This window comes from Endozoicomonas sp. (assembly GCF_965196975.1).
Classification (GTDB): Bacteria; Pseudomonadota; Gammaproteobacteria; order Pseudomonadales; family Endozoicomonadaceae; genus Endozoicomonas.
Genome location: NZ_OZ239981.1, coordinates 4,863,015 through 4,967,500, shown reverse-complemented (window position 1 = coordinate 4,967,500; position 104,486 = coordinate 4,863,015). Strand labels below are relative to the sequence as shown.

Below are 104,486 nucleotides of genomic sequence, written 5' to 3'. Positions count from 1 at the left end.
GCCCATCACGGTTGGTCGATAGTCTGGCCAGCGCAGACATTGTTGCCGGGTAGTCATACACAAAGACCCCTTCCAGCACGTCAGCATTTGGCGACCCCAGATTTGGCTCAACAAACTTGGAAAACAACAAATCAAGACAGTCACTGCGCTCAAGCCCCTGAAGCTTGGCATCTACCTTATCCCTGACAGTCTGGCTCAGCTCTTCATCTGTCGTGATATAAGGGTTTAGTCCGAGGTATTCCTCAAATAGTTCCCCATAGCTGCAGCGTCTGACCTCTTTGAAATTGCAGACACTGCTTAGCAAGCCAGCTACATCATCCATCAGCCGTTGGTCATTCATGCCTATACGATACCATTCCAGCATGGTGAATTCCGGATTATGGCGCCCTCCAGCCTCACCGTTTCTGAAAACTCGCCCTAAGGAATAGATATCTCCGCTGCCTGCAGATAAAAGGCGCTTCATAGGGAATTCCGGGGAGGTGTGCAAATAACAAAGCTGTGATTTCCCATGACCAATAGGGGTGAACTCGGTTGCAAAGCTGTCTATGTAGACATCTACCGTGGCACTGCTGGACAGCATTGGGGTTTCTACCTCCATGATCCCCTTAGCATCAAGGTAGGCTCTAGCCTTACGCAGTAGTTGAGCTCGCTCCCTGAGAGCCAGCATGGACGCTGATGGGCGCCAAAGTTCATTAGTCACGTAAGTCTCCAAATAAAAGAGGTGGGTCTGCCACAGGTCTTGAAGTAGCTAGTCATTAAATAGCAGACTATCAATTCTTATTAACAAATATAAATAATGAATGAGCTTGTCTAGCTGAACCACACCGGAATAACGGGAGTATTAATATGATGCTGGGCGGGGAGGTTTTATTGTGAGCTGATGATTGAAGCCCAAGAGGAAAGGATAATATAAGTGATTGGGCAGGAAGGTAATTCCTCCTGCCCATAAATGCTTACTTCACTCGACCAACATACTCACCGGTACGGGTATCAATTTTCAGCACTTCGCCTTCAACAATAAACAGAGGTACTTTAACGGTTGCCCCCGTGCTGAGTTTGGCTGGCTTTGAGCCGCCCTGGGCAGTATCGCCTTTCAGACCAGGATCCGTCTCCACCACCTGAAGCTCCACAAAATTCGGCGCAGAAACTGAAAGAGGGGAACCATTATAAAGAGTAACCGAGTATACTCCCTGCTCTTTAAGCCAATCGATGGTGTCACCCACCGCTTCACGGCTGGCTGCATGCTGTTCGTAGGAACCATCAGTCATCATGAAGTGCCAGAATTCACCGTCGGTGTAGAGGTATTCCATATCCAGATCCATAACGTCTGCAGCTTCCAGACTTTCACCAGATTTGAAAGTACGCTCCCAGACACGACCGGACATAAGGTTACGGAATTTAACCCGGTTAAATGCCTGACCTTTTCCAGGTTTTACAAATTCGTTCTCAATGATCGAGCAGGGATCACCCTCGAGCATTACTTTAAGACCTGAACGAAACTCATTGGTACTATAACTAGCCATGGGACCTTACCAGGAGATCAAAAACCCCTATGATAACTCGTTCCGAGCTCAGTGTGCAGACTATCAGCAATTTCGGCTGCTGGCAGGAGCAACTGGCAGGTGCAATTACCTCTCCGGAGCAGCTGCTAACCATGCTGCAGCTTAGCCCCGAGCTATTATCACCTGCGTTGAAAGCCTGTCAGGAATTTCCACTGAGAGTACCCCATACCTATATCAACAGAATGGAGCTGGGAAACCCCAACGACCCTTTGTTAAGGCAGGTTCTGCCTGTTGGTGAAGAATGTGAGCACATAGAGGGTTTTGGCCTGGATCCGCTGGCAGAGCAGTCTCAGAACCCAACCGATGGTGTCATCCATAAGTACCATGGCAGGCTTTTGTTAATAGTGGGTGGAGCCTGTGCGGTAAACTGCCGTTTCTGCTTTCGCCGTCATTTTCCATATCAGGAAAACCGGCTGGATCGGGACAGCTGGAACAGCGCCATGGAGTACATACGCTCAGATTCCAGCATAAAGGAAGTTATTCTAAGCGGTGGAGATCCATTGGCCACCAGCGACCGCCGACTGGAGAAAATTGCTGCCGAGCTGAATCATATTGATCACGTTGAAACACTGCGAATTCATAGCCGTCTGCCCGTTGTTATTCCTGACCGGGTAACGGATGACATGATCAACTGGTTTGCCAGACAACGTCTGCAACCTGTGATGGTTATTCATGCCAACCATGCCAACGAGATCGACGATAGCGTTCGTGAAGCCATGTTTCGGCTCAAGCAGGCTGGTGTGACACTATTGAACCAGGCCGTTTTGCTTAAGGGAATCAATGACAGTGCTTCCGCTCTTATTCAGCTTGGCGACGCATTATTCAAGGCTGGCGTGTTACCGTACTATTTGCACCTGTTAGACCCGGTACATGGCGCTGCTCATTTTGATATTCCGGAAGTTAAAGCCACCCACCTTCTGAAAGAGGTAATGGCTAACTGCCCAGGCTATCTGGTTCCCAAACTGGTTCGGGAAATTCCCGGCAGACCTGGCAAAACCTGGATATCCTGACACTTTTGACTAAAGTCAGGCATTGATTAAACCGTTAGATAATAGATATATAGTCTATTGAGGTGTTGCAATAAGCTGCATCTCAAGGGATAAAAATGTGGCACACTGGAATATTGAACGCAGCAAATTTATTATTAATAAAGCAAGCTGCCGTCAAGTCGCGAATAGAAAGTACTGCTAGCCACCAAGCTATTAAAAATAGCCGCATAAGTAGTACTTTGTAGACTAATAATATTGATGAAGCGCAGTACCTGACAGGATGTCAGAACCCTGATAATGGGATTAAAGAATGGAATCTACAGACACTCTTCACCTGGAGCTGCCCAGTCGCAGCCTTGGATCCTTATCATTTTGCGCCAATGGGTCCGGGACCAGTATCGAACAGCTTGAGCGCTGGACAAAAAATCTTTCCATTACTGATTACCAGAAAAATGGTGAGAGCTTGGCTAATGCATTGGATGAGCTCACCAAACTGGACTGTCCTCCCAATGAGCTTTACAGGCTTATCGAGATGGTTCGATCTCCTGTACTTGCTACAGCAACCAACCTCTACCAACGGTATTTAAAACGATATATTACGTTTGAATCAGGCCAGCAAGTCTGGTTTGAACTTTGCCATCAACTTTATTCAGGACTGGCAACAGCTTACAAGGCTGTAGTTCAATGCTGTCTGGACAATAATGAACATAAAGATGTCCTTGCGGCGGCATTGCACCGAGCCATATCAGAGAGTGCGACAATGTATCTATTTCATTGTCTACTTTACCGTCCTTCATCTGAACGACTATGGCTTGAGCTGCATACTTTATACCAGATTGCTGTGCAGAAGAGTCACCAGAATTTCCAACAAGAAGACCCCTATGACAAGAAACGCAAGCCCATGTCAGCAGAAAACCTTTATAAAAGAGCTCTACTGTTGTCACGCAGCGATACTAATAAATTATCACCCACTGAGACTCAACAAGTCTGGCAAATTTTAAGTGTCTGGATCAACCACTGTAAAATTCAACCTCAGTCAGGCCTGAAAACCTATTTCTCAGCCAATCTCATCAGTGATGAAGGCCTTCAATACGCCGCACCAGAGCCGGATAAGGCTCATGCCGGCGTGATAGGGTTAAATGTCAGAGTGCTTACCGCTCACCTGGATAAAATAAAAAAAGACCCGAAAGTATCTAAAGTTCTTCCAGCAGAGTTAATTGAGCACTTAACGTTAAGCTGGGGGCAAATCCAGAAGCGGTCCAATCCCAGAAGAGCTTCATCGAACCATTGTGAAACCTGTTTTGGGTTTACTGGTCTTCACTATCACCTGTCAGGCAAAAGAAATTTTGACGACATCATTGCCGTTCACTCCGAGTCTTCAGGTAAAAGTAGCTTTTCTGAACAATCAGGTGATGTCTGGTCACAGGCCCATGACGCAGAGATCAGAGATGAAGACAAACAAAGCAGTTCTTCAGCAAGTGAGATAATTTCATTTAATACTGAAGAGTTTTTGGATAATAAACGACTATCAGCACTAAAAACCGAAATCATCAACAGCAGCCATACCGGACTTTGCCTGAAAATTAATGGAAAGCTCCCCCAGCAGTTCCATGCAGGGGAACTGATTGGCATACGTCAAACCCCTGAATCACCATGGGCTCTTTACTGCGTGCGCTGGCTGGGCGTTTCAGCACAGAATGAAGTAAAGTTTGGTGTAAACCTTATAACTACGTCGGTGGATGCTGCTGCCATATCTCTAATACACAAAACACAGGAAGCAAGTCACTTCCAGAGGGCTCTCCTGATTCCTGATCCAAAGGAAACATCCATGATCTTACCTAACTTTTCTGCCAAGGAAGGCGCTAAGTTTGATCTTATACATAATGATGTTCTACAGAAGGGGCAGCTGATGAGCTGTACTTACACAACACCAATCTGGTGTCAGTACCAATTCAAGCTGTTTGGATAAGGCGCGGATATTTCTTTTTTGATATCTGCTGCCAAGTTAACAATGCCTGTCACAATTCAGTGAAGGTCCTCTATACCTTTTAATTCCGCATGTCGTATGATGGAGAAATAAGCTCATGAAGTTTCAGATTCTGTTGACATAAGAGCTCTCCTTCAAAAAACAGTGATCAACCTCGAATGGATTACCGCAAACAAACCATACGCTTGCTCGCCCTGGAAGATTCCCCAAACGATGTCGAACGCTGGGTAAAGTTGTTTCGCAGTGCGGGTATGCCTCCTCGAGTTCAACATATCTCTTCCATTGAGACTATGGAGGAGGCCCTGAAAGAACAACACTGGGATGTTATCCTCAGTTCTGAAGAGACACCCAAGCTTAACGCACAGCAAGTACTCTCAATCATCGAAAAGCACCAGATAGATATTCCGGTCATTGTTACCTTGCCGGAGTACAACCCTCAACGTGCTTCCACCTGGCTTTCCGCCGGAGCCCGAGACGCCATTCCAAGCGCAAATGAAGCGCATATTCTGCACGCGGTTCTTCGTGAACTCACGAGCCTGGAAGATCGCAGAAATTTAAGCTGCACTCGCCGCGAACTGGATGAGTCTAACAAGCGCTGCCAACTTTTACTGGCCAATGCATCTGAAGCTATCGCTTACATTCATGATGGAATGCATGTGGATGCCAATGCAGCTTATCTACAGCTTTCTGGGTACGAAAGCGCTGACGACCTGGCAGGTATACCGTTGATCGATATGATTGCTGGGCAACATCAGGCTGAGATCAAGCAGATGCTGAAGCGGTTTGACGCAAATAAAAACACCAGCCCGCTTGAGTGTGAGCTAATTCACACCGATGGACACAGTACCCCGGTCAGTCTTCGCTTATCTGAAGCTCAGTATGATGATGAGCCTTGTATCCAGCTCACCCTTTTTCCGATCATGGTTCCCGTCCTCAGCCAACCTGTTGACCATGAACTGAGTGCAGAGTCAAAAGAACAGTTTCTTGAGAAAGCCGGTACTATTGTTAAGGAAGCGCCAGACGCGATACTAATCTGGTTGCAACTGGATGATTTTCTGAATATCCGTCAGGAAGCCAGTATTGAAGGCATTCTTTCTATACAAAAATCCATCGTGCGGATGATTCAGGAACATTTCCCCAAAGCAGTGCTCTGCCATTATACCGACGACAGTTTCTTACTGGTTGAGACGGGTGATGCTCCAGAAAGCGTCCATAATCGCCTTGTTAATTTACAAAGTGCCATTGATGGCCACCTGTTTGGCAGCGCCGATGAAACACTCACCGCAACGGTAACCATCGGTTTCGCGGTAAAAGAAGATCGCCAGAATCTTTCAACACTGCTGAATAACGCAGAAAGCGCCTATCAACTGGCCCTTAAAACTGATGAGTCAAGGCTATGTCGCTACTCTAAAACTGAGGAGATCAAAGACAAAGCTCGAGAAGGCGATGTACAGGCCATGATCCGTCAGGCTCTGTCACAAGACTCATTTCACCTGCTCTTCCAGCCTGTCATCAACATTACCGGTTCAGAAGAAAAGCAATATGAAGTATTCCTGCGACTTCATTCTCCCCAGGGAGAAGTTGTCGAGGCCAGCAAGTTTATGGAAGCCGCTGAATCATCCAGCCTGATGCCCCATATTGATCGCTGGGTTCTTCGCCAGTGCGTGCGCCAGTTAGCCCAAGTCCATAAACAGGGTCAAAATGTTCGATTACTGATTCACCTCAGTCACCAGTCCATTCAAGGAGCTGAGTTAGCCCAGTATCTCTCCGGTCTGTTGAAAGCAACTGAGCTACCTCCGGAAAGCATCGTGTTACAGATGCCTGAGAGTATGGTTCTACAACAATTGAAACGGATTGTGGACTTTGCCGAAGCTATTCACAATATTGGCTGCCAGCTTGCCATCACCCGATTTCAGGGCGACTCACGCTCCATGAAGATGCTGAAGCACCTTGATATTCAGTTTGTTCGGCTTGATGGCAGTTTCACTATCAAGCTGGATGAGAACAATGATGAGGACATCATCAAAATGCTGGATATTCTTAAGGAGCAGAACATCCGTAGCATTGTACCAAAGGTAGAAAGCACCCAGACACTGGCTCACCTATGGAGAATGGGCGTTGATTACGCGCAGGGGTATTATATACAGGGGGCAATGGAAACAATGGACTTTGACTTTGGCTAACCTAATCTGATTACGCGCCTTTTGTCGGGAATATCCTGTTCATCATGGGTCACCATGAGAGCAGGAATCCTTCGGTTCTCAACCTGTTGAAAGACGAAATGCCGGAAGCTGCTTCTAAGCATTGTGTCTAATTTGGAAAAAGGTTCATCCAGAAGCAGCGCTTTTGGCTCAGACAACAAAGTCCTCATCAAACTGATTCTTGCTTTTTGTCCACCAGACAGCATGGATGGATTTTGTCCGGAGAAACCCAACATCTCACAGTCAACCAGTGCTTGCTCTACTCTTTCCTGACGCTCAGATTTCTTGTAGTTCACAGGTAAAGCAAAGGCCAGATTCTCACCAACGGTCATATGGGGAAACAATAGATGATCCTGAAACTGTATGCCTACCTGTCGTTTATATGAAGGCAGGTTATTAAGAACTAGCCCTTCCAGAATCACTTCTCCTGAGAAAACAAAGCTGTTTGGCAGCGTTCCACAAATCAGATTTAACAAACTGCTTTTGCCGCAACCACTTGGCCCTAGTACCGAAACCACTTCACCACCGTCCACACGACAGCAGATCTTATCCAAAAGCTTCTGGCAATTCAGGCTGATATCAATTTGATCAAGAATCAGGCTCAAGAGTTCAGCCTCCTGGCAAAACATCCATTTCTAACTGTCCAATAGCTCAGGAAAAAAGCCATGACATACGCAATGAAAGGCAGCAGCATCTGAGCCAGCCCGTAGACGCCAATTAAACGACGATTTCCTCCGGAAACCAGACCAACAGCTTCGGTTGTTACTGTCTCCACTCTTCCAGCACTGGCAAACAGAGTTGGCAGATATTGAGCAATACTGACCGCAAAGCCCAATGCAAGACTGGCCATCACTGGGCGCCAGAGTACTCCCAACTTCACCTGAAGAAAGGTCTTCAGTCTGGATCTGGATAATAACAGTCCCTGAAGACTATGGCGCTGATCATAATGCTGCCAGGGGCCTGACAAGCTTAGAAAACAGTAGGGCAATACGAACAGCAAATGCAGTCCAGTCACTGTCAACCAGTGCCCCTCAGCCCCCCATTGCAGCAAAAGCAGTTGAACCCCAAACAAAAAAGTCATTTGAGGCAAAAGCAACGGAATATACATCGCACCTCTGGTCAGCAGGGATAACCACTTCCCGGCTGATTTACTTTGTTGTTGGAAATCATTCAACTCAAGCAATATAACCGAGATCGTATTGGCTGCTAACGTGGCGGTCACACCAATCAGGAGGGAGTTAACGATAGGCTCACTCATACCATCCCAGGCTCTCTCCCAACTTCGTAAAGACCAGTCTGGCCAGAGAGAAGGGAAACGCCAACGCCAGACAAAAGACCAAACCAGTAGGGCACTCCCTCCAGCCAGAAACAGCATCACTAAACCATGCCAGGCTTTCCGGCTTAACGATCCCCAGAAAATACTGAATCGACCTCGATGTCCATTAACCAACCAGCTTCTGAGCAGTCTGTTCATTACCCATTCCGTCAGATAAAAAACACCAATAACAGACACCACCAGCAGCAACAGGAGCACACTGCCCGATGCAGCCAGTAGACTATTGGCCAAATCCGGATCATGTATCCATTGAAGAATCTGCACGGCAAATGTTGGAGGGTTGGCAGGCCCAATAACCAGAGCTACATCTACAACAGAGATTGAGAATGCCAATACTGTGTACACTGGCAAACGAATCATTGGGTAAAGGCGCGGCCATATCAGCTTAAGCCAGATAACACCTGACTGATACCCCAGGCTACTCCCCAATCTCAACGTATCACTGACAGGCAGCTGTACTACAGCTGCGGCCATCATAAAAATCAAAAAAGGTGTTTCTTTAATAACCAGAAGAAGTATAAAGCTTATGCCGTATGAGTCCTGAACCGTCTGCCAGTCAGGGGGAAAGCTCCAGCCAGCAAAAACAGCGATAAGCCGAGCCATCAACCCACTAGGCATCAACACAAACATGACTCCAAAGGCCAGTGCTACATGTGGCACAGCCATCAATGGCGCCAGCCACCGCTGAACTTTATGCCAAAACGGAGTTCCCCAGGCGAAACAGATGACACCAAAGGCAAGGATCAGAGATAGCAGTGTGGAAGAAACAGATGTCCAGAGACTAAGCCCCAACATCTGGATAAGTGCGGGTGTTTCCAGAAGCATTTGCCAGGAAGAGAAGCTGAAGGTCTCAAACCCCAGGACTGGCATATACCCAAAGGCCGGCAGCATAATACTGCCTACCCCTGCCAGAACCGGCAATATGAATAGAACCAGCAACCCCAGGGTAAGTAACGATGAAACAGCCCCAGAAGATACCCACTTTCTAGATTTTAACAACGGACTCACTGGCGATATCTTGCCTTCCAGGCTTCCTCAAGTTCAGCAACCCAGGAACTATGAGGTTCTGGAAGCACTTTACCTAAAGCCTCAGGAGACAAGGTTGCCGGCCCCAGGGGCAAACTCGAAAATCGTTTGCGCTCAATACTATTAAGCTGGCTCATGCTGAGCACAGTCGGGTCTCCCCAGACATCTGGGTCAGCTTTGTGCGCCTGAGCCTCCGGTGATAGCAGAAAATTAATGACAACTTGCGCGGCCTCTGTTGAATCACTATTAAAAGGAATCGCCAGAAAATGAGTATTTCCAAGTGTACCCACATCATGCACATAGGTTCTCACCGTTTCTGGCAACTCCCCACTGGCAATAGCAGAGCTGGCATAGGCTGGATTAAATGTCATTGAGAGTAAAATTTCACCGTCATCCAGCATTGGTGTCAGCGCCAGATTGTTCGCAGGAAAGGTCTCACCTTCTCTCCACAATAAAGGATGAAGTTCATCGAGATATCGCCACAAAGGGGATGTTACAGCATCGAAATCAGCCTCAGAAACGGGTTTTAAAAGCACACCCGGTTCTGGTGTTAACTCACTCAACAACTGCTTCAGAAACGTCGTACCGACAAAATCTGGTGGCAAAGGATAGGTCACACGCCCTTTATGCTTTCTGGCAAACTCAAGAAGTTCCAAAGCATTGGCTGGAGGAGTAGCTTGTTTCCGGGAAAAAGTATCGGTGTCATAAATAAATACCAGTTGTGCCATACCCCAAGGTGCTTCCAGGCCATCAGCAGGCTCCCCAAAATCAAGCACGGTCGTAGGCTTTTCCTGGGAGTCCACGCCCTGAAATGAGGGCAAACCCTCAGCAAAGGGACCAAACAACAACCCGTTTTGCTTCATGGAACGGAAGTTTTCACCATTAATCCATACCAGATCCACGGTTCCATTACTCTTCCGTCCTGCCACTTTTTCAGCAAGCACACGACTTACAACACTTGACGTATCACTGACTTTGACATGTTTCAGTGCAATACCGTAGCGTTTCTCTACCTGATCGGTAGCCCAGTCAATATAACCATTGATCTGTTCACTCCCTCCCCAGGCATTGAAATAAACCGTCTGTCCTTTCGACTGCTCAACGGTTTCCTGCCAGGGTACGGTTTTCGCTTCGATAGCGCTGGCACTGCCAATAAAAGCGACGGTAGCCATGACCAGGGCGGATGTGGCTTTCTTGCTCCATGTCCTTATGCTGCTCATATTTTTTTTCATTTCAAAAGCCAGACTCCGTCTTTAGTTGGCAATAATGGTTACCGTCTTCATCAATGGAGAGCGTCACAACAATTGGACGGCAACACACCTGGCAATCTTCCGTATAAAGCAATGACTCATCAGGCTCAGTGAAACCTGCATCCAACAGCAACTCAATGCGCTCTCCACAATAGGGACAGTAATCCTGCCAGCTTATCCACTCATTCATCGCGAATACCTTTTCCTGTCAGTATCTTCTTGCCAATATCAAGAGCTGCCAGCTTCAGGAGCTATGAGTATTAAGAGACTCCAGATCTTTCTCACTGAAGCCCAGCAGATAAAGAATACTGTCCAGCCCCAGCGTTGAAATTGACTGCCGTGCACTTTGTTTCACCATTGGCTTGGCTCGAAATGCAATTCCCAGCCCTGCCACACTGAGCATTGGCAAATCATTGGCACCATCACCCACGGCGATCACCTGATTCAGGGAAATACCCTCTTCAGCGGCAATCTGCTTCAGTAGTTTGGCTTTTCGTTCACCATTGACAATATCGCCCTTCACCTGGCCGGTAACCTTGCCTGCCACTATTTCCAGCTCATTGGCGTGGATATAGTCTATCCCCAGCTTTTCTTGAAGGTAGCGGGCAAAATAGGTAAACCCTCCAGAGAGAATGGCCGTACGGTAACCCAGTGAGCGAAGGGTTCGAATCAACGTTTCGGCACCTTCAGTTAAAGGCAGCTGTCTGGCAATGCCGGCAAGCACTGACTCATCCAGCCCTCTTAGCATGGCCAGACGTTCACGAAAGCTTTCATTAAAATCCAGCTCCCCCTGCATTGCCCGCTCAGTGATCTCCGCCACCTGATCACCCACACCCGCTGCCTCCGCAAGAAGGTCGATCACTTCCGCTTCAATCAGTGTGGAGTCCATATCAAAGACAACCAGCCGACGATTACGCCGATAAATACTGTCCTCCTGAAATGCCACATCAGCATCCAGGTCAGCGGTAAGATTGAGAAAGTCGATCCTCAGCTTTTCCTGATCAGGGGCCGTCCCCCGAACCGAAAACTCCAGACATGATGAGCGATGGCTGTTATTTTCCTCGTTTCGCAGAGAGCGTCGACCTGAAAGGCGGGAAATATGATCAATGTTCAATCCATGAGCAGCAGTAATACCAGAGACTCTGGCAATCTGCTCCGCTGTGACATTGCGCGATAGCAGCGTCAATATATAACGGTTCTTGCCTTGTTCAGACACCCAGTGTTCATAGTCACTCTCGGATACCGGTTGATAACTGAACTGCAGATCACTTTCATGAAAATGAAACAGAAGATCTTTCAACACTGCAGCAGAATGACTGTTACCTGAAGCCTGATCTGGAAGACGAACAAGAATTCCCCAAGTCAGGGTATCGTGGATCACTGACTGACCAATATCCAGAATTTCCAAACCATAGTCGGCCATAATGGAGGTGATGGATGAGGTGAGTCCCGGCTTGTCCCGGCCAGTAACATTAATCAGTATTATATCGCTCACTGGGTAATCCAATTCTTAGAGGCTGTCTGAGAATAGCGCCCGTAGCGAGGATGGCAGTCTATTTTCAGACAGCCTCTCCTATCGTTGCAGGCGTTCGATAGTCTATCACAGGGATTTTACGGAAAGCAGACAGAGTTCTGATAGGATATAACTTCCACTTATTTTTTAGCTTAGCTCTTTCCGACGTTGAGAGGGATTCACTCATGGACAGTAAGGGCTATTGATATTTCATTACGATCACTGGCTTTCCTCTCAGGAGCTTAACTTTTGAAGAAGCGTATTTTCACGCCAGATCTTTTTACGCGGTTCACATCCCGTTTCTCCATCCGAACGCAGTTAATGTTCATCTTTGGTCTACTGATGGTGACATTGACTATTGGTATGTCGCTGGTCATCAGCAATGAGATTGACTCATCGAGCCAGCATCAGGCTGACAGCATTGGTCAATTATTGAGTGAACAGACAGCCAGTGCCGCGACAGATATGCTAGTCACAGGAGACCGACTTAGCCTCAATGTACTGCTCAGTCAGCTGGTACAGAATCCTTATGTCGCTGAAGCCAGTATCTACAGCATCGATAATCAGAGGATTGCCAAGGCCATTTCCAAAACGGCTGATGAAGGCATCAGGCATCCCGTTTATTCATCACCCATCCATTATCAGGATGTTATTGCCGGCTACGCACGCCTGTCACTAAACGAAGACTTATTAAGCAAAAAGCCCAAAGAAGCCCTGTTCGTTATTATTGCTATTAGTTTGATATTACTACTTGCCGGTCTGATTTTTCTGCAACTCTTCGCATCCAGCATAGCCTCTCAGCTACGCCTAATTGAGCGGCAACTACGCTCCATTCTGCCTGCAGGTAACCCAATCCCTCTGGTGACAGGAGAAATTACCAGGCTTTCAGCTTTTGTCGAACAGCAACTGCTCGAGAAGAAAATGGCTGAGCCAGAAGAGAAAGTGGAAGAACAGCAGGAAACGGCAATGATTGCAGCGATCAAAGTCAAAAATCTGGGCAGGCTTCAACAATTACTGGCCCCCAGAGATTTGCAGGATATTCTCCGCACTCACAGCCAGATCATCAATGAAGCCGCGAGTTATTACGATGGCGAGGTCACCTATACCCCTGAAGGCAATGCCTATCTGCGATTTTCCAGCAAGGAAAGCCCAACATTTACATCTGATGCTCTGTTCTGCTGCCTGATGATAGAAACACTGGCTGAAAAAGCCGGAGAAATAAATATTGCCAGAACACACATCGGCATTGGCCTCAGTGTGAGTGATCAGCAGGCAGAGTTCCCTGAAGAGCAGCATCCCGCCCTGGGAGACAGTGCTGCCAGCCAAGCTCTGACTATGGCCAACCTGCCGGATATGGAAGGTATCTATATGCTCCGTTCTGAAGCCAGTTGGCTACCCTCAGAGCTGCCTGACTTCGAAGCACTGGATAGCGAGGTCATCAAGATCAAGGGTATCAAGAGCGAGCAGGCCAATGAGTTGAGAAGCCAGATTTTCGAAATGGAATCAATTCTGGATTAAAGTCTCATCTCAATGCCATTATCAGCCATATACTGCTTGGCTTCAGGAATAGAGTACTGGCCAAAATGGAAAATACTGGCGGCCAGTACCGCATCCGCCTTACCTTCCTTGATTCCATCCACCAGGTGATCAAGGTTTCCAGCACCACCAGATGCGATTACCGGAATACTTACTGCTTCAGAAATAGCCCTGGTCACACCAAGATCATAACCATTTTTGACACCGTCCTGATCCATACTGGTGAGCAGTATTTCACCTGCTCCGAGGTTCTCCATTTTCAGAGCCCACTCTACAGCATCAAGTCCGGTAGGTTTGCGGCCACCATGGGTGAAAATCTCCCAGCGATCCTGTTCGCCGGGCTTACTCACTTTCTTGGCATCTATAGCCACAACAATACATTGCGAACCAAACCGGTCAGCGGCTTCCTGAACAAATTCAGGATTGAAAACGGCCGCCGTGTTGATACTGACTTTATCTGCGCCAGCGTTCAGCATGGTGCGGATATCTTCCACCTTTCGAATGCCACCACCAACGGTCAGTGGAATAAACACTTCGCTGGCCATACGTTCAACCGTATGCACCGTTGTGTCCCGTCCCTCATGACTGGCGGTAATATCGAGAAAGGTTATTTCATCGGCTCCCGCTTCATTATAACGACGGGCGACCTCTACTGGGTCACCAGCATCCCGAATATCAACAAACTGAACGCCTTTAACCACCCGACCATTTTCGACATCGAGACAGGGAATTATTCTTTTAGCCAGCCCCATTACTTCAACCTTTCTAAAATCTTTTTAATTGACCAGGCGCAGCGACATTGGATAGCGGTAAAACTCACCACTCCCTGCCTTCATGGCGGCTCTGACCATGAAAACCAGAACTACAATGATGATCACTGGTACCAGTGGTAATAACAGAAGGCCTACCAACATCAACTTGAGGATAACCCAGAGAATAGCCAGTAGTGAGACGGTGATCTGAAAGTTCAGGGACTCTCTGGCATGGTGCTCAATATAGAGTGATTTATCCCGTTTCATCAGCCAGATCACCAGCGGTATGACAATATTCAACCCCGGAATCATAAAGCCGAACAAAGGCAGAAGATGCGCCAGCACGGCCATATTTTTATCGTCCCGTTTAATATCGGGCCTATTCATGGGGGGAATACCAGAATCATTCATCGTAGCAGCCTTGAGCTGGGAGGGCTTAACCCTCCTGTAAACAGTAACGCTGAGCCTCGGACAAACTGAGAGTCCCTTCGTAAATGGCGCGGCCGGTGATCGCACCTTCAATCCCTTCATGGGCAACGGCCTTCAAAGCACGGATATCATCCATGTTAGTGATACCGCCTGAAGCAATCACAGGAATCGTCATGCTGTTTGCCAGTTGCCGGGTTGCTTCAACATTTACCCCCTGCATCATGCCATCCCGGGCGATATCGGTATAGACAATGGCAGATACACCATCCTGTTCAAACTGACGTGCAAGCGCAATGGCCTGGGTATCGGTGACTTTTGCCCAACCATCCGTTGCAACAAAACCATCACGCGCATCAATCCCCACGATCACATGGCCTGGGAACTTCTGGCAGGCTTCTCTGACAAAGTCTGGGTCTGTTACCGCTTTAGTACCAATAATCACCCAGGAAACACCAGAATCCAGATAGGCCTCTATTGTGGCCAGATCACGAATGCCCCCACCAATCTGCACGGGTAAATCTGGGTACTTCGCAGTAATACCACGCACCGCATCAGCGTTCAGGGGCTTGCCGGCAAACGCACCATTCAAATCAACCAGGTGAAGCCTGCGACAACCGGCATCAACCCACCGACTGGCCATGGCAACCGGGTCATCACCAAAGACAGTGGCATCATCCATTTCCCCCTGACGCAGTCGGACACAGGCACCATCTTTCAAATCGATTGCAGGAATTATTAACATCGTTATGGCTTCCACTTCAGATAATTTTCGAGCAGCTGCAGTCCATTTGCGGCACTTTTTTCAGGGTGAAACTGCACAGCAAAGATGTTTTCATGACCAAGAGCAACATCGAAACCAAGTCCATACTCACTTCTACCCACCACCATGGCTTCACTGGCAACATGGGCATAGTAGCTGTGTACGAAATAGAACCGGGCATTGTCGTCAACACCCTGCCAGAGAGGATGAGATGGCTCAACCTGACTAACGGGGCTCCAGCCCATATGAGGGACTTTCAATCGAGTGCCTTGACTATCCCGAAGCTCTTTTCCAAAGAACTTTACATCACCTGACAACAGGCCAAGACATTCAACCCAGCCATTCTCTTCGCTATGATCGAGCAGAACCTGCATACCAACACAAATGCCAAGCAACGGTCGGGTGGCTACAACTTCCCGAACCACTTCATCAACACCGTAACGCAGAATTTCTCCCATGCAGTCACGAATTGCACCGACACCAGGAAGTACCGCTTTATCAGCAGTCAGTATCTGCTCAGGATCGGAGGTAACCATTACCCGGGTATTCGCATCTGCAACATGTTCCAGCGCTTTACTGACGGAGTGAAGGTTTCCCATCCCATAATCAATGACAGCGACCGTCTTCATGGTTACAACGACCCTTTTGTAGAAGGCATTTGACCCGCCATTCGCGGATCCAGGGCAACGGCCATACGCAAGGCACGGCCAAAAGCTTTAAAGACAGTTTCTATTTGATGATGGGCGTTGCGTCCACGCAGATTGTCAATATGCAGAGTAACACCGGCGTGATTAACGAAGCCCTGGAAGAACTCATAGAACAAGTCAACGTCAAAGTGACCAATCATTGCGCGGGTAAATTCGACGTTAAACTCCAGGCCGGGCCGCCCGGAGAAGTCAATAACGACTCTGGAAAGCGCCTCATCCAGAGGCACATAAGCATGCCCATAACGATACAGTCCTTTTTTATCGCCAATGGCCTGGGCAAAAGCCTGCCCCAGCGTAATGCCTATATCTTCAACCGTATGGTGATCATCGATTTCATTATCACCAACAGCCTTGATATCAAGGTCTATAAGGCCATGTCGGGCAATCTGATCCATCATGTGATCAAGAAAGGGCACCCCTGTATCAAAAGATGCCTTACCAGTACCATCCAGATTGATGGCCACACGAATCTGGGTTTCCAAGGTGTTTCTTTCAACACTGGCCTTGCGCTCAGCCATGAACTTCTCCGGTTGGATTGTCATCTATTCTGTTTGCCGGGATATCTGGTGAGCATTATATAGAGACTGGTTCCAAGCCGCTAGGAGGCTGTCCCAGGATAGGCTTTATTGTGATCGAACCTGTTCATAAAGATTTCCTTCCAGATTTTCCAGTAACTTATCCACTTGCTGCCTCTGGATTTGGGCTGGTTTTGTTTTCAATGGGTGTAATCGATCATTCACCCAGTGTGATGACCAGTTCCAGGTAGTAGCAACACACTCCCTGGCAAAGGATTTAAGGCCAAACTGCTCAGCCTGCTCAATGCACCCGGTTAGAAACTCATCCACATCCGACATCAGAATCGGATAGCTGCCTGCGGGTTTATTGCTGTATTTATTTTGCGTCTGATAGAGCCAGAACTGGCTATTTCTTGGAACCTTATCCTTATTCATGGACGTTAATTGTTCTGGGTTTACCAAAACACGGCATGCCAGTTTCTGCTGACGATCAATTGACTTGATCTTATTAGTGGGCATGGAAATCAACACGCCATTAAACCGCCCACCCACTAAAGGGATAACACCCAGCTCGGTCACTTTTATATTATTATCCTGACGAGTTCTGGTCAGCCATCCCCTCCTGAACCCATCAACCCATACTGGGACTTCAGGCTTAAAACGAACATTCGTTAACTCCCTGGACTGCTCATATAGCAGACTGCCATAGCCGACTATGTACTGAGACTTAGATTTATCAAAAGCTGGAAAACATTCATTGGCATGACTTACCAATGGGGTAATATGCAAAATTGCAAGCAGCCCTACCATTAAAAAGGTTGGATTACGTATTTTCAATACAGGGCAATTCACTTTCCACATTATTTTTTCCTCAACAACCTTAAATAAAATCTGAGGAGGGAAAACAAGCCTATACGCTATGAAAGACTGTTTTTTTAGATCATTTGATAAATAAAAAATATTAAAGACTATTTTTTCAGAGTATAAAAACCGAACAAATAGAATAACCCTTATTTTTCCAGAACAAAAACAATTTTATTTCCACACAATAGTCTTTACTGTAAAAGCCAGAATTAAAATAAAAATAATTTAATAAAAAATTTATTTATTATAAGGGTTGATTTCGTTTACTAGTCAGGTATTGTGTAATTGAACAGAGAAGGATCTGATTACCATGTCCTGTCGATTGTTGTTTAAGGAAAAACAACTCAGGCTTTGTGTCGTGGCTGCCCTGACCTCAATGTCTGCTCCTGTAGCAGAAGGTCTTTTGCTGCCCCCAAGGCCACTTGCCTCAAATATTTCATGGAGCTGCCAATCAGGTATTCCTGATGACTGGTTATGCCTAGGAAATCGCACTAAGAATCATAAATCGAATCCTGACATACAGTATGCTAAACGCACAGCAAATGAGCCAATAAAACCTCAATTGCTCATGACAGACTCTGTAAATGACGCCTACAACCCGATCACAGCTACATCGAGCAGCTCAAAATCAGTAGCAGTATTACTGGATTCACCAAAGAACCATTATGTTCTTCAATGGATGGCAGCAAAAGAGCGTGGACAGCTAGAAGCATTAAAACAGCGTTATCCCGTACTCAGTGATGCAACGATTGCCCAATATAAAAGATCTGGAAAAGTATGGTATGTCCTACTTGATGGACCTTATCCAAGCCGTATAGCTGCTATGCAAGAATTGGAGGCTCCTCCCAGATCCGATATGGCACGGGAGTTGTACCCCTGGACTAGATCTCTGGCAAGCCTTCAGAAGTTGGATATTATTCAACCAAACTATCCTTCTCAGCAGCTGGCAGACTCATATCAAAGGGAATATCAGCCGGAGCCATCCATCCGAGAAATTGATAACGACCTTGTAAATTACGACATTTCTTACAATACAGAACAAGGTAGTCGGCTTACACATTATCAAGACACTCACTATTCTCGTCACGTTAAGCAAAATGATACTAGAGCCAATCATCGTGACAGCTATATCAGTGAAAAACGCTCACAAAATGAAAGACGTTCTGCTGATACTGAATCAGTACCCTATGGAAGTGAATTCCATAGCAATGCCTATTCCAGCTATGAACATAATCAGTCGTATCGAGTTTTACCTGAACAAGCAAACCCTCAAGAGATGTATGTCAGTATAACTCCTGCTTATAGAAGCAAGATTCCGCAGCAACACGCAGCGCCCAGGGAAGTTGACTACAACATCCAAAACATAGATTTAAAAGAACCATCAAATTACAGAGAGAACTCAATTTATAATGAGCCTGAGCAGACTCAGCCTTTAATGAATGTTCTGACTGCCAACCCAAGCAGCTATACCATTGAATGGATGAATGCCAGTAGAAAAGCATCATTGGAAAGAGCAAAACTTCGCTACAGCGAACTGCAGAATACCCAGATAATCCACTACAAGAAAAAAAGTAGAAATCGCTATGCATTGGTCAGTATGCTTTTTGTGAATCGCTCTGATGCTCTGGATGCGCTATTAACTCCATCACTTTCGAGAGTTTCTGCACGTTTCTCTCCAAAGGTCAGGCAAGTTGCTTATCTTCAGTCCCTTGTGGGCTCAACCCCACAAAGCTCTCATGCCTGGGCCAGACCAAGAATTGAGCCATCAATTCATAAACGTCGATGGATTGGCCAGGATGAGCCCGGGGGAAAAACGTATATCGTAAATAGAGAAGCCAACCCTTCGTCGCAGTTCTCACAAAAAGAGAATTTCAGAAGTGTTCCGCAGCCAATGGTTGCAGCTCAAACTATAGAATCAGTTGAAAATCGTCAATTTACAAGAACCTATCAACCTGAGGTATCCATCAAGTCGGTAGACAAACACCAGAAGGTATACTCTGAAAATGAAACTGATTTGTTATTTAATAGCCCAGACAGCAGCTATACGATTCAGTGGTTTTCATCCAACAACCGGAATTCAATTGAGAAACTAAAGCAACGCTTCCCTGAACTTGCCTCTGCCATCACACTGCATGTTAAACGCAATGGAAAGGACTGGTACGTTCTTGTTCAAGGACAATTTAGCAGCAGTCAGGAAGCCGTCTTAGCACTTAAGTCTCCAGCAATGAAAAACATTGCCATGCTTTTGCACCCATGGACTCGTCCAGTGGGTTCTCTCAAAAAACTTCAGATTGCAACACTTTGATTCTGAGATAATCCCTTTACACTACACCTATCTTACGATCACATGATGGTAAGATAGGTTCCTGTTACTATAACTCTTCCAAACTTCAGATCCTGAGGCTTCCCATGAACCGCGTTCTCAAGTTCATTGCCGTTCTTCTGGCGGCAGTGGTTTTGCTGGGTGTCATTGCAGCGGCACTACTACCTCGCTTTATCGACCCTAACCAGTATCGCGATGAAATCACTCAGCTTGTCTATGACCAGTCGGGACTGAAAGTCAGTATTAACGGGCCAATTGGCTGGTCAATATTCCCATGGGTCGGCCTTTCTCTTGAGGATGTATCCGTAGAAGGGGCTAATAGCTCGAAGCTGGCCCAATTGGGTTCTGCTGGTGTCAGCGTTAAGTTGATCCCTTTATTAAGTAAACGCATTGAAATGCAAACCCTCGAGCTAAAAGGGCTTGAATTAACACTCGTAAAAAATGCCAAAGGCAAGGGAAACTGGCAGGTTAGTGCACCTAAGTACTCTGAGCAACAGACTTCTGGAAGGCAAGAGCCATCACCAACGTCCAAATCAGAAACAGGCTCGTCTCCACTCAAGCTGGATATTGCCAGTGTCAATGTCAGTGGACTGCTGATCAGCTACGATGATTTGCAGTCCAAACAAAAATACATTATCGATCAAGCCAGTTTAACCACTGGGGCTATCCGCAATCAGCAGCCTTTTGATTTTGAAATGAAAGCCCACATAACCACTCCTGATCTCGTCGTAAACTCACTGATCAGAGGTGAAATGACGTTCAATCTGGAAGCTGGCCGTTACGATATTCAAAACCTTAAAGTCAGTGCTACTCCTGATTTAGACAAAGGTGAAAGTCTGAGTATTGTGGGTAATGTTCAATATCAGCAAACACCTATGCTGGTTAAAGGCAACCTGGGAGTTGCAGAGTTTAACCTTGCCAATCTGCTTAACCAGATGAAGGTTCAGCTCCCCCCCATGGCTGACCCAAAAGCTTTAAACAAGCTATCTTTTGACAGTCATTTCAGCACCAATGGTGAAAGTCTGACTGCGGACAAGCTGCAGCTCCAACTGGATAGTTTTACTCTGGATGGTAATTTTAAAATGAACAGCATTGACCGAGGCGATATGCAGTTCAGCTTTACCGGCAACGATCTCAATCTGGATAATTACCTCCCCCCTGCCACTGATGACGCAGAAGCTACTGACGAAGAGCAGTCTGCTCAACCGGGCTCAGAAAAAACATCATCAGGCAAAGAGCACCCTCTGGTTCAGGAAGAAATGCTTCGCAGTCTTAACCTTGACGGTTCTATGAAGCTGGCTTCTCTCACCGTAGCCAAATTCATTTTTGAACAGCCGTCTGTGGATATAAAGGCAGCTCAGGGTAAGCAGGAAGTGAGAATTGGTTCCCGCTTTTACCAGGGCACTATCGATATGACTTCTAGTCTGGATGTGCGTCAACCAGGTAATCCCAAAATGGCAGCATCCGCAGAGTTGAAGAATATTAGCCTTGAAGCCCTGTCAAAACCCATTCCTGATCTTGCATCCCTGCAGGGTGACGTAAATGCCGGTATGAAGGTTCATACACAGGGTCAATACGCCAGTGTTCTTACTAAAAATCTGAACGGCAACATCGAATTCAAGATTGATAAAGGCGTATTTACTGATGCCAATTTTGACAAAATGGTGTGTGAAGGCGTTGCCAAAATACGTAAGAAAGAGCTGAGAGCGACGGACTGGGGCTCATCAACTGAGTTTACAGACCTTAGTGGTACCTTCGTAATCAAAAACGGTGTTGCCTCCAACGACAACCTGATCGCAGCTCTCGCTTATATGAACCTGAAAGGTGATGGATACGTAAATCTTGTCGATCGGCAACTGGATTATCATATGGGCCTCAACATCCGTGGAGAAGAGGCTCCTGACAGTGACCCCGCCTGTCAGATCAACAAAGAATATGTGAATGTCACCTGGCCTGTTCGTTGCCATGGCGATCTTGGTGACTTGAAATGTGGTATTGATATTAAGCGGCTTACTGAAACCATTGCGGAAATTGCAGAAAACCGGCTTAAGAATAAGATAGAAGACAAGGTGCAGGGACCTGTTAAAGATCTGCTAAAGGGCTTCTTCAAATAGTGCTCCCATTCATGAGCATTCTTATGCGATCAGCTTCATCGCTGATCGCTCACCTGAATTTGTAATTTAATGACTCAAAAAGACGCATATACAGACAATACATTCAGCCAACGACTTCTGGACTGGTTCGATTCTCATGGACGAAAACACCTACCATGGCAGCAAAATAAAACCCCTTATCGTGTCTGGATCAGCGAGATAATGCTGCAGCAAACTCAAGTGACAACTGTCATTCCCTATTACCAGAAATTTATGGAACGATTTCCAGAAGTCACCAATCTTGCTTCAGCGAGTGAAGATGAAGTACTCCATTTCTGGAGCGGCCTTGGTTATTACAGTCGCGCAAGAAACCTCCACAAGGCTGCAAAAAAAGTGGTAGATGAATTATCAGGAGAATTTCCTCGCTCAGTTGCACAGCTTATGGAGCTCCCGGGAATTGGTCGATCCACAGCTGGAGCTATTGCATCCATTAGTATGGGAATCAGGGCTCCCATTATGGATGGCAATGTAAAAAGAGTGCTTACCCGATACTTCGCTATCCATGGTTGGCCTGGGCAGACACGTGTCGCCAATGAGCTATGGGAGATTGCTGAAAAGCTAACACCAGAGAGTCGAACAGCAGATTACACACAGGTAATGATGGATCTGGGGGCCACTGTTTGTAAAAGAAGTAAACCTGCCTGCCACACTTGCCCTCTTGAACACAGCTGTATAGCCCACAAAATTGGGCAGGAGAGATCATTTCCAGAATCCAAGCCTAAAAAAAACAAACCGGAAAAGTCTACGGTTATGCTTATGGTAGTTAATCAGTATGGTGAGATTTTCCTTGAAAAACGCCCTCCATCTGGCATTTGGGGTGGACTCTGGAGCTTTCCTGAGATTTCAGATCCTGATCAAATTATTGAGCAGGCTCTTGAGAGAACGGGCTTAGCACTCGAGAAATATGATATGTGGCAACCTTTTCGCCATACATTCAGTCACTATCACCTGAACATTACTCCAGCACTTACCTTTGTTGAATATCCAGCAAAAAACTCAAATACAGAAATAAAAGGCGATAATAGTCACGGTTGGTTTACATTGACTCAATCACCTGAATTGGGTTTGGCAGCCCCAGTAAAGAAACTTTTACAGAAAATTGAAAAAGCATTATAAACTTCTTGACCATTAATTTGTTTAATTGATGTTTACTAATTTTAAGCCAAATGGAGAATATCCCATACTCCATTGGCTTACTCCCGCCTATAATCAGAGATGGATCATGTGCAGAGTTCTCACTTGACACATTGTTTTTTATACTGAAAACAAACAAAAATATTTTTTTTAAAGCTGAAACAGTATTTCATTAAAAAAAGTCTTTTTCATACCATTTCCTAATTTAAGTAGCTATTAGCATGGATCTCATTTAACACTGATTCATTTTTTAATACGCAATCAGAGAATAGCTGTTCTGAGCATCATGCTCAGAAACTTCAGCAATCTGGTAAATACATTGGTTAAGGTATCAAGAGAATGATTTGTTTGACCGTTGAGGCTCTCCACAGAAAAGTTCTGGCTATAGCCATAACTTCAGCCATCTCAGCCTCAATACAAAGTAGCTATGCCGAAGTACCAATAACAAGCTTAGACAGAAACCAAAGTGAAAATACTATTCCTGAAGACAACACTAACAATCAGCCTGATCTATCTTCAAAAAGCAATACAAATGAAACATTCAATAAATCACTTTGGCCACCGGAACAAACTAAAGTCATTAACACTGGATCCACAGAAACAATTCCTGACTTTATTTCAATAACACCAAATGATAAAGACAATACCGTACACAACATTCAATTAAATTCTGGAAATCCAGATAAACCAACCATATTAAAAAACCATGGAATAATTCAAGGAATTTTCTCAAACCCAAATCGAAATAAAAATACTTTAATACAATCAACCGGAAATAACATAGAAATTCATAATGAAAAACCTGGGACAATTAGCACTGCATTTTCATCAGGTGAGACTGGTGCTTACTTAGGAATTCTTATTAAAGGAGACAACAATACTGTTTTTAATAAAGGGTCAATTATTGTCAATAGTGAAGGCTACAAGCATCCTGTATCTAATATAGGAATCAAAGCAGAAGAAAAAGCTAATGTCGTTAACTTTGAATCTGGGAAAATTTACGTATCCAGGGATGATGCTGTTGGTATAGAAGCAAAAGGTGGTACTGCTTTAAATAATGGGGTTATCGAAATTGATGCTGCTGCAACTGCTCTAAAATCAGTTGCCGATACTTATGACACAGGGAACCAAACGATCATCACCAATGAAAATACAATTTTTCTGAAAAATAAAAATGATATAGGGATGCTTAGTGATGGACAAAACATTGAATGGTTTGGGGATGGAAAGGATTGGGATGAACACAGTGACTACTTTAAATCAGGAGCCGTTAATGGCACTCAAGGCCTTATAAAAGGGGAAGGCATTGGAATGCTTTCCTACAGCAGTGGATTTATTAAGAATCAAGGAAACATTCAAATTTCAGGTTCAAATTCAGTTGGTGCCAGAGCTCAATCCAAGGACGCGAAAAACCCGGACATGGATGCAGGGCTGATGACAAATACTGGAACAATAACGGCAATAGACGGGGCAAATGGTATTCATCTTCATAAAGGTGGACTGAAAAATTCGGGAACGATCATCAGTGACAGCTCAGCTATTCATGGAACAGGTCCTTTTAACGTGGCAATTGTAATGCCTGGCAGCTATATCAAAGGTAAAAAGGCTGCTGTACTTCTTGAAGGCTCTGGAAATGATATAAATCTTATAGAGCTTCGTGGAGGTACTTTACAGGGTGACCTTATTGGCAACAGTCCAATGGATATTCTCAGGATTAACCCTATAGAAAATCTCACCGACCAAATTAATCAGAAAGTCTCAATAAATGGTCAGATCAAAGACTTCGAACTAATTTATATTGCAGGAGAAAAGTGGGCAGCATATCAGCCAGTGATTAATCCAAAATCATTAGTCGCTGATGGTACTGTAAATTTCACATTGAGTGATATCAGAAATGATCAAGAACAAACGCTACAGCTAACGTTTGCTGATAAATTCCCAAAATCAAATGGCTTTGACATTAAAGTAAATAAGACTGGTATCACTAACATTGATTTATCAGATACTGAAAATCGCCCTGCAGCCAGAATATCTATGGAAGGAGGCAAGCTGAACCATATCACTGGACACCAGAAAAGTAATGACGAAGTTTCTCTGGAAAGTGGGATAGTCACAATTATTGAGGATGTTCATAGAATAAGAGCGAAAACTGATGGTCAGTGGCAGGTGAAAGAGCCTATACGAGGAGTAAAGCACCTGATTACCGAGGCTGCGTCCAGAAGTGACTCTGAGCCACCTGCTTTTGAGCAGACATCAGTAATTATCAGAGACTCCGCATTTTCAGCAGAGGACTTCGCCCCAGATAACCAGGCAGCAGGATCAAAAGCCAACACATTGATCGTCGCTACCCCGTCAGTTACTGAAATAACGAAAGGGCAGCCAATTCCGGAATTTGATGGCTCTGAGGGTAAGGCTGAAGTTACGATTGCCAATGGCGCTCAATTTGGCCAACTGGTCTCACCAGAGAAGCTGCTGATTAAAGCATCGGCAGATAATCCATTCCATGCTTATGGCTCTGTCCTGAATACTAATAATGTAGAAGTATCCCCCTCAGGCCATGTGCAGAGCCTCTCATTAGGGTCTGGAGGCAGTAATATTGACGGCCATTTGGGGTTTCTTTTCCCTAAGACAGAACCTGATACACCATTTAGAATTGCTAACTATGGATCGATTACTGAAATTGATGCATCGAGAGGCAACCAACGGCCGGAACTTCATTATACGCACAGCAGTGACAGTCTGGTTAAGCTGAAAGGCAATAGAGAAAGAAATGATATTGTAATACTAAAAGAAGGATCTCCAGAAACAGTACAAGCAGTTTCCAGCTCAGCACTGCAAAATGGTTTTACAAACCTGCATCTGGATGGAGTGCCCGCTCCCGTTGAACTTCCAGAGAACCTGGACTCACTGACCCTAACCAGCTCAGCGCCTATTGGAGGTATCTATGCCATCAATACCAATAATTTAGAAAAAGGCATAGCTGATAAATCTCATGAAATACCAAACCCAACATTCCTGCCTTATTCAGCGGGAGCCCCAAAGAGAGCAGTACTAAGAACTGATTTTGTTACGCCTACGATCGACTTTAGCCTTAAAGAACGACCGGATATGCTGTTTGAAATTCTTGATGGAGAAATCGGAGAGCTAATTGGTAACCCTGAAAAGAATGATCAACTGGTTATCCATGGAGGAAAGCTAAAAGGAGATGTCGACAGCATTCAGTCAGTCACTGTTTCTGGTAAAGATTGGGATGCAAATGGTCACTTTAGCAACATAAAAGAGATCCATATTGATGGAAACGGTCTTGTAACACGCTTACAGGTATATGGTCAGCAGGATAGCCCTCAAGCAGACGAGAATGATCGTACACTTCAACTTGTATCATCACGTGGACAAAGAGTGCCCATTAACGTTTCCAAAGGAGGGGCTCTCGGCCTTCTGGAAGTTCATGACCAGGCCAGTATTGGTGACGTTCATATGCAGGACGGTATCGTACACATAGTTCCTGATCAAAACGGATCCTGGGAGCTGGGAAGGGTTATTAATGCTGGAGGTGTTTATGCACCAGATACCGAGTTTGGCCATGTGCTGATTGGCGAAAACCCTTTACTCAGCCCGATTGGTAAAAATCTTGTACTTGATACACCAGAAAACCTGGCCGTCAGTGTCTACGGTAAAAAAGTAGGTACTCTTGAGTTAACGAATGGCGCAAAGATTAAGGGAGAGACACCAGCAGTTGAGCAACTTTTGGTGAATACATCTGACTTCTCATCCGAAGGCTGGATCAGTGCTCATAATTTATTTGCAGATGCCCAAGTAGAAGAAATAAATATCTCTGATAACTCTCAAAGCAAACCAACCTCTAATGTGGTGAGTAACCTCTCAACGCTGAATATCCAAACGTCACCGAGTAGACCTCTCAACATTCATAGTCACCACCCTACGCCTCAGATTGGGCGGGTTAATATAAATAATGGGGCCAATATAGGTGACGTTGATTCTGTGAAAAACATTTGGATTCATGGTACTGGCTGGAGTAGTCAGGGATTTGTTAACAATCCTGAAACTCTCACAATTGCCGCTGATGGAAGTGCTGACCAGATTATTGCAAATGGAACATTACCTAGCGAGCAGGGTATTGCCAGAGGGCAGTCACTCCATATTCACTTCACCGATGATTTTCCTATTGAAAAAAATAAAGCCTTTGTAGTGACCAACCTGGGGAAAACCGGAGCCGATGAGCTAATTGAAAACAGAGGTAACCTGAAAGTACTGGATTTTTCGGCAGATATTACCCGACCTCCTCTATATTTTATTCAGCATGGCGGCATCACCGATGAAGTAAAAGGCCGGCAGGATAAAGGAGACACATTAGCTCTGGTCAATGGCCGGCTGAATAAGGTCTCAGGTTTCACGAACATCGATATTGGTGGTTCTAACTGGAGCAGTATTAAATTGACTGACCCAGAAACTATTAACATTCTTGATAATACTGAAGTCGCCAGCATACTACTTTCTGAGCAGGTTCCAGGAGGTAAAGGTATTTTAGCAACACACTTCTCTGAGACATTTGCCAAGGATGGAGACAATATTAATATTCATTCAAAAGGCCATATTGGTCGTATTGAACTGAACTCAAATACCCAGCGACCTGGTTTTACCATTGAGCAGACTGGAGGAAGCCTAGGCGCGGTGACTGGATTGTCGGGTAAAGGTGACAGCCTCATTGCCACAGATACACAAGTAACTGAACAGTTTTCTGACTTAGACAGCATCACTTTTAATGGTTCAAACAGCTATGAAGGGAATCTTCTTCACTCCATTGGAAGTGTTGCGGTCAACGGCAACCTTCATTTACTGGCTGATCGTATCGCAATCGAATCAGCCTATCCCTCTAAAGAGGACCAGTCAGGGCCATCACCAACTTTTCATATTCGTGAAGGGGCAACAGTTACTATTCCTTCGGAGCTCAATATTACAGGAAGTTATCAACACGATGGGCGCCTGATATTGACCGAGAGGGATCCTGACTCTGGCAGGTTGATACCCATTACCAGCGAAGCTGAGCACAGAGTTCCGGTTGTCACTGCCAATAATATTGCTGCTGGCCCAAACGCTGAGTTTGTATTTGACAGTTCAATCATCAATGAGCCAGCCATTGGTAAACAGTATCTCCTGATGGAAGCAACGGACTCTGACATTCATCAAGCTGTTCATGTCGATGCTGTTGATGAGACATACATACATTATGAAGCCATCGTTGACCCAAATAATGCCCGTCGAATGTTACTAACCAGTACGGATCAATCCAGTCATAGTGTTAACCAGGTACCCAGCCGTTTTCGCTCTATGGTACTAGCAGCTACCAAGCCTACTGACAAAGGGGAGATAGATCATCCAAAACCCAAAAGTGATGGTGCACGTTTGACTCAGCATGTCGCTAGAAATATTAAACCGGGAAAAGCCTCGATCAATGCAGCGGAGTTAGCTCCCAGTATGTCACCTCATGCTATCCACAACGCAAATCTTGCATTGAAAGCGGCAGGCAAAACCCCTGATGACAGAATGTCTGGTAAACGAACCGGCATCAGCACCGGAGATATTTTTTCTGCTGGAGGTGCCTGGGCTCAATACTCTTACAGCAAAGCAACACAGGATCTTAAGGACAATGTTCCAGGTTATCATGCTAAAACCAATGGCTTCTCAATTGGTGCAGACAACCCTCTGGAAGAGGATCAGGATATAGAAGTCGGCATTGCCTACAACTATTCAAAAGGAAAAGTAGAAGGGAAGGATGGCTCAAGAAACAAAATTGACACGGATACTCATATCTTCAGCCTTTACTCATCGTACATAGAAGATGATTTTTTCTTTGATGGTCGAATGAGTTACTCCTTTGGCAAGAATAAAGGGCACCGCTACGTTGGTGGTAACCTGCATGATGCAAAATACAATACTCAAAGCTGGGGGGTAGGCATGATAGCTGGCTACACATACCCTCTGGGCTATGAGTGGAGCTGGCAGCCCCAGATGGCGCTTAATTATTACACCATCAAAACCGACGATTATACCGAGTCTGCCAGAGATCCTGCCCAGACCTACTTATCGTACGATCAGGTCAATAACGGAAAATATGACATCATGGAGCTGGGTGCCGGTCTGAAGCTGATTGGAGAGATTAATACCGACTCTATGATCATCAAGCCAGAACTTGGGCTGATGGGCTTTCACGATTTCAAGAAAGATCCGATTGCTATCACAGCGCACTTTGCCGCAGGCGGTGAAAACTTCCTGATCAATGGCGCTGACAGGGACGCCAACCGCTATCAATTTGATGCAACCATCAATATGGAGATTGAGAGCAATACCACCATTACCTTCAGTTACTCTCATCACTGGGCCGATAATTTCAAAGTGGATGGCTTTATTGCAAGGGTTCGCTATGAGTTTTAATTAATCGAACGGATTGTCAGGAAAGACCATTCAGGCTTCCAAAGAAAGCCCTCCTTCTCGGGGCTTTCTTTATAAATAACTATGGTTTCTTTAATGCAGCTCTTTTAACAGCTCAGCAGAAAAAGGTTTCAACTTCTCATAGCTACCTTGCCTAACTTTATCTACCCATTCAGGGTCAGCAATCAATGCGCGCCCTATGGCACAAAGATCAAACTCTTCCTTATCGAGAGAATCCATTAGACGGTTTAAATCAGACTCAACACCCGCTTCTATAAACTGTCCGGACTGATCCTTACTAAAAGGACGAGCTAAACCGACACTGCCAACAGCAATGACAGGCTTACCCGAAAGCCTTCTAACTAATGCAGCCAATGTCTCAGGCCCATCCTTAAAGGCAGGTTCCCAGAAACGGCGGGTACTGACATGGAATATATCCACTCCAGCGGCTACCAGAGCCTTCAGGATAATGGCCAGCTCTTCACTATTTCTGGCAATGTGTGCGGAATAATCAAAGACCTTCCATTGAGATAGTCGGAAGATAATAGGGAACTCTTTACTGACTGTCTGCCTGATGGCACTCACCACTTCAACAGCGAATTTCAAACGATTTTCAAGGCCTCCGCCATATTCATCAATACGCTGATTGGTGTGATGCCATAGAAACTGATCAATCAAAAAGCCATGGGCGCCATGAAGCTCAACAGCATCACAACCGATAGACTCTGCATCTCGAGCAGCCGCTGAATAAGCAGAAACAATCTCCACAATTTCCGACTTTTCCAACGCTCGCACCACATGCTTTCCATTTTCATAGATATCCATAGGTCCCACCCCGGGTTCAGATGGATCAGGTCCTACCCCTGGTCTTCTGCGCTCCCCCACATGCCAGATCTGTGGTGCAAAACATCCACCAGCCTGATGTATTGCCTCAACAATAGCTTCCCATCGGGTTAACGCCTCTTCCCCATAAAACCTTGGCACTCGATCAAACCCATTACTGGCTTTATGGTTAATCGTTGCCCCTCCACAGATCACCAGACCAACACCACCCTCAGTTCTTCTCCGGTAGTAAGCACCCAGAGCTTCTGTCGGCAGCCAGTTATCAGCAAAGTTACGGGTCATCGGCGCCATCACAATTCGATTAGGCAACTGAAGTTTTCCACAGGAAAAAGGAGTGAACAGAACACCGGGGGCATTGAGCATAACGACACATAGTCCCTTGAAGAGAATGTATGGGAGTTAAAAACATAGTAAAATAGTCAACTTCATGCATTTGGGAGTACAGGGATGAATAGCCTTGATGGCAGGAACTTTGACAATACCTACTCACGCTTGCCAGAACACTTTTATACAAGGCTGGATCCAACACCTCTGGAGAACCCGAGACTCGTTGCCTATAGTGCATCAGCTGGCCAGTTGCTTAACCTTGAAGACACTCAGGAAACCCTAGAAAAACTGACACTGATCTGTTCCGGAAACGGTGCATGGCCTGGTTCAGAGCCACTCGCCATGGTGTATTCTGGCCACCAGTTTGGCTCCTACAATCCCCAACTGGGTGATGGTAGAGGGTTGTTACTGGGAGAACTGGTCAATACCCAAGGTGAGAAGTGGGATCTTCATCTGAAAGGTGCCGGGCAGACCCCCTACTCCCGATTTGGTGATGGCAGGGCCGTTCTCCGCTCCTGTATCAGGGAATATCTCGCCTCAGAAGCACTGCACCATCTGGGCATACCCACTACCCGCGCTTTGTGCGTAGTGACCAGTGATACGCCGGTTTACCGGGAAACCACTGAAGCTGGCTCAACATTGCTCCGGCTGGCCAGAAGCCATATCCGTTTTGGTCACTTTGAATACTTCTTTTACAACAAACGATACGAAGCCCTGAAAGAACTGGCTGATTACACCATTGAGCAACACTTTCAAGACCTTGAGGGGATGAAGGCAATGGCTGGCAGTGACAGAGGGTATCAGCTGTTTTATTCAGAAGTCGTTCGTCGTACAGCAACCTTGATTGCCCAGTGGCAGGCGGCAGGTTTTGCCCATGGTGTTATGAACACCGACAATATGAGCATCATTGGGGATACATTTGATTATGGCCCCTATGGCTTTATGGACGATTTTAACTGGCACTACATCTGCAACCACTCTGACCACTCGGGTCGCTATGCATTCAGCCAGCAACCCGAAATTGGTTACTGGAACTGTGGCAGGCTTGGTCAGGCACTGGTTCCCCTTTTTGATGATGGTGAGTTAATCCAGAAAGCGCTGGATCAATACCCACAAATTTATACCCAAACCTATACCCGCTTGATGCTCGATAAGCTGGGACTGGTTGAAGAAGAGGAGGAAGATGCAGAACTGGTTCGCGACCTGCTTCAGCTGCTGCACGATAGTCACTGTGATTACACGCTGTTCTTCCGAGCCCTCAGCAGTTTTCCTTTGGATCAAACCAATGAGCAATTAGAGCAGTTAGCAAACCATCCATCACTTGCCCCCTGGCTGGATAGATATAAGGAAAGGCTCAAAAGAAATCCCCTGGATGATCAGGCTCGACAGAAACGGATGAAGCTGGTGAACCCGAAATATATTCTCAGAAACTATCTGGCACAACAGGCGATCGAAAAAGCAGAGAAGGGTGACTACCAGGAAATTGAAAACCTGATGAACGTGCTGGTGTCTCCCTACGATGAACACCCTGACTTTGAACACTATGCAGAGCAGCCGCCTGAATGGGGCAAAAAGCTGGAAGTCAGTTGTTCTTCCTGAATGGAATGAATTCTTATCAGATGCGTTTATCGTTAAGATACTCTCAATTCATACTAACTGAAGCAGTGAGATAACAATGGCCAGAATGATTCAATGCGTAAAACTGAAAAAAGAAGCGGAAGGCCTGATGGTTCCACCATTACCCGGCCCAAAAGGTCAATGGATCTTCGAAAATGTCTCCCAGGAAGCATGGACTGAATGGCAGGCGCATCAGACCCGCCTGATCAATGAAAAGCACCTGAACCTGCTGGAGCCAGAAGCCCGAAAGTACCTGATGGAACAAATGGACAAATACTTCTCCGGTGAAGATATTGATGCCGCTGAAGGCTATGTACCAGAAGATAAATGACCTTATAAATTGTATTTCTTTGGCTATTCTCAGTTCGCCCAAGCGAATAACGAGAATAGCCAATGCCCCTTAGTAGACACCTTCCCATCCTGAGATATTCTCTAACGGTTATCCTTACCTCCATGTTATGGATGAGTATGAAGACCGTTGCCCACGAACAGGAATCGGCTTTCATCATGCCGAATCTTGCAGAAATGATCGTACTGGCCCTGGATCATGGCGAAGTCAACGCCATCACAGGACAACGTCACTTCACCGGACCTCCCGTACTGCAGTGGGAGAAAGACCTCTCCAACAAACGCCATACCTCTATCTTCCATGCTTATGGCTTTGGTGGCTCGGGCCTGACTCTGGCACCTTCTGTTGCTGAATACATTGCCAGCCAGGTGGAGCTGCAGATTCATGATGACCACAGAAGAAATGAGGACTCATCCGAGATTGTTATTTTGGGTGCCGGTTACATTGGTATTTTTGCAGCATTGGAAATCAACCACCGCCTTAATCATAACAGGGAACATAAAATCCCAATTCGGGTGGTTGCCCAAGCCTACCCTAAAGGCATCACAGAAATAAATCCGGATAAAACAGAACCTGTCTGGAAAGATAATTACTCAAGCATGACAGCTGGCGGCTGGGTCATGCCTGTATCTATTGAACCACTGAAAAATAGAAAGCTCTGGTGCAAACTGGTGCAACGTGCCCAGACGTTATGGCACAGCTACACCAGAATCCCTCCACTGAGTATTGCCACTCACATTACCCAGAGTCTGGTTTTTTACGATCAATTATCTAACGTAGCGCCCCTGGAGGATAAGTCCGGTATCCGTACCGTTAATGCAGAATGTCTTTCAGACCTCTATCCAGAGCACTCATTTAAGAGCCGTTTTTACGGCTGGGACATCAGTGGGGATAACGTGAACCCTCTACACTTCAATCAGGTCGTCGCTTTTGACAACGTCATACAAACCGATACGGTATCGGTTCTCCAATACATGACACAGCAATTATCAGCTGAAGGTGTAGAACTGATTCAAACCGAAGCAATGATTGACAGCTTTGAACAACTGCAGCATTTCTTCGGCAAAAATCAGCAAACCATTGTCATCAATGCCAGTGGACATGGTGCCCACTCTGTCTTCCATAACAAACCATCTACACCCGTTCGAGGGGATCTGGTGGTATTGCGCATTCCCACTGAGCAACTGACAGACCCTATGAAAGAAGTCAGTCACTATGGATTCTGGGCTGGAGGTTGCCACTATGTATTTCTGCGCTACAGCCTGGACGGTAAATGGATGGAGGTTGTGCTGGGTGGCACGTTTATAAAAGACGACCATGACCTTATGAACAGACCAGAAACCATCCAGCATATTGTTACGTTCTGGCTGGATTTCTTCCATCACACGTCCACTGATGAAGATAGCCATGCCGAAAGAGATGCGTTGGTCAATCGTGTGTTGAACACAGTAAAGATGTAATTCACTGTGAATAATTTATCCACAGGAAGAGCGGCCAATAAAAAAATCCTGAGCAGAAACACCTTAATTTTGCGTTAAGTTAACTCAGTTACCCTGCTGGAACTGATGAATAGATCATCACTTTATTTTTTGATGTCAATTTCAATACAGGCCCAGCAGACCTATGCCCTGTCAACTTTGCAGTAATGATAGTCTGGAGCTGGTATCCAGTAAGGATGCCAAAAGCTCAGAACCTCTGAATGTTTCACTGTGCAGCACTTGTGGACTGATTCAACAGAATTTCATTCCCGATGAAGAGACGTTAAACCGCTATTATCATCATGAATACCGTCAGGACTATAAAGGCACTTATAGGCCCAAATCCAAACATGTTTATCGTGCTGGAAAGACCGCTCTGCAGCGCCTGAATTTCCTGAAAAGTGCGGGCATCAAAGCCGGCCGACTTCTGGATGTAGGTGCAGGTGGTGGTGAATTCACCTACCTGGCAGGCAAAACAGGCTTTGCTGCCAGTGGTGTAGAGCCGAACAAGGGCTATTCAGACTACGCAAGGAAAGAGTACCATTGCGATATCAAGACGGGTAACCTGAACAACATAACCGGGCAATATGATGTAATCACGCTGTTTCATGTACTTGAACACCTGCCCTCACCTCAACAGGCGTTCAATCAGGCCTACCAGCTGCTTAGCAAAGAGGGTTACCTGTTGATTGAAGTGCCCTGGATTGAAGCCAGGGACGCTTCACCTCATAACATCTATTTCAAGGCGCATCTTTACTATTTCAGCATCGATACCCTGATGGCTGCCGCCAGTCAGCATTTTGATGCCATTATGATTGATACTGGATCCAACCTGAAAATTCTCTTTCGAGCTAAACAGATACCGGTAAAAATCCGCTTGCCGGATACAACATCTGTTGCCAAGATCAGAACGCGTCTGCACCAGAAAGGCTGGCTGGAATACCTTTTTCAGGGGCAGGGCCTGTTGAAGCCCATCAAAAAGCTCGTGGAGAGAATGAGAGAGCGTAAAGCGGGTGTTTATCGACCCAGAGAAATTCTGGACCAATTCCTCCCCATTTCGCCACCTGGGAGACCTGTACCTGTTTTGTAACTATTCAGCACCCAGCAAAGGCGTATTGTTGTAATTTCGAACCGCTTTAAGAAGCGCCTGAAATATGTTCAACCCCTGCTTTTTAGCAGATTAGGACTTTCGCATTGACAGGCAGCTGTAAAAATTGCTAGATCAGCAAAAAATAGCGGATGTCGTCGTGCGTAGAAAGATAACAAGACCTACAACAGCTGGGTGTGATTTGCCGAAATATACAGGGTTTCTATTGTGTGAGCCGAAATCAGCAACCTGTACTCGCCTTAGTGAGATCGGAGATATGTCACACCACAGCGTTAACCGTTTTCTACAACGTGAAGACTTTGCTCCCAATGACCTTTTCATGGAAGTAGCCGCAAGGCTGATTCTTGATGGGGGCACGCTATCGGTTGATGATACGGTGCTGGATAAGCCGTACAGTAACTACACGGCATTCATCGGCTATCATTACTCGGGCAAGCATCATAAAGCCGTCAAGGGCATTAATCTCATAACGCTCTATTACACCGATATCAAAGGCTATAGCCTTCCTGTCAATTTCCGTATCTATGACTCTGCGGACGGAAAGTCCAAAAATGATTATTTTCTCGAGATGCTGAAAGAAGTACTTGTATGGGGCTTACGACCTGCATTTGTTACGGGGGATTCCTGGTATAGCAGTGCCGCAAACCTGAAGACTGTGAAAAACAACGGTCTGGGTTTTATGTTTGCCGTTAAAAGCAACCGTACTGTTTCTATCCAAAAGGGTGACTACCAACAAGTGCAGAGCCTGGAGATTCCTGAAGAGGGAATAACCGTTTGGCTACGTAATTTTGGTTCTGTGCGTTTGTACCGGACGCGGCTAAAAAACGAGCTGCGCCATTACGTCGTCTACACACCCCATGCTGGATCAGAGGTATCACCACAGGTAGGCTTTAATGAACTTCACCTGCACCATTGGGCGATCGAAGAGTATCACCGGGCGCTGAAACAACTCTGCAGTATTGAGCGCTTTCAGGTGAGAGGAAAGCAGCAGGTCAGGAACCATATTTTTGCCTCTATCTTTGGGTATGCCTGCCTTCAGGCCAAGAAAGTATCTGAATCTCTCAGTAGCATCTATCGCGTTAAGAATGATGCGCTCAAGGATGCTATTTGGGACTTCATTAAGAGCTTCTCTGATGGTAAAGACTGGCTGAGACCATCTTTTATCAGAGCTGTCAATGCGTAAGTTCTACAGATGATAAATAGCTTCGGATTCGGGTAAACATGGTACCTCCGTCTTCGCTTCTGAAGCAGCCTGAGATCTTCTGCTTAAGTTTGGCCATCCTGGCATCACGTTCACTGCCATTGTTATCGAAGGGAATTGAAAAGTCCGACATGAAGCGCAACGTTTCAACCTTAAACTCAATAAGCCTTTTGAACAGGTTGTAGGCCTTGGTATTCCTGACCTTCTTACGTCCAAGCACCTGTCGTTGTTTTTCCATATAAGCGGTTTCCTTCGTGAGAGCCCTTTGAAGGATTTGGTCGTATATCGTCTCAATGCGAAGCTGTATTGCACCAGGCATTTGAGTCAGACCGGCTGCTTTGTATTTCTTGCAGAAGTGCCAGGAGAGCGTAAGCAATTTCATCAGCCGCAGAGCCAGCTTATTCGCATCCCTATCGACAACTCCCTGAAGCTCTCTCAGATGATGGGCATTACAAAGCACATGCACTGCCGCATAGGCAAAGTAGGACTTCCAATGATCGTGAACCAGAATGCCTGCAAAAGTCAGCAGGATGCCCATTGCATCCATTGCTTCACAACCTCGCCTTTCTGAGAGGTAGTAAAGCGTCCATTGGTCATCTCGCATAATGTGTAACCACCACAGTGAACCGTCAACCCGCATGCCAGTTTCATCCGCTCCTGCAACCGGACTTTCTTGTAAAGCATCGCGGATACTCTGCTCAGTAGAGGCCAGGTTCTCATGGGTATAGGCAACAAAATTGGCAACAGAGCCTGCGCTGACACTCATGCAATAAATAGTATTGAAATACTCAGACACCCGGTGATATGGGATGAAGTGATACTGGTTTAAATGAACAGCCATTGCCTGAGTCACTTCTCCGTATTGAGCAGCGGCTTTCACTCCTTGGGGAAACTCAGCGGTGTTCCGTTTACCACAAGGACATACTTTAACGTCTGCCCAGTACGCGGTAACTTCAAATTCTCCGGGTCTACCTGGATCAAAAACCTGTCGCTCAATGTATTTGGTGGGTTTAATATCGATAAGCGAAGACTGGCAACAGCAACATTTTTCAACCTTCAGATGCCTGACATAATCGGGTAAGGCGACACGTCTCAAACAAGAGCCTTGATGACCTTTCTGGCCACCTGGTTTATTGCCTGAAGATGGTCTAAGGCTTTTGGGGTTCGGTGTTTCCTGTGAGGAGCAGGGGGCTTCTTTGGAAGATGTATCACCTTTATCACTCCCTTTTTTACTGGGCTTTTGATAACCATCTGACGATGGTGGCTTACTACTGTTTTGACTGTTTTTATTAACCCTTTCTTCCAGTTCGCTGCAACGTTCCCGTAAAAGCGCATTCTCGGTCCGAAGCTCTTCATTCTCTTTAAGGAGAGCTTCGGTAAACGGAGTAGCTGGGAAGTCTGGTTCCATACTGGAGATTTGTTAGAAAAATTGAGTATAAGATGATGGTCGAAAAATCAGAAAATTCCAGATTTATATGAAGGGTGCTGAATAGTTACCCTGTTTTAGAGAGTGCACCCCGATATTGAAATGAACATTCTTCTGATTGAAGACGATGACCTGCTTGCCCAGGGAGTTCAGAGTGCACTGACGAACGACAAATGGTCAGTATCTCTGGCCAGCAGGGCTCATCAGGCTCTGCAGATCATCCACAACCAGGAAACCCGGCCTGACCTTATTATCCTGGATCTTGGCCTGCCCGATATGGATGGAGTGGATCTGCTGCACCGAATAAAAGGAATGCAATCTGATGGTATTGCCCTTCCTGTGTTGGTGCTGACTGCCAGAGATTCCATTGGTGACAAAGTACTCGGGCTGGACAGTGGTGCCGATGATTACCTGACCAAGCCATTTGAAGTTGAAGAGCTGCAAGCCCGCCTGCGAGTCCTTGAACGCAGATTCAGCCCCATCGCCATTGAAACCATCAGGGTTGGTTCAGTGATACTGGATACCTCCCGCTACTCTCTGACGGTTGACACTGAAACCTACATTCTGCCAAGACGAGAGTTCGCTCTGCTCCGCACCTTGATGGAAAGTCCTGGCCGGGTATTCTCCCGAGAACAACTGATTGACCGTATGTACGAATGGGATGAAGAAATCAGCAGCAACTCTGTGGATGTCCACATCCACAACCTGCGGAAAAAAACAGGCGCTGACTTCATTCGATCTATTCGTGGTGTTGGCTGGCTGGTTGTTAAGTAGCTTTTTATTCGTTCATGGCGGTTTATGAAACAACACTCCATCCGTAGATTTCTTCTGATCGGCCTGCTCTCTACCATGACACTGGCACAACTGGTCACCATGACCTGGAGCTACCATGAAAGTTACCTGGAAGCCGAAGAGTTACAAGATGCCCAGCTGGTTCAATACGCCCGGGCATTAAGTCTGATGCTAACCAGCAATCTCAATAAAAATGAGATCATGACCGTCCCTATTCAGATTGATCCCGAAGAATGGCAAGGCGCTGCCGCAGGCCTTCGAGCCCACAAGTATGAAGGCAAACTGTTCTTCAAGATTTTTACGGAGAACAAACAGCTGCTTGCCCACTCTGAAAATACACCCGACTTCTGGGAGTTTCCTCTGGTGGAAGGCTTTCGCAATATCAACACAGCTGGGCACGACTGGCGGGTATTTACCCTGCATATAACCAGAAAAAACAGCTGGATCATTACTGCACAGCGTGGCGATATTCGGGGAGAAATGGGGGGCATTATTGCGTTAAAAAGTATCCTTCCATTTCTGTTTACATTTCCAATGGTCTTCCTGATGATTGGCTGGCTGGTCAATAAGGGGCTTCAGCCTGTCATTATCCTGGCTAATGAGCTCAAACGTCGTGAAGCGAATGATCTTCACCCGGTACCCATTAACAATCCAGCAAAAGAGCTGATACCTCTGATCAGCTCAATCAACCAGCTTCTGAAAAGGCTGTCAGACGCATTTAACCGGGAACGGCAATTTGTCGGTTATGCAGTCCATGAACTGCGAACACCGCTGGCAGGGTTAGGTGTCCACCTGCAGAATGCGATAAAAAAACAGGGGCATGAAAAAGATAAAGCGATAGACCTTTCCCTCAAAGGCCATCAGCGCATGGCTCACCTGGTGGAGCAGTTGCTTATCCTGGCAAGAACGACACCTGATGCCTACCTAGCCACTTTCCAGACCGTTGACCTGTACAAAGTTTGTCAGAGAGTTATTGCAGACAATATCCAGCTGATTCTGGATAAACGACAGACAATTACACTGGAAGGCACACAGCCAGCCGTCATTCAAGGCGATGATTCCGGGCTGAATATCATGATCAGCAACCTTGTCAGAAACGCCGCTCTTTACACTCCAGATGAGGGTACGATCAAACTGTCAGTTACCGTCAGCAATCAGCAGACGATCCTGTGCATCACTGACACCGGCCCCGGCATTCCTCAGAAACTGCGAAGAAAAGTATTTGATCGTTTCTACCGTGCAGATAGCGACAGACATGCCTCCAATGTAGAAGGAGCAGGGCTGGGGCTCTCAATCGTTGCTCATGTTATTGAGTTGCACGGAGCAACCATTAAGCTTGGTACAGCAGCGTCAGGCGGTCTGGAAGTTATTGTCAGGTTTGAGGGCGGTTAATTTTCTGGTTATACCAATCGTGCTTTCTAAGTCCCGTTATGAGCAATAAGATTTGAGCCTTAAGGCAAGGCGACGATCGGCAACGCAGGATTAAGGCTCAAATCTTCAGTGCAATAGGGAGTTAGAAGGTTCGATTGGTATTAATTATCCCATAACAAAAAAAGCCTTGAGCAGATACTCAAGGCTTTTCTATATGGTGCCTAGGGGCGGAATCGAACCACCGACACGCGGATTTTCAATCCGCTGCTCTACCAACTGAGCTACCCAGGCTAAATTTTTAGGCACGTATGTTTCGTAATTGTTTAAGAGTGGTGCCTAGGGGCGGAATCGAACCACCGACACGCGGATTTTCAATCCGCTGCTCTACCAACTGAGCTACCCAGGCGCTGTTCAGACAACAACGAAAACGATGTGCGAGGCGTATTAAACGGATTTCCCCCTGGAGAGTCAAGTCATATATAAATTTTTATGGCCAGCCGATGGGTATACAAGCCAAGGGGCTACTTATAACAATCCACCCATCGCTTCGTCGCAATACAAACCTTTCAAACACAGCCTATTACCATTCAATATCAACCCTGCAACTGATCCCAAACTTCCTGATCCCGATCTGCAGTCCATATTCTGGGCCAGTCGATACCATCAAACTCATCCCAGAGGCGCTGAACGTCAAATGGCAGGCAGTGCTCAAAAATGGGCCAACCACCATACTGAGGAGCCAGACTTCTATGAGAGGCAGCAAACGCTTCTTTTAACGTGCCCTTGTTGTTATAAACCGCTCCTACCTGATCAATCATGGTCTTGAGAAAAGTACGGCTTTGTTCGATAGCAGCATCAACACGGTCCCGACCACGAACAACTGCTCCACGGCCACCGACCAACGTCTCTGCGCCGTATGCTTTTACCTTATCCAGGGTAGTTGTGGACCAGTCAAAATGAAAAGCATCGCCGGTATAGAGCGCAGCCTGTGCTTCAACAAGGTCACCGGTAAACAGAATGTTGTGCTGAGGCAACCAGGCACAAACGTCTCCGGCAGTATGACCTCGCCCACAGTATTCAAGCACCAGACTTCCCCGAAGCCCACCCAGCGGGATTTCCAATCGATCGTTAAACACAATATCAGGGTGGGTCAGCCCCGGAATTCCCTCAGGCTCCCGGAACAGTCTGGGCATACGGCGAAACTCACTTTCCCAGTCATCCATACCGCGCTCGTCAATCAGGAACCTGGTGTTCTCGTGGGTAATAATCGATTCTGCTGAAAAGGCGGACGCACCCAACACCCTGACCGCATGATAATGAGACAAAACCAGGTACTTAATGGGTTTGGTCGTATGCTTTCTGAGTTCATTCAACCAGTCGGACGCTGCTCTTGGCGTTGCCCGAGCCTCAAACGCAATAAGAAAGTCTTCCGCTTCAACGGCCCCGACATTGGGATCACCTTCAGCGGTAAAGGCATAAACACCATCCGCCAGCACTTCCAGTGTCTCTTTTTTTTGTTCAAGATCTCCTGAAGATGCAAATGTTTTTTTCGTCATTAGAAATTGCCTTTCTGAGATGGAAGCTTTTATTACCCAGCTCAATATAGCCCAGCCAGTTTGATCATGAGGCAGTGATAAAAAAGGCACCATCATTAGTGCCTTTTTGGAGCTTATAGGACTAGAGTCAGAAACCAAACTTACCGTTGCTGTTTTTCCACTCCGACTCCGGCGGTATCGTCTCTATCGCTCCCCAGTGTTCGACTATTTTATTGTCCTCAAGACGAAGCAGGTCGTAATACGCCACATGGTTGCCTGCAAACTCTCCCTCACTGACACTCAATGCAAAATTGCCCTCACCCAACACTTTATGGTTTTTCTTATACTCCATGGTAATCCCCTGCTCCGCCATGTGCTCTATTGCAGCCTGTAAACCCTCAACCCCATCAGCAATTACTGGATTATGCTGGATGTAATGAGCAGTTCCGGGGGTAATGTATTCACTGATCTTATCGAACTGTCCTTCCATCAAGATGGTTTTTACAAAGCTGGCAGCCCGTGCTTTGTTTTCTGACGTTCTGTCCCGGTCGGTAATCTCCGTGTAGCCATCTGTCTGAGTGTGCCCACTGGGGTTGGGAGAGGCGGCTTTTTCAGTCAGGTTATCCCAGTGTTCAACAATCAAACCATCTTCCATCTTAAGAATGTCAAAGCCTACTTTGGGTCCAAAAAAATCATAATCCATATGGGTAAAGACATAGTCCCCATCTTCAAAGACCCGCTTCACATCCACTTTAGTACTGCCCTTCGGAAGGTCAGACATCAATGCCTTGAACCCATCAAAACCGTTCGCAACGCCAAGATTGTGCTGCACATACTTCTGGGGATTTATATATGCATACGCACTGGTGTCACCTGTTTCCAGGCCCTTCAGCAGTTGCACTACTTTTTCTTTGTTGGTCAGCGTCATCTGTACCTCCTGTGCCATTAACAGGCAATGGTTTTAAGGAAATCCATTAACACATCAAAAGAAAAAAATGACGACCATCAGCTCAGCTGATGGTGAAATCATTCATATAGAAGGAAAAATAGAATAAATAGTATGAACAAAGGCTAGACGAAGCAGAGAGAAACTCAAACCAAACACTTGATCAAGGTGAGTCGAACACCAATGATTTCAGCTTGGTCTCAGCATAGGCGTTGTTCCAAGATACCTTGCCCAAGCGTGGCTAGACAGTGGAGTACTGGTTGAGAAAGCCTGTTCACGGCCTCAACCAAACCACATTCATGTCCCGGGACAAAAACAGTGAATATGGAATTAGCGCCCAGCCCCCCTCTGATAAGATACCCAACGACACCCAGGCACACCTCAAAAACTGCCCAAATATTGATCCAGGTTAATTTTCTGATTTCTGGAAAACTGACTTTCGTCAACTGAGCTTTTCAACCCCTGTATTAATGTTCAACCTTGAAATTTCGAGCCCAACCATTTTCCGGGAGTATGGCAAGTGCTGATTGGCAAGGTAACTGGCAACATCTGGGCCACCCGCAAACAGGATGGTCTCAGTGGCTTCAAATTAATGATCGTCGAGCTGATCAACCCCAGCGAACAGGAAACCGGTCAGTCACTGGTTGCCGTTGATACCGTTGGCGCCGGCATTGGTGACATCGTTCTGGTCGCCCGGGGTGGTGCTGCCCGAAGAGCCATACGCCCTTCTGAAGGCCCGGTTGATGAAGCCATTGTTGGTATTGTGGACAACATGGAGGTGAGCCGATGAGCCGCCTCATCACCCGCAACAATCTTCACGACTTCGTTTCTGATGGTTGCCTCATCCTTGAAAAAGGCATGCTGCTTTCTCCTGGAGCCGATGATCTGGCAAAAATTCAGGGCATTCAGGTTATCCGAAGCTCCCAGGCCAGCTCAGTAGAAGTATTGAAAAAGCGCATTCATCAGCTCCTTATCGGGGAATTCCATATCTCTTCCCCAGAGCATATCGAACGAGTTCAGCAGGAAGTATTAAAGCGCCTGCTCAAATAATCCTGTTTTTCACATCGTATTCAAGAGATTGACCATGAATCAGATTACCCCGGAAGCACTGGAACAAATCATCCGTAAAGTGGTGGCTGAACAGCTGACCAAGCAGGCCGCTGCCCCTGAGTTTGAGAAGCACGCCGATCCTTCCGGTGTTGCGGTGATCAAGGCCCCAACCGTCAAGTGCAAACCTTTTGACACAGGCAACCCAGGTGACAAAGTATTTATCACCGACATCCTTGATCTGGATGAAAGCCCTCGCCTTGGCTGCGGTATGATGGAAATTCACCAGACCACATTTGAGTGGACTCTGGAGTACGACGAAGTGGATTACATCGTAGAAGGTACGTTGAAAATCATTATCGACGGCCGTGAAGTGGTTGGCCATGCCGGCGATGTGATGTTTATTCCAAAAGGATCAACAATCCAGTTCAGCGCCCCGGACTTCGCCCGCTTTATGTTTGTCGCTTACCCAGCTAACTGGGAAGAGATTGCACGCCAGAAGCAACAGTAATGAATCGTATATGGCTGGCGTTTCGTCAGCCATATCAATTGCAAGACAAGAGTCGTAAATAATCATGAGTGGCAACTTCCAGGAAAACCTTCTCGACAAGAAAGAGCGCATCATTCAGGAGTACGTACCGGGTAAACAGGTCACTCTGGCGCATCTGATTGCTCACCCTCAAGAAGACCTGGTCATCAAACTGGGTCTTGATGCTGAAACCATCAGCGCTATCGGCATTATGACCATCACACCCAGCGAAGCCTCAATGATTGCCGCAGACGTTGCAACCAAAGCGGCTGGTGTTGAAATCGGTTTTCTGGATCGTTTCTCTGGCTGCCTGGTGATTACTGGCGATGTAGGCAGTGTTGAAGCCGGACTGAATGCTGCCATGGATATGCTCAGGGACAACCTGAAGTTCTCCCCTACGCAGGTTACCCGCTCCTGATGAAAAAGATGATGTTGGTGGGCTCGACCACCTCAGGCAAAACCACATTAACTCAGGCTCTCTATGGGCAGGAGTTGAAGTACAAAAAAACCCAGGCCATGGAGTACAGTGATTTCATACTCGATACACCTGGGGAGTTTATTGAAAACCGTCGTTTTTATGCCGCACTGATGTCATCGTCTGTTGACTACGAACTGATTGCTGTTATTCATGATTGCTCAAGAAAGCAGAACCTGATCCCTCCAGGCTTTGCCAGTATGTTCAATCGTGAAGTAATTGGCATTATTACCAAGATCGACAGTGAAAAAGCCGATCCGGAATTCTCTCGAAAAGCACTGACAGCGGCGGGTATCAAAACCCTGTTCGAGATCAGCTCTGTGACGGGAGACGGTATGGATGCCTTAAAAGCCTTTCTCCAGGCCAATACATGAATTTACTCATGCAGTGGTTTTTAAACAGCTGACTTCACTCTAGAATCACAACCCTCAATGTTTAAAACATCAGGGAGGGTGATGTGAGCAGTGAAACCCGTTTGACTCCCAGACAGGCTCGATCAATAAAAACCGTCGAAGTAATTCTGGATGCTGCAAAGAAAATACTGGCGGAAAAATCCTATGAAGGATTGAACACCAATGCCATTGCAGAAGTAGCTTCAGTCAATATCTCAACGCTGTACCGCTATTTCCCCAACAAGAATGTCATCATTCAAGAGCTGCTACAGCAATACAACCAGCAGCAGCTTGATCAGATACAACCATTACTATCCGCCCACTCCGATAAAAACAAGCGGGTTGAGCTGATCATTGATGCTCAGGTTAAGCAGATGGTCAAAGCCCCCTGGATGATTGCACTGAAAGATGCGCTCCGATCTGTCCCGGCATTAAAAGCGGTTAAAGCCAGTGCGGACCAACATCTGATTGATCTGGTGGTGCACTCCATTCCTCAGAAAACAGCGGGCCCCAAAGTCAATGGCAAGCATCAGCAGGCCGTGATGCAGGTTCTGGTGGAACTGTTCAGTAATTCTGTGCAAATGATCGTTAAAGCCCCTGCCTCCATGCGCAGCCTTTTAAAAGCTGAAAGCACACTCCTGATCAACAGCTACCTCAATAACTACCGCTGAATACGTCTGGCAGGGTTCAGAAACTGACTTGTTTTTGATGGAACACACGAATACCCTTAAAACCAAGCATTTACTTGGATAATAAGAATAAGGTTGTTTTATGGGATATATCCGGCTTTTCCTGCGCAGTACTCTATGGTTTCTGGCACTTGCCACCCTGCTGGCACTGTCACTATTGCTGTGGTTTACCCGCAACGTTGAGGGGCCAATTCCTGAAGACCCGGTTACGGATATCGCCAGCACTGTTCCAACGTTTATCGGACAGCCCCATCAACCAAAACCGATTATGGCACCCGCTGTTCCACAACACCCTTTTCTTGCCAGGCAGGGGTTAAACAGCATGCACAACGACAGCCACCAAAGTGATAGCTATCCGTGGGGCGGCCCGCAGGGACACAACACCCAGATTGATTCCGAACAGTTCCACCCGATGGTGGGTAACTGTGTCTCTTCGGTAATGGATGACCATGGCCGATTACTGTCCACCTGCGTAACCCCCTTTGGAGTTACCCTGGTTGCAAGAGATCCGGAAACCCTGTCGATTATTGCCCGTAAAAAAATCACCCACTGGCTGCCTTTGGGCAAAAAATTTGGAGGTGGCGTTTATTTCCATGTCGACCACCAGAACCGGGTTCTGCTGGCCAGCAACAGCCCCGCTATCGAAATCTGGTCACTTCAGGGGGAAAGTGGCCTGATTCAATGGAACAGGGAAAGCAGCATTGATTTGGGAGAAGCTCTCAATACGGTACGCAGGGAAGATCATCGCGTTATCGATCTGATTCCCGACTGGGATGGCAACTACTGGTTTATTACCCGTACAGGTTTGGTGGGGGTCAGTGATCGCAATGGTCAGCAGATCAACGTCATCGAACTGAACAAGGAACATATTGATAATGCGATGGCGGTTGGCCCCAATGGGGTATTCATTGCATCAGACCATGCTATGTATCGTTTCACCCGTAACCAGAAAGGAGAACCTTCCATTCTATGGCGTAAGGCTTATGATCGTGGTTCTGCCCCCAAACCGGGCACCATGGGCCATGGCACAGGCACAACCCCTACCCTGATAGGTAATGAGTATGTTGCCATCACCGATAATGCCGATGGTCAGATCAATGTCATGGTTTATAAACAAACGACTGATAATGATCAGTCAGTCGAGCTCTGTAAGGTTCCGGTTTTTAAGGCCAATCTGGGCACCAGTGAGAACTCCATGGTCGCCATGGGTAATAGTCTGATCGTAGAGAACAACTATGGCTATGAAGGGCCATTTGAAAATTTCAGCGCCGAACCCGGCATTGCCCGGGTTGATATTGATCCTGAGTCCGGTACCTGCTCAAAAGCCTGGGAAAATCTTGAGATCAGCTCACCTTCCGCCGTACCCAAAGTCTCTCTGGCCAATGGGTTGATCTATCTCTATACACGTGACGAACAGAATCCGGACAATATGCATGCCTGGTACTTCACCGCAGTAGACGCCCATACTGGCCAGCTGGTTTATAAGGTATTGACCGGAATTGGCAAGGGCTATAACAATCACTACGGAAGTATTTCACTAATGCCCGATGGCACTGCCTATGTAGGCACCATTGCTGGTATAGTGAAAGTCTGGGATCAGCATTAAATACACGGGCCAGGGCTGGCTTAATGAACCGTGGCGCCCTGCCTCCCGTAAACAATAAAAAAGTTTTAAGCCTGAATATCATCAGGTTTAAAAAACATAAAGCATGATGAGGTAATCCCATGTCTGAGAAATCGTTTGATTCTAAGAAGCGTGGACCCACACGACGTCGGTTTTTACAACTGGCTGCGGCTTCTGCGCTTATCCCCCTTCTCAACATTCCCAGTCGACAGGCCCGTGCTGATGCACTTCCTGCCTTAGACGAGTCAAACCCTACTGCAATGGGGCTTTCCTATAAGAAAACACAGGAAGCCGCCAAATCGATCGACGGTTATCAGGAAGGCCGGAAGTGTGAGAACTGCGCGCTCTATACCCCTGACAACAAAGGATGCAGGCTTTTCCCTGCAAATTCCGTAGAACCTGCCGGATGGTGTAAGGCCTGGGTTCCAAAACCAGCATAGATTCTTTTCGACAAAGTAGAACAATGTGGAGTATCAACAATTCATTGGCGATACTCTTCATTGCAACCCCCCCTTAAAGGCTGTTCAGATTATTAACGCACCACTTAGCTCGTTTTAGAATGGCATTCCTGTCCGCCAACGTTTTTTTATCCCATCCCTTGTACACCAGTGCCGTCCTAGGGTTCTTATGCAATAACTCCCGGTGCTTTTCCATAAAGTGCCAGTAGAGACTGTTTAAGGGACAGGCGCTTTCTCCCTCTTTTTCCTTCACGTTGTAAACACAGCCTCCACAATAGTCACTCATCTTCTGCACATAATTGCCACTGCCAGCATACGGTTTCGATGCCACCATGCCACCGTCTGCATACTGTGACATGCCCCGGGTATTGGGCAGCTCTACCCACTGAATCGCATCAATGTAAATGCCCAGGTACCACTGATCGACCTGATCAGGATCAATACCCGCAAGCAGGCAGAAGTTACCGGTGATCATCAACCGCTGAATATGATGGGCATAGGCATACTGCAATGATTGAGTGATAGCATGGTGCATACAGCTCATCTGTGTCTGCCCGGTCCAGAACCACTCAGGCAAATCCTTTTCCGCTTTCAGGAAGTTCAGGGATTCGTAGTCTGGCATATTGCTCCAGTAAACCCCCCGGATATATTCACGCCACCCCAGAATCTGACGGACAAAGCCCTCTATTTGCGCCAGAGAAATAGCATCAGGATTTTCCTGCCAGGCTTTGATGGCCTTATCAATCACCTGTTTCGGGTGAAGCATTTTGGTATTCAGGGCAAAAGAGATCCGGGAATGGTAGAGGCTCCACTGATGATCACTGTTTGCAGTCATCGCATCCTGAAACTGACCAAATCGTGGCAGGCAATGGGTACAAAAATAATTAAGTAACTTCAATGACTGCTGACGTGTAATTGGCCATAGCAAATGAGTACCGATCTCTCCAAAACTTTGCACCTTATTGCGTTTTAATCGCTCCAGTACTGACGAGGTTGAACTGGCAAAAACTAACGGTTCTGGAATCTTCTCAAGGTCTGCAGCTTTGAGCTTGGCGCGATTTTCAGCATCATAATTCCATTGCCCTCCTTCCGGCTGGTCATCACACATCAGGACATTGTGCTGTTGCCGCATCTTTCGGTAGAAGGTTTCCATCCTGCCAGGCTTACCGGGCTTGAACCGTTTGGCAAGCTCATCAAATGGGACCAGAAAATGTTCGGTATCCCACTCTTTTTTAGAGATGGTTTTCTTAAATGATTTATCGACTTCAAAGTCTCTTAACTGTTCCAGCAAACGGTATTCATCAGGCCGCTGATATTCAAAACAAGTTATTGAATATTGCTGGCAGAGATGGGTGATCAGTGAAGGCAGGTCTTTAAAGTCTCTGGTTTCATCCAGCGTTAGGTGAAGCACCTGATGACCCGCTTTCTGCAGCGCCATAGCAAACTGTTCCATGGCGAGAAAAAAGCCGCAGATCTTCTGCACATGGTGCTTTACGTAACCTGTCTCCTGAAGCAGCTCAACAATCACATAAACACACTCATCATCTTGTTTGCTGAACCAGCTATGGCGGGCATTGAGCTGGTCTCCAAGAATGAGCCTGAGGGTAGAGTAGTGTTTATTTTTCTTCATCCATCACCCGATTTCGTTGAGATCGGCAACGCCTTGAACAGTAGCGAACCTCTTCCCAGCAGCGTTCCCATTTTTTTCGCCAGGAAAAAGGGCGACAGCATACAGCACACTGCTTTTGTACAGATCGATCAGTCTTATTGTCGGCATTTCTTGATCTTTGAGAGTGTTTCATGCCCTTTTTACGTCAGATTGATCAATTCAGCTCAGAATACACTCACGACACTCTTAGGCTCTAATGATCTTGAGAATGTTTAAAACAGAAACTGTTTGTCTAATCCGGTTTGTTCTGTAGAATCCGCTCACTTTTACTGAACGACCAGTCAGAAATTTTGATGACACTCAAGAAAATTGCCCTTGCCTCTCTGTGCTTAGCCACATCTGCCATTGCCTCCGATAATCAGCCCATATTGATTCAGGGCGCAATGGATATGGAGACCAATGTACTGATCAGTGCTTTGAAAAGCCCAAAAGAGGTCACGATAGGCTCCTGGACCTTCTGGGAAGGCACCATTGATAATTATCCCGTCGTTATTTCACGGACGGAAATTGGCCTTGCAAATGCGGCTGCATCGACAACACTCGGTATCGAGAAATATGAGCCCAGGGCAATTATCAATCAGGGCACATCCGGTGGACACGACCCTGAACTCTATCGCGGCGATATTGTGATCGGTGCAACCAGCTTTAACATGGGGGCATACAAAGTCGAGTACTCAGAAAAAGGCCAGGGCATTCACCCACAGAACTGGGATAACTTTAACGTGGTAATGAGACTGCGGAAAAATGGCGAGCTGGTCGACCACTCACATTTTGTCGCCGATCCAGCGCTGCTGGCACACGCAATGGAATACGCCGATGACTATCAGCATGGCAAAGTCGTTAAAGGTGTGATCGGCTCTGCTGATGAGTGGAACCGTGAAGTAGATCGTATCAACTGGTTCCACAACACCTTTGGTACATCCGTTGAGGAGATGGAAACCTCATCAGCAGCACTGGTTGCCCAGGCCTATGAAGTCCCCTTTATTGGCATCCGAATTCTGTCCAATACCGATCAGCACAAGCAGGACTTTGACCCGGTAACTGCAAAGCACAGTCAGGAGTTTGTGTTGGATGTGGTCAAAGGACTTATTGAAAAATCCTCCTGATGGCTTGCCAGTAACAGGCTCTTACCTATCAAAACCAATAAAACGCGTAATCAGGTCTATATTTTGAAAGTGTTGCAAAAGTCCACAAAGCACTTTTGATGCAGACCTGTTTTTTCATTGCTGCCCTGCTGCAACTCCGAACCCTTTGGGTATATCGCCGTATGCCGGTTATCCCGAAAATCTGGTAGATTCCGCCGCCCCTTCAAAAAGGCACGACTTCCATCTATCTCAGGGCTTTCAGACCTCATGCTGAGCTATCAACACCACTACCACGCGGGCAATCATGCCGATGTACTCAAGCACTGGCTGTTGCTGGCCTGCGTGCGTCATATGCAGAAGAAAGATAAGCCTTTTGATTACATTGACACCCATGCTGGTGCTGGTCTCTACCGGCTAGACTCAGCAATGGCCCGCAAGACGGCGGAGAGTGATGAGGGTGTCCTTAAGCTGGACTGGAAAAAACTGAAAGGTCTGAAGGACTACCACGGCCAGATTGCCGACGATATCCGTTCGAAACGTTACCCCGGCTCTCCATTGCTGGTAAAGCGGCTGTTAAGACCCGGTGACAAAGCCTGGCTCTATGAAATGCATCCGCAAACCGTTAATGAATTACGCGAGCATTGTGAACATCGACGCCTGTGTCATGTTCGTCAGGAAGACGGTTTTAAGGCACTCCCTGCCATTCTACCCACTGCCAGCCGCCGTGCTCTGGTATTGATTGACCCCTCTTATGAGATCAAGTCAGACTATCAGACCGTGGTTAAGGTTATGGAAGCCGCTTATCTGAAAATGCCTCAGGCAATGCTGCTGTTGTGGTATCCCGTGGTGGATCTGCACCAGATTCGACAGATGGAAAAAGGGTTTGCCAAAAGCAAGATGCGCAATGTTCACCTGTTTGAAATGGGTATTGCCGAGAACAGTGAGCCCGGAATGACCGCGTCAGGCATGGTGGTAGTGAACCCACCCTGGACACTCGCTGATGACTTTATCCGAACGATGCCAGACGTTTCGGCCCATCTGGCAAAAGACCATAAACCCCGCTGGCGTCACCAACTATTGGTAGCAGAGTAATACCAATAATCTAAGGCATGATAGGCCAGTCGGCGGCATCGACACTGTCGAGAGGGTAAGTTTTATTACCCTCCCAACGTTTTACATAACTGCCATCAGGGTCAAACTGCCGGGTCTGCTTATCCAGATCAAAATGGCGACATCCTTGCGGATCCGCACCAACACCCGCCAGATACTGCCAGTTGCCCCAGTTACTGCCCACATCGTAATCCACCAGTTGCTGCTCAAACCAGGCTGCGCCGTAACGCCAGTCCATTCCCAGTTCATGGATAAAACAGCTGGCCACTATCTGCCGCCCACGGTTTGACAGGTAGCCGGTGGCCTGCAGCTCTTTCATACAGGCATTCACGATTGGCCAGGGGGTATTACCGGCGCACCACTTCTGAAACCGCTCCGGATAAAAGCAAGACAATTTGCATTTATCCTTGATGCCTCTGGATGAAAACAACCCTACGCCATGCTTCAGGGCATACCATTGAAAATATTCACGCCACAACAATTCAAATTGAATCCAGTAGGTGGACTCATTGGCCATGATCATGGATTCAAAATGCCTCAGTGCCTGGGCAATCTGTCGAGACGAGAGGCAGCCATGAGCCAGCCAAGGGGAAAATTTCGTAGTGGTTTCCCAACCCTGCAGGGCATTACGCGTCTCTTTATAGGTGGTTGGCTGCATCGTTGAGAAATATTGCTTTAGATGCCCTGCTCCAGCTGTTTCACCACCTTTAAAAGGACTGCCAGTTTTGCCGGTTGCTGGTAGCCAGTCAGAACGGTAATTCAACCCAGGCATTGGCCTTGGAATAATATCCGGCGCAGTGACTGCTTCTGAGATGTGCAGATTTTCTATCTGCTTTCGAAACTGGGTAAATGTTGCCGGTAGATCTTTAAGCTCAAATGGGAGTTCCTCCTGCTGAAACAAGGAGTACGTTGCCACTTCTTTAAAGGTCACTGAAGGAAAAAGCTGCTTCAGAGTTTGCCAATACTTAACCTCCTGGTACCCCATATTCTGACTGCGATAGACGGTATCAATTTCATGAGCTTTCAAGAGCCGCCCGACAGCCTGTAGCGGGTTATGCAAACGAATCAGTAGTTTCTGCCGTCGCTGTTCAAGCTGTGATTCAAGACTTTCAATGCTCTCCCTCAGGAAACGCCAGCGATGATCCCCCATCACCTTTGACTGATAACGGCCGGGCTTGAACCATGCAGGGTCAACGCAATAGACGCACACCAGATTCTTGCAGCTACCAGCTGCTTCCATAAAGGCCCGGTTATCACTCAGCCTCAAATCATTTGTAAACAGAAACAGTGTTGTTCCCTGCAAGAGCAATACCCTCCAAACCTACTAGCCCTACCACTCATTTATACGTTAGTTTTCCCAAACCAAGACAAACAACATCCAACAACCGATAACTCTATGTAATTTATAAAAAAATATTGTTTTATTATTAGGTTCTGTTGACATAAGCTTCCAAACTCAATGGTTCGTAAAACCGCATTCCACGAGGCGAGCTGGTGCAGGTGTAGTGGTTCTACATCAAACCAGTTCAACGAAGCTGGAAGGTGGCTTTACGAGCCAGGCTGCGCGCCCCGCCCAAAGGGCTCAAGCCAGAATGTTTCTGCCGTTGTTGCAAGAACTTGAAAGACATCGGTCTTCCTGCGCCCTCGCGCCTGGTCAGAAACATTCTGGCTTGAGCTGAGAAAGGAACCTTATGTCAACAGAACCTAAATACATCAAATCTATTTTGGTTTGTAACTATTCAGCACCCAGCAAAGGCGTATTGTTACGCGATGTGCGACTTTGTCTGAAACTATCTCAAATTACTAGCCCGGATATTTCATAAACTGCCCCGAATCTCGGGCAGGACTTTGTCGCCCTAAGGGATTTTGTGAGGGAGTGCCGTACCGGGGAGTACGGTCGACCGAGCAAAACTCCCTTAGGGCGGCAAAGGACAAGCGAGAACGGGAGCACGTTTATGAAATATCCGGGCTAGCATGATGGTAAGTCCAAGTTGTATCTTCAAAATCACGCAATTATTTGCTTTCCGTTTTTTAATCTTCGGAAATAAGGTTCTCAAACTGTATTGCAGGACGACCAGCAATTATATTCAGATAAGAACCAATATTATGTGCCAGTAACTTCCGAGCGATACGTGATGTCATATGCCATCTATCTCGACAATGGCACTTTTCTATTTCAAAGCGCTCTGTCAATTGACCTATCACTGTTTCTATTCTCCGTCGTACCCGTAATACCAGCTTTACAAACGACTTCGGACGTTCATCTTGCATGTTTTTTCTCAGTGGCGTCTGAAGATCAATACCTAATTCCTGACAATCAGCTTTAAACTCAGGCCTTATATAGCCCTTATCGCCAAGCAAGAGGCCAGAAATGGTCTCGAGCATGTCATAGGCTGCATCACGCTCATCTACGTTCGCTGCGGTCAGAGTAAAACCCACAGGAATCCCTCGTGCTTCAACCAGCAAATGCCCCTGAAAGCCATAGAACTTCTTGTCCTTGGAAGCGCAGTAACCATAACCAGCCTCAGCTTTAAAGATACGGCTCTGTGGTGCACGGGTTCTGACGACAACATCAATCGGAAAACCATCGATTAAATGGATATCTGCATTATCTGCATGCATCATCTGGACTATACGAATTTGCAGTCGTTGTTTCACATGCCATAAGTTGGCGGCCTGTTTGACAAATGCCGAGCGTGAAGGAATGTCAGGAAACAGGTGTCGCCAGTGTCGGGTAAAATACTTCCAAATCTCAGTGTCCTTATGATGCCCAAGCCATTCACCGACAACTTCCATGGTGATCGCTTCACTATCAGTGAGCTTTGGTGGAAACCCTCGAAGTCGCAGTGGTACAGGAAAAAGCTCTTTTACCAAATCGTCGATCAAGCAGTAGACTGTAGTGATAAACTCTTCAACGGGCATGACTGAAACCTTCTTTGCTTTCTACTGCTTTTAATAGCAGAAAGCAGGATCAGTCATGTCTCCTTATGCAAACCTAAAAGTCGCACATGGCGTTATTGTTGTAATTTCGAACCGCTTTAAGAAGCGCCTGAAATATGTTCAACCCCTGCTTTTTAGCAGATGATAAATAGCTTCGGATTCGGGTAAACATGGTACCTCCGTCTTCGCTTCTGAAGCAGCCTGAGATCTTCTGCTTAAGTTTGGCCATCCTGGCATCACGTTCACTGCCATTGTTATCGAAGGGAATTGAAAAGTCCGACATGAAGCGCAACGTTTCAACCTTAAACTCAATAAGCCTTTTGAACAGGTTGTAGGCCTTGGTATTCCTGACCTTCTTACGTCCAAGCACCTGTCGTTGTTTTTCCATATAAGCGGTTTCCTTCGTGAGAGCCCTTTGAAGGATTTGGTCGTATATCGTCTCAATGCGAAGCTGTATTGCACCAGGCATTTGAGTCAGACCGGCTGCTTTGTATTTCTTGCAGAAGTGCCAGGAGAGCGTAAGCAATTTCATCAGCCGCAGAGCCAGCTTATTCGCATCCCTATCGACAACTCCCTGAAGCTCTCTCAGATGATGGGCATTACAAAGCACATGCACTGCCGCATAGGCAAAGTAGGACTTCCAATGATCGTGAACCAGAATGCCTGCAAAAGTCAGCAGGATGCCCATTGCATCCATTGCTTCACAACCTCGCCTTTCTGAGAGGTAGTAAAGCGTCCATTGGTCATCTCGCATAATGTGTAACCACCACAGTGAACCGTCAACCCGCATGCCAGTTTCATCCGCTCCTGCAACCGGACTTTCTTGTAAAGCATCACGGATACTCTGCTCAGTAGAGGCCAGGTTCTCATGGGTATAGGCAACAAAATTGGCAACAGAGCCTGCGCTGACACTCATGCAATAAATAGTATTGAAATACTCAGACACCCGGTGATATGGGATGAAGTGATACTGGTTTAAATGAACAGCCATTGCCTGAGTCACTTCTCCGTATTGAGCAGCGGCTTTCACTCCTTGGGGAAACTCAGCGGTGTTCCGTTTACCACAAGGACATACTTTAACGTCTGCCCAGTACGCGGTAACTTCAAATTCTCCGGGTCTACCTGGATCAAAAACCTGTCGCTCAATGTATTTGGTGGGTTTAATATCGATAAGCGAAGACTGGCAACAGCAACATTTTTCAACCTTCAGATGCCTGACATAATCGGGTAAGGCGACACGTCTCAAACAAGAGCCTTGATGACCTTTCTGGCCACCTGGTTTATTGCCTGAAGATGGTCTAAGGCTTTTGGGGTTCGGTGTTTCCTGTGAGGAGCAGGGGGCTTCTTTGGAAGATGTATCACCTTTATCACTCCCTTTTTTACTGGGCTTTTGATAACCATCTGACGATGGTGGCTTACTACTGTTTTGACTGTTTTTATTAACCCTTTCTTCCAGTTCGCTGCAACGTTCCCGTAAAAGCGCATTCTCGGTCCGAAGCTCTTCATTCTCTTTAAGGAGAGCTTCGGTAAACGGAGTAGCTGGGAAGTCTGGTTCCATACTGGAGATTTGTTAGAAAAATTGAGTATAAGATGATGGTCGAAAAATCAGAAAATTCCAGATTTATATGAAGGGTGCTGAATAGTTACTTTGGTTTTATACCCTCTCAGGTAAAGTAGCCTTCACCGCAAAATGATTCTTGTATTCCTCCCAGCCATAGACCGAAATGCTCAGACACTTTACCGGTAATCAGTCTGTAATGATGATTGGCCTCGACTTTGGTTCTACCACCAGTCGCGCCATGATTGCCTCTGCACACCTTGAACGTAATCCGATGACTGAGCGGATGGAGCTGGGAGAGCCTGAGCTGATTTATCGCTCTGACGCCATACTGACGCCCTTTGAAAATGGTGAACTCTGCACGGAAACCATTAATACCTGTCTTGAGCAATGGCTGGAAGAAAGCGGGATTGATTGTGACCAGCTCTTTTCAGGGGGGGTTATTATCACTGGCCTGGCAGCAGAAAAGCAAAATGCCCAGGCCATCGCCCGCTCCGTTCGGGAAAAAGTGAATCAGGCCATTGTTGCTACTGCAGACGACCCATGCATGGAATCCTGGCTCGCCTTTATGGGCAACAGTCTTGAGCTTTCACGGGCAACGCCGGAAATCCCCTTCATCAATCTGGATATTGGCGGGGGAACCACCAATCCAGCGCTGGGAATAGACGGTAACATCACAGAGTCTGGATGCTACTACATTGGTGCCCGACACTTTCAGTTTGAACCAGGCACCTACCGGTTACTGGAAGTATCCAACCATGGCCAACAACTTCTGGTACAACTGGGTCTACAGTTAACCATCGGTGAGGAATGCAGCCAGAACAGTATCGACAAGATCGTCAGTTTCTATGTCCAGGGGCTCGAAGCCATGGTCACGGGCGATCATAGCTGGTTCGACCAGAGTGATGGGCAGCAGCTTTGTCAGGTAGCCTTTCAACCGAATGCCCAAGCCCTGCAACAGGCTGCAGTTACCTTTTCCGGCGGAGTCGGCGAACTGCTTTATCAGTACACAGCGACAGGCAAACTGCCAGATACCACGGCCTTTGGTGATCTTGGCATTGACCTGTGCAAAGCAATTGCAGACTCCAAAACTCTCTGCCGCAGTCTTAGCCAATATATTCCCGAGTATAAGGGACGTGCGACCGTTTATGGTCTGGCATTGCACAGTGCCGAACTGTCCGGTAACACTCTGTTTATGCCAAAGCCTGAACAACTGCCGGTTAATGACCTTCCCATTGTTGCCCGCCTGGCGCTTAATGCCGATGAGAACCGAATCAAGCGGGCCATCGAACTGGCCAGAAAGACCCATAATGGCGGTTGCATACGTATAACGCTCAAGGATGATAATTATCCGGGCTTTAAAGAGTTAAAAAGCTTTGGTGAGAAGCTGGCCGAGACAATTGAACTGTCCGGTTTTCCTTCAGAGTTACCTCTGCTTCTACTGGTGCCCAAGGACTTCGGCAAAGTGATTGGCAGCTACGCCAGCCGCTGGGGAAAGTTGCCAGTCAACCTGATGGCAGTGGATGAAGTTCCCGATCGTAAAGCAGGGTTCGTCAGCCTGGGCAAAGTGAAGAACTTTGTCATTCCCGTTTACTTCTATGGGATGCATTAAAATAAGGATAAAACGCTTTGAGAGCTTTTAAAATTCTGTCACTGATAGCACTGCTTTCTGGTTGTACTGGAATACCTGAAGGCGTTACACCAGTAAAACCATTCGAAGTAAATCGCTATGTTGGAAAATGGTATGAGATAGCCCGACTGGATCATCGATTTGAACGGGGTCTCTCCCATGTCACTGCAGAATACTCAAGTAATCCTGATGGCAGTATCCGTGTAATCAACTCAGGATATTCTGTTGAGGCCAATGAACGTAAGCAGGCCGAAGGCAAGGCAAAATTCGTTAGAGGAAATGATGAAGGGTATCTTAAGGTCTCTTTTTTTGGCCCCTTCTACGGTTCATACATCATTTTTGAGCTGGAGCGTAAAAGCTACGAATACGCCTTTATCTCAGGGAATGACAGAGACTATCTCTGGCTGCTGGCCAGAACTCCCACCGTGAGTGACAAGGTTAAATCGCACTTTATAAACAAAGCCAAAGCACTTGGTTTTGATACCAAACAGTTGATCTTTGTTGATCAGAGCAGTCCTATCCAATAGCATCTCTCCACCATTCCGTAGGTAAACAGTGTATATCTACGGAATGCAATCCCTCTCTTTTTGTAGTCATATAGTCCAGTCTGTAAGTCTCTAACACAGACGATCACTGAGGTGAATCAATACCCCAGCAAGCAACATTCTATACCATGCCGGATTTTGTGTTCGGCGGAGTGAGAGCCATGCCCAAACCACTGATGACCCCACTGGACCAGATACCGGTTCCTGCACCAAAAGCGGATGAGATTTACCGCACCCGGGTCATTGGGCAAAGCTTCACCTTTATCGGACTCAAAGCCCTGCTGGGGGCTGCAGGCTTCCATACCAGTGGTGATCAGGTTGCCGGTCTGGCTGCAGACGATGAAGTCAGCAGGGAGGCAGCCAGGGCAATACTGTCCGACCTGACGCTGCAACATATCTACGATCACCCCCTGACCAACGACCGTGGTGAGATTGATGACATCATGCGGGTCAACTATGACATTGACCTGACCATTTTCGATGACATGGCCATGATGACCGTCGGTGAATTGAAGGACTGGATTCAAAAAGCCTCTGGAGCCCAGATCAAGCGGGCAGGTAAAGGGCTGACTGGCGTGATGATATCTGCGGTCACCAAGCTTATGAGTGTGCACGACATGGTGTACAATACCCGCAAGATTGAATGCCCGACACAGGCTCGCACTCACCTTGGCCTTGCCGGCTCTCTCTCTACCCGAATTCAACCCAATCACCCTACCGATGACCTGAATGCCATCACTGCTCTCACATGGATGGGACTGTCCATGGGTAACGGTGACTTGTTGATTGGCCTGAATCCTGCGGATGACACAGTTGATAATATCGGTGCCTGCCTTATCCACCTGGATAAAATACGACGACAGACCGGTGCTCCTACCCAGGTCTGTGTGCTTTCCCATATCCGTACCCAGCTGGCCTGTCTGGAAGAAGGTGCGCCTCTGGAGATACTTTTCCAGTCGCTTGCCGGAACCGACGCCACTCTGCGCGAAGCCTTTGATGTCAGCGTTCCTTATCTCGATAAGGCCTGGCAGACCATGAAAGAGAAAGGCGTGCTGAATAAGCACCAGTTTATGTACTTTGAAACCGGCCAGGGCAGTGAAGTCAGTTATGGCAAACACTGCGGCATCGACATGTCTACCACAGAGGCCCTGACTTACGGCCTGTGTCGTCGATATGATCCCTGCATGGTCAACAGTGTTACCGGTTTTATCGGGCCGGAGACCCACAAAGACAGCCTGCAGATTATCTACGCCAATCTACAGGATCTTTTCATGGGTAAAATGATGGGCCTCCCCATGGGGGTTTCTCCCTGTTTTACCCTGCATGCCGATGCCTCCAGCGAGGGACAGGAGATTGCGGTAGAACTCCTCACCGTGGCGGGTGCCAACTACTTCATGGATATCTACATGGGCGTGGATCGTATGCTGGCCTATGCCGATACCAGTGGCCACGATGATCAGACCATCCGCGAAATCCATAACCTGAAGCCATCCCCTGAGTTCTATCACTGGGCCCTGGAAAAAGGGATTTTCAAAGAGTCCCGGGATGGGCAGATCACTCGCGGCCCCAACTGGGGAAACCCTGCAATTTTTGCCGACTCCAAACAGGCATGGAATGACCTGATCAGCCGGGTACCCATGTGCTATGGCACCAGCAACGCTGGCCCGAGAATGGCCAACCATGTAAATCGTAAACTGAAACAAAACATTGCTGTTGCCAGGGTTGCAGCAAAAAGCAAGCTTCGTTTTGACGAGTTGGAAGAGATTGATTTTCGCCTGATTCGCTCTCAGGCCAATAATATTGAACGACACCATGCAGACCCTGATGCAGGTGCTCATCTTTGCGAAAAAACCCGCAGCCACCTGCAACCTGAAAATCGCGATATTCAGATCCTGATTACCGATGGCCTGAGCGCTGAAGCAGTACACCAGAACATCAATGAACTGCTTCCGGTTCTGGAAGATGGCTTGCAAAGCCATGGTTACTCACTAAGCCAAACCATGGTTGCACCACATGGTCGTGTAAAGCTGGCAGAAGATATTGCCAGAACCGTGAATGCCAAGCTTGTTATTGTCCTGCTGGGAGAGCGCCCCGGGGCGGATGGAAAATCATCCCGGAGCCTTTCCGGTTATTTGATCTATCGCCTGGAGGATGAGCAAACCCAGAAGCTGGCTGCAGACTTCAGTAACATCGTTGAAATCGAGTTTGAAAATACCGTAGTGCCCAATATTTATTACGGTGGTATTCCCCCCATGGAAGCAGGCTCCCTGCTGGCAGAACGCGCCATACAGATTCTGGATAACAAGGCTGCCGGTAACCGTCTGAATGCCATTCTTGGCAGCCGTATGGGGCTTTCAGACATCATTCGTGAAAGCAAAGTTGAACCACAGAAAACGGCCAGTACTATCCGGGTTCATGACTTCCTGGGTCAGAAATCTATCTCCGAAGCGGATGTCATGATGTTGATCCACTGGGGAGTCAAGGAGATTCTGCTCAGCCAGAGAACCATTATTTCTCCATTGGCAGGCGATTTACTGAAACAGGAAGGCATTAAACTTCGTTATAACGATGCTCTGGTCTAGAGCATCCATATCCGCTGCGTCAAGCTTTGTAAAATAGGGGCATCATCAAACACATGATGCTTCTCAGATGGCTATAGTTTTTTAAAGAAATAGTATCTCGACTCAATACTGGTGACATTTTTTTAATGATTGATGGTTCCCCCAAATATCGTCCTGTTATCCATGACTCAGAGAGAGGTGAGCCACAGCAAGAACCTCCTGATAACGACACTCAATGTTTTGGCACAAGATCCATCAAAGTTGAAAAATCAGAAAAACAACTTACAGAATTGTATGAAAGGCGACAAAAAATTGCCCTTATGAAATCTAGATGGCTCCACGAGAGCCCCACTTCTCTAACCATCAAGATAACTACAATCGACCCTCAAGCTCTCTATCTGCCAAGGCCTGAAATGAGGGTCTTATTACTCGAGGGGTGCGTATTTCCCGAACATACATGGGAGGTTATGAATCGGCACCTACTGGCAGATTTTGTCATAAAGCACTTTTCAGAAAATCCGGGGGGTATGTTTAGAAAGAGTATTGGATTAAAACCCATCAAGCATGCTATTTCAGTTTTTTACGAAAACAGGCTACCAGATGAAATTCTGAATAGCCCACTTGGTTCTGCTCAACTGTTCAAAAAGATGCATGAAACACATAAGCTTTTTACATCAGAAACATTTCTTCTTTTAGCAAAAGAAATTAAATATGAAGTTGATAAACCTGAAGACCAAAAAGATTACGAAATGAGAGCTGCTGAAAATATACTCACCCAAGCCGAACAAAACATGACCACTGATGACCGGGATCGGCTAACCGTCAGTATGAAAGTCATGAGGTATGCCTATTTCCATGCACCTATCAAATCAAAGAATGAAGACCTTGATGCAGCTGTTTCTAAAGAGGCTTTAGCAGGAATCTTTGCTGAATCAGCATTTCCACACACTGAAGAAATGTCCGCTGCATATGGAGAAAAAGAAAACATTTCAGTTACCCAAACGTTAGAGTCAAAAGTTCGTCCCTCCAATACACGCAGACCCCACTCCCTTGCAACACTCTTTATGCAGTGTACTTCCTCTCATAGTGAGCAAGAGAAAAAGAGCAGTAAAGCTGACGATAGAAAGTTAGCTTCACCAATGTCAAAGGAAGAGATAGTACATCGAAGAATGATTATGGAAGTTATTCTACGAATGACTGAATAAATATTTTGGATCTGGTTCAAATCTATTTCCTTAAAAAGCACACCGATGCTAACCAAAACCACTATAAACACACAGATATTAACCAGGATACAAATAGTCCCTCATCTAAAAAAATCGTTAAAAAAACAACCGCTAAAACCAATTGCTATAATAATTAAATATTCGAAAATCACGGATGATCATCGAGATGGACAGCAGTTCAATTGGCTCCCTCAGCGGTGATGTATCAAAACTGTTGATAGTGGTTTCGGGAGATAAATTCCCCAATAACCTTATCATGAATGTCTATTGATCTTGAGAAGCAAATAGTCCTTCTGGCTAACCGTTTCAAGCAAGTTCTCAAGGTCAGATTCTGCCGCTCAATCCGCTGAGTAAAGTACTTTCCAATGATATGTTTATCTTCTGATAAACAGGATGTATATGGTTGCCAGTCATCTGTGCAGTAAAAACTAACTTTGAAGCGGGCCAGAAGCTCCAACAGCTTTTTGAGCGTCTCTGTGCTTCTGGGGCCGAACGCATGGGCAATGATCTTCTTGAAACGTGGCTCCCATGCATAAAACAGCCAGCGTTGCTGCTTCTTGCTACCAACAAATGACCACTGCTCATCCATTTCGAAGATAATCTTGACCTGGGCATTTTCGAAGGGGAGTTGTGTTACTGTTGGCGGGTCGAGTTTTTTAAGCGAGCCAATACAGTCGTTGGACTGATCTCAAGGACACGTCCGATATCTCTGACCCCGGAGCCATTCATGGTCATCTTTATGATCTGCTCATGAGTACCAGGCAGATTGCCATTATAGCGATACTCGAGTTGGAAGCTCTTATTACAGTCCTTGCATCTATACCGCTGGTGACCCGTCTCAGCTTTCCCGTTCTTAACAACATTGAACGTTTGTTGACAATGGATACAGGCAACTTGAACTTCAGCCATAGATGACTCAAAAAGACAGGAATGTATCAGATCAACAGCTTTGGCACATCACCCCCTCAGCACTTCGCAAATCAACCAAATCAATAAATTAGCCTCTAAGGAAGGTGCTGATAATCAAGTATTGATAGCAAAGCATAAGGGCCGGGACGTCAGATTTGAGGCAGTAACTCCAAAGGTGAGCTCCAAAGCCGAACAAAAAGAGCTCGACGCTGGATCCAGGTTAGCAGTTGAAACTCTTGGATTAAAAGACCGAAAGGTCTCTCCTTCGATGGCTCAGACAATCCTAAAAATCAAGGAAAAAGTTAACAGTTCAACACACGCTAGCTTTGAGGATTTGAACTTTCTTGAAGAGCACCTTGTCAGCAGGTATACCTCATTAAATTCTGATCTCAATATTTCCTCAGAAAGTCTGGATAGTGGGATCGAAAGCGATTTTTCGGGTAGTACTGAGTCTTTAGATTCCATAGCCAGTGATATGAATTGTAACTTCTCTGGCAGTACAGAGTCTTTAAATTCTATAGGCAGTCAGGACAGTGGTATAGATAGCAGTTTCTCTGGTAGCAATGAATCTCTGGACTCACTGGATGCAGAGGGTCAACCTATTTTTGGGACGCTCCCACCTAAGCGTCCCTCAGAGCAAACAGGTGTAGAACAACAAGAAAGCCAGCCTCGCTCAGAGCTAAAAAGAAAAAATGCTACTAGAAGAGATTCCATTTTCCCTCCTGAATTACCACCAAAACGTCAGAAACAAACAGCCCCCCCAAGACCTGATAAACCCGACCACCTAAGCCGTCCTGAGCTCCCGCCAAAACGTAAAGATTTACCCGGGCCACCAGTTCCACCCAGACAGCCCCTAACATCTAAAATGAATGCATATGTCCCTACTGAGCGCCCACTTCCAGACTTGCCTTCAAGTTCAACAAAGTCACCATCTACAAAAGTGGAACCAGCACCACGAAAAGAGTCGCTTTTAGAGGTATTCTCCAAAGCACCTGAACTGAACAAAACTGGTTTTGCTTCTTTAGACTCCAAGGCTCAAATAGCAGAACTCAAGAAAACTAAAAATGCCGAACAAACTGGAAAACTTCTGGATCAATGCACAGCCAAACAGAGAATGGCTCTATCGAAAAGTAAGAACTTCCCCAAGCACTGCTGGCCTGCAATGAACCAGCGTCTACTCGCAGATGCGCTTGAAGCACATTCATCCCAAAACACCGGAGGCATGTATCGAGTTGGAGGTAGCCAAACAGCGCTCACAAAAGCTGTTGAAAACTTCAACAAAAAACGTGTTCCTGATTCAGTTCTTAATGATCGGATAGATGCCGCCCAGCTCTTTAAAAGAACCCATGACTCACAAAAGCTGTTCAGTGCTGATACTTTCAGAAAGTTTTCAGAGGTTGCCCAAGCAGACCCCGTTGACTATCAACGTTTTAACCAGGAATTAGATAATGCTCTAGCAGATATGCCACCGGATAGTAGAGATCAGGCGATGATAAGCTTAAAAGTAATGAGAAATGCGTATCTTGCAGCTCCTCAGGAAAGAGCCTCTAACAATGCCCCTGATGCACCTGTTGCAAAAAGTGATCTCGCGTCACTATTTGCGGAGAGTGCGCTTACATTCCAGAAAACGCCTGCAGCAGCAACACAGGAGGAAGCTTTACAAGCTATGGCCATTGCTGCAAAAGAACAGGCCGCTGGCCTTAAGGTGATGACAGCACTACTAAGTCAACGTTGAAACGAAATGCCTGAATATATCTTTTAGAGTTGGCCGCTTCTCACTAAAAAAGACACCGTTTGCTAAACCCTTTTTTATTGCCTAATGTCATCGAAATGAAAACCTGTTGACTTGCGTCAAGTCATACCCCTCCTGCATCCCTGTTGATAGCCTTATCCCAATTGATACACCACTCGGAAACAGCCTCCAGAAAGTGACCAACACTCCCAACTTTCGGCTGCAAACTCAGAATCAAAAGCAAGAGAACCAATATTTCACCTTTGCCGGGTGACTGACTTAAACAGGAAGGAATTAAACTAAGATATAATTATAGTTTGGCAAAAGAAGTGATAGATAATTTTTGATTTGCCGTTCATTCTTTTCAGAAAAGATATACTAATGGAAGCAATGAAATTGGGTTGTTTGCCCTTACCAGAGTCACTCATCGATAAAGCTGCCATTACATTGAGCAGGGCTTTTGCACAATATCCTCTGAGTATCTTGTACCGAGGCTCTCCTCCCAGTATAGAAGATATGCAGGAGTTCCTCCGGCAATCCATATCCACCGGTCAGGTTTATATCAGCTCACCTGAAGTGGAAAGTGTCGCTATTTGGTACGGGCCAGAACAACAGCCAAAATTACCTGACCAGCATTCAACACTGAACTCGCATAGCCGTGCGGAAACCAAAATGAAGGCATTTGCTTTATTTGCTGAATCCCAGAGGCAGTTCCACTTGCCGGTTCCCCATTGGTATTTGATGATGGTAGGCGTTGATCCACTTTACCACGGAAAAGGGGTTGCCAAAGCTTTATTGAAGCCGATTCTGGATAAAGCAGATAAGGATCAAAAGCCGTGTTATCTTGATACCCATAATCCTGTAAATGTTGAAATTTAGTAACTATTCAGCACCCAGCAAAGGCGTATTGTTGTAATTTCGAACCGCTTTAAGAAGCGCCTGAAATATGTTCAACCCCTGCTTTTTAGCAGATGATAAATAGCTTCGGATTCGGGTAAACATGGTACCTCCGTCTTCGCTTCTGAAGCAGCCTGAGATCTTCTGCTTAAGTTTGGCCATCCTGGCATCACGTTCACTGCCATTGTTATCGAAGGGAATTGAAAAGTCCGACATGAAGCGCAACGTTTCAACCTTAAACTCAATAAGCCTTTTGAACAGGTTGTAGGCCTTGGTATTCCTGACCTTCTTACGTCCAAGCACCTGTCGTTGTTTTTCCATATAAGCGGTTTCCTTCGTGAGAGCCCTTTGAAGGATTTGGTCGTATATCGTCTCAATGCGAAGCTGTATTGCACCAGGCATTTGAGTCAGACCGGCTGCTTTGTATTTCTTGCAGAAGTGCCAGGAGAGCGTAAGCAATTTCATCAGCCGCAGAGCCAGCTTATTCGCATCCCTATCGACAACTCCCTGAAGCTCTCTCAGATGATGGGCATTACAAAGCACATGCACTGCCGCATAGGCAAAGTAGGACTTCCAATGATCGTGAACCAGAATGCCTGCAAAAGTCAGCAGGATGCCCATTGCATCCATTGCTTCACAACCTCGCCTTTCTGAGAGGTAGTAAAGCGTCCATTGGTCATCTCGCATAATGTGTAACCACCACAGTGAACCGTCAACCCGCATGCCAGTTTCATCCGCTCCTGCAACCGGACTTTCTTGTAAAGCATCGCGGATACTCTGCTCAGTAGAGGCCAGGTTCTCATGGGTATAGACAACAAAATTGGCAACAGAGCCTGCGCTGACACTCATGCAATAAATAGTATTGAAATACTCAGACACCCGGTGATATGGGATGAAGTGATACTGGTTTAAATGAACAGCCATTGCCTGAGTCACTTCTCCGTATTGAGCAGCGGCTTTCACTCCTTGGGGAAACTCAGCGGTGTTCCGTTTACCACAAGGACATACTTTAACGTCTGCCCAGTACGCGGTAACTTCAAATTCTCCGGGTCTACCTGGATCAAAAACCTGTCGCTCAATGTATTTGGTGGGTTTAATATCGATAAGCGAAGACTGGCAACAGCAACATTTTTCAACCTTCAGATGCCTGACATAATCGGGTAAGGCGACACGTCTCAAACAAGAGCCTTGATGACCTTTCTGGCCACCTGGTTTATTGCCTGAAGATGGTCTAAGGCTTTTGGGGTTCGGTGTTTCCTGTGAGGAGCAGGGGGCTTCTTTGGAAGATGTATCACCTTTATCACTCCCTTTTTTACTGGGCTTTTGATAACCATCTGACGATGGTGGCTTACTACTGTTTTGACTGTTTTTATTAACCCTTTCTTCCAGTTCGCTGCAACGTTCCCGTAAAAGCGCATTCTCGGTCCGAAGCTCTTCATTCTCTTTAAGGAGAGCTTCGGTAAACGGAGTAGCTGGGAAGTCTGGTTCCATACTGGAGATTTGTTAGAAAAATTGAGTATAAGATGATGGTCGAAAAATCAGAAAATTCCAGATTTATATGAAGGGTGCTGAATAGTTACGAAATTTATAAACGACTGGGATTTCACGTTGCAGAAAAAACAACGATTCCCGGTGGCGAACTGAGTCATTGGAGTATGATTCGTACACCTGAATTTATCAGCTAGAAAGTGCTCAATAAACAGTCTCTTCAGGTCACTTAGACGACCTCTTCCTGTTGATGTAAGTCATGACTTTTCAGCCATTAAGTTTTATTGATTAAAGTCAATTAATTGAGTGGTGACTGACTTGCGTCAGGTCATCATCACACCTTCCCTGCACTGATAGCCTTCTCACAACTGATACGCCGCCTGGAAATGACCTGCGTTCTCCAACTTCCGGCTGCTATTTCAGAATCAAAAGCAATCGCAGTTGCGAGGAAGTCATGAGTATCAACGATATTATTCTCTATATCATGGTGGGGTTCATGGTGCTGGGCGCCGTGGATAAAATGCTGGGTAATCGCTGGGGCTACGGCGAAAAGTTCGAAGAAGGCTTTATGGCCATGGGTGCCCTGGCACTGGCCATGATCGGTGTTATCTGTCTGGCTCCCGTGCTGAACACCGTTCTGACACCGGTTCTGGCGCCCATCTATAACGCCCTGGGTGCTGACCCAGCCATGTTTGCAGGTACGCTTCTGGCGAACGACATGGGTGGCTACCCACTGGCCAAAGAGATGACCACAAACCCGGACATCGCCAACTTCTCCGGCCTTATCCTCGGTGCCATGATGGGCCCAACCATCGTATTCACCATTCCCGTTGCACTGGGCATTATCGCTAAAGAAGATACTCAGTATCTGGCTCGCGGCGTACTGATCGGCTTGACTACCGTACCTGTCGGTGCGCTGGTCGGCGGCCTGATCGCCGGTCTCGGTATCGGTACCATTGTTGTTAACCTGATTCCGGTTATTATCGTTGCTGCTGCTATCGCCCTGGGCCTGAAGCTGGCTCCACAAAAAATGATCGGTGGCTTTGAAGTCTTCGGTAAGGGTGTGGTTATTCTGATCACTGCCGCCCTGGCTGCCGCTGTGATTGAAGCCCTGACCGGTTTCGTCGTTATTCCGGGTATGGCTCCATTCTCTGATGGTGTTGCTACCGTTGGCCACATTGCCATGGTTCTGGCGGGTGCCTTCCCTCTGGTACACTTCATTACCACCAAGTTCAACAAACCTCTGATGGCCGTTGGCCGTTCCATGGGCATGGGTGAAACCGCTGCTGCAGGTCTGGTAGCTACTCTGGCTAACAGTATCGCCATGTTCAACATCATGAAGGACATGGACAACCGCGGCAAAATCATCAACGTTGCCTTCGCCGTCAGTGCTTCTTTTGCCCTGGGTGATCACCTTGGTTATACCGCCGCCGTCAACAGCGAAATGATCTCTGCCATGATCGTTGGCAAGCTGGTAGGTGGTGTTACTGCAGTAATCATCGCCATTCTGGTCACCAGAGATATGGCTGAAAAGCAGGGCTCACTGAAAGCCAAGCACGCTTAATCCCCATTGAGTGCTGTCGGTTCGCTGACAGCACTCTTTTTCATTTCGTCTGTTTCAGTTTTTCTATTGCCTCATTTCAAGTCGTAGAAAAACTCAAGCAGATGCCTCTAAACCGGAGCAGCCATGCGCGAAGAAATTCTCAGTGCCGGCATTGATATTGGTACCTCAACCACTCAGCTGGTCTTTACCCGGATGTTCCTGGAGAACGTCTCCCCGGGCGCCATGATTCCCAAAGTGGAAATCGTCGATCGTCAGGTTATTTACCGCAGCCAGGTTCACTTCACACCACTGCTTTCGCCAACCATGATTAATGCCGAAAAAGTTCGACAGCTGATGGAGCAGGAGTTCATTAATGCTGGCATCAATGCTGCTGATATTGATACCGGCGCAGTCATCATCACCGGTGAAACAGCACGCAAGGAAAATGCACGACAAGTTGCTGATGCATTGAGCCTTCTTGCCGGTGATTTCGTGGTTGCCACTGCTGGTCCGGATCTTGAAAGCATTATCTCCGGTAAAGGTGCCGGTGCCGCAAAACAGTCCTTTGACAGAAACAGTATCGTAGCCAATCTCGATATTGGCGGAGGCACTACCAATATCGCTACCTATGATGTCGGTGAAGTCATTGATACCACCTGTCTGGACATTGGTGGCCGCCTGATAAAATTTGAGAAAGGTGGCACTGAAGTTACTTACATTTCCGAAAAATGGCAGGAAATGACCCGCCGTATGGGCATGCCGGTGAAGGTCGGCGATCAGCTGAATCGAAATCAGATTGACCGGATCGTTCAGCGAATGGTGGAGATTCTCGAAGAGGTCATGGGTCTCAAGCCTGCAACGGATGATCTGGCATTTCTTATCGGTCGTGGCACCAGTGACCTGCATCGTAACTACCGTCTGGATCAGATCTGCTTCTCCGGTGGCGTTGCCGTTCACATCTATGATCAGGAACCTTCTGCTTCCGACTATCAATACGGTGATTTAGGCGTACTGCTGGGCAAGGCCATACGTCAATCATCGTTGTTTAAACATATTTCTGTTTTTGATGCGGTGGAAACCATTCGTGCGACGGTAATTGGCGCAGGCTCTCATGCGACAGATATCAGCGGTAGCACCATCAATTTTTCCCGTGATGTCTTTCCCATCAAAAACGTTCCGGCATTGAGACTTTCTCTCAAAGATGAGGTGCTGCCAGCCAGTGAACTGGCAAAAACCATCCACGAAAAACTGTCCTGGTTTGACCTTGAAACCGGTGCGCAACACGTTGCCCTGGCACTGAAAGGGCCAAGAAATCCGGATTTCCAGTACGTTCAGGAGCTGGCTGATATCATCATCAAGGGCATGGACGTAATGATTAAATTACCCCAGCCACTGATTGTGATTGTCGAAGAAGACTTTGGCAAAGTGCTGGGACAGAGTATTGAGGCGAAGCTGAAATACAGCAAAGACGTTATTTGTATCGACAGCATCAGTGTCAAAGACGGTGACTATATCGATATTGGCAAGCCTCTGGCAGACGGCAAAGTTCTGCCCGTTATCGTGAAAACACTGGTATTTGGTTATTGAGGTTCATCTGATGTCTGAGCAGGAACACAATCGGCTGTCCAAAATTTACACGCGTACCGGAGATAAAGGCACAACCGGATTGGGAGATCAAAGACGTGTATCAAAAACCCATGAGCGTATTGAAGCGATTGGAGCTGTTGACGAACTGAACACCTGGATGGGGCTGCTGATCAGTGAGCTGAAAGAAGTTCAGCTCATGCGTCACCGACTTCAAAAGCCATTAGAAAACATTCAGCACCGCTTGTTTGACCTGGGTGGTGAACTGGCCATGCCAGGCTACCAGTTAATCCAGGCTTCCTTTGTTACGGATCTTGAAACAACACTGGATGAATTTAACGACAACCTGCCACCTCTGAAGAATTTTATCTTACCCGGTGGATCCCGGCTGGCCTGCTACTGCCATATGGTCAGAACCATTTCCCGCAGGGCTGAGCGCAGAGTGATCGCTGCTAAAGAAGCGGGTGAAGCCATCAATCCTCCCCTGATGCAGTATCTGAACCGGCTTTCAGATCTGATGTTTGTACTGGCCAGAGTGGTTGCCAGACAGTCCGGTGGCGAGGTGCTCTGGCAGCAGTCAGAGAAGCAAAAGATTTAGTCATACATTTGAAGGCCACACTGTGAAAAAGCAGTTAATCAGAGAGTCAAACCTGCAGTCATTCTGCCAGGGGGATCAGCTCTACCTACAGCCCGGTTTCATTCTGTCACCAGGCGCTTTGGATAAAGCACGGGACCTGGGCATCAAAATCGTTCGTGATAACGCTGATTGCAGCAGCGATGAAATAGTCAGCCAGAACCAGCAGGAAACAGCCGTCGAAGCACCTTCGTCAGCATCACCTGCTGGTCACGAATTCATTATGCCCCGCCAGAGTCTGCTGGGCTTTGGATGTCTGAACCAGGGCATTGAACGACTAAAGGCACTTAACTGCAAAAAGGTGCTGGTTGTCACCGATGCAGTGTTGAATAAAACAGGTCTGGTGAGCTCGGTCACGGATCGCTTTGTTGCCAAGGGCATTGATGCCGTGATCTATGACGGTACCCTGCCTAACCCAACCACCGCCAATGTCAGCGAAGGGCTGACCATGCTCAACCGTCATCAATGCGATACTGTGGTGTCCCTGGGTGGTGGTTCACCACATGACTGCGCCAAAGCCATCGCCCTGCTGGCGACCAATGGTGGAGAAATCAAAGATTACGAAGGTGTGGATAAGTCCACAAATCCCTGCCTGCCCCTGGTCGCTATTAACACCACAGCAGGTACTGCTTCCGAGATGACCCGGTTCTGTATCATCACCAATGAGCAGACCCATATCAAAATGGCCATCGTTGACCAGAATGTAACGCCTGCCATTGCCATTAATGACCCGGAACTGATGCTTGGCATGCCTGCTGGTCTCACTGCCGCAACAGGTATGGATGCCCTGACCCATGCCATTGAAGCCTTCCTGTCCGCCAATGCAAGCCCTGTCACCGATGCTGTCGCCAGTAAGGCGATCAAGTTAGTTGCCCAATACCTGCCTCGTGCGGTTAAAGATGGCACTGACCGAAAAGCCAGAGAGCAAATGGCTTATGCACAATATATGGCAGGTATGGCCTTTAACAGCAGCGGTCTTGGCTATGTTCATGCCATGGCGCATCAGCTGGGGGGAAAATATGGTCTGCCTCATGGAATTTGCAATGCCATTCTGCTCCCCCATGTCATGACCTACAACCTGCCGGTATCCGCCGAGAAACTCTCGGATGTTGCCCGCTATCTTGGCTGTGATGTCTATGGACTTGGTGCTCAGGAAGCAGCCGTGCTCGGTATTAAAGAAGTTTGTCGACTGTTACTGGAAGTTGGTGTGCCAGCCAGCCTTACAGAACAGGGCGTTAAAGCAGAAGATATTCCAGAGATGGCTATCAATGCATTGAAAGATGCCTGTGCAGCAACAAACCCAAGACAGGGAACTCAAGCAGAGATTGAACAAATCTTTAAAAATTCACTGTAACTTATTGATAAATAAATATATCTATCAATAAGTTACAGAAATTATCATGGCATAATCGTCCTGATAAATCAGCCAAACTAAAACATGCTAAAGTTAGAGAATGATTTAAATGTCAAGGATGACGATCAAAATGGATAATACAGGTGGAATAGGAGTTCTCAGAGCATCTCAAATAGAGCAAATCAACAAGTTAGCATCCGGGAAAGGGAATGGAGATAAAGTCCTTGTCGCCACGCTAAAGGGTCGTAAAGTTAAGTTTTCTGCGGTAAAAGCACCAAAAGCAAGCTCCAAATCTAAGCAATCGAAACCCATCAAAGGGGCAGATGAAGCCATCAAAAGGCTGGGAATAAGGGACCGTAAGTCGATCACAGTCTCCGAAGCCAAGCAATATATTCAAAGCCTAAAAAAGGAATATGATCTCGCTAGAGGCTCCGCAGTGTACAAAGCATTAGTAGAGAAGCGATCAAACTCTGAAATTAGTCTATCCGATGCTTCTGCTGATTCCCCTCCACCTTCTACCGACCCTAGAATAACACCACCACCACTGCCCCCCCGTACACCACCACCACTGCCCCCCCGTACACCACAAAGCAGTTTATTGAGTAAACAGCAGAGCCACTATCAGTCAACAACAAGTGTTGATAGTGGCTTAGGGAATAGTATTTCTGGTTCTACTCAGTCATTGGATTCCCTCGTCTCTGATCTCTATTCAAGTGAGGATAAACAAACTACTTCTTTATCGAAAGAAGTCACTCAATTGGTTAACGATGGAAAATATAAACTTGCACATCAACAATTAGCTCAGGAAAGTCTTCAAACCATAAAAGGCCGTCACATCAAAGATGGAAGATGGAAAAGGTTTGGCTATAAAGATCAGGCCATAGGAAATGTACCTTTGCCGAAAAAAACAGCCTTGAAAATTGATGGCAGTTATATCCCCGCCAACAAAATCACTTTACACAATGCTAACTATATAGCCATCCAGGCACCTCAAACTGGCTACGGAGGGGATATCTGGAAATCAGCTATCGACTCAAGCAGCAGTATCATTTGTGATTTGACCGGAGATAATGACAAGGCTGGCTTTCGCAAAGGAGGGCCTATTGATAAATACTACCCAACCAATGAGAACAGAGAAATCAACTTTAACAATGGAGTTAAAGTGATATTTAAAGGACAGGCTCAAGGAAATGGGTATACAAAGACAAGGTACGAGGTCACCGATCCGAGTGGCAAAACCAGGATGCTACGAAGATATAATTATACTGAGTGGCCGGATCACGGAGTACCAAGTGAAAAAAGCGGTAAAGACTCGCTACTCCAGTATATAAAAGCACTGAACACTCATCAGAAAAGTCCAGATTATACAGGCAACACGATGGTACACTGCACCGCAGGCGTTGGCAGAACCGGAACGCTCATCGTGTTAAATGAAATGTACCAGGACATACAGTCCGGAAAATATAAAAATCAGACGGAAGTCGATAAAGCAGTATTCGAAGCTATTCAACAAGGAAGAAAAGACCGAGGACCCGCCTTTGTCCAATCAGACAGCCAGATCGAATTTATCATGGATATCGTTCATACATGGCAGGATCAGCAGAGCAGGGGAGAGGCATTAATCCCCTGACATAGTGACAAAGCCTGAGTAACATCATCATGTGGTGGGTGACGTATATATAGACCACCCACCCCATACTAACCACTAAGCAAGTTCTTTATTCAGTGCTACAAAGTAATCCGCAGCTTTTCGCAAATGGCTACCGGTCCAGCAAAACATTTCACCATCCACGAGTTGAGTTCTGGCAGAAACCCCCAGTTCGGTAAATTCCTGACAATGCTTCTCTTTAAATGGATAAGGCTCAGAAGATAAAAGCAGCATATCCGGCTTCAATGCTTTTAACTGCTCAATAGTCACCTCAGGGTAACGATCCAGATCCGCAAATACATTCTCCATACCACAAAGCTTCAGCATCTCATTGATGAAAGTACTACCTGCTGCAACGCGATAGGGCTTTCGCCAGATAAAATAAGCCACACGAAGCGTCTTTTCAGAACTCAGCAGAGCCATTTTGGTTTTAATGTCACTGACGATGGCGTTGGCTTTGTCTTCTGTGTTTGTTAACTGGCCCACTGAAGCGATCATGGCCAGAGCATCATCCAGATTATGAATATCACAAAGCCATGCTGGGTATTTCTGCCGGAGTTGCTCAATGCCCTCTTTGTAGTTCTCTTCCTTGTTACCGAGGATTAGATCCGGCTGCAAGGCATCAATAGCTTCAAAATCAAACGTCTTTGGACCACCAATGACCGCTTTTTCTTTACGTGCCCACTCCGGGTGAACACAGTAACGTGTTACGCCAAGAATCCGGTCTTCCAGACCGAGATCAAACAACAGTTCTGTCATTGATGGAACCAGAGAGACAATCCTCACCGGCTTATCACTAACACTTACTGGATACTGCATCTGATCTATAAACTGGCGGGACATTCTCATGACCTCAATATTGATGTGCCGGACTGGATATTAAAAAGCCCACTTGCCAAAGGCAAATGGGCTTTGCTGTATCACTTTAAACCGTTGTTTAAAGCAGCTTCTGGAAGAACTCTTTGGTGGGTGACGGTATCACGGTCTTGCCAATCAGCATACCGGCATCCCTGGCTGCCATCACACCAGCATCAACCGCCGCATTCACGGCAGAGAGCTCACCGGTCATCACGATAAATGACTTACCACCAATGGCCATGGCCAGGCGTACTTCAATCATTTTAACGTCGGCAGCCTTGGCAGCAGCATCAGCCGCAATCACTGCAGAGGCAACACTGAAGAACTCAATAACGCCAACCGAATTTACCTGGCTGATATCGTTAGAACCACTGAGTCCTGCCAGCAGTTCATCATGGATATTGGCAATCAACAGACGATCGACAATCGTCTGGCGACCCACCTCTTCACCGGCTTCAACTGAAGCCCTGACGGCCGCTACATCACCGGACACAATGATCAGATATTTGCCAGGGCAAATGGTTTTGGCTTCTTCCAGACGGATATCCGCAGCCTTGGTCATGGCGTCCGCGGCTTCCATACCCTTTGCAATGCTGGTGAACTCCAGCAGACCTAATGCTTTACTCATTCTGTTTATCCCCGGGCAATAACCACCTGACGCTCATTAACATCAACGACCTGTCCATCCATGCTGGCATGAATCATCGAGCCTAACTGCCCTTCAGGTGTTGCACCGATTAACTGCCCTTTAACCACCCGATCACCAACACTCACCACAGGCTGGCTGCTGGCACCAATATGCTGGCGAAGTGACACACTGACTTTCTCCATCACCACTTCACGGAAGTCATGCATTGGCTGATGGTCATAGTCGTTCAGATCCAGACGTGAAATCAGTCTGGCAGGAGGCACTTTCCTGAACTCACGACCATCACGGGCAATAATGTCACTGCCGTCGTGCTGATAGCGAATACCCTTCTCACGCAGTTTACCGGCAATGTAGAAGTTCACTTTGCGGGGAGAAATACCCATCGGACAGGAGTACATTTCACATACCCCACAGCCGCAGCAGAGCAAGGCTTCCTGATGGCTTTCATTAATGTCCTCGGCATACTTCACCGCTTTCATCATCTTGTGCGGGTGGAGAGGATGACCGATCAGGTATCGTGGACACTGTTCCGTACAAAAGTCGCACTGGATACAGGCTCTGGCACGGTTCAGGATCTGGGTTTCCGTTTCAGTCGCCCGGGTAACCAGATAATGATCTGCCGGGATAACGATCAATGCACCATCGGTTTTGGTAATGGTCATCCCCGGCAGCTGATCTTTATTGATCATACCGCCCATCATGGGGCCTCCACGGATAATGCAGTAATCACTGATGGTGGTACCGCCAGCAGCTTCAAGGCAATCTTCAAAAGGTGTGCCCAGAGGAACTCTGATCAGCCTGGGTTCTTTGACTTCGCCCAGAACAGAAACGTATTTATCCGTTACCGGACGCCCCTGGCTGGCTTCAAACACATTGATCATGGTCATCACATTGGAGACCACACAACCAACATTCAGTGGAATACCACCAGGTGGAACGGAACGACCAGTGACTTCAAATACCGTCATCTGCTCATCACCTGCAGGATAGAAATTCTGCAGATCATGAATTTCAACGTCTGCTTCCAGACGGGCAATGGTTTCCTTCAGACAGGCAACTTCTCGGGCGTATTTCCCCTTAACGGCAATAACCGCTTTACGTGCCTTAACCTGTGCTTTGGTCAGAAGGATACCGCCAATCAGTTCAGCGGCTCTTTCCCGCATCAGAAACTGATCGGTCTGCAGCAAAGGCTCACACTCTGCGGCATTGATAATCAGGTATTCAGCTTCAGCGTTTAATTTGACGTGGGTAGGAAAACCGGCACCACCGGCACCGACCACTCCGGCCTGTCGGACAAGTTCAACGAGATCCATGGTCTTTCCGGAATAGTGATAAAAAAGAAGGTGAGGCCGCAGAGCACGAACCTCACAAAACAGGGTTAACAAAAAGTGAACAGATAATATCGTTTGTGAGCCTGGGAGCCCCTGTGTCAGGTCAATATCAGGGCATTATCAATTATTGACCTGTATCAATAAGATCAAGTGCAATGAACTTAATAAGTGCATTATTGTCTTACCAAGGTGGAACCTAAGTATTAAATTTCCCAATGAATATAGATTCTTCACGCCCAAGTTCTCCTAGGCTTGAGAACACCACCGAATCACCACATAAAAATCAAGTCCAAAAAAAATCTGGAAGCAAGCCTGACTCCAGTTCTCTCGGTGCTGTTGGAGGTTCATCGATACACCACCGGAAACCTGAAATTGTATTTAATCCGCCCTTATCTTCTCCAGAACCTGAGCTAGTTCCCAAGCTGGATCCTCAGTTTGTTACAATAAGAGACGCCGTTATTTACTTCGATAAAAAACAAAGTTTCACTGAAGCGGAAGAAAAGCTCAGTAGGGACGAATTGGAGAAAATGAAGAGAGAAGATCCAGAATTTTTTAGATGTCTGGAAGGACAGTATGAGCCTGATTTACCTATGGAAATCAAGCTCATGATGGGAATGGACAAACTTTTTGATACAGCTAACATGCCTGGAAAGGAAAAACAGAGAAGAAAAGATCGGGCAGCAACTCATATTCATAAGGAGTCCCAGAGAGCAGAGAAAAAATTACATAAACAAGGAATGGCAAAATCTGTAAACTTTTGCACAAGATTATTATTGGAAGAATTCTGGCTTGGAGAGATAAAAAAAACACTACCTAATAGAAGCTCTGATCAAACTCTTTGTGACCTTAATGAGCTGATTCGGTTAATTGGAAATCTCAAAACCAGACATGAATTCCTGCCTGGTTTACATGCGGAAGCCTTGAGACAGAAAATTTCTGTTTTAATTAGCTTAGGAAAGTGGAGTGATACTGCTACTCATTTAGAGATATTGATCAGACGGTTTCCGGAATATATTGAAGTAAGTGATACTCTCTCTCTTTGTACTATTTATCTGAGTGGAGATTCATCAAACCGAGAGCTTGCGGCACAATTCAACCCAGAAAAATCTTTTTCATGCCTCCACTTATTGCCTCATACAAAAAAACAGCAGGCTTACTTCGCATCAACATTCCCTCAGTATACATACCTATATGAAGGCCTGCGTAAGATTATAAAAGGGTCCGGTGAATATACCATAGAATACCTGAATCTTGTTAAAGGTGAGTTAGCTAACTGCAAAAAATCTAATGAACTCTTTTCCCCGATTATTCTTCCTGCTTTATCTGCACATTTACATACTCAGCGAGGCATTGTAGATCTGGCAATGGATGATATTAATCAAATTAAGCAGCTCTCAACACCCCTTGCTGACTATTATCAAGCACGTTTATTTCATTGGAAAAAAAACAGGAGCTCCGCTTTACAGCTATATTACAGCCTTACCAAACAAAGACTACCTGTATATAAAGAGCTATTTGATATATTCATTGAGCAAAATGACTTTAAGCTTGCAGTAGCGACCGCATTTTCCGCTGAACACTTTTACAGTAAGCACCACTGTGTTAGGGAAGCAGCCTACTGGGGGTTATTGGCAGAAGAATATGATCGACTGGAAAAAGCCTCTTCAACAAAAACTGCTCAGAAACTGCAAACTCAGCAGCGAGAGAGAACTAAAACTCAAACACAAGAAGACGTTGAAGATAGTATACTGAATCTCAAAGAGGAAGATACTGTTAGCAAAGAACCGAGCAAAGTTGAAAGTAAACCGCCTTTAATGCCAATGGATGTTAAACCAAAAACAAGAAAGCCAGTGCAACCATTCCAGAGTGCAGAGGATCATTACTATCAAGCACAATCAATGATTCGAAAATATAAATACGACTCAAGGTCAAATATAACTGAAGAAGATATTTCTGATAAATTTAAAACGGCGCTTCATGATTACCCTGGTGACTTATGGCTCCGGCATAGCTCCGGATGGTGGCATTTCGAGCAAAACGAACACCCAAAAGCCAAAGAAGATCTGCTCAAAGGGCTTCAAATTGCGTTGGGCAGAAAGCCCACTTGGAATGTCCCAATATCAACTCAGCAGCAAAGAAAGTTAGTAAGAATAATTTTATCCATGTTTATCGAACCGTTCGAAGGTAGCAAAGTTTCAATGGATCCCGAAGCATACAAATATCAAGCCAGAGATATCGCAGCCTTCCTCACTGCCTATGCGCATATTCTCGTAGAAGAGGGTTTAACTGAAGAGGCCTCACAATTCAGAAATGCAGCGGACCGGCTTGATGATAGAAGAGGCGCTAAAGCACAGGCTCGACTGCACACAATGATTGAATCAAAAATCAGAGTTCTACCACGAGAACTTTTTGAAAAACAACAACAAGCTGTGGGGATATTAGGATAATAGAAGAAAAAATCGATGGAAACATTCAGCTAAATTCGCGTAGCTGAAACCGTATTTACGGGAACAATACCATCGAATAACAGATTCCAATACGGACTCTTTTTCTGGCTTGGGTGCACTTCAACTTCCCTCCACTCCATATCCATTCCAGCTTCTCTGAATGCCCACTCATAGGTCTCTGGTAGAATATTATAGTTTCTAATTGGGTTTGACAGCCCATCAATATGGACATCAACTGGACAGCCATCATAGTCGCCATCGCGATCAGCAGTATACTCTTTCCAAAAACCATATGGTTTGTATTGCTCACCGCCAGAACGTTCGTAAGGGTTATTCAAAAAGCCAATAAATACACCGCCTGTCTCTAAGTGGCTTACGAGCGACTGACAATACAGTAAGGTTTCTTCTGGAGTCTTAGGGAAGTTCATAATGTAGGAGCCAAGAACCAATGAACACTCCCCTTCACCTTTGGTATCCTGCAGGCAAGCGTTATCGTAGGTAATCAGAGGATTGTAAGACGCACTATCCTCTTTGGCTTTTTGAATCATGCCCGGTTCGCTATCAATTGCCAAAATACTGGCAGCCCCCAGATCAATCAGCATTCGACTGTAATACCCAGTTCCTGAGCCAAAGTCCCCAACCCGTTTTCCCACAAGTTGAGTATTATTGTCCAAAACTGCCTGAAAAATACTCCAGCGCTCTATCCACAAACGAAATGGTCTCAGCTTCTCCTGAGCATATTCTTCAGCATCACCGCTCATTGCTGAGCAAATTCTTTCCATATCAGCCTCCCCGAAATGACAACCTGCTCAAAGATGTTCTGCCCTGAGCATAGCAAGGGATGATTATCAGGAAGGTATAAATCAATTTACGTGTTTATAGGTCTTAGGGGGTTCCATGGTTTGAATTGGCCTCACACCATGGAACATAAGCGGACTACCCAAAAGATTAAAGAAAGGAAGAGACTTCTCTTATACCAGCTCAAGGCCTTCTTTCATACGCAGGAAATCTTTTGCCAGCGGGGTAATCAGGGCTCTTTCCTGAAGCCTGATTTTCCGATACCCCTGCTCATAACAGGTCCGAAGGTCCTTTTCCCCAATGACTCGCTGCTCAAGGTTAAAAACACCCTTATCTGCAAGCTTTGGCTCAACATAGGGTCTTTCTTTCGGAGCACTGACCTGGTAGACCACTTCATTAACAGAAGCAGTTTCTGGCTTCTCTGGTGTATCAACACCAGTCAGAGCATCAGACAGACTGTCCAGTGTCACTACTGCCATACCAAAAGAGCAAAGCGTTGCTTCCTTATCCTGGAAAACCTGGTAAAAGGCAGGATTAGCCGTATCACGAAAACGACGATAGGCAATACCCTCTTCCAGAATATGAACTGTTTTACCCAGCAGCAGGCTCTCAACAATCACACAGCCTTCACTGCCCCGTTCCAGCCCGATCGTCAGGGCTGACAACAGACTGTTGGACAGGCTGGCCAGAATAATATGGTCATACTTTGCCGGTTGCGGACGCTCATCATTCTCTCGATCAGCAGTAAACGACAGTACGTATTCATGGCCCAGAGCCAGCTCCAGCTGTTGTCGGTTATCGCAGTCACCGACCACCAGCACAGACTGATGAGCTTTCCTGGCTTCTGTTGCTCCCTGCAGAGCCAGCAGCTGTTCCATCACCCGTTTGGCAATCAATTCAACCAGTGCATCGGTATTCATTACGGTTTTCCTTGCTTTATGATGCCAAAAGCTTTTCTGCTTCTAATGCGCTGATTGCAATGCCCAGCGGCGTCACCAGGAACGGATTTTCCGGCTTCCAGGTGGTTACGCCCGTCTGCTTTTCCACAATCTGCTCAAACTCCGGCAGGCAGGTTGTGCCGCCGACCAGATAAATATCCTTTACGTCGTAGCCCTGAATGTGCTGATGAACAATGGAGCCCATCTTCTCAATCACCGGACGGACAATGGCCACCACATCACGATGGTTCGCAGAATCTTTTTTCTGCTCTTCTGCTTCTTCAAAGCTGGTTTTATAGTGACCCGCCAGTACAAGTGACAGATGCGTGCCACCGGTCGCTTCGTCTGCGGTATAGATCACTTCGCCGTCTTTAAAAATAGAAAGTCCGGTTGTCCCACCACCAATATCCACCACAGCACCATTTCGAATGCCAAGTACCCGATTGGCAGCGGTGGGCTCATCCAACATATTCACCACGTCCATACCTGCGCCCTCCACCACATATCGATGCGTTTTGCAGACCGACTCTGGTGTATTGGAAGGCATGGCAATGGCTGCTTTTTCCAGGGAGACCTGCAGACGTGTCTCCAGATTTTCCTTGAGCTGACGGACAATATTCAGCGCACCGATGTAATCAACGACCAGACCATCCTTCAACACCTGGGCAAACTGCATTTCCGTGGCAACTGGCTCACCATGATGATCCAGCACCACCAGAACGATGTAGGCAGTACCAAGATCTACACCCACCACCAGCTTGTCAGCATCGGTAACCTGTGCAGTGTGTGTCAGGCTATTCTCCACTTTCTGGATCAGCTTGCTGACGCGCTCAGGATCAAATTCAGACATAGTCGTAAATCACGTTAGAACGCTGCCCGTTCCCCGCTGCCCGTTTCCCGTAAAAATGTCTTTGCTTTTACGGGAAACGGGCAGCGGGGAACGGGCGGCGCTTGTTAAAATTAACCGGCGATCAATTCGCCTTTCGCATTGGCCGGTAGACCAACCGCATTGGCTTCATCAAAATCAATATGCATTGCCAGAGAAAAGCTGTCTTTTACCCTGACCAGAACTCGATGGAAGGTAACCGGACGATCCGTTTCAATCCGAACATCCACTTCCTGCTTGTCCTGAACTCCCAGACGCTGCGCATCGGCAGTGGTCATGTGGATATGGTTACGGGCAACAATGACACCCTTATCCAGCTGTACCATACCTTTGCCGGAATAAAGGAATACTCCGGGGGTACCGGAAATATCTCCGGACTCTTTCAATACTGCATTAACACCCAGCTGACGGGCATCAGTGCGGGAAATTTCCACCTGACTTTCTGGGCGGGCTGGCCCAAGTACCGCGACATTCTCAAAAGTACCCTTTGGGCCAATCACGGTGACACGTTCTTCACACAGATACTGACCTGGCTGGGAGAGTTCACGAGCGGGGGTCAACTGGTGACCAGCACCAAATAACGCTTCTACGTCTTTCTGGCACAGGTGAACATGGCGGGCAGAAGTTTCAACAGGGATTTCTTTCTTGCTGCTTTCAGCCTCTAAAGACGACAGAGTCTGCGCAGTGCATTCAACAATCACCTGATCAATAATTTCTTTCAGGAGTTGTTCGTTAACGAGGGTATTCACAGCGATGTCTCACAATCGGCATTGGCCATATGGCCAATGTTAAGCTGAAGAGCAGAAGCACAAAGACTGGGAAAACCGCTTTTCTACGTGTCCTTATGCTCCTGCAGTGAGTAATAGAAAATTACTCGCCTTTAGCCTGAGGCAGGATCACTTCAACTTCGCCGTGTGGACGCGGGATAACGTGTACGGAAACCAGTTCACCAACACGCTCAGCAGCCGCAGCGCCAGCATCAGTAGCCGCTTTAACAGCACCAACGTCACCACGAACCATGATGGTTACCAGACCACTACCGATGTTCTCTTTACCAACCAGAGTCACGTTCGCAGCTTTAACCATAGCGTCAGCAGCTTCGACAGCAGCAACCAGACCTTTAGTTTCAACCATGCCCAGAGCGTTAGAGATAGCCATTATTTGTTTCTCCTGATGGTCTCCCGGGGGAGACGTTTTAATACGTTAAAAAGTTATGTTTCATCTGAAAGCACTTAAAGTGCTTTCAGCTTTTCAATCACCATGCGGGTGATTGCTTCAATATCCAGTTCTGTTACTGCAGCAGGCACCTGAGCAACTGGAGCTTCTGGCTCACAGATGCCATAGGCGACATAGCGCTTGTTAAACAGATGCAGAGGTGTCACGTTGTCTGAAGTGGCTGAACCACCCACACTGCCACAACCCAGGGTAAAGGCGGGTGGAAGACCAGTGGTTGCTCCAACAGCACCATGAGTCGATGGTGTATTCACCACTAATCGGGAAACCGGCTTCTTCAGTGCAAATTCACGAACCAGATCATTGTTCTGAGTGTGAATCGCCAATGAGTGACCAGCACCTTCGTAATTCAGTAACTCAAGGCAAAGTTCACAGGCTTCATGAGCATCATTTGTCCGGTAGAAACCGAGCAGTGGCGACAGCTTTTCCCAAGAGAATGGATGTTGCTTACCAACACACTCACGCCCCTGCTCAGCCACCAGAACACGGGTAGCAGCTGGAATTTCCAGGCCAGCCATGCGAGCGATTTCTACCGCAGGCTTACCGACGATACGAGCGTTCAGTGTGCCTCTTGGACCAACAATCACTTTCTCAACCCGAACGGTTTCTGTCTCGTTCAGGAAGTAGCAGCCCTGGGCAATCATTTCTGCCTTAACCTGATCAGCGATCACATGTTCAGTAACCACATGCTGCTCAGATGCACAGACGGTTCCGTTATCGAATGTCTTGCTCATCAGGATGTACGACACTGCTTTCTTGATACCTGCAGTTCGTTCAATAAAGGCCGGTACGTTACCCGGACCAACACCCAGAGCAGGATTACCAGAACTATAAGCAGCCTTAACCATGGCAGAACCGCCAGTGGCGAGAATGATGCCTGTGCCTTCATTCTTCATCAGCTCACTGGTGCCTTCCAGCGTTGGCTGAGTCATTACAGAGATCAGGTCAGCAGGTGCGCCCAGACTCTGAAGCGTTTCTCTCAGCAGGCGCACGGTTTCACTGATGCACTTCAGTGCCGATGGGTGTGGGCTGATGATGACCGCATTACCTGCCTTGATGGAGATAATGGATTTATAAATCGCAGTCGACGTTGGGTTGGTCGATGGTACAAGACCAGCAACCACACCGTAAGGCACAGCGACTTCCTGCATTTTCTTCGCAGGGTCTTCAGCAATGATGCCGATGGTTCTCATGGAGCGAACAGATTCAGCAAGATGCTTACTGGCAATCATGTTCTTGGTGATCTTATCCTGAACTTTACCAAAGCCAGTTTCTTCAACCGCCATTTCAGCCAGACGGCTGGCATTGGCGGTTTTCAGACAGACATCCGCCGCTTCCACCGCCGGGAGGAAGCCAAATGTTTCTATAAACCCTGCTGCCTCTTGTGTTCTCATCGCCAGCCCCTCCATCGTGTACTCTTAAAGGCCAATCAGAAGTGCTTTGGGTTATCTGCAACAAACTTCACCGCATCGGCGAAAGCATCACAGGCCGCTTTACAGGCAGACTGGCTACCAGTGAGCAGAGCGCCACCAAAGTTGGTCTCTGAAGGAGGCTCAAACAGCTGGCATAACTGGACATCCGCCGCCTTCATGGCTGCATCCAGTGCATACATGGCTTCCAGAGGCGGTGCAATCAGGTAAGCCAGCGCTTCACCTTCATTAATTTCAGCCAGACCGGACAGGAAAGAACCGGTACGTGAAATGCACTGAGCGAAATAGGCAATGCTGTCATCTTCATTCGCGCTGTAGAATGAAAACTCATTTTCAATAAAATCGATGGCGACATTCAGACCACTGCGAACTTCGGCCGGACTTGGGCCTGCCAGCATACCGATGACTTCACCAGCCAGCTTGCTGTTTGCGTTGGCAGCACCACCATAGAAGCTCTTGCCCATGACAACACTGACTTCAGCGTTCTTGCACGCTTCATCCAGTGCGCAGTAGGTCACGTCATCCGCATCAGCAGTCAGGATACCCAGACTCTTCCAGCCTTTTGGCATACCCAGCTTTTCAGCCATTTTTGCATCGACGTTGGGAATCATTTTTACGGCCAGTACACTGGCACCCAGACGATCACCTTTCATTGTTCTACTCCTCTATACCCAAAGATCAGAAACGGAAACCAACACCGCTGCACTTCTGCTCAAACATCTTCTTAACGATGTTGGCAATGTGTGCACCCGCTTCAGCAGCAGGGGTTCCGCGACGATGGATATTGGAGATTACGGTACGGCCTGCTTCGGCCATGCCCACTGTGCCTTCATAGGTGATGTAGGCACCCATGGATTCACCCGTAGCCAGACCTGGACGCTCACCCACCAGCATGACCGTTACCTTGCTGTTGGTCAGATCAGTCAGATGATCCATGGCACCCACACGGCCAAACTTGATGAATACGGTGTCACCAACACTCAGGCCATAACCTTCCAGACCCTGCTTCATTGCAGGCAGGATGTTTTTCAGGTTGGCGGTAATGGCACTGGAGGACAGACCGTCAGCAATCACAATCTGAACATCCGCACCCTTGCGACACTCAGACTGAATTTTGGCCACGCCCTCATCACTGATCATACGACCCAGATCAGGACGAGTGACGTACATGTCTTTGTCTTCACAGCGTGAGGAAACGGCGACCAGGCCGGCTTCAGTAACGAACTCTTCAACGACTTCGTTGAATACAGAGTCGATGGCAACGGCATGGTCAGCACGAAAACGCAACATGGTTTCCGTCTTGTAACGTGGACCGGCCTTACCAATGCCAAGACGAGCTGGAGTCTTGGCCTTGAGCTTCATGTACTCAGCCTTGTTCTCCGCATTTTCTACGGCGAAGAAGTCAGACATTTCAGTAGCGGTAATGTCATACAGCTCGCTGTCATCAACGTTAGAGACAGCGGTTTCTACCTGACTGGTGACAGAGCGAACAACCTGTTCCTTGCCGGCATCAGAAAGGTCAATTTCCTTCAGGACTTTGCCAATCAGGTCTTTCAGATCATTTTCAGAAATCATGGTGAGCCCTCATTACTTCAGGAAAATAGAAGCGTCGCCTGCTTTCGCAGTCAGACGGCCATTTTCCATAATGCCCATACGCTCACACCAGGCTTCGAATTCTGGAATCGGGCGCTTATTGAATAGCTCACGCATGGTGGCCACATCGTGATAACCGCTGGTCTGGTACATCAGCATGATGTCGTCACCGGCAGGAATACCCATGAAGTAGGTACAGCCAGCAGCAGTCAGCAGTGTCATCAGGGATTCGTTATCGTTCTGGTCGGTCTTCATGTGGTTGGTGTAACAAACGTCGACACCCATTGGCAGACCGTGCAGTTTGCCCATGAAGTGATCTTCCAGACCGGCACGGATAACCTGCTTACCGTCGTACAGGTACTCAGGACCGATAAAACCAACTACGGTATTGACCAGGAATGGCTTGTAGCGACGGGCAAAACCGTAGCACCGGGCTTCCATGGTGACCTGATCTGCGCCGTGGTGAGCATCAGAAGACAGTTCAGAACCCTGACCGGTTTCGAAGTACATAACGTTAGGGCCAGTACAGGTACCCTGCTTGAGCATCATGTCGTTGGCTTCTGCCAGATGACCGGCATTGAAACCAAAGGCTTCGTTACCTTTCTGAGACCCGGCTATAGACTGGAAGATCATGTCGGCAGGCGCACCGCGCTCAACCGCTTCCATCTGTGACAGTACATGGGCCAGTACGCAGTTCTGGGTCGGAATCTCAAACTTCTGCTTGATCTCTTCGAACTGGTGCAGGCAGCGGTAGATACTGTCGGTAGTGTCGTCTACTGGGTTCAGACCGATAACCGCGTCACCAATACCGTAGGAAAGACCTTCCAGCGTAGAGATACGGATACCGTCTACGTTATCAGTGGTGTGGTTAGGCTGGAGACGGGCGGCCAGAGTGCCACGACGACCAATGGTGGTATTACAGGTGGCAAGCACATCCATCTTGCTCGCTGCATAAATCAGGTCGCCATTGGTCATTAGCTTGGCGACCGCAGCGATCATTTCCGAGGTCAGACCACGGCTGATACGACGGATATCAGTGCTCTGGGCTTCATAAGAAAGCAGCCATTCGCGCAGTTCACCGACAGACCAGTTTTTAATTTCGTTGTAGATGGTTTCGTTGACATCATCCTGAATAATCCGTGTAACTTCGTCGTCTTCATAAGGAACGACCGGATTATTGCGGAGATCAGACAGCAACATTCGGGACAGGACGTCCTTAGCCGCTACCATCTCAGTAATTGATTCGGCGGCTATGCCCGCCAGTACGTCGCCAGAACGCTTTTCGTTGGCCTTGGCGAGTACTTCTTTAATGCTGGAAAAGCTGTAGACCTGGGTGCTCTCTCTGAATGATTGAAACAATAGTGCTCTATTTTCACAGCTACTATGGGAACACCACTCATAATAGTTAACTGTCATGCCCGCTTCTGTTATTTCCAGCTCTACCAAAAGCATCGTTTTGCAAATTGAAGTTTCTATAGATTCAGGCAACATGCTGAATCTTGAAGATAGTTTACAGCGTGCACTCAATGAAGCCGGGCAGCTTGGAACAAAAGAGTTATTGGGGCTATTTGAATCACCCAATAAAGAACCTATCGTCGTTAATCAGCAGAAGTGGAACTACAAAGGAAAGGTTCTTAAGCACTATGAAACCTTATACGGTCGTATACCTTTGGAGCGCTCCGTATATCAGGGTGTCAGAGGTGGCAGTACTCTGGCAGCACTTGATCTTCGTGCCGGTATTATTGGTTCAGCTACCCCCAAATTTGCCAAGTCTATCGCCTGGAAATACAGCCAGATGCCAGCGCCTGCGGTAAAAGAAGATTTTGAGACCAACCATCAAAGGACGCTTTCAAATTCTTATATCAAGCATTTATCGGACAGAGTAGGTGCATTAATTGAAGACCAGCAAGACACTCACTACCACCTTCCTCCACTAAAAGAGCCTGTTGAAACAATAGCCATTGGTCTGGATGGAACCTGCATGCTGCTTTGTGAAGAAGGCTGGAGGGAAGCCATGTGTGGGACATTGAGCCTATATTCTGCAGATGGAGACAGGCTCCACACGATATATACAGCCAGTTCGCCAGAGTATGGTAAACAAAGCTTTATGAGCAAGCTCGACGAGGAGATTGCAGATCTAAAACGACTCTACCCAAATGCCACATACATCGGGGTAGCTGACGGGGCTAGAGAAAACTGGAGTTATTTGAAACAACATACCTCTGGGCAGATACTCGATTTTTATCATGCATCTGAATATTTAGCTGGAGCAGCGGAAGCACTGTTTCCAACCAGTAAGGCGAAGCGACACCAGTGGCTTGAAGACAGGCTACATAGTTTGAAAAACAAGCGTGGAGCAGCCAAAAAAATCCTTCAGGAAATTGAATCAGCCGAGCTCCCGAAAAAGACAATCGCACTGACAGAGAAGCGCTACAAAGCTGTGAGCTATTTTACAAACAATCACCAGTTAATGAATTATCATCAGGCGCTTAAACGCCATTGGCCAATAGGTTCAGGAGTTACTGAAGCGGCTTGTAAGACTCTGGTAAAGCAACGATTATGTGGTTCTGGAATGAGGTGGAAAGCAACAGGAGCGGAAGTGCTTTTGACAACAAGAGCACTGATCCAGAGTAAGGGGCGCTGGGAACAACTTTGGTCTGAGTTCATGACTGGAAAGGTTGAAGCTAACCTATGAGTCAGTTATCAAATTGAGAGAGCACCCGTAGACCTTTCCAAACAGTTTGGTTTTAAGAAGCATGAGGAGCCTGTGCCTCGAGTTTGAATGAGTTAGCGCAGCAAGGCTACCCAAATGAGCACGAGACCGGCTTGATATGTGTCAGCGAGCACCCATCAATAAAAAGTGACACAAATCAATAAAATCGGAGCACAGATATCCGTTTTTTGCAGCTGAAGAACATAAATGATCAGGATCAAATTCCAACAGACAAAACAGCATCAATAAACGGGAAAAAACATGACCTGCATCAAATTACAGAAGTAAAAAGTCCGAACCAGACTGCTGGTATTTTTCTAGAGGCAGTATCTGTCCACAACGATTATGATCATCGATGTCATGTAAAGGAAAATTATGTTTGGAGAAACAATGACATCTGCACCATGTCAATAACTGTCGAAAAAAACCATACATTCATCACTGATTGCCTGACAATTGATTGCACGATAGTTTTTAATTAAGTATATATCCGACTCTCAGAAATTTACCCAAATCTCGCGATAACAATAAAGCCCAATGGAGCTTCGGAAGTATGTTTAAGCGACTATCGTCCTTTACTCGCCCACTTTTTTTATCAGCCCTGGTTTTGATAGCAGGATTCTCCGCTAACGACACCATGGCCACTACCTCGCTTGAGAACTTCAAACTGACCGTTCTCACTGAAAACTACCCTCCTTTTAATATGAGCATTGCCGACAAGAACTTTGCCAGGGATGCCGAGATTGATGGTATTGCCACAGACATCGTTCGTGAAATGCTCAGCCGTGCAGATGTTGATTACACCATGACCCTGAGATTTCCATGGAGCAAAGTGTATGGACTGGCGGTGAACGGTAAAGACTTTGCCGTCTTCTCAACTGCGCGGCTGCCAGAACGTGAAGACAAGTTCAAATGGGTTGGGCCTCTCATTGAGAACAAGTACAAGGTATTCGCTCTCGCCAACAGTAAAATCTCCATCAAGAGCTTAAGTGATCTCAATAAGTACAAAGTGGCGAGTGTGAAAGGCCATGCTGTTACCAGCCTGCTGAAGAAAGAAAGTATCCAGTTTGAAGAGAGCCTCAAAGAAGACGCCAATGCCCGCAAACTGGCTCGAGGCCAAATTGACCTCTGGGTTACCGGAGAATTCAGTGGTTACTATTATGCTCAGAAAGAAAGCATTCCAACCATCAAACCAGTGTTTGAAGTTGGTTCTACCAATGACTACCTGGCTCTGAACCCTTCTGTCCCAGATGAAGTAGTCAAACGTTTGCAATCCGCCCTGGATACCATGAACAGTGACGGTACCGTTGAAGAAATTTTCAGCGCTTATCGTTAATCAGAAGTCCATAAGAGAGAAACAGAAACACAAAGACTGAACCAAGCACGCTTTGCGTTTCTGTACCTTTTGCTCTCATGGCTATTTGTGGTGAAACCAGATACATCGATTATTGCTGCTGACTCTGCGGGATGTAGTTAACAGGTGGCGGGAATTTTTCCAGAAGACTGTTGACCGACTTTGTTATGTACTCTCTCTGCTCTTCGGGTGACATGTCCGACGTCAGTCGTTGACTGGCAATACCCTGCCAGATGACATGATTATTGGCAGGGTCAATAACATTCAATGTCAGGCGCCCTACCTCATAACTGTTTACCACAACTTCAGAGGGCCAGTTGGTCATCATCCATGGGTAAGGGCCATAGTAGAAGCCATTGTTATATGAAGTACCTTCCAGTTTGGACTTTTCAGTAAAGCCCCAGCTCAGCCACATGCCTGCCTGTTGAGCGGGCACTTCCTGCAGCCCTTTTGCAGCCAGATCCTGTGAAACCTGCAAGTGAACTCGTTGAGCCATCAGGCTCATGATCCGGTTATCCTTATCCCTTCCTGGCTGGAACCATGCCCATGTTGTCATGGATGGCCAGTTAATCTGATGGTTATAGTCCCAGCTCACTTCAGGCTTGGCGGCACAACCTGTCAGGAAAACAGCTAACAGAACAAACGGGATAAGGTATTGCCTCATTTCACGCTCCTGATAAACAACATCGGGTATTGAGTAGATGCTAGTCGACCGTTAAGTGACCTTTATCGTAGTAAGCGGGGTCATGCCAGTGCTTGGTGATATGCGCTTTACGTTTCTCAAGACAATGGTGCAACTTACTCAAATACTCTTGCTTATCATGTTCTGAAAGGCCTTCATCATCTTTTGCTTCCAGCCAGGCACTTTCTGCCTCTTGAAACTCAATATCCAGCTCTTCCAGTTCTCTATACCGATTCATAACAACCCCGACTGTAAATAAAAACCCACCAGCACTAAGCACTCAAATCATCAGGCACTTAATGGAGCTCGGTAAGACGCTCAAGTAACTGCTCTGAGCTCTCATGAACCAGGTCTTTATTGATGTGATCTCCCAATGGCACATGTTTCTCTACCAGAGGCAGTATTTCACCCAGTAGTTTTGGAGGCGCACAAACGCGCAGGGTCTCAAACTGGTGCAGGTCATGGGCATGATTAATAGACTTGGCCAGCATATGGGCGAAGTTGACAGACTCATTGACTTTGGGCGAGTTATCCGTGCCCACCATACGGACATTACCGCCAATGGATGATGTAACCGAATGGCCGGGACCTGCCGTCACGAACTCATGCTTTTTCCATCGGCCTTCTTCATGATCAATATGATCAACCAGATCAAGTTCTCTCTTGTGTCGGTCAAAACGATAGACCTTGGCTTGGCTGTTATCAGCAACCAGTACCCAGGATGATGCCATGAGTATGCACCTCTAAACGGCTCGCGAAGTACGATAACTGTCCAAAGATAGTTCGTAACTATTCAGCACCCTTCATATAAATCTGGAATTTTCTGATTTTTCGACCATCATCTTATACTCAATTTTTCTAACAAATCTCCAGTATGGAACCAGACTTCCCAGCTACTCCGTTTACCGAAGCTCTCCTTAAAGAGAATGAAGAGCTTCGGACCGAGAATGCGCTTTTACGGGAACGTTGCAGCGAACTGGAAGAAAGGGTTAATAAAAACAGTCAAAACAGTAGTAAGCCACCATCGTCAGATGGTTATCAAAAGCCCAGTAAAAAAGGGAGTGATAAAGGTGATACATCTTCCAAAGAAGCCCCCTGCTCCTCACAGGAAACACCGAACCCCAAAAGCCTTAGACCATCTTCAGGCAATAAACCAGGTGGCCAGAAAGGTCATCAAGGCTCTTGTTTGAGACGTGTCGCCTTACCCGATTATGTCAGGCATCTGAAGGTTGAAAAATGTTGCTGTTGCCAGTCTTCGCTTATCGATATTAAACCCACCAAATACATTGAGCGACAGGTTTTTGATCCAGGTAGACCCGGAGAATTTGAAGTTACCGCGTACTGGGCAGACGTTAAAGTATGTCCTTGTGGTAAACGGAACACCGCTGAGTTTCCCCAAGGAGTGAAAGCCGCTGCTCAATACGGAGAAGTGACTCAGGCAATGGCTGTTCATTTAAACCAGTATCACTTCATCCCATATCACCGGGTGTCTGAGTATTTCAATACTATTTATTGCATGAGTGTCAGCGCAGGCTCTGTTGCCAATTTTGTTGCCTATACCCATGAGAACCTGGCCTCTACTGAGCAGAGTATCCGCGATGCTTTACAAGAAAGTCCGGTTGCAGGAGCGGATGAAACTGGCATGCGGGTTGACGGTTCACTGTGGTGGTTACACATTATGCGAGATGACCAATGGACGCTTTACTACCTCTCAGAAAGGCGAGGTTGTGAAGCAATGGATGCAATGGGCATCCTGCTGACTTTTGCAGGCATTCTGGTTCACGATCATTGGAAGTCCTACTTTGCCTATGCGGCAGTGCATGTGCTTTGTAATGCCCATCATCTGAGAGAGCTTCAGGGAGTTGTCGATAGGGATGCGAATAAGCTGGCTCTGCGGCTGATGAAATTGCTTACGCTCTCCTGGCACTTCTGCAAGAAATACAAAGCAGCCGGTCTGACTCAAATGCCTGGTGCAATACAGCTTCGCATTGAGACGATATACGACCAAATCCTTCAAAGGGCTCTCACGAAGGAAACCGCTTATATGGAAAAACAACGACAGGTGCTTGGACGTAAGAAGGTCAGGAATACCAAGGCCTACAACCTGTTCAAAAGGCTTATTGAGTTTAAGGTTGAAACGTTGCGCTTCATGTCGGACTTTTCAATTCCCTTCGATAACAATGGCAGTGAACGTGATGCCAGGATGGCCAAACTTAAGCAGAAGATCTCAGGCTGCTTCAGAAGCGAAGACGGAGGTACCATGTTTACCCGAATCCGAAGCTATTTATCATCTGCTAAAAAGCAGGGGTTGAACATATTTCAGGCGCTTCTTAAAGCGGTTCGAAATTACAACAATACGCCTTTGCTGGGTGCTGAATAGTTACGATAGTTCAATGGTTCAGGAATTGCCTGTTTTTACGCCAGTATGGTTATACAAAGAGGCATCTTTCTTTTCTGACCTCCATTCTCGCAACCTCACATTTTATTGATCTGTGCCAATAAGTTTTTATGGGAAAGGTGATTTTATGAATTGCACGCTTTTTGCCTGAAGTTTTTTCCAGAAAAAGAATGCGTACTTTCGTGCGCTACCAACAACCATGAGCGAAGAAGCAAAGCGCTCTTCATTGCCGATGAGCTCTTTACTTCATGTTGTAAAAAGCCGTGGTGGCCGATGCCTTTCCAACCCGGAATATGCTGCCTGATCAGTACCCGTGACTCAGCATGGGCCCGTTTTCGCCTGCTTACCGGCAGCAATGAAAACAATAATTATAAGCAATTGCACACAATGCTTTTGCACAAGAAGAATGACCACTACAAATAAATCGTCTATCGCTCGCCTTCTATTTGAGCCTGAGACCAATAAATAAGGGGAAGTCATGTCTGTAAAAATGACACCGTTCAAGCACCTTAAAGCGGGTATGCTTGCGGTATCCATTGCTGTATCCGGCGCATTCTTCACTGCTCCAGACAATGTGGCACAGGCCGCAGGTACTCTGACCTTTGGTAATATGGGCGAGCCTGCTTCGCTTGATCCTCACTTTATTTCCGGCGTCTGGGAAAGTCGTATTGTTGGCAATATGTTCCTGGGGCTTACCACCGAAGCAGTGGATGGTTCAATCGTGCCCGGTGCAGCCGAAAGCTGGACAGTGTCTGACGATGGCCTTGCATATACCTTCAAACTGCGCAATCACACCTGGTCTGATGGTAAGCCGGTTACCGCTCATGACTTCTATTACGCCTTTCAACGTATCCTTGCTCCAGAAACGGCTTCTGGCTATTCCTACCTGCTGTACACCATCAAAAATGCGCAGGACGTGAACACCGGCAAAGCTGGGCCTGATGCTCTTGGCGTAAAAGTTCTGGATGACAAGACACTGGAAGTCACCCTGGAAGGCCCTGCCCCCTATTTTGTTGCTCAGCTGGTTCACTACACAGCCTATCCGGTTCCATCACATAAAATTAAAGAGCTGGGTAAAGAATGGGCAAAAAACAAGGGAGCTGTGAGCAATGGCGCCTACACTCTTGAAGAGTGGACACCTAATGCCCAGATTCGGCTGGTTAAAAACCCGAAATTCTACGATGCTGCAAACGTATCCATTGATGAATTGATCTTTTATCCGCAGGAAGACCGTTCTGCGGTTCTTAAGCGCGTTCGTGCCGGTGAAGTGGATATTCAAACAGACTTTGCATCCTCTGATCTGAAGTGGCTTGAGAAGAATATGCCAGAGTATATTCGCATCGCCCCTTATCTCGGTGTTTATTATTACCCCCTTAACACCAGCGACGAGGTTCTTAAAGACCCTCGTGTCCGCAAGGCTCTAGCCATGTCTATTGACCGTGAGATCCTGACGGACAAAGTGTTAAGAACAGGTGAAGTACCTGCCTATGGTTTTGTACCTCCTGGTACTGGAACTTACGGCCAGCCATCAGAGGTTCCATGGAAAGGCCTGTCTAAAGACGAGCGCATTGCCGAAGCCCGTAAACTGATGGAGCAGGCCGGTTACAGTAAATCCAACCCGCCTACTCTGCGCCTGAGCTATAACACCTCAGAAAACCACAAGAAGGTTGCTATTGCCATTGCCGCTATGTGGAAAAAAGCCCTGGGTGTTAAAACCGAGCTGTACAATTCTGAAGTCAAGGTTCACTACGCCAGTCTTAAGACACGTGACTTTCAGGTAGCCCGGGCTGGCTGGATTGCCGACTATAACGACCCTCAGAACTTCCTGAACCTGATGGAAGCCCGCAACCTGTCCAAAAACTACAGTAACTTCAATAACGATCAGTACAACACACTGATGAAAAAGGCGGAAATTGAGGTGGATATGGACAAGCGTGATGAATACATGCGCGAAGCAGAAGCCATTGCCATGGCTGAGCTGCCCAACATCCCGCTCTATTACTACGTTTCCAAGAACCTGGTAAACCCAAGGGTGAAAGGCTGGGTCGATAACCCTGCCGATGTTCACCACGCGCGCTATCTGACCGTGGAATAAGTGACTGTCGCAAAGCTGGAAAAACGGTCTCGATGCAGGTCGGCTCGCTTGCGCACCCATAGTGCATAAAAGCCGACTCGTGACCTAACCGCATCCCCCAGCTCGGGAGCCGGCTCCGTAGGAACCGGCCTAAGCGGAGAGCCCCATTTTCAGGTTTCGCGACAATCTCAGGACCACTGGAACCAGATATACATCATGCGCCAGGGTTGGCCATGAGTCATAACAGGGAGGGAGTCCTTTAAGGAAAGAGCGCCGTTTTCCATGTTCACCTATATAACCAAACGCCTGCTCGCAGCCATTCCAACGCTGTTGATCATTATTACCATCGCATTCTTTATGATGCGCATTGCACCGGGAGGCCCGTTTGACGCTGAACGACAATTGCCTCCTGAAATTGAAGCCAATATTCTGAAAGCCTACGATCTTGATAAACCCCTTTATCAACAGTATTTCATATACGTAGGTAACCTCCTTCGTTTTGATTTTGGTCCTTCCTACAAGTTCCGTGATTTCAGCGTTACCGAGCTGATTCTCACCGGCTTACCGGCCAGTATGCAGATTGGCGGTATGGCCATTTTAATTGCTGCGCTTATTGGTATCAGCCTGGGAACACTGGCAGCACTTTATCAGAACCAGAAAACAGACTATGCCATCATGGGTGTTGCCATGACGGGTATTGCCATTCCGAACTTCGTTGTGGCCCCCATACTGTCCCTGATTTTTGGTGTTTACCTGTCCTGGCTGCCTGTCGCTGGCTGGGGAGATGGCTCTGCCAGAAATCTAGTGTTACCGGTAATATCTCTGGCATTGCCTCAGATCGCCTACATTGCCCGCCTGACTCGCGGTTCCATGGTCGAAGTCCTGCACTCAAACTACATTCGGACCGCCCGGGCCAAAGGGCTTCGTGAGCGACTGGTCGTCATACGTCATGCCATCAAAGGGGCTCTTCTTCCCGTTGTCTCCTACCTGGGGCCGGCGGCGGCAGCTGTCACGACGGGGTCTGTGGTTATTGAATCCATATACGATATTCCTGGTGTAGGTCGTTACTTCGTGAATGCCGCATTGAACCGCGACTACCCATTGGTGATGGGCGTCGTCATTTTTTACGCGACACTGATCATCATCATGAACCTGATTGTGGACGTGATTTATAGCTTCCTTGATCCAAAACTGAGGGTGAATGGATGAGTCTTTTAGCCAAGCCCAATGACAGAATGGCGGCGGTTCTCGACCAGCAGCAAGACGTGGACATGGAAGAAGTCGCTGGCCGTTCACTCTGGCAGGATGCCCGTATCCGACTGATGCGCAATAAGGCCGCGGTTGTCTCCATGGTGATTCTTGCCATGATTACTCTGATGGCAATTTTCGCCCCCTGGCTTTCCTCTCACCCATTTGATGAGGTGTACTGGGACTTTATTCAGGTTGCTCCCAACGTTGCGGAAGGTTTCTGGTTTGGTACCGATGAAAATGGCCGGGACCTGTTCGTCCGTACCCTTTATGGCGCCAGAGTCTCCCTGATGGTCGGACTCGTCGCTACAACGGTATCACTGATTATCGGGGTCACCTATGGTGCCTTTGCCGGCTATATGGGAGGCCGGGTCGACAACCTGATGATGCGGTTTGTGGATATTCTCTACTCGCTGCCCTTTATGTTTTTCGTGATCATTTTAATGGTTATTTTCGGTCGACACATTTTTCTGATCTTTGTGGCATTAGGTGCGGTTGAGTGGCTTACGATGGCCCGCATCGTTCGCGGGCAGACCATGGCCATCAAGAAAAAGGAGTTTATTGAGGCAGCACACGCCAGCGGTGTCTCAACGGCCAGAATCATCTTCCGTCATATTGTCCCTAATATCCTCGGCCCCGTTATCGTCTATATGACCCTGACCATTCCACAGGTCATTCTCACAGAAAGTTTTCTCTCTTTTCTCGGACTTGGTGTTCAGGAGCCTCTGACCAGCTGGGGCGTATTGATTTCAGAAGGTGCCAAAGTCATGGAAAGCGCTCCCTGGATGCTGGCTTTTCCTGCTACGTTCCTGGCAGTCACCCTGTTCTGTTTTAACTTTATTGGCGACGGTCTGCGTGATGCACTGGACCCCAAGGATCGATAACACCATGAGCATCATTCTTGACGTACAAAACCTGAATACCCGCTTTGATACCCCGGAAGGTGAAGTTTCTGCCGCAAATAACATCAACTTCACACTGAAAAAGGGGCAGAGCCTCGGAGTCGTTGGTGAGTCCGGTTCAGGAAAAACCCAGATATTCATGGCCATCATGGGGCTACTGGCAAAGAATGGCAGAACCTCCGGACAGGCCATCTTTAAAGGGCAGAACCTGCTGGAACTTCCAGTAGCAGAATTGAACAAGGTTCGAGGTGTATCACTGTCCATGATCTTTCAGGATCCGATGACTTCATTGAATCCTTATCTGAAAGTTTCACGACAAATGACGGAAGTATTGATTGAGCATCGCAGCATGGGCAAGAAAGAAGCCCTTGAACGCTCAATCCGCATGCTTGAGCTGGTGGGCATTCCCGAGGCGCGAAAGCGGGTACACATGTATCCCCATGAGTTTTCCGGAGGTATGCGCCAGCGGGTCATGATAGCCATTGCCCTGCTCTGTGAACCCGACCTGCTGATTGCGGATGAACCCACAACAGCACTGGATGTGACGATTCAGGCTCAGATTCTGGATCTGCTCCATAACCTGAAAGAAGAGATGGGCATGTCCATTGTCATGATTACCCACGACCTGGGGGTTATTGCCGGTATGTGTGATCAGGTCATGGTCATGTATGGCGGGCGGGTAGTCGAAACCGGAACTGTTCATGAAATCTTCAATGATGCCAGACACCCTTACACCCAGGGGCTGCTCCAATCCATGCCCAGGATTGATGGTGACCACAGTGAAGACCTCTATGCCATACCGGGCCAGCCTCCCAATCTTCAGGCTCTGCCCAGTGGCTGCGCTTTCCAGCCACGCTGCCAGCTTGCCAGTGACCAGTGTCGTAGAGAGCAGCCAGGCGCCATCACATTTGCCAGTGAACGCAGTGTCGCCTGCCACAGAGTGACTGAGATCACTGAGCTTAACCAGGAAGAGACTGTGAACAGGGAGGTGGCACTATGAGCGAGCCCATTCTCAAGGTAGATGACCTCAAGGTGCACTTCCCGGTAGACGTAGGCACCTTCTTCTCAAAGAAGGCAACACTGAAAGCAGTCGATGGCGTCAGTTTCGAACTGCATGAGGGAGAAACGCTTTCGGTGGTAGGAGAGTCCGGCTGTGGTAAATCCACCCTGGGTCGTGCTGTGCTGCAGCTGTTGCACAACACAGAAGGCCAGGTGGTCTGGATGGGGGAAAACATCACGGGGTACCCGGTCAAGGCTATGAGGCCACTGCGCAGTGAGATGCAGATCATCTTTCAGGATCCTCTGGCCAGTCTGGATCCCCGTATGACCATTGGTGAAATTATCGCAGAGCCCCTGGTCACCCATAACCCGCAGATCCCAAAAGATCAGGTGAAAACCCGGGTCAGAGAGATGATGGATATCGTTGGCCTTTTGCCAAGAATGATCAACCGGTATCCCCATGAGTTTTCCGGTGGACAATGTCAGCGTATCGGCATTGCCCGGGCAATGATCCTGCAGCCAAAAATCATTGTCTGTGATGAGCCTGTATCCGCTCTTGATGTCTCCATTCAGGCACAGATCATCAATCTGCTGGGCGAGCTCCAGGAGAAATTCGGTCTTTCTCTGTTGTTCATCAGCCATGACCTTTCGATCGTGAGACATATCAGCCATCGGGTCATGGTTCTCTACCTTGGCAATGTCATGGAGCTGGCTGAGAAAGACGCGCTTTATAACGCTCCCCGCCACCCTTATACCCAGGCGCTGATTTCGGCAGTGCCAGTGCCTGACCCAGACAAGGAAGCCCATAAAAAACGGATTGTACTTAAGGGTGACCTACCGTCGCCTATCAATCCGCCGTCTGGCTGTGTCTTCAGAACACGCTGCTTGTATGCAGACCATCAGTGTGAGCAGGAAAAGCCACCATTAACAACACTGAATGAACCAACAGCAAAGGGTAACCATCAGGTAGCCTGCCATAAGCAGGCTGAGATTAACTCTCTCGATTGATGACTTTGAACCACAGAGACAGACAAGCGCTACGTTTCAACTCTTTATCAAACAGTGCCGACGGTCTCTGGGGGAAATAACAAGCTGGAGTGATCCGGCAATATTACATTTACAGGTGTCATTCATGCACATTTCATTTACTGACCCGACTATCCCTGCCAGTGGAACCGTTGCAGCAGGTATTTACGCCGGGGGAGAACTGTCCTCGGCAGCAAAGGAGCTGGATAGACTCAGCAATGGATCCATCAGCCGAGCTCTGAAAGCCGATCGTTTCAACGGAGACGCAGAACAGTTGCTGAATATGATCGCACCAGCCAACACAGAGCTGGAGCGTATCATCCTGTTTGGTCTGGGCGATAAAAATAACCCATCACTTCTTGCCACTGAAAATGCGGGCGGCCTTTTTGCGGTGAAAGCGGCCAACCTCTCCATCAATGCAGCGACCATTCTGCTGGATAGTGATAAGCAAGCAGCCCACTTTGCTTATGGTGCGATGCTGGGAGGATACCGCTTTGACAAGTATCGAACCAAAGAGCAATCACCTTCTGCTCTCACCGAAATGATCATGGGGTCAGAGAAGCCGGAACAGGCTGAAAAATGTTTCCGCCCTCTGCTTGCTGTTGCCGAAGGCGTTTACATTACCCGGGATCTGATCTGGGAGCCCGCAAATGTTATGGATCCGGAAACCTACGCTCATTTTTGCAGGTCTCTGACCTCCGAAGGGCTCGAGGTGGAGATACTCGGTGAAGAAGCCATGAGGGAACTGGGCATGGGCGCCCTTCTGGGTGTCGGTCAGGGATCCGATAAAGAGAGCCAGCTGGTGATCCTGAAACATAACGGTGCCGGTAGCCGTGAAGCACCTATTGCCTTTATCGGTAAAGGTGTCACCTTTGATACCGGTGGCCTGTCCCTGAAAGCCTCCGCGACCATGGAAACCATGAAGCAGGATATGGGTGGTGCAGCGACCGTTACCGGTTTGATGATTGCTCTGGCCAAGCGCAAGGCCAAGGTCAATGCAGTGGGGGTTCTAGGTCTGGTAGAAAATATGCCGGACAGCAAAGCTCAACGCCCAAGCGATGTCGTAAAAACCATGTCTGGGCAGACGGTAGAAGTAATGAACACCGATGCGGAAGGTCGTCTGGTATTGTGTGATGCCCTTACTTATACCCAGCGTCATCTAAAACCAAAAGCCATGATTGACCTCGCTACCTTAACCAGTGCCATTGCCATCGCCCTGGGTGAAGAAATTGCGGGTGTCTTTTCCAACAATGATGAGCTGGTTGCGAAGGTAGCCACGGCTGGAGATGAGGTATCAGAACCTGTCTGGCGAATGCCCATGGGCAGTTACTTCAGTAAACGACTGAGCAGTGATATTGCCGATATGCGCAATAACGGCAATAAACCGAGACTGGGTGGCTCAGGTGTTGCTGCACAGTTTCTGCATAATTTTATTGAGAATGATACGCCATGGGTTCATATGGATATTGCCGGTACCGCATGGACAGATGAAGCATTTCCAACAAAACCAAAAGGCGCTACTGCATTTGGTGTGAGGCTGCTGGACCGGATGGTTCAGGATTATTTTGAGAAATAGTTGCTCCTAAATTCAGAATATAAATACGCCCCGATGCGGGGCGTATTTATATTCAAAGGTAGCTCAACATATTATAACAGCCCTACCCACCTCCCAGTCTTCTCAACTGATTTTGCTTGTTGACTTGCTTATAAGCTATTTCAGTAGCCATGGTCGCAGCAAGAATAGAGAACTCTGCCTGAGCCATTTCTCTCATCTTCTGCTTTTCCTTTTCGGCCTTATGCTTTCTTGATTTAAACCTGAAAGACTGACCTCTTCCATTTGATCGATTATTTATCGGCAAATCGGATTCAATTTCCTGCCAAATACAATCAAATGTGGTGTCATAAATTTGATGAAGTCCGTCCAATGAAATTTCACCTAAAAGTGGATCCATCTGAGAATATAAATCGTTCAGGATTTGTTGATAAAAAGATCTGAAGTTATCCCTTTGACAATCTGAGACTAATGCCTGATAAGCTGATGGAATCACTTCCCCATTGGGATTAGTGACAGATTTTTCCAACTTTACGCTTCTAACAATCTGAAGCAATAATTTTTTATAGAGAGCCAGTGGGTCTTTCTTCAGCATTTCCTCCTCTTTTCTCTTCACCACTTTAAAAAGCTTTATAATCCCTTTTTGAATGCCTGCTACTTTTTTACTTTTTTTATCACCCTCGTCGCCTAGTACAACTTCACCTAATATTGACGTTACAACAGCATCAGGAAGGTGACCACAAAGATTATATAACTCAGAGAATTGAGCCTGAAGATTATTAACGGATTGCAAAATTCGATGAACTTCTGCTCTTTCTTCATCAGTAAGGGTGCTATTAAGATAGTATTTCTGGAACTCCTTTTCAGCAAGACCAAATTCCAGATTGAATTTTGCAACGGCTCTCGTCAACGCCAATGGAAAGGACTGCTCACATGCCTTGAATTCTGGCATCAGCTGAACCTTTTTTTCCGAAGACTCACAATCATCTAAAAACTGCCAGAAGCCTTTAGCAACAACAGGCCAGATTGCATCTCGCTGAGCCTCTCCTCTCAGAGTTTGAAACCTTTCCTCACCCAGAGCCAGTTTCATTACTTCTGGAACCTGTTCAAAATCCATATTGGCATCTCTGATCAAATTATAAGGATCAGACAGCCTGACAAAGGACTGTTCATCCGTGACAGCTCTTAACACAAATTCAGGATTAATTTCGCCATTTTTAAACGGGTTTACTTCACGAAACCTTTTAGGCTCACCTTCACTTAAGGCGGCACGAAAGGCAAATATTTGCACCAGCTGACGCTGGATCTTTTCCTCTTCACTCATTTCTTCAGAGCATGATGTCGGACTTGATTTGACTTGACTGGAATCTTGCGATTGTAGATTATCATCAGAGAATGCTTCTAATTCATCATCAAATGTTGCAAGTGGTGCTTTAGCTAGTGGGGGTTGATCCACTGCCTCCATCATATCTAACTCAAGATCCTCTATCTCAACTGCTGCAAATAAATCATCACTACTGGTAGATCTTAACTCAGAATAGGAACCAAACCTTGTATCATCACTAAATGAACTGGTAGAAGTGGCCGCACTTTTGCTGTTTTCATTATCCAGCCCTGATTGAGGTCTACTTTCCACTGTTTGAGTTACAAATACTTCATCATCACCTTCAATGATGCTGTCCAAAGTCTCAGAAAAACCGGAATCTTTTGAGCTAATTCTTTGACTATTATCTCTGAATTCTTTCTGGCCGTTAATTTTTTTATCTGAAGCAACCATTCTTGAATCTATGGCTTCATCACCAGACTCTTCAGCACTGGTCAGCTGACCATCGGGCTCAATATATTTACCCAAATCCTTAGCATCCACTTCCTGACACTTTCTGAAAGAAAAGACTCGCTCAAGTGCTTTTTTAATTTCTTGGACCTTTTGTCGGGTGCTCTCTCAATTTGATAACTGACTCATAGGTTAGCTTCAACCTTTCCAGTCATGAACTCAGACCAAAGTTGTTCCCAGCGCCCCTTACTCTGGATCAGTGCTCTTGTTGTCAAAAGCACTTCCGCTCCTGTTGCTTTCCACCTCATTCCAGAACCACATAATCGTTGCTTTACCAGAGTCTTACAAGCCGCTTCAGTAACTCCTGAACCTATTGGCCAATGGCGTTTAAGCGCCTGATGATAATTCATTAACTGGTGATTGTTTGTAAAATAGCTCACAGCTTTGTAGCGCTTCTCTGTCAGTGCGATTGTCTTTTTCGGGAGCTCGGCTGATTCAATTTCCTGAAGGATTTTTTTGGCTGCTCCACGCTTGTTTTTCAAACTATGTAGCCTGTCTTCAAGCCACTGGTGTCGCTTCGCCTTACTGGTTGGAAACAGTGCTTCCGCTGCTCCAGCTAAATATTCAGATGCATGATAAAAATCGAGTATCTGCCCAGAGGTATGTTGTTTCAAATAACTCCAGTTTTCTCTAGCCCCGTCAGCTACCCCGATGTATGTGGCATTTGGGTAGAGTCGTTTTAGATCTGCAATCTCCTCGTCGAGCTTGCTCATAAAGCTTTGTTTACCATACTCTGGCGAACTGGCTGTATATATCGTGTGGAGCCTGTCTCCATCTGCAGAATATAGGCTCAATGTCCCACACATGGCTTCCCTCCAGCCTTCTTCACAAAGCAGCATGCAGGTTCCATCCAGACCAATGGCTATTGTTTCAACAGGCTCTTTTAGTGGAGGAAGGTGGTAGTGAGTGTCTTGCTGGTCTTCAATTAATGCACCTACTCTGTCCGATAAATGCTTGATATAAGAATTTGAAAGCGTCCTTTGATGGTTGGTCTCAAAATCTTCTTTTACCGCAGGCGCTGGCATCTGGCTGTATTTCCAGGCGATAGACTTGGCAAATTTGGGGGTAGCTGAACCAATAATACCGGCACGAAGATCAAGTGCTGCCAGAGTACTGCCACCTCTGACACCCTGATATACGGAGCGCTCCAAAGGTATACGACCGTATAAGGTTTCATAGTGCTTAAGAACCTTTCCTTTGTAGTTCCACTTCTGCTGATTAACGACGATAGGTTCTTTATTGGGTGATTCAAATAGCCCCAATAACTCTTTTGTTCCAAGCTGCCCGGCTTCATTGAGTGCACGCTGTAAACTATCTTCAAGATTCAGCATGTTGCCTGAATCTATAGAAACTTCAATTTGCAAAACGATGCTTTTGGTAGAGCTGGAAATAACAGAAGCGGGCATGACAGTTAACTATTATGAGTGGTGTTCCCATAGTAGCTGTGAAAATAGAGCACTATTGTTTCAATCATTCAGAGAGAGCACCCCTTTTGTCCTGCATTTTTTCCCGCATCCTTCATAGATGCTCTAAAACCACTTCCTTGTGTTTTCATAACAGCCTCCAAACTGTTATCAACCTCATGAGCATTATTGCCTAGCTGTAAAATCCATCAATGAGACTTAATTACTAAATCCAACAACTTGTAAGCAATTCTAACTAATGAGTTATCAATATTGACTACAAAACAACCAATAAACTTCCTATGGAGATAAAAGTATTAGTCATCTCAAA

Annotated in this window: 87 protein-coding genes and 2 tRNA genes (1 of these 89 only partly in view); 46 read left to right on the top strand and 43 right to left on the bottom strand. The window is 46.9% G+C overall.

Annotated elements, in window-relative coordinates:
* Positions 1–700, bottom strand: partial view of an EF-P lysine aminoacylase EpmA gene (epmA, locus tag ACOCLE_RS22305; protein WP_419534298.1) — the 5' portion only. Its footprint begins 290 nt before the window's first position; the window shows 700 of its 990 coding nt (coding positions 1–700); its start codon is at positions 698–700; the stop codon falls past the left edge of the window.
* A gap of 253 nt (positions 701–953) precedes the next feature.
* Positions 954–1,523 carry an elongation factor P gene (gene efp / locus ACOCLE_RS22300; protein WP_066014397.1) on the bottom strand — a complete coding sequence of 190 codons (570 nt, stop codon included), beginning with the start codon at positions 1,521–1,523 and terminating at the stop codon, positions 954–956.
* Positions 1,524–1,552: 29 nt separating this feature from the next.
* Between efp and epmB the strand changes: the two genes are divergently transcribed.
* The 3 genes from epmB (at position 1,553) to ACOCLE_RS22285 (ending at position 6,721) form a co-directional block, all read left to right on the top strand.
* Positions 1,553–2,572: an EF-P beta-lysylation protein EpmB gene (epmB, locus tag ACOCLE_RS22295; protein WP_419534297.1), complete on the top strand. Its 1,020-nt coding sequence runs from the start codon at positions 1,553–1,555 to the stop codon at positions 2,570–2,572.
* A 289-nt stretch (positions 2,573–2,861) separates the two neighbouring features.
* Entirely contained in the window at positions 2,862–4,520 is a 1,659-nt protein-coding gene (locus ACOCLE_RS22290; RefSeq protein ID WP_419534296.1) for a hypothetical protein, read from the top strand.
* Between the two features lie 176 nt (positions 4,521–4,696).
* Entirely contained in the window at positions 4,697–6,721 is a 2,025-nt protein-coding gene (locus ACOCLE_RS22285) for an EAL domain-containing protein (protein ID WP_419534295.1), read from the top strand.
* On the opposite strand, the gene ACOCLE_RS22280 is transcribed toward ACOCLE_RS22285, so the two are convergent.
* The 5 genes from ACOCLE_RS22280 to serB form a co-directional block, all read right to left on the bottom strand.
* The gene (locus tag ACOCLE_RS22280) at positions 6,718–7,344 is read right to left on the bottom strand and encodes an ATP-binding cassette domain-containing protein (protein ID WP_419534294.1); all 627 of its coding nucleotides are present in this window, start codon (positions 7,342–7,344) and stop codon (positions 6,718–6,720) included. The two genes, ACOCLE_RS22285 and ACOCLE_RS22280, sit on opposite strands and share 4 nt — an antisense overlap.
* Entirely contained in the window at positions 7,341–8,966 is a 1,626-nt protein-coding gene (locus tag ACOCLE_RS22275; protein ID WP_419534293.1) for an ABC transporter permease, read from the bottom strand. The genes ACOCLE_RS22280 and ACOCLE_RS22275 overlap by 4 nt, the downstream gene beginning before the upstream one ends.
* Positions 8,967–9,079: 113 nt before the next feature.
* Positions 9,080–10,333 carry an ABC transporter substrate-binding protein gene (locus ACOCLE_RS22270; RefSeq protein WP_419534292.1) on the bottom strand — a complete coding sequence of 418 codons (1,254 nt, stop codon included), beginning with the start codon at positions 10,331–10,333 and terminating at the stop codon, positions 9,080–9,082.
* A 1-nt stretch (position 10,334) separates the two neighbouring features.
* Positions 10,335–10,541: a CPXCG motif-containing cysteine-rich protein gene (locus tag ACOCLE_RS22265; protein WP_419534291.1), complete on the bottom strand. Its 207-nt coding sequence runs from the start codon at positions 10,539–10,541 to the stop codon at positions 10,335–10,337.
* A 54-nt stretch (positions 10,542–10,595) separates the two neighbouring features.
* The gene (gene serB / locus ACOCLE_RS22260) at positions 10,596–11,846 is read right to left on the bottom strand and encodes a phosphoserine phosphatase SerB (protein WP_419534290.1); all 1,251 of its coding nucleotides are present in this window, start codon (positions 11,844–11,846) and stop codon (positions 10,596–10,598) included.
* Between the two features lie 267 nt (positions 11,847–12,113).
* Between serB and ACOCLE_RS22255 the strand changes: the two genes are divergently transcribed.
* A complete protein-coding gene (locus ACOCLE_RS22255; RefSeq protein ID WP_419534289.1) occupies positions 12,114–13,382 on the top strand; it encodes an AhpA/YtjB family protein in 1,269 nt (422 codons plus the stop codon).
* Here the strand turns inward: ACOCLE_RS22255 and hisF are convergent.
* The 6 genes from hisF to ACOCLE_RS22225 all read right to left on the bottom strand — a co-directional run bounded on the left by hisF (position 13,379) and on the right by ACOCLE_RS22225 (position 16,998).
* Positions 13,379–14,152 (bottom strand): imidazole glycerol phosphate synthase subunit HisF, encoded by a 774-nt coding sequence (gene hisF / locus ACOCLE_RS22250; protein WP_419534288.1) that lies wholly within the window; start codon positions 14,150–14,152, stop codon positions 13,379–13,381. The genes ACOCLE_RS22255 and hisF overlap by 4 nt on opposite strands.
* Before the next feature lie 24 nt (positions 14,153–14,176).
* Positions 14,177–14,563, bottom strand: coding sequence for a DUF4870 domain-containing protein (locus ACOCLE_RS22245; protein WP_419534287.1), 387 nt, complete (start codon positions 14,561–14,563; stop codon positions 14,177–14,179).
* Positions 14,564–14,588: 25 nt separating this feature from the next.
* Positions 14,589–15,323 (bottom strand): 1-(5-phosphoribosyl)-5-[(5-phosphoribosylamino)methylideneamino]imidazole-4-carboxamide isomerase, encoded by a 735-nt coding sequence (gene hisA / locus ACOCLE_RS22240; RefSeq protein ID WP_419534286.1) that lies wholly within the window; start codon positions 15,321–15,323, stop codon positions 14,589–14,591.
* Between the two features lie 2 nt (positions 15,324–15,325).
* The gene (gene hisH, locus ACOCLE_RS22235) at positions 15,326–15,970 is read right to left on the bottom strand and encodes an imidazole glycerol phosphate synthase subunit HisH (RefSeq protein ID WP_419534285.1); all 645 of its coding nucleotides are present in this window, start codon (positions 15,968–15,970) and stop codon (positions 15,326–15,328) included.
* A gap of 2 nt (positions 15,971–15,972) precedes the next feature.
* The gene (hisB, locus tag ACOCLE_RS22230; protein WP_419537255.1) at positions 15,973–16,566 is read right to left on the bottom strand and encodes an imidazoleglycerol-phosphate dehydratase HisB; all 594 of its coding nucleotides are present in this window, start codon (positions 16,564–16,566) and stop codon (positions 15,973–15,975) included.
* Positions 16,567–16,671: 105 nt separating this feature from the next.
* A complete protein-coding gene (locus tag ACOCLE_RS22225; protein ID WP_419534284.1) occupies positions 16,672–16,998 on the bottom strand; it encodes a hypothetical protein in 327 nt (108 codons plus the stop codon).
* 787 nt (positions 16,999–17,785) lie between these two features.
* Between ACOCLE_RS22225 and ACOCLE_RS22220 the strand changes: the two genes are divergently transcribed.
* The 4 genes from ACOCLE_RS22220 (at position 17,786) to ACOCLE_RS22205 (ending at position 29,490) form a co-directional block, all read left to right on the top strand.
* Entirely contained in the window at positions 17,786–19,732 is a 1,947-nt protein-coding gene (locus tag ACOCLE_RS22220; protein ID WP_419534283.1) for an SPOR domain-containing protein, read from the top strand.
* Between the two features lie 104 nt (positions 19,733–19,836).
* Positions 19,837–21,864, top strand: a complete 2,028-nt coding sequence (locus ACOCLE_RS22215) for an AsmA family protein (RefSeq protein ID WP_419534282.1) — start codon at positions 19,837–19,839, stop codon at positions 21,862–21,864.
* A gap of 69 nt (positions 21,865–21,933) precedes the next feature.
* The gene (gene mutY / locus ACOCLE_RS22210; protein WP_419534281.1) at positions 21,934–23,019 is read left to right on the top strand and encodes an A/G-specific adenine glycosylase; all 1,086 of its coding nucleotides are present in this window, start codon (positions 21,934–21,936) and stop codon (positions 23,017–23,019) included.
* 366 nt (positions 23,020–23,385) lie between these two features.
* Positions 23,386–29,490 carry an autotransporter outer membrane beta-barrel domain-containing protein gene (locus tag ACOCLE_RS22205; RefSeq protein ID WP_419534280.1) on the top strand — a complete coding sequence of 2,035 codons (6,105 nt, stop codon included), beginning with the start codon at positions 23,386–23,388 and terminating at the stop codon, positions 29,488–29,490.
* Between the two features lie 90 nt (positions 29,491–29,580).
* On the opposite strand, the gene ACOCLE_RS22200 is transcribed toward ACOCLE_RS22205, so the two are convergent.
* On the bottom strand, positions 29,581–30,639 hold the full coding sequence (locus tag ACOCLE_RS22200; RefSeq protein ID WP_419534279.1) for a 12-oxophytodienoate reductase: 1,059 nt from the start codon (positions 30,637–30,639) through the stop codon (positions 29,581–29,583).
* Between the two features lie 138 nt (positions 30,640–30,777).
* On the opposite strand from ACOCLE_RS22200, the gene ACOCLE_RS22195 reads away from it, so the two are divergent.
* The 5 genes from ACOCLE_RS22195 to ACOCLE_RS22175 all read left to right on the top strand — a co-directional run bounded on the left by ACOCLE_RS22195 (position 30,778) and on the right by ACOCLE_RS22175 (position 36,392).
* Positions 30,778–32,256 (top strand): protein adenylyltransferase SelO, encoded by a 1,479-nt coding sequence (locus tag ACOCLE_RS22195; RefSeq protein ID WP_419534278.1) that lies wholly within the window; start codon positions 30,778–30,780, stop codon positions 32,254–32,256.
* Between the two features lie 76 nt (positions 32,257–32,332).
* The gene (locus ACOCLE_RS22190; RefSeq protein WP_419534277.1) at positions 32,333–32,605 is read left to right on the top strand and encodes an oxidative damage protection protein; all 273 of its coding nucleotides are present in this window, start codon (positions 32,333–32,335) and stop codon (positions 32,603–32,605) included.
* A gap of 137 nt (positions 32,606–32,742) precedes the next feature.
* Positions 32,743–34,083: an FAD-dependent oxidoreductase gene (locus ACOCLE_RS22185; RefSeq protein WP_419534276.1), complete on the top strand. Its 1,341-nt coding sequence runs from the start codon at positions 32,743–32,745 to the stop codon at positions 34,081–34,083.
* Positions 34,084–34,246: 163 nt separating this feature from the next.
* The gene (locus tag ACOCLE_RS22180) at positions 34,247–35,191 is read left to right on the top strand and encodes a class I SAM-dependent methyltransferase (protein WP_419534275.1); all 945 of its coding nucleotides are present in this window, start codon (positions 34,247–34,249) and stop codon (positions 35,189–35,191) included.
* A 157-nt stretch (positions 35,192–35,348) separates the two neighbouring features.
* Positions 35,349–36,392 carry a transposase gene (locus ACOCLE_RS22175; protein ID WP_419533005.1) on the top strand — a complete coding sequence of 348 codons (1,044 nt, stop codon included), beginning with the start codon at positions 35,349–35,351 and terminating at the stop codon, positions 36,390–36,392.
* On the opposite strand, the gene tnpC (ACOCLE_RS22170) is transcribed toward ACOCLE_RS22175, so the two are convergent.
* Positions 36,382–37,818 carry an IS66 family transposase gene (gene tnpC / locus ACOCLE_RS22170; protein WP_419534274.1) on the bottom strand — a complete coding sequence of 479 codons (1,437 nt, stop codon included), beginning with the start codon at positions 37,816–37,818 and terminating at the stop codon, positions 36,382–36,384. The two genes, ACOCLE_RS22175 and tnpC (ACOCLE_RS22170), sit on opposite strands and share 11 nt — an antisense overlap.
* A 120-nt stretch (positions 37,819–37,938) precedes the next feature.
* On the opposite strand from tnpC (ACOCLE_RS22170), the gene ACOCLE_RS22165 reads away from it, so the two are divergent.
* Positions 37,939–38,610, top strand: a complete 672-nt coding sequence (locus ACOCLE_RS22165; protein ID WP_419534273.1) for a response regulator — start codon at positions 37,939–37,941, stop codon at positions 38,608–38,610.
* 24 nt (positions 38,611–38,634) lie between these two features.
* Positions 38,635–40,020 carry an ATP-binding protein gene (locus ACOCLE_RS22160; protein WP_419534272.1) on the top strand — a complete coding sequence of 462 codons (1,386 nt, stop codon included), beginning with the start codon at positions 38,635–38,637 and terminating at the stop codon, positions 40,018–40,020.
* 194 nt (positions 40,021–40,214) lie between these two features.
* On the opposite strand, the gene ACOCLE_RS22155 is transcribed toward ACOCLE_RS22160, so the two are convergent.
* From ACOCLE_RS22155 to ACOCLE_RS22140, 4 genes are all read right to left on the bottom strand, one after another.
* Positions 40,215–40,290 (bottom strand) — tRNA-Phe (locus ACOCLE_RS22155).
* A 39-nt stretch (positions 40,291–40,329) separates the two neighbouring features.
* Positions 40,330–40,405: transfer RNA gene (locus tag ACOCLE_RS22150), tRNA-Phe, on the bottom strand.
* Positions 40,406–40,592: 187 nt separating this feature from the next.
* Complete coding sequence (locus ACOCLE_RS22145) at positions 40,593–41,555, bottom strand: MBL fold metallo-hydrolase (protein ID WP_419534271.1); 963 nt, start codon at positions 41,553–41,555, stop codon at positions 40,593–40,595.
* Positions 41,556–41,682: 127 nt separating this feature from the next.
* Positions 41,683–42,462 carry a hypothetical protein gene (locus ACOCLE_RS22140; RefSeq protein ID WP_419534270.1) on the bottom strand — a complete coding sequence of 260 codons (780 nt, stop codon included), beginning with the start codon at positions 42,460–42,462 and terminating at the stop codon, positions 41,683–41,685.
* Positions 42,463–43,000: 538 nt separating this feature from the next.
* On the opposite strand from ACOCLE_RS22140, the gene ACOCLE_RS22135 reads away from it, so the two are divergent.
* The 8 genes from ACOCLE_RS22135 (at position 43,001) to ACOCLE_RS22100 (ending at position 47,676) form a co-directional block, all read left to right on the top strand.
* Entirely contained in the window at positions 43,001–43,270 is a 270-nt protein-coding gene (locus ACOCLE_RS22135) for a EutN/CcmL family microcompartment protein (protein ID WP_020582491.1), read from the top strand.
* Positions 43,267–43,530, top strand: a complete 264-nt coding sequence (locus ACOCLE_RS22130; protein WP_419534269.1) for a hypothetical protein — start codon at positions 43,267–43,269, stop codon at positions 43,528–43,530. Before ACOCLE_RS22135 ends, ACOCLE_RS22130 begins: the two co-directional genes overlap by 4 nt.
* 34 nt (positions 43,531–43,564) lie before the next feature.
* Positions 43,565–44,038 (top strand): cupin domain-containing protein, encoded by a 474-nt coding sequence (locus ACOCLE_RS22125; RefSeq protein ID WP_020582493.1) that lies wholly within the window; start codon positions 43,565–43,567, stop codon positions 44,036–44,038.
* Between the two features lie 64 nt (positions 44,039–44,102).
* A complete protein-coding gene (gene eutS, locus ACOCLE_RS22120) occupies positions 44,103–44,474 on the top strand; it encodes an ethanolamine utilization microcompartment protein EutS (RefSeq protein WP_020582494.1) in 372 nt (123 codons plus the stop codon).
* An 11-nt stretch (positions 44,475–44,485) separates the two neighbouring features.
* Positions 44,486–44,905 carry a EutP/PduV family microcompartment system protein gene (locus ACOCLE_RS22115; protein WP_419537254.1) on the top strand — a complete coding sequence of 140 codons (420 nt, stop codon included), beginning with the start codon at positions 44,486–44,488 and terminating at the stop codon, positions 44,903–44,905.
* Between the two features lie 83 nt (positions 44,906–44,988).
* The gene (locus tag ACOCLE_RS22110) at positions 44,989–45,594 is read left to right on the top strand and encodes a TetR/AcrR family transcriptional regulator (RefSeq protein WP_419534268.1); all 606 of its coding nucleotides are present in this window, start codon (positions 44,989–44,991) and stop codon (positions 45,592–45,594) included.
* Between the two features lie 100 nt (positions 45,595–45,694).
* Positions 45,695–47,218 carry a hypothetical protein gene (locus ACOCLE_RS22105; protein WP_419534267.1) on the top strand — a complete coding sequence of 508 codons (1,524 nt, stop codon included), beginning with the start codon at positions 45,695–45,697 and terminating at the stop codon, positions 47,216–47,218.
* A 119-nt stretch (positions 47,219–47,337) separates the two neighbouring features.
* The gene (locus ACOCLE_RS22100) at positions 47,338–47,676 is read left to right on the top strand and encodes a high-potential iron-sulfur protein (RefSeq protein ID WP_020582498.1); all 339 of its coding nucleotides are present in this window, start codon (positions 47,338–47,340) and stop codon (positions 47,674–47,676) included.
* Positions 47,677–47,749: 73 nt separating this feature from the next.
* On the opposite strand, the gene ACOCLE_RS22095 is transcribed toward ACOCLE_RS22100, so the two are convergent.
* Complete coding sequence (locus tag ACOCLE_RS22095; protein ID WP_419534266.1) at positions 47,750–49,324, bottom strand: cryptochrome/photolyase family protein; 1,575 nt, start codon at positions 49,322–49,324, stop codon at positions 47,750–47,752.
* A complete protein-coding gene (locus tag ACOCLE_RS22090) occupies positions 49,311–49,496 on the bottom strand; it encodes a DUF2256 domain-containing protein (RefSeq protein ID WP_419534265.1) in 186 nt (61 codons plus the stop codon). The genes ACOCLE_RS22095 and ACOCLE_RS22090 overlap by 14 nt, the downstream gene beginning before the upstream one ends.
* Before the next feature lie 160 nt (positions 49,497–49,656).
* On the opposite strand from ACOCLE_RS22090, the gene ACOCLE_RS22085 reads away from it, so the two are divergent.
* Together ACOCLE_RS22085 and ACOCLE_RS22080 are read left to right on the top strand one after the other, a co-directional pair.
* Positions 49,657–50,469 (top strand): 5'-methylthioadenosine/S-adenosylhomocysteine nucleosidase, encoded by an 813-nt coding sequence (locus ACOCLE_RS22085; protein ID WP_419537253.1) that lies wholly within the window; start codon positions 49,657–49,659, stop codon positions 50,467–50,469.
* Positions 50,470–50,715: 246 nt separating this feature from the next.
* Positions 50,716–51,540: a 23S rRNA (adenine(2030)-N(6))-methyltransferase RlmJ gene (locus ACOCLE_RS22080; RefSeq protein ID WP_020582501.1), complete on the top strand. Its 825-nt coding sequence runs from the start codon at positions 50,716–50,718 to the stop codon at positions 51,538–51,540.
* Between the two features lie 10 nt (positions 51,541–51,550).
* On the opposite strand, the gene ACOCLE_RS22075 is transcribed toward ACOCLE_RS22080, so the two are convergent.
* From ACOCLE_RS22075 to tnpC (ACOCLE_RS22065), 3 genes are all read right to left on the bottom strand, one after another.
* Positions 51,551–52,861 carry a DASH family cryptochrome gene (locus tag ACOCLE_RS22075; protein ID WP_419534264.1) on the bottom strand — a complete coding sequence of 437 codons (1,311 nt, stop codon included), beginning with the start codon at positions 52,859–52,861 and terminating at the stop codon, positions 51,551–51,553.
* 728 nt (positions 52,862–53,589) lie between these two features.
* A complete protein-coding gene (locus ACOCLE_RS22070; protein ID WP_419533099.1) occupies positions 53,590–54,480 on the bottom strand; it encodes an IS982 family transposase in 891 nt (296 codons plus the stop codon).
* A 73-nt stretch (positions 54,481–54,553) separates the two neighbouring features.
* Positions 54,554–56,056, bottom strand: coding sequence for an IS66 family transposase (tnpC, locus tag ACOCLE_RS22065; RefSeq protein ID WP_419534263.1), 1,503 nt, complete (start codon positions 56,054–56,056; stop codon positions 54,554–54,556).
* Between the two features lie 166 nt (positions 56,057–56,222).
* On the opposite strand from tnpC (ACOCLE_RS22065), the gene ACOCLE_RS22060 reads away from it, so the two are divergent.
* From ACOCLE_RS22060 to ACOCLE_RS22045, 4 genes are all read left to right on the top strand, one after another.
* Positions 56,223–57,668, top strand: a complete 1,446-nt coding sequence (locus ACOCLE_RS22060; protein ID WP_419534262.1) for an ethanolamine ammonia-lyase reactivating factor EutA — start codon at positions 56,223–56,225, stop codon at positions 57,666–57,668.
* Between the two features lie 17 nt (positions 57,669–57,685).
* On the top strand, positions 57,686–58,213 hold the full coding sequence (locus ACOCLE_RS22055) for a lipocalin family protein (protein ID WP_419534261.1): 528 nt from the start codon (positions 57,686–57,688) through the stop codon (positions 58,211–58,213).
* Positions 58,214–58,392: 179 nt separating this feature from the next.
* Positions 58,393–60,813: an ethanolamine ammonia-lyase subunit EutB gene (gene eutB / locus ACOCLE_RS22050; protein ID WP_419534260.1), complete on the top strand. Its 2,421-nt coding sequence runs from the start codon at positions 58,393–58,395 to the stop codon at positions 60,811–60,813.
* A 125-nt stretch (positions 60,814–60,938) separates the two neighbouring features.
* Positions 60,939–61,997 carry a hypothetical protein gene (locus ACOCLE_RS22045; RefSeq protein WP_419534259.1) on the top strand — a complete coding sequence of 353 codons (1,059 nt, stop codon included), beginning with the start codon at positions 60,939–60,941 and terminating at the stop codon, positions 61,995–61,997.
* 226 nt (positions 61,998–62,223) lie between these two features.
* Here ACOCLE_RS22045 and ACOCLE_RS22040 read toward each other — a convergent pair.
* A protein-coding gene (locus tag ACOCLE_RS22040) for an IS1 family transposase (RefSeq protein ID WP_419534258.1) occupies positions 62,224–62,927 on the bottom strand; the annotation gives its coding sequence in 2 pieces (ribosomal slippage) (positions 62,224–62,684 and positions 62,684–62,927; 705 coding nt in all).
* A gap of 40 nt (positions 62,928–62,967) precedes the next feature.
* Between ACOCLE_RS22040 and ACOCLE_RS22035 the strand changes: the two genes are divergently transcribed.
* Positions 62,968–64,662 carry a hypothetical protein gene (locus ACOCLE_RS22035; RefSeq protein WP_419534257.1) on the top strand — a complete coding sequence of 565 codons (1,695 nt, stop codon included), beginning with the start codon at positions 62,968–62,970 and terminating at the stop codon, positions 64,660–64,662.
* Positions 64,663–65,040: 378 nt separating this feature from the next.
* Complete coding sequence (locus ACOCLE_RS22030; RefSeq protein ID WP_419534256.1) at positions 65,041–65,538, top strand: GNAT family N-acetyltransferase; 498 nt, start codon at positions 65,041–65,043, stop codon at positions 65,536–65,538.
* Positions 65,539–65,541: 3 nt separating this feature from the next.
* Here the strand turns inward: ACOCLE_RS22030 and tnpC (ACOCLE_RS22025) are convergent, their stop codons facing one another.
* Positions 65,542–67,047: an IS66 family transposase gene (gene tnpC / locus ACOCLE_RS22025; RefSeq protein ID WP_419534255.1), complete on the bottom strand. Its 1,506-nt coding sequence runs from the start codon at positions 67,045–67,047 to the stop codon at positions 65,542–65,544.
* Positions 67,048–67,498: 451 nt separating this feature from the next.
* Between tnpC (ACOCLE_RS22025) and eutH the strand changes: the two genes are divergently transcribed.
* From eutH to ACOCLE_RS22000, 5 genes are all read left to right on the top strand, one after another.
* A complete protein-coding gene (gene eutH / locus ACOCLE_RS22020) occupies positions 67,499–68,608 on the top strand; it encodes an ethanolamine utilization protein EutH (protein WP_020582508.1) in 1,110 nt (369 codons plus the stop codon).
* A 123-nt stretch (positions 68,609–68,731) separates the two neighbouring features.
* Positions 68,732–70,174 (top strand): ethanolamine ammonia-lyase reactivating factor EutA, encoded by a 1,443-nt coding sequence (gene eutA, locus ACOCLE_RS22015; RefSeq protein WP_419534254.1) that lies wholly within the window; start codon positions 68,732–68,734, stop codon positions 70,172–70,174.
* A gap of 10 nt (positions 70,175–70,184) precedes the next feature.
* Positions 70,185–70,769 carry a cob(I)yrinic acid a,c-diamide adenosyltransferase gene (locus tag ACOCLE_RS22010; RefSeq protein WP_419534253.1) on the top strand — a complete coding sequence of 195 codons (585 nt, stop codon included), beginning with the start codon at positions 70,185–70,187 and terminating at the stop codon, positions 70,767–70,769.
* A gap of 259 nt (positions 70,770–71,028) precedes the next feature.
* A complete protein-coding gene (locus tag ACOCLE_RS22005; protein ID WP_419537252.1) occupies positions 71,029–72,159 on the top strand; it encodes an iron-containing alcohol dehydrogenase in 1,131 nt (376 codons plus the stop codon).
* A 130-nt stretch (positions 72,160–72,289) separates the two neighbouring features.
* The gene (locus ACOCLE_RS22000; RefSeq protein WP_419534252.1) at positions 72,290–73,789 is read left to right on the top strand and encodes a tyrosine-protein phosphatase; all 1,500 of its coding nucleotides are present in this window, start codon (positions 72,290–72,292) and stop codon (positions 73,787–73,789) included.
* A 75-nt stretch (positions 73,790–73,864) separates the two neighbouring features.
* Here the strand turns inward: ACOCLE_RS22000 and ACOCLE_RS21995 are convergent, their stop codons facing one another.
* From ACOCLE_RS21995 to ACOCLE_RS21985, 3 genes are all read right to left on the bottom strand, one after another.
* Positions 73,865–74,566 carry an ABC transporter substrate-binding protein gene (locus tag ACOCLE_RS21995; protein WP_419534251.1) on the bottom strand — a complete coding sequence of 234 codons (702 nt, stop codon included), beginning with the start codon at positions 74,564–74,566 and terminating at the stop codon, positions 73,865–73,867.
* 178 nt (positions 74,567–74,744) lie between these two features.
* Positions 74,745–75,293 carry a BMC domain-containing protein gene (locus tag ACOCLE_RS21990; protein WP_066015340.1) on the bottom strand — a complete coding sequence of 183 codons (549 nt, stop codon included), beginning with the start codon at positions 75,291–75,293 and terminating at the stop codon, positions 74,745–74,747.
* A 5-nt stretch (positions 75,294–75,298) separates the two neighbouring features.
* The gene (locus tag ACOCLE_RS21985) at positions 75,299–76,627 is read right to left on the bottom strand and encodes a 4Fe-4S dicluster domain-containing protein (protein ID WP_419534250.1); all 1,329 of its coding nucleotides are present in this window, start codon (positions 76,625–76,627) and stop codon (positions 75,299–75,301) included.
* A gap of 233 nt (positions 76,628–76,860) precedes the next feature.
* On the opposite strand from ACOCLE_RS21985, the gene ACOCLE_RS21980 reads away from it, so the two are divergent.
* Positions 76,861–79,092, top strand: a complete 2,232-nt coding sequence (locus ACOCLE_RS21980; protein ID WP_419534249.1) for a hypothetical protein — start codon at positions 76,861–76,863, stop codon at positions 79,090–79,092.
* A gap of 29 nt (positions 79,093–79,121) precedes the next feature.
* On the opposite strand, the gene ACOCLE_RS21975 is transcribed toward ACOCLE_RS21980, so the two are convergent.
* The 9 genes from ACOCLE_RS21975 to ACOCLE_RS21935 all read right to left on the bottom strand — a co-directional run bounded on the left by ACOCLE_RS21975 (position 79,122) and on the right by ACOCLE_RS21935 (position 87,386).
* Entirely contained in the window at positions 79,122–79,874 is a 753-nt protein-coding gene (locus ACOCLE_RS21975; protein ID WP_419534248.1) for a class I SAM-dependent methyltransferase, read from the bottom strand.
* A 189-nt stretch (positions 79,875–80,063) separates the two neighbouring features.
* Positions 80,064–80,810, bottom strand: coding sequence for a hypothetical protein (locus ACOCLE_RS21970; RefSeq protein WP_419534247.1), 747 nt, complete (start codon positions 80,808–80,810; stop codon positions 80,064–80,066).
* A gap of 16 nt (positions 80,811–80,826) precedes the next feature.
* Positions 80,827–81,678, bottom strand: coding sequence for an ethanolamine utilization protein EutJ (gene eutJ / locus ACOCLE_RS21965; protein ID WP_419534246.1), 852 nt, complete (start codon positions 81,676–81,678; stop codon positions 80,827–80,829).
* Between the two features lie 110 nt (positions 81,679–81,788).
* Entirely contained in the window at positions 81,789–82,463 is a 675-nt protein-coding gene (gene pduL, locus ACOCLE_RS21960; protein WP_419534245.1) for a phosphate propanoyltransferase, read from the bottom strand.
* A gap of 121 nt (positions 82,464–82,584) precedes the next feature.
* Positions 82,585–82,872 carry an ethanolamine utilization microcompartment protein EutM gene (eutM, locus tag ACOCLE_RS21955; RefSeq protein ID WP_020582521.1) on the bottom strand — a complete coding sequence of 96 codons (288 nt, stop codon included), beginning with the start codon at positions 82,870–82,872 and terminating at the stop codon, positions 82,585–82,587.
* A gap of 74 nt (positions 82,873–82,946) precedes the next feature.
* Positions 82,947–84,341: an aldehyde dehydrogenase family protein gene (locus tag ACOCLE_RS21950; protein ID WP_419534244.1), complete on the bottom strand. Its 1,395-nt coding sequence runs from the start codon at positions 84,339–84,341 to the stop codon at positions 82,947–82,949.
* Positions 84,342–84,376: 35 nt separating this feature from the next.
* A complete protein-coding gene (gene eutL, locus ACOCLE_RS21945) occupies positions 84,377–85,030 on the bottom strand; it encodes an ethanolamine utilization microcompartment protein EutL (RefSeq protein WP_020582524.1) in 654 nt (217 codons plus the stop codon).
* 25 nt (positions 85,031–85,055) lie between these two features.
* The gene (gene eutC / locus ACOCLE_RS21940; RefSeq protein ID WP_066015347.1) at positions 85,056–85,952 is read right to left on the bottom strand and encodes an ethanolamine ammonia-lyase subunit EutC; all 897 of its coding nucleotides are present in this window, start codon (positions 85,950–85,952) and stop codon (positions 85,056–85,058) included.
* Positions 85,953–85,964: 12 nt separating this feature from the next.
* Complete coding sequence (locus tag ACOCLE_RS21935; protein WP_419534243.1) at positions 85,965–87,386, bottom strand: ethanolamine ammonia-lyase subunit EutB; 1,422 nt, start codon at positions 87,384–87,386, stop codon at positions 85,965–85,967.
* On the opposite strand from ACOCLE_RS21935, the gene ACOCLE_RS21930 reads away from it, so the two are divergent.
* Both ACOCLE_RS21930 and ACOCLE_RS21925 read left to right on the top strand, forming a co-directional pair.
* The gene (locus tag ACOCLE_RS21930) at positions 87,385–88,665 is read left to right on the top strand and encodes an ISKra4 family transposase (protein ID WP_419532972.1); all 1,281 of its coding nucleotides are present in this window, start codon (positions 87,385–87,387) and stop codon (positions 88,663–88,665) included. The two genes, ACOCLE_RS21935 and ACOCLE_RS21930, sit on opposite strands and share 2 nt — an antisense overlap.
* Before the next feature lie 655 nt (positions 88,666–89,320).
* On the top strand, positions 89,321–90,019 hold the full coding sequence (locus ACOCLE_RS21925) for a substrate-binding periplasmic protein (RefSeq protein ID WP_419534242.1): 699 nt from the start codon (positions 89,321–89,323) through the stop codon (positions 90,017–90,019).
* A gap of 109 nt (positions 90,020–90,128) precedes the next feature.
* Here the strand turns inward: ACOCLE_RS21925 and ACOCLE_RS21920 are convergent, their stop codons facing one another.
* From ACOCLE_RS21920 to ACOCLE_RS21910, 3 genes are read right to left on the bottom strand one after another with little or no spacing between them, the layout of a single operon-like run.
* Positions 90,129–90,701 carry a DUF4136 domain-containing protein gene (locus ACOCLE_RS21920; RefSeq protein WP_419534241.1) on the bottom strand — a complete coding sequence of 191 codons (573 nt, stop codon included), beginning with the start codon at positions 90,699–90,701 and terminating at the stop codon, positions 90,129–90,131.
* Between the two features lie 40 nt (positions 90,702–90,741).
* Positions 90,742–90,957: a hypothetical protein gene (locus ACOCLE_RS21915; protein WP_419534240.1), complete on the bottom strand. Its 216-nt coding sequence runs from the start codon at positions 90,955–90,957 to the stop codon at positions 90,742–90,744.
* A 58-nt stretch (positions 90,958–91,015) separates the two neighbouring features.
* The gene (locus tag ACOCLE_RS21910; RefSeq protein ID WP_066015352.1) at positions 91,016–91,450 is read right to left on the bottom strand and encodes a host attachment protein; all 435 of its coding nucleotides are present in this window, start codon (positions 91,448–91,450) and stop codon (positions 91,016–91,018) included.
* Positions 91,451–91,593: 143 nt separating this feature from the next.
* Between ACOCLE_RS21910 and tnpC (ACOCLE_RS21905) the strand changes: the two genes are divergently transcribed.
* From tnpC (ACOCLE_RS21905) to ACOCLE_RS21875, 7 genes are all read left to right on the top strand, one after another.
* Positions 91,594–93,099, top strand: coding sequence for an IS66 family transposase (gene tnpC / locus ACOCLE_RS21905; RefSeq protein ID WP_419532963.1), 1,506 nt, complete (start codon positions 91,594–91,596; stop codon positions 93,097–93,099).
* Between the two features lie 496 nt (positions 93,100–93,595).
* Positions 93,596–95,212, top strand: a complete 1,617-nt coding sequence (locus tag ACOCLE_RS21900) for a peptide ABC transporter substrate-binding protein (RefSeq protein WP_419534239.1) — start codon at positions 93,596–93,598, stop codon at positions 95,210–95,212.
* Between the two features lie 261 nt (positions 95,213–95,473).
* Positions 95,474–96,400 (top strand): oligopeptide ABC transporter permease OppB, encoded by a 927-nt coding sequence (gene oppB / locus ACOCLE_RS21895; protein ID WP_066015354.1) that lies wholly within the window; start codon positions 95,474–95,476, stop codon positions 96,398–96,400.
* A complete protein-coding gene (locus ACOCLE_RS21890) occupies positions 96,397–97,323 on the top strand; it encodes an ABC transporter permease subunit (protein ID WP_419534238.1) in 927 nt (308 codons plus the stop codon). The genes oppB and ACOCLE_RS21890 overlap by 4 nt, the downstream gene beginning before the upstream one ends.
* 4 nt (positions 97,324–97,327) lie before the next feature.
* Positions 97,328–98,341 carry an ABC transporter ATP-binding protein gene (locus ACOCLE_RS21885; protein ID WP_419534237.1) on the top strand — a complete coding sequence of 338 codons (1,014 nt, stop codon included), beginning with the start codon at positions 97,328–97,330 and terminating at the stop codon, positions 98,339–98,341.
* The gene (locus ACOCLE_RS21880) at positions 98,338–99,348 is read left to right on the top strand and encodes an ABC transporter ATP-binding protein (RefSeq protein ID WP_419534236.1); all 1,011 of its coding nucleotides are present in this window, start codon (positions 98,338–98,340) and stop codon (positions 99,346–99,348) included. The genes ACOCLE_RS21885 and ACOCLE_RS21880 overlap by 4 nt, the downstream gene beginning before the upstream one ends.
* Positions 99,349–99,472: 124 nt before the next feature.
* The gene (locus tag ACOCLE_RS21875) at positions 99,473–100,942 is read left to right on the top strand and encodes a leucyl aminopeptidase (protein ID WP_419534235.1); all 1,470 of its coding nucleotides are present in this window, start codon (positions 99,473–99,475) and stop codon (positions 100,940–100,942) included.
* Positions 100,943–101,024: 82 nt separating this feature from the next.
* Here the strand turns inward: ACOCLE_RS21875 and ACOCLE_RS21870 are convergent, their stop codons facing one another.
* Entirely contained in the window at positions 101,025–102,785 is a 1,761-nt protein-coding gene (locus ACOCLE_RS21870) for a hypothetical protein (protein WP_419534234.1), read from the bottom strand.
* Between the two features lie 92 nt (positions 102,786–102,877).
* Positions 102,878–104,158: an ISKra4 family transposase gene (locus tag ACOCLE_RS21865; protein ID WP_419532972.1), complete on the bottom strand. Its 1,281-nt coding sequence runs from the start codon at positions 104,156–104,158 to the stop codon at positions 102,878–102,880.
* Positions 104,159–104,486 lie beyond the last annotated feature (328 nt).

Bases quoted from the DNA above. Each gene is read 5' to 3' on its own strand.
- epmB (WP_419534297.1), top strand. From the start codon at position 1,553: ATGATAACTCGTTCCGAGCTCAGTGTGCAGACTATCAGCAATTTCGGC.
- ACOCLE_RS21975 (WP_419534248.1), bottom strand. From the start codon at position 79,874: ATGGAAAGAATTTGCTCAGCAATGAGCGGTGATGCTGAAGAATATGCT.
- ACOCLE_RS22195 (WP_419534278.1), top strand. From the start codon at position 30,778: ATGAATAGCCTTGATGGCAGGAACTTTGACAATACCTACTCACGCTTG.
- hisA (WP_419534286.1), bottom strand. From the start codon at position 15,323: ATGTTAATAATTCCTGCAATCGATTTGAAAGATGGTGCCTGTGTCCGA.
- ACOCLE_RS22105 (WP_419534267.1), top strand. From the start codon at position 45,695: ATGGGATATATCCGGCTTTTCCTGCGCAGTACTCTATGGTTTCTGGCA.
- ACOCLE_RS22090 (WP_419534265.1), bottom strand. From the start codon at position 49,496: ATGAAACACTCTCAAAGATCAAGAAATGCCGACAATAAGACTGATCGA.
- ACOCLE_RS21990 (WP_066015340.1), bottom strand. From the start codon at position 75,293: ATGAGTAAAGCATTAGGTCTGCTGGAGTTCACCAGCATTGCAAAGGGT.
- ACOCLE_RS22185 (WP_419534276.1), top strand. From the start codon at position 32,743: ATGAAGACCGTTGCCCACGAACAGGAATCGGCTTTCATCATGCCGAAT.
- ACOCLE_RS22045 (WP_419534259.1), top strand. From the start codon at position 60,939: ATGATTGATGGTTCCCCCAAATATCGTCCTGTTATCCATGACTCAGAG.
- ACOCLE_RS22125 (WP_020582493.1), top strand. From the start codon at position 43,565: ATGAATCAGATTACCCCGGAAGCACTGGAACAAATCATCCGTAAAGTG.
- ACOCLE_RS21930 (WP_419532972.1), top strand. From the start codon at position 87,385: ATGCCCGCTTCTGTTATTTCCAGCTCTACCAAAAGCATCGTTTTGCAA.
- ACOCLE_RS22275 (WP_419534293.1), bottom strand. From the start codon at position 8,966: ATGCTGCCGGCCTTTGGGTATATGCCAGTCCTGGGGTTTGAGACCTTC.
- eutS (WP_020582494.1), top strand. From the start codon at position 44,103: ATGAGTGGCAACTTCCAGGAAAACCTTCTCGACAAGAAAGAGCGCATC.
- ACOCLE_RS22180 (WP_419534275.1), top strand. From the start codon at position 34,247: ATGCCCTGTCAACTTTGCAGTAATGATAGTCTGGAGCTGGTATCCAGT.
- ACOCLE_RS22100 (WP_020582498.1), top strand. From the start codon at position 47,338: ATGTCTGAGAAATCGTTTGATTCTAAGAAGCGTGGACCCACACGACGT.
- eutL (WP_020582524.1), bottom strand. From the start codon at position 85,030: ATGAAAGGTGATCGTCTGGGTGCCAGTGTACTGGCCGTAAAAATGATT.
- ACOCLE_RS22000 (WP_419534252.1), top strand. From the start codon at position 72,290: ATGGATAATACAGGTGGAATAGGAGTTCTCAGAGCATCTCAAATAGAG.
- eutH (WP_020582508.1), top strand. From the start codon at position 67,499: ATGAGTATCAACGATATTATTCTCTATATCATGGTGGGGTTCATGGTG.
- ACOCLE_RS22285 (WP_419534295.1), top strand. From the start codon at position 4,697: ATGGATTACCGCAAACAAACCATACGCTTGCTCGCCCTGGAAGATTCC.
- ACOCLE_RS22130 (WP_419534269.1), top strand. From the start codon at position 43,267: ATGAGCCGCCTCATCACCCGCAACAATCTTCACGACTTCGTTTCTGAT.
- ACOCLE_RS22265 (WP_419534291.1), bottom strand. From the start codon at position 10,541: ATGAATGAGTGGATAAGCTGGCAGGATTACTGTCCCTATTGTGGAGAG.
- ACOCLE_RS22215 (WP_419534282.1), top strand. From the start codon at position 19,837: ATGAACCGCGTTCTCAAGTTCATTGCCGTTCTTCTGGCGGCAGTGGTT.
- eutB (WP_419534260.1), top strand. From the start codon at position 58,393: ATGCCCAAACCACTGATGACCCCACTGGACCAGATACCGGTTCCTGCA.
- eutJ (WP_419534246.1), bottom strand. From the start codon at position 81,678: ATGTCTGAATTTGATCCTGAGCGCGTCAGCAAGCTGATCCAGAAAGTG.
- ACOCLE_RS22165 (WP_419534273.1), top strand. From the start codon at position 37,939: ATGAACATTCTTCTGATTGAAGACGATGACCTGCTTGCCCAGGGAGTT.
- ACOCLE_RS22080 (WP_020582501.1), top strand. From the start codon at position 50,716: ATGCTGAGCTATCAACACCACTACCACGCGGGCAATCATGCCGATGTA.
- hisF (WP_419534288.1), bottom strand. From the start codon at position 14,152: ATGGGGCTGGCTAAAAGAATAATTCCCTGTCTCGATGTCGAAAATGGT.
- efp (WP_066014397.1), bottom strand. From the start codon at position 1,523: ATGGCTAGTTATAGTACCAATGAGTTTCGTTCAGGTCTTAAAGTAATG.
- ACOCLE_RS22060 (WP_419534262.1), top strand. From the start codon at position 56,223: ATGCTCAGACACTTTACCGGTAATCAGTCTGTAATGATGATTGGCCTC.
- ACOCLE_RS21885 (WP_419534237.1), top strand. From the start codon at position 97,328: ATGAGCATCATTCTTGACGTACAAAACCTGAATACCCGCTTTGATACC.
- ACOCLE_RS21880 (WP_419534236.1), top strand. From the start codon at position 98,338: ATGAGCGAGCCCATTCTCAAGGTAGATGACCTCAAGGTGCACTTCCCG.
- ACOCLE_RS21995 (WP_419534251.1), bottom strand. From the start codon at position 74,566: ATGACAGAACTGTTGTTTGATCTCGGTCTGGAAGACCGGATTCTTGGC.
- ACOCLE_RS22115 (WP_419537254.1), top strand. From the start codon at position 44,486: ATGTTGGTGGGCTCGACCACCTCAGGCAAAACCACATTAACTCAGGCT.
- ACOCLE_RS21900 (WP_419534239.1), top strand. From the start codon at position 93,596: ATGTCTGTAAAAATGACACCGTTCAAGCACCTTAAAGCGGGTATGCTT.
- ACOCLE_RS22140 (WP_419534270.1), bottom strand. From the start codon at position 42,462: ATGACGCTGACCAACAAAGAAAAAGTAGTGCAACTGCTGAAGGGCCTG.
- ACOCLE_RS22085 (WP_419537253.1), top strand. From the start codon at position 49,657: ATGACACTCAAGAAAATTGCCCTTGCCTCTCTGTGCTTAGCCACATCT.
- ACOCLE_RS21950 (WP_419534244.1), bottom strand. From the start codon at position 84,341: ATGAGAACACAAGAGGCAGCAGGGTTTATAGAAACATTTGGCTTCCTC.
- tnpC (WP_419534274.1), bottom strand. From the start codon at position 37,818: ATGGAACCAGACTTCCCAGCTACTCCGTTTACCGAAGCTCTCCTTAAA.
- ACOCLE_RS22190 (WP_419534277.1), top strand. From the start codon at position 32,333: ATGGCCAGAATGATTCAATGCGTAAAACTGAAAAAAGAAGCGGAAGGC.
- ACOCLE_RS21915 (WP_419534240.1), bottom strand. From the start codon at position 90,957: ATGAATCGGTATAGAGAACTGGAAGAGCTGGATATTGAGTTTCAAGAG.
- ACOCLE_RS22010 (WP_419534253.1), top strand. From the start codon at position 70,185: ATGTCTGAGCAGGAACACAATCGGCTGTCCAAAATTTACACGCGTACC.
- ACOCLE_RS22245 (WP_419534287.1), bottom strand. From the start codon at position 14,563: ATGAATGATTCTGGTATTCCCCCCATGAATAGGCCCGATATTAAACGG.
- ACOCLE_RS21890 (WP_419534238.1), top strand. From the start codon at position 96,397: ATGAGTCTTTTAGCCAAGCCCAATGACAGAATGGCGGCGGTTCTCGAC.
- ACOCLE_RS21865 (WP_419532972.1), bottom strand. From the start codon at position 104,158: ATGCCCGCTTCTGTTATTTCCAGCTCTACCAAAAGCATCGTTTTGCAA.
- ACOCLE_RS22160 (WP_419534272.1), top strand. From the start codon at position 38,635: ATGAAACAACACTCCATCCGTAGATTTCTTCTGATCGGCCTGCTCTCT.
- ACOCLE_RS22095 (WP_419534266.1), bottom strand. From the start codon at position 49,324: ATGAAGAAAAATAAACACTACTCTACCCTCAGGCTCATTCTTGGAGAC.
- ACOCLE_RS21875 (WP_419534235.1), top strand. From the start codon at position 99,473: ATGCACATTTCATTTACTGACCCGACTATCCCTGCCAGTGGAACCGTT.
- eutM (WP_020582521.1), bottom strand. From the start codon at position 82,872: ATGGCTATCTCTAACGCTCTGGGCATGGTTGAAACTAAAGGTCTGGTT.
- hisB (WP_419537255.1), bottom strand. From the start codon at position 16,566: ATGGCTGAGCGCAAGGCCAGTGTTGAAAGAAACACCTTGGAAACCCAG.
- hisH (WP_419534285.1), bottom strand. From the start codon at position 15,970: ATGAAGACGGTCGCTGTCATTGATTATGGGATGGGAAACCTTCACTCC.
- mutY (WP_419534281.1), top strand. From the start codon at position 21,934: ATGACTCAAAAAGACGCATATACAGACAATACATTCAGCCAACGACTT.
- ACOCLE_RS22290 (WP_419534296.1), top strand. From the start codon at position 2,862: ATGGAATCTACAGACACTCTTCACCTGGAGCTGCCCAGTCGCAGCCTT.
- tnpC (WP_419532963.1), top strand. From the start codon at position 91,594: ATGGAACCAGACTTCCCAGCTACTCCGTTTACCGAAGCTCTCCTTAAA.
- ACOCLE_RS21980 (WP_419534249.1), top strand. From the start codon at position 76,861: ATGAATATAGATTCTTCACGCCCAAGTTCTCCTAGGCTTGAGAACACC.
- ACOCLE_RS22005 (WP_419537252.1), top strand. From the start codon at position 71,029: ATGCCCCGCCAGAGTCTGCTGGGCTTTGGATGTCTGAACCAGGGCATT.
- eutC (WP_066015347.1), bottom strand. From the start codon at position 85,952: ATGATTTCTGAAAATGATCTGAAAGACCTGATTGGCAAAGTCCTGAAG.
- ACOCLE_RS22225 (WP_419534284.1), bottom strand. From the start codon at position 16,998: ATGAATAAGGATAAGGTTCCAAGAAATAGCCAGTTCTGGCTCTATCAG.
- ACOCLE_RS22030 (WP_419534256.1), top strand. From the start codon at position 65,041: ATGGAAGCAATGAAATTGGGTTGTTTGCCCTTACCAGAGTCACTCATC.
- ACOCLE_RS21985 (WP_419534250.1), bottom strand. From the start codon at position 76,627: ATGGATCTCGTTGAACTTGTCCGACAGGCCGGAGTGGTCGGTGCCGGT.
- ACOCLE_RS21970 (WP_419534247.1), bottom strand. From the start codon at position 80,810: ATGAATACCGATGCACTGGTTGAATTGATTGCCAAACGGGTGATGGAA.
- eutA (WP_419534254.1), top strand. From the start codon at position 68,732: ATGCGCGAAGAAATTCTCAGTGCCGGCATTGATATTGGTACCTCAACC.
- ACOCLE_RS21935 (WP_419534243.1), bottom strand. From the start codon at position 87,386: ATGACAGTTAACTATTATGAGTGGTGTTCCCATAGTAGCTGTGAAAAT.
- oppB (WP_066015354.1), top strand. From the start codon at position 95,474: ATGTTCACCTATATAACCAAACGCCTGCTCGCAGCCATTCCAACGCTG.
- tnpC (WP_419534263.1), bottom strand. From the start codon at position 56,056: ATGGAACCAGACTTCCCAGCTACTCCGTTTACCGAAGCTCTCCTTAAA.
- ACOCLE_RS22145 (WP_419534271.1), bottom strand. From the start codon at position 41,555: ATGACGAAAAAAACATTTGCATCTTCAGGAGATCTTGAACAAAAAAAA.
- ACOCLE_RS22070 (WP_419533099.1), bottom strand. From the start codon at position 54,480: ATGCCCGTTGAAGAGTTTATCACTACAGTCTACTGCTTGATCGACGAT.
- tnpC (WP_419534255.1), bottom strand. From the start codon at position 67,047: ATGGAACCAGACTTCCCAGCTACTCCGTTTACCGAAGCTCTCCTTAAA.
- ACOCLE_RS21910 (WP_066015352.1), bottom strand. From the start codon at position 91,450: ATGGCATCATCCTGGGTACTGGTTGCTGATAACAGCCAAGCCAAGGTC.
- ACOCLE_RS21925 (WP_419534242.1), top strand. From the start codon at position 89,321: ATGGCCACTACCTCGCTTGAGAACTTCAAACTGACCGTTCTCACTGAA.
- ACOCLE_RS22270 (WP_419534292.1), bottom strand. From the start codon at position 10,333: ATGAAAAAAAATATGAGCAGCATAAGGACATGGAGCAAGAAAGCCACA.
- ACOCLE_RS21920 (WP_419534241.1), bottom strand. From the start codon at position 90,701: ATGAGGCAATACCTTATCCCGTTTGTTCTGTTAGCTGTTTTCCTGACA.